This is a genomic window from Streptomyces sp. NPDC048278, from assembly GCF_040652195.1.
Classification (GTDB): domain Bacteria; phylum Actinomycetota; class Actinomycetes; order Streptomycetales; family Streptomycetaceae; genus Streptomyces.
This window is the reverse complement of the sequence record NZ_JBEZLP010000042.1, coordinates 1-97,324: the sequence shown is the minus strand read 5'-3', so window position 1 is coordinate 97,324 and position 97,324 is coordinate 1. Positions and strand designations below refer to the sequence as shown.

General features: G+C 71.6%; 77 protein-coding genes, 1 tRNA gene and 1 pseudogene. 32 read left to right on the top strand and 47 right to left on the bottom strand.

Annotation, left to right across the window (positions count from 1 at the left end; genetic code table 11):
- From AB0D74_RS43610 to AB0D74_RS43600, 3 genes and pseudogenes are all read left to right on the top strand, one after another.
- A pseudogene (locus tag AB0D74_RS43610) lies at positions 1-189 on the top strand (MFS transporter); the annotation flags it as partial.
- A 99-nt stretch (positions 190-288) separates the two neighbouring features.
- The gene (locus AB0D74_RS43605; protein ID WP_089102071.1) at positions 289-663 is read left to right on the top strand and encodes a nuclear transport factor 2 family protein; all 375 of its coding nucleotides are present in this window, start codon (positions 289-291) and stop codon (positions 661-663) included.
- Positions 664-751: 88 nt separating this feature from the next.
- Positions 752-2,404, top strand: a complete 1,653-nt coding sequence (locus AB0D74_RS43600) for an FAD-binding protein (protein ID WP_362599844.1) — start codon at positions 752-754, stop codon at positions 2,402-2,404.
- Between the two features lie 139 nt (positions 2,405-2,543).
- Here AB0D74_RS43600 and AB0D74_RS43595 read toward each other — a convergent pair whose 3' ends face one another.
- From AB0D74_RS43595 to AB0D74_RS43570, 6 genes are read right to left on the bottom strand one after another with little or no spacing between them, the layout of a single operon-like run.
- On the bottom strand, positions 2,544-3,377 hold the full coding sequence (locus AB0D74_RS43595) for an SDR family NAD(P)-dependent oxidoreductase (protein WP_362599842.1): 834 nt from the start codon (positions 3,375-3,377) through the stop codon (positions 2,544-2,546).
- Positions 3,378-3,393: 16 nt separating this feature from the next.
- Positions 3,394-3,843 (bottom strand): VOC family protein, encoded by a 450-nt coding sequence (locus tag AB0D74_RS43590; protein WP_362599840.1) that lies wholly within the window; start codon positions 3,841-3,843, stop codon positions 3,394-3,396.
- A gap of 5 nt (positions 3,844-3,848) precedes the next feature.
- Positions 3,849-4,220, bottom strand: a complete 372-nt coding sequence (locus tag AB0D74_RS43585) for a nuclear transport factor 2 family protein (RefSeq protein WP_362599838.1) — start codon at positions 4,218-4,220, stop codon at positions 3,849-3,851.
- 40 nt (positions 4,221-4,260) lie between these two features.
- Positions 4,261-5,073: an ester cyclase gene (locus tag AB0D74_RS43580; RefSeq protein ID WP_362599836.1), complete on the bottom strand. Its 813-nt coding sequence runs from the start codon at positions 5,071-5,073 to the stop codon at positions 4,261-4,263.
- Positions 5,060-6,712, bottom strand: coding sequence for a GMC family oxidoreductase N-terminal domain-containing protein (locus AB0D74_RS43575; protein WP_362599834.1), 1,653 nt, complete (start codon positions 6,710-6,712; stop codon positions 5,060-5,062). The genes AB0D74_RS43580 and AB0D74_RS43575 overlap by 14 nt, the downstream gene beginning before the upstream one ends.
- 24 nt (positions 6,713-6,736) lie before the next feature.
- Positions 6,737-7,150 carry a hypothetical protein gene (locus AB0D74_RS43570; RefSeq protein ID WP_362599832.1) on the bottom strand — a complete coding sequence of 138 codons (414 nt, stop codon included), beginning with the start codon at positions 7,148-7,150 and terminating at the stop codon, positions 6,737-6,739.
- Positions 7,151-7,484: 334 nt separating this feature from the next.
- On the opposite strand from AB0D74_RS43570, the gene AB0D74_RS43565 reads away from it, so the two are divergent.
- From AB0D74_RS43565 to AB0D74_RS43545, 5 genes are read left to right on the top strand one after another with little or no spacing between them, the layout of a single operon-like run.
- The gene (locus AB0D74_RS43565; RefSeq protein WP_362599830.1) at positions 7,485-8,321 is read left to right on the top strand and encodes a type 1 glutamine amidotransferase domain-containing protein; all 837 of its coding nucleotides are present in this window, start codon (positions 7,485-7,487) and stop codon (positions 8,319-8,321) included.
- Between the two features lie 35 nt (positions 8,322-8,356).
- A complete protein-coding gene (locus AB0D74_RS43560; protein WP_362599828.1) occupies positions 8,357-10,033 on the top strand; it encodes a thiamine pyrophosphate-binding protein in 1,677 nt (558 codons plus the stop codon).
- A gap of 5 nt (positions 10,034-10,038) precedes the next feature.
- Positions 10,039-10,659: a DJ-1/PfpI family protein gene (locus AB0D74_RS43555; RefSeq protein WP_362599826.1), complete on the top strand. Its 621-nt coding sequence runs from the start codon at positions 10,039-10,041 to the stop codon at positions 10,657-10,659.
- A 31-nt stretch (positions 10,660-10,690) separates the two neighbouring features.
- Positions 10,691-12,688: an alpha-1,4-glucan--maltose-1-phosphate maltosyltransferase gene (locus AB0D74_RS43550; protein ID WP_362599824.1), complete on the top strand. Its 1,998-nt coding sequence runs from the start codon at positions 10,691-10,693 to the stop codon at positions 12,686-12,688.
- On the top strand, positions 12,685-14,103 hold the full coding sequence (locus tag AB0D74_RS43545) for a hypothetical protein (RefSeq protein ID WP_362599822.1): 1,419 nt from the start codon (positions 12,685-12,687) through the stop codon (positions 14,101-14,103). The genes AB0D74_RS43550 and AB0D74_RS43545 overlap by 4 nt, the downstream gene beginning before the upstream one ends.
- Positions 14,104-14,571: 468 nt before the next feature.
- Here AB0D74_RS43545 and AB0D74_RS43540 read toward each other — a convergent pair whose 3' ends face one another.
- From AB0D74_RS43540 to AB0D74_RS43525, 4 genes are all read right to left on the bottom strand, one after another.
- Entirely contained in the window at positions 14,572-15,930 is a 1,359-nt protein-coding gene (locus tag AB0D74_RS43540; RefSeq protein WP_362599820.1) for a helix-turn-helix domain-containing protein, read from the bottom strand.
- A 475-nt stretch (positions 15,931-16,405) separates the two neighbouring features.
- The gene (locus AB0D74_RS43535) at positions 16,406-18,847 is read right to left on the bottom strand and encodes a dipeptide ABC transporter ATP-binding protein (RefSeq protein WP_362599818.1); all 2,442 of its coding nucleotides are present in this window, start codon (positions 18,845-18,847) and stop codon (positions 16,406-16,408) included.
- A complete protein-coding gene (locus AB0D74_RS43530) occupies positions 18,844-19,707 on the bottom strand; it encodes an ABC transporter permease (RefSeq protein ID WP_362599850.1) in 864 nt (287 codons plus the stop codon). The genes AB0D74_RS43535 and AB0D74_RS43530 overlap by 4 nt, the downstream gene beginning before the upstream one ends.
- A gap of 95 nt (positions 19,708-19,802) precedes the next feature.
- Complete coding sequence (locus AB0D74_RS43525; RefSeq protein ID WP_362599816.1) at positions 19,803-20,786, bottom strand: ABC transporter permease; 984 nt, start codon at positions 20,784-20,786, stop codon at positions 19,803-19,805.
- 160 nt (positions 20,787-20,946) lie between these two features.
- Here AB0D74_RS43525 and AB0D74_RS43520 point away from each other — a divergent pair, with 160 nt between their 5' ends.
- Positions 20,947-22,611, top strand: coding sequence for an ABC transporter family substrate-binding protein (locus AB0D74_RS43520; RefSeq protein WP_362599814.1), 1,665 nt, complete (start codon positions 20,947-20,949; stop codon positions 22,609-22,611).
- A gap of 64 nt (positions 22,612-22,675) precedes the next feature.
- Here AB0D74_RS43520 and AB0D74_RS43515 read toward each other — a convergent pair whose 3' ends face one another.
- The 7 genes from AB0D74_RS43515 to AB0D74_RS43485 all read right to left on the bottom strand — a co-directional run bounded on the left by AB0D74_RS43515 (position 22,676) and on the right by AB0D74_RS43485 (position 35,430).
- The gene (locus AB0D74_RS43515; RefSeq protein WP_362599812.1) at positions 22,676-23,857 is read right to left on the bottom strand and encodes an IS701 family transposase; all 1,182 of its coding nucleotides are present in this window, start codon (positions 23,855-23,857) and stop codon (positions 22,676-22,678) included.
- A gap of 31 nt (positions 23,858-23,888) precedes the next feature.
- Positions 23,889-26,048, bottom strand: a complete 2,160-nt coding sequence (locus AB0D74_RS43510) for an AGE family epimerase/isomerase (RefSeq protein WP_362599810.1) — start codon at positions 26,046-26,048, stop codon at positions 23,889-23,891.
- A complete protein-coding gene (glgX, locus tag AB0D74_RS43505; RefSeq protein ID WP_362599808.1) occupies positions 26,045-28,288 on the bottom strand; it encodes a glycogen debranching protein GlgX in 2,244 nt (747 codons plus the stop codon). The genes AB0D74_RS43510 and glgX overlap by 4 nt, the downstream gene beginning before the upstream one ends.
- Positions 28,285-28,995, bottom strand: coding sequence for an SDR family oxidoreductase (locus AB0D74_RS43500; RefSeq protein WP_362599806.1), 711 nt, complete (start codon positions 28,993-28,995; stop codon positions 28,285-28,287). Before AB0D74_RS43500 ends, glgX begins: the two co-directional genes overlap by 4 nt.
- Positions 28,996-29,103: 108 nt before the next feature.
- Complete coding sequence (locus AB0D74_RS43495; protein WP_362599804.1) at positions 29,104-30,438, bottom strand: NDP-sugar synthase; 1,335 nt, start codon at positions 30,436-30,438, stop codon at positions 29,104-29,106.
- 234 nt (positions 30,439-30,672) lie between these two features.
- A complete protein-coding gene (locus AB0D74_RS43490) occupies positions 30,673-32,520 on the bottom strand; it encodes an MFS transporter (protein ID WP_362599802.1) in 1,848 nt (615 codons plus the stop codon).
- Positions 32,521-32,718: 198 nt separating this feature from the next.
- Positions 32,719-35,430, bottom strand: coding sequence for a D-alanyl-D-alanine carboxypeptidase (locus AB0D74_RS43485; protein ID WP_362599800.1), 2,712 nt, complete (start codon positions 35,428-35,430; stop codon positions 32,719-32,721).
- Between the two features lie 144 nt (positions 35,431-35,574).
- On the opposite strand from AB0D74_RS43485, the gene AB0D74_RS43480 reads away from it, so the two are divergent.
- The 3 genes from AB0D74_RS43480 (at position 35,575) to AB0D74_RS43470 (ending at position 37,885) form a co-directional block, all read left to right on the top strand.
- Positions 35,575-36,327, top strand: a complete 753-nt coding sequence (locus AB0D74_RS43480) for a GPP34 family phosphoprotein (protein ID WP_362599798.1) — start codon at positions 35,575-35,577, stop codon at positions 36,325-36,327.
- Positions 36,328-36,645: 318 nt separating this feature from the next.
- Positions 36,646-37,503 (top strand): helix-turn-helix transcriptional regulator, encoded by an 858-nt coding sequence (locus AB0D74_RS43475; protein ID WP_217554965.1) that lies wholly within the window; start codon positions 36,646-36,648, stop codon positions 37,501-37,503.
- A 190-nt stretch (positions 37,504-37,693) separates the two neighbouring features.
- The gene (locus AB0D74_RS43470) at positions 37,694-37,885 is read left to right on the top strand and encodes a DUF397 domain-containing protein (RefSeq protein WP_293995171.1); all 192 of its coding nucleotides are present in this window, start codon (positions 37,694-37,696) and stop codon (positions 37,883-37,885) included.
- A gap of 193 nt (positions 37,886-38,078) precedes the next feature.
- Here AB0D74_RS43470 and AB0D74_RS43465 read toward each other — a convergent pair whose 3' ends face one another.
- A complete protein-coding gene (locus tag AB0D74_RS43465) occupies positions 38,079-38,585 on the bottom strand; it encodes a glutathione peroxidase (protein ID WP_362599796.1) in 507 nt (168 codons plus the stop codon).
- Between the two features lie 9 nt (positions 38,586-38,594).
- Complete coding sequence (locus AB0D74_RS43460) at positions 38,595-39,578, bottom strand: transcriptional regulator (RefSeq protein WP_362599794.1); 984 nt, start codon at positions 39,576-39,578, stop codon at positions 38,595-38,597.
- Between the two features lie 110 nt (positions 39,579-39,688).
- Here AB0D74_RS43460 and AB0D74_RS43455 point away from each other — a divergent pair, with 110 nt between their 5' ends.
- The gene (locus tag AB0D74_RS43455; protein ID WP_362599792.1) at positions 39,689-40,882 is read left to right on the top strand and encodes an MFS transporter; all 1,194 of its coding nucleotides are present in this window, start codon (positions 39,689-39,691) and stop codon (positions 40,880-40,882) included.
- Here AB0D74_RS43455 and AB0D74_RS43450 read toward each other — a convergent pair.
- From AB0D74_RS43450 to AB0D74_RS43425, 6 genes are all read right to left on the bottom strand, one after another.
- The gene (locus tag AB0D74_RS43450; RefSeq protein ID WP_362599790.1) at positions 40,827-41,762 is read right to left on the bottom strand and encodes a slipin family protein; all 936 of its coding nucleotides are present in this window, start codon (positions 41,760-41,762) and stop codon (positions 40,827-40,829) included. The two genes, AB0D74_RS43455 and AB0D74_RS43450, sit on opposite strands and share 56 nt — an antisense overlap.
- 337 nt (positions 41,763-42,099) lie before the next feature.
- Positions 42,100-42,318 carry a hypothetical protein gene (locus AB0D74_RS43445; RefSeq protein ID WP_362599788.1) on the bottom strand — a complete coding sequence of 73 codons (219 nt, stop codon included), beginning with the start codon at positions 42,316-42,318 and terminating at the stop codon, positions 42,100-42,102.
- 4 nt (positions 42,319-42,322) lie between these two features.
- Entirely contained in the window at positions 42,323-42,562 is a 240-nt protein-coding gene (locus AB0D74_RS43440; RefSeq protein WP_362599786.1) for a hypothetical protein, read from the bottom strand.
- A 189-nt stretch (positions 42,563-42,751) separates the two neighbouring features.
- Complete coding sequence (locus tag AB0D74_RS43435; RefSeq protein WP_362599784.1) at positions 42,752-43,969, bottom strand: SPFH domain-containing protein; 1,218 nt, start codon at positions 43,967-43,969, stop codon at positions 42,752-42,754.
- 12 nt (positions 43,970-43,981) lie between these two features.
- Positions 43,982-44,230 (bottom strand): hypothetical protein, encoded by a 249-nt coding sequence (locus tag AB0D74_RS43430; RefSeq protein ID WP_362599781.1) that lies wholly within the window; start codon positions 44,228-44,230, stop codon positions 43,982-43,984.
- A 327-nt stretch (positions 44,231-44,557) separates the two neighbouring features.
- Entirely contained in the window at positions 44,558-45,958 is a 1,401-nt protein-coding gene (locus AB0D74_RS43425; protein WP_362599779.1) for a macro domain-containing protein, read from the bottom strand.
- 177 nt (positions 45,959-46,135) lie between these two features.
- Here AB0D74_RS43425 and AB0D74_RS43420 point away from each other — a divergent pair, with 177 nt between their 5' ends.
- Complete coding sequence (locus AB0D74_RS43420) at positions 46,136-46,957, top strand: macro domain-containing protein (RefSeq protein ID WP_362599777.1); 822 nt, start codon at positions 46,136-46,138, stop codon at positions 46,955-46,957.
- A gap of 57 nt (positions 46,958-47,014) precedes the next feature.
- Here AB0D74_RS43420 and AB0D74_RS43415 read toward each other — a convergent pair whose 3' ends face one another.
- The 5 genes from AB0D74_RS43415 to AB0D74_RS43395 all read right to left on the bottom strand — a co-directional run bounded on the left by AB0D74_RS43415 (position 47,015) and on the right by AB0D74_RS43395 (position 54,341).
- Complete coding sequence (locus AB0D74_RS43415; protein WP_362599775.1) at positions 47,015-47,707, bottom strand: nucleotide-binding protein; 693 nt, start codon at positions 47,705-47,707, stop codon at positions 47,015-47,017.
- Positions 47,708-47,709: 2 nt separating this feature from the next.
- Positions 47,710-49,320 (bottom strand): hypothetical protein, encoded by a 1,611-nt coding sequence (locus AB0D74_RS43410; protein WP_362599773.1) that lies wholly within the window; start codon positions 49,318-49,320, stop codon positions 47,710-47,712.
- A gap of 56 nt (positions 49,321-49,376) precedes the next feature.
- On the bottom strand, positions 49,377-50,099 hold the full coding sequence (locus AB0D74_RS43405) for a hypothetical protein (protein WP_362599771.1): 723 nt from the start codon (positions 50,097-50,099) through the stop codon (positions 49,377-49,379).
- A gap of 370 nt (positions 50,100-50,469) precedes the next feature.
- On the bottom strand, positions 50,470-52,881 hold the full coding sequence (locus AB0D74_RS43400; RefSeq protein WP_362599769.1) for a DHA2 family efflux MFS transporter permease subunit: 2,412 nt from the start codon (positions 52,879-52,881) through the stop codon (positions 50,470-50,472).
- 227 nt (positions 52,882-53,108) lie between these two features.
- Positions 53,109-54,341, bottom strand: coding sequence for a sugar diacid recognition domain-containing protein (locus AB0D74_RS43395; RefSeq protein ID WP_362599767.1), 1,233 nt, complete (start codon positions 54,339-54,341; stop codon positions 53,109-53,111).
- Between the two features lie 198 nt (positions 54,342-54,539).
- Here AB0D74_RS43395 and AB0D74_RS43390 point away from each other — a divergent pair, with 198 nt between their 5' ends.
- Genes AB0D74_RS43390 through AB0D74_RS43375 form a run of 4 tightly spaced genes read left to right on the top strand, consistent with a single transcriptional unit; the run spans position 54,540 to position 58,368 of the window.
- The gene (locus tag AB0D74_RS43390; RefSeq protein ID WP_362599766.1) at positions 54,540-55,481 is read left to right on the top strand and encodes a transporter substrate-binding domain-containing protein; all 942 of its coding nucleotides are present in this window, start codon (positions 54,540-54,542) and stop codon (positions 55,479-55,481) included.
- A gap of 9 nt (positions 55,482-55,490) precedes the next feature.
- Positions 55,491-56,267 carry an amino acid ABC transporter permease gene (locus tag AB0D74_RS43385; RefSeq protein WP_362599765.1) on the top strand — a complete coding sequence of 259 codons (777 nt, stop codon included), beginning with the start codon at positions 55,491-55,493 and terminating at the stop codon, positions 56,265-56,267.
- Entirely contained in the window at positions 56,264-57,064 is an 801-nt protein-coding gene (locus tag AB0D74_RS43380; RefSeq protein WP_362599763.1) for an amino acid ABC transporter ATP-binding protein, read from the top strand. The genes AB0D74_RS43385 and AB0D74_RS43380 overlap by 4 nt, the downstream gene beginning before the upstream one ends.
- Complete coding sequence (locus AB0D74_RS43375) at positions 57,061-58,368, top strand: FAD-dependent oxidoreductase (protein ID WP_362599761.1); 1,308 nt, start codon at positions 57,061-57,063, stop codon at positions 58,366-58,368. Before AB0D74_RS43380 ends, AB0D74_RS43375 begins: the two co-directional genes overlap by 4 nt.
- 2 nt (positions 58,369-58,370) lie before the next feature.
- On the opposite strand, the gene AB0D74_RS43370 is transcribed toward AB0D74_RS43375, so the two are convergent.
- On the bottom strand, positions 58,371-58,961 hold the full coding sequence (locus AB0D74_RS43370) for a fasciclin domain-containing protein (protein ID WP_362599759.1): 591 nt from the start codon (positions 58,959-58,961) through the stop codon (positions 58,371-58,373).
- A 366-nt stretch (positions 58,962-59,327) separates the two neighbouring features.
- Positions 59,328-60,317, bottom strand: coding sequence for a tetratricopeptide repeat protein (locus AB0D74_RS43365; RefSeq protein WP_362599757.1), 990 nt, complete (start codon positions 60,315-60,317; stop codon positions 59,328-59,330).
- Positions 60,318-60,678: 361 nt separating this feature from the next.
- Between AB0D74_RS43365 and AB0D74_RS43360 the strand changes: the two genes are divergently transcribed.
- Together AB0D74_RS43360 and AB0D74_RS43355 are read left to right on the top strand one after the other, a co-directional pair.
- Positions 60,679-61,287, top strand: a complete 609-nt coding sequence (locus AB0D74_RS43360) for a hypothetical protein (RefSeq protein WP_362599755.1) — start codon at positions 60,679-60,681, stop codon at positions 61,285-61,287.
- 65 nt (positions 61,288-61,352) lie between these two features.
- On the top strand, positions 61,353-62,351 hold the full coding sequence (locus tag AB0D74_RS43355; protein ID WP_362599753.1) for a glycosyl hydrolase: 999 nt from the start codon (positions 61,353-61,355) through the stop codon (positions 62,349-62,351).
- Here the strand turns inward: AB0D74_RS43355 and AB0D74_RS43350 are convergent.
- Together AB0D74_RS43350 and AB0D74_RS43345 are read right to left on the bottom strand one after the other, a co-directional pair.
- Positions 62,338-63,528 carry a glycosyl hydrolase gene (locus AB0D74_RS43350; protein WP_362599751.1) on the bottom strand — a complete coding sequence of 397 codons (1,191 nt, stop codon included), beginning with the start codon at positions 63,526-63,528 and terminating at the stop codon, positions 62,338-62,340. The genes AB0D74_RS43355 and AB0D74_RS43350 overlap by 14 nt on opposite strands.
- The gene (locus tag AB0D74_RS43345) at positions 63,521-64,828 is read right to left on the bottom strand and encodes a glycosyltransferase family 2 protein (RefSeq protein ID WP_362599749.1); all 1,308 of its coding nucleotides are present in this window, start codon (positions 64,826-64,828) and stop codon (positions 63,521-63,523) included. The genes AB0D74_RS43350 and AB0D74_RS43345 overlap by 8 nt, the downstream gene beginning before the upstream one ends.
- A gap of 414 nt (positions 64,829-65,242) precedes the next feature.
- On the opposite strand from AB0D74_RS43345, the gene AB0D74_RS43340 reads away from it, so the two are divergent.
- Entirely contained in the window at positions 65,243-66,547 is a 1,305-nt protein-coding gene (locus tag AB0D74_RS43340; protein WP_362599747.1) for a UDP-glucose/GDP-mannose dehydrogenase family protein, read from the top strand.
- A gap of 215 nt (positions 66,548-66,762) precedes the next feature.
- On the opposite strand, the gene AB0D74_RS43335 is transcribed toward AB0D74_RS43340, so the two are convergent.
- Positions 66,763-67,065 (bottom strand): hypothetical protein, encoded by a 303-nt coding sequence (locus AB0D74_RS43335; protein ID WP_362599745.1) that lies wholly within the window; start codon positions 67,063-67,065, stop codon positions 66,763-66,765.
- 40 nt (positions 67,066-67,105) lie between these two features.
- Here AB0D74_RS43335 and AB0D74_RS43330 point away from each other — a divergent pair, with 40 nt between their 5' ends.
- Entirely contained in the window at positions 67,106-67,426 is a 321-nt protein-coding gene (locus AB0D74_RS43330; protein ID WP_362599743.1) for a hypothetical protein, read from the top strand.
- Between the two features lie 182 nt (positions 67,427-67,608).
- On the opposite strand, the gene AB0D74_RS43325 is transcribed toward AB0D74_RS43330, so the two are convergent.
- The 4 genes from AB0D74_RS43325 to AB0D74_RS43310 form a co-directional block, all read right to left on the bottom strand.
- Entirely contained in the window at positions 67,609-67,797 is a 189-nt protein-coding gene (locus AB0D74_RS43325) for a hypothetical protein (RefSeq protein ID WP_362599741.1), read from the bottom strand.
- Between the two features lie 207 nt (positions 67,798-68,004).
- Positions 68,005-68,688, bottom strand: a complete 684-nt coding sequence (locus AB0D74_RS43320; protein WP_362599740.1) for a hypothetical protein — start codon at positions 68,686-68,688, stop codon at positions 68,005-68,007.
- A 469-nt stretch (positions 68,689-69,157) separates the two neighbouring features.
- Positions 69,158-70,123 (bottom strand): hypothetical protein, encoded by a 966-nt coding sequence (locus AB0D74_RS43315; RefSeq protein ID WP_362599738.1) that lies wholly within the window; start codon positions 70,121-70,123, stop codon positions 69,158-69,160.
- A gap of 188 nt (positions 70,124-70,311) precedes the next feature.
- Positions 70,312-71,223 carry a helix-turn-helix transcriptional regulator gene (locus tag AB0D74_RS43310; protein WP_362599736.1) on the bottom strand — a complete coding sequence of 304 codons (912 nt, stop codon included), beginning with the start codon at positions 71,221-71,223 and terminating at the stop codon, positions 70,312-70,314.
- A gap of 485 nt (positions 71,224-71,708) precedes the next feature.
- On the opposite strand from AB0D74_RS43310, the gene AB0D74_RS43305 reads away from it, so the two are divergent.
- Positions 71,709-71,891, top strand: coding sequence for a hypothetical protein (locus tag AB0D74_RS43305; RefSeq protein ID WP_362599734.1), 183 nt, complete (start codon positions 71,709-71,711; stop codon positions 71,889-71,891).
- A 1,112-nt stretch (positions 71,892-73,003) separates the two neighbouring features.
- On the opposite strand, the gene AB0D74_RS43300 is transcribed toward AB0D74_RS43305, so the two are convergent.
- From AB0D74_RS43300 to AB0D74_RS43290, 3 genes are all read right to left on the bottom strand, one after another.
- Positions 73,004-74,662, bottom strand: coding sequence for a hypothetical protein (locus tag AB0D74_RS43300; protein ID WP_362599733.1), 1,659 nt, complete (start codon positions 74,660-74,662; stop codon positions 73,004-73,006).
- Positions 74,659-78,300, bottom strand: coding sequence for an AAA domain-containing protein (locus AB0D74_RS43295; RefSeq protein WP_362599731.1), 3,642 nt, complete (start codon positions 78,298-78,300; stop codon positions 74,659-74,661). The genes AB0D74_RS43300 and AB0D74_RS43295 overlap by 4 nt, the downstream gene beginning before the upstream one ends.
- 755 nt (positions 78,301-79,055) lie before the next feature.
- Positions 79,056-79,128: transfer RNA gene (locus tag AB0D74_RS43290), tRNA-Arg, on the bottom strand.
- Between the two features lie 498 nt (positions 79,129-79,626).
- Here AB0D74_RS43290 and AB0D74_RS43285 point away from each other — a divergent pair.
- From AB0D74_RS43285 to AB0D74_RS43275, 3 genes are all read left to right on the top strand, one after another.
- On the top strand, positions 79,627-80,487 hold the full coding sequence (locus tag AB0D74_RS43285; RefSeq protein ID WP_362599729.1) for a PaaX family transcriptional regulator C-terminal domain-containing protein: 861 nt from the start codon (positions 79,627-79,629) through the stop codon (positions 80,485-80,487).
- 199 nt (positions 80,488-80,686) lie between these two features.
- Positions 80,687-82,075 carry an alpha/beta hydrolase gene (locus AB0D74_RS43280; RefSeq protein ID WP_362599727.1) on the top strand — a complete coding sequence of 463 codons (1,389 nt, stop codon included), beginning with the start codon at positions 80,687-80,689 and terminating at the stop codon, positions 82,073-82,075.
- Between the two features lie 56 nt (positions 82,076-82,131).
- A complete protein-coding gene (locus AB0D74_RS43275) occupies positions 82,132-83,685 on the top strand; it encodes an MFS transporter (RefSeq protein WP_362599725.1) in 1,554 nt (517 codons plus the stop codon).
- Between the two features lie 165 nt (positions 83,686-83,850).
- On the opposite strand, the gene AB0D74_RS43270 is transcribed toward AB0D74_RS43275, so the two are convergent.
- Entirely contained in the window at positions 83,851-85,446 is a 1,596-nt protein-coding gene (locus tag AB0D74_RS43270) for an IclR family transcriptional regulator C-terminal domain-containing protein (RefSeq protein ID WP_362599723.1), read from the bottom strand.
- Positions 85,447-85,753: 307 nt separating this feature from the next.
- Positions 85,754-87,115 (bottom strand): M6 family metalloprotease domain-containing protein, encoded by a 1,362-nt coding sequence (locus AB0D74_RS43265; protein ID WP_362599721.1) that lies wholly within the window; start codon positions 87,113-87,115, stop codon positions 85,754-85,756.
- A gap of 270 nt (positions 87,116-87,385) precedes the next feature.
- On the opposite strand from AB0D74_RS43265, the gene AB0D74_RS43260 reads away from it, so the two are divergent.
- Both AB0D74_RS43260 and AB0D74_RS43255 read left to right on the top strand, forming a co-directional pair.
- Positions 87,386-88,036 carry a TetR/AcrR family transcriptional regulator gene (locus AB0D74_RS43260; RefSeq protein ID WP_362599720.1) on the top strand — a complete coding sequence of 217 codons (651 nt, stop codon included), beginning with the start codon at positions 87,386-87,388 and terminating at the stop codon, positions 88,034-88,036.
- 155 nt (positions 88,037-88,191) lie between these two features.
- On the top strand, positions 88,192-89,730 hold the full coding sequence (locus AB0D74_RS43255) for an MFS transporter (protein WP_362599718.1): 1,539 nt from the start codon (positions 88,192-88,194) through the stop codon (positions 89,728-89,730).
- A 69-nt stretch (positions 89,731-89,799) separates the two neighbouring features.
- Here AB0D74_RS43255 and AB0D74_RS43250 read toward each other — a convergent pair whose 3' ends face one another.
- A complete protein-coding gene (locus tag AB0D74_RS43250) occupies positions 89,800-90,312 on the bottom strand; it encodes a MarR family transcriptional regulator (protein WP_362599716.1) in 513 nt (170 codons plus the stop codon).
- A 138-nt stretch (positions 90,313-90,450) separates the two neighbouring features.
- On the opposite strand from AB0D74_RS43250, the gene AB0D74_RS43245 reads away from it, so the two are divergent.
- The gene (locus AB0D74_RS43245; protein WP_362599714.1) at positions 90,451-91,245 is read left to right on the top strand and encodes a class III extradiol ring-cleavage dioxygenase; all 795 of its coding nucleotides are present in this window, start codon (positions 90,451-90,453) and stop codon (positions 91,243-91,245) included.
- A gap of 22 nt (positions 91,246-91,267) precedes the next feature.
- Here AB0D74_RS43245 and AB0D74_RS43240 read toward each other — a convergent pair whose 3' ends face one another.
- Positions 91,268-91,786 carry an N-acetyltransferase family protein gene (locus AB0D74_RS43240; protein WP_362599712.1) on the bottom strand — a complete coding sequence of 173 codons (519 nt, stop codon included), beginning with the start codon at positions 91,784-91,786 and terminating at the stop codon, positions 91,268-91,270.
- Positions 91,787-91,986: 200 nt separating this feature from the next.
- Here AB0D74_RS43240 and AB0D74_RS43235 point away from each other — a divergent pair, with 200 nt between their 5' ends.
- Both AB0D74_RS43235 and AB0D74_RS43230 read left to right on the top strand, forming a co-directional pair.
- Positions 91,987-93,000 (top strand): sigma-70 family RNA polymerase sigma factor, encoded by a 1,014-nt coding sequence (locus AB0D74_RS43235; protein ID WP_362599710.1) that lies wholly within the window; start codon positions 91,987-91,989, stop codon positions 92,998-93,000.
- 596 nt (positions 93,001-93,596) lie between these two features.
- Entirely contained in the window at positions 93,597-94,193 is a 597-nt protein-coding gene (locus AB0D74_RS43230; protein ID WP_362599848.1) for a TetR family transcriptional regulator, read from the top strand.
- Between the two features lie 235 nt (positions 94,194-94,428).
- Here the strand turns inward: AB0D74_RS43230 and AB0D74_RS43225 are convergent, their stop codons facing one another.
- Positions 94,429-95,406, bottom strand: a complete 978-nt coding sequence (locus tag AB0D74_RS43225; RefSeq protein ID WP_362599708.1) for a YafY family protein — start codon at positions 95,404-95,406, stop codon at positions 94,429-94,431.
- Positions 95,407-95,654: 248 nt separating this feature from the next.
- Here AB0D74_RS43225 and AB0D74_RS43220 point away from each other — a divergent pair, with 248 nt between their 5' ends.
- Entirely contained in the window at positions 95,655-97,052 is a 1,398-nt protein-coding gene (locus AB0D74_RS43220; protein WP_362599846.1) for an MFS transporter, read from the top strand.
- The last annotated feature ends 272 nt before the right edge of the window (positions 97,053-97,324 follow it).

Below are 97,324 nucleotides of genomic sequence, written 5' to 3'. Positions count from 1 at the left end.
GGGATGAGCCTCGGCAGCTTCATCGGCAGCTCGCTGCTGCCGGACCTGGGCTCCGGGCCGATTCCGTGGGCGGCCCTCGGTGTCCTCGTCCTCGCCGGTCTGGCCCATCTGTCGTCGGTCCGGCAGGTCGCCGCTGCGGCGGCGGTCGGCGCGGATCGGTCTGCGACCTCTCCCGTGCGTGCCAGGTAGGCGGCCGGTCGGTCGTCTGCGGCGCAGTGGGGGCTGGTCGCGCAGTTCCCCGCGCCCCTTTCAGGGGCGCAATCCCTCAAGTCAGTTCAAGGAGAACCCATGAGCAGCCACCAGGTGAACTTCGTTCGGGAGTACATCGAGACCGTCTGGAACCAGGGGCGGACCGAGCTGGCCGACAAGTACCTGGCCGAGGACCTGATCCAGCACAACCCGAACCTGCCCGACGGGCGGGCCCCGCTCGTGGAGTTCGTCGACGGGTTCCACAAGCAGTACCCGCGGGCCCGGTTCGAGATCCGCCGGGCGGCCGGTTCGGGAGACCTGGTCTTCCTGCACACCCGGTTCCGCGGCGACCCGGACGACCGCGGCATGGTCGTCGTGGAGGTCTTCCGGATCGACGAGGGACTGATCGTCGAGCACTGGGACGTCCGCGACGAGATCCCCGAGACCACCGTCAGCGGGCACGAGGTCGTCTGACCGACCTGTCCGCCGGCTCCCCCCTGCCGCCCGGGAGGCTCCCTGCCTCCCGGGCGGTGGCCGTTTCCCAACGATCCAGGAGACACCTGTGACACGAGAGACACGAGAGACACGAGAGACACGAGAGACGCGACAGCAGCAGCGGCCGACGGGCGCCGGGCTCACCCGGCGCGGTGTCCTCGGCACCGTGGCCGCCGCCGGGGCCGGTGCGGCCCTGCTGCCGGCCCCCGCCCATGCCGCGGTGGAAGCCGCAGGCACCCCCGCCGCGGTCACCGTCGGCGCCTCCGACACCCGCTATCTCGACCTCACCTCGCGCGGCTACAACGCGAGATTCACCGCCGCCCCCGACTCCGTACGGCTCGTGCACAGCACCGAGCAGGTGGTGGCCGTCGTCCAGGAGGCCGTGCGGGACGGCAGACGGATCGGGGTGCGCGGCGGCGGGCACTGCCTGGACGGGCTCGTCGACGACCCGGACGTACGGATACTCGTCGACATGTCCGAGATGGACGCCGTGCGTTACGACCCGGCGCGCCGCGCCTTCCTCGTCGAGGGCGGCGCCACGCTCGGCCATGTCTACCGGACGCTGTACCTGGAGTGGGGGGTGGCGCTGCCGGGCGGCACCTGCCCGACCGTCGGGGTCGGCGGGCACGTCACCGGCGGCGGGTACGGCGCGATGTGCCGGCAGCACGGCGCGGTCGTGGACCACCTGTACGCCGTGGAGGTGGTGACGGTCGACGCGTCCGGCACCGCCCGCGCGGTGGTCGCCACCCGTGAGCCGGACGACCCGCACCGCGAGCTGTGGTGGGCGCACACCGGCGGGGGCGGCGGCACCTACGGCATCGTCACCCGCTACTGGTTCCGCTCCCCGGGCGCCACCGGCACCGACCCCGCGGGACTGCTGCCCCGGCCCCCGAAGACGCTCCTGAAGTCCACGGTCACCGTCAAGTGGAGCGACCTGACCGAGGCCGCCTTCACCGCGCTGATCGCGGACCACGGCGCCTGGCACGCCCGCAACAGCGTCGCCGGGTCCGCCTACGACAGCCTGCACAGCGTGCTCATCCTCTACAACCGGGTCCAGGGCAGCCTGGTGCTCAACTCCCAGATCGACGGCACCCTCCCGGACGCCGCCGCGCTGCTCGACGCGTACGTCACGGCGGTGGCCGGCGGCATCGGGGCGCCGTACGCCGAGGTGCGCTCCTCCTGGCCGTGGCTGAAGACCACGCTCAAGGACCCCTACGACACCGGCCTGTACAACCGGACCAAGTCCAAGGGCGCCTATCTGCGCAAGGGGTGGTCCGCCGCGCAGGCCTCGACGCTCTACGGCCACCTCTCCGACGCCGGCTACGACGGGCACGCCGGGATCCTGCTCTACTCCTACGGCGGCAAGGTCAACACGGTCGCGTCCTCGGCCACCGCGCTCGCCCAGCGGGACTCGGTCCTGAAGGCCAACTTCACGACGTACTGGCCCGACGCCGCCTCCGACGACCGGCACGTCACCTGGATGCGGAACCTCTACCGGGACCTGTACGCGGCCACCGGCGGGGTGCCCGTGCCGGACGACACCAACGACGGGTCGTACATCAACTACCCGGACACCGACCTCGCCGACCCGGCCTGGAACACCTCGGGCGTGGCCTGGCAGAGCCTCTACTTCAAGGACAACCTGCCCCGGCTCCAGGCCGTGAAGGCGGCCTGGGACCCCCACAACGTCTTCCACCACCGCCTGTCCGTCGCCCCGTAAGGGGCGCGGGGAACTGCGCGACCAGCCACGACGGCGCGGCAGTCGACGAACCCACCGGGGCATGGACGCATGGACGAGCCCCCGCCTCGCTGCGGTGAGGCGGGGGCTCGTCCCGTTCGGGGGAGGCGACGGGGCGGGGTCAGCCGAAGCTGACCGGGAACGCCACGCCGGTCAACGACTCGCTGAGCCTGCGCAGCTGCGCGCGGGCATCCTCGTCGTAGGCCTGGGCGCCCGCCCGGGACCGCGTGGAGCGGTTGAAGTAGACGCCCGAGACGTCGTCCAGCTTCGGGTCGGTGATCAGCCGCAGGGTGTTGCGCATGCCGTCCGCGACCGTGCTCTGCGGGGTGAACAGGTTCACCACCATCTTGGTCGGCATGTACGACGCGGGGTGCAGCGCGTTGGCCGTGACCCCGGTGCCCGCCAGCCGGTCGGCCAGGTCGAAGGTGAGCGAGATCTGGGCGAGCTTGGCCTGGCAGTAGGCCTGCACCCCGTCCCAGTTGCGCTCCAGCATCACGTCCCGGAAGTTGATCGGCGCCTGGCCCGCGGAGCTGACGTTGATGATGCGGGCCGGGGCCGAGGCCACCAGCAGCGGGGCCAGCCGGCAGCTGAGGATGTAGGCGGCCAGGTAGTCCACCTGGAAGGTGAGCTCCAGGCCGTCCTGGCTCTCCTGGCGGGCCAGCTCGACGCCGATGCCCGCGTTGTTCACCAGTACGTCCAGCCGGTCGTACGTGGTGAGGATCCGCTCGGCCAGCTTGCCGATGTCCTCCAGGGAGGAGAAGTCGGCGAGTTCGTAGCTGAGCCGGCCGGTGGCGCCGGCCGCGCGCAGCTCGGCCAGCAGGTCCGCGCCCTTGGCCGCGCTGCGGCCGTGCAGGATCAGCGACGCGCCCTGCGCGGCGAGTTCACGGGCGACCGCGCGGCCGAGACCGTCGGTCGCGCCGGTGATGAGAATGGTCTGCTCGGGAACGGCCTTCATGTGGGGAACTCTCCTGTCAGGCGTACGTTGCCAGTTCTTCGGTGGACTGGTCGGTGTATCCCTGGCTGACCTCCACCACGACGCCGTCCGGGTCGGAGACCCAGACCGTCTTCCAGCCGGGGATGAACTCGTCGAACGTCAGCGGCCCGAGCGTCGGCTCCAGCTCGCCCCGGCCGGCGGCGAGGAACGCGTCCACGTCGTCGACCTGGAAGGCGAGGTGCCGGGCCGTGCCGGGGCTGTCCGGGCCGTCCTTCGCGGCGGCCACCAGCGGCTCCGCGTCGGTCGCGAACAGCTCCAGGCAGGCCGGGCCGTTGCGCAGGAAGACCACGCGGGCGCCGTCGGCCTCCACGACCCGGGCCCGGCGGAAGCCGAAGTGCCGGGTGTAGAACTCCTCGGTGACCTTCTGGTCACGGCAGTTGAGGCCCACGTGCGCCCAGCGCAGGCCGTTCGGGGCGGCGGTCGGCACGGCCGTCACTTCCCGGTGACCGGGGCGAACGGCACGGTGTCGTGGACGTTCGTCATGTAGGTGATCAGGCCGCCGCGGACCCGGAAGTAGTTGCACACCACGGCCTCGACCGCGATGCCGTCCGGGGTGCGGGCGGTGATGTCGGAGACCACCGCGGCCTGCTCGCCGTCCACGACGACGAGACGGGGCACGTTGGCGAAGGACGCGTACATCTGCGGGAAGCCCTTCATCATCTCCCGGAGCGTCTCGCGTCCCTCGACGTGCCCGGCCAGCTGCTCGTCCATGGTCTGGTCGATCGCGAACAGGTCGCTCCAGGCGTCCCAGTCGCCCTCGTTGGCGAGCCGGTAGTACGTGTCGACCACTTCTCGGGTGCTCATGCGCCCGTCCTCTCCAGTGCGATCGAAAGGGGGTGCGAGGTCAGGGGAGGTCCACGCCGAGCTGGCGCATCAGGCCCGCGGTGTCGGCCTGGACCCAGCGCTCGACGACCTTGCCGTCCTCCAGGCGGTAGACCTCCAGGCTGGTCCAGGAGACGTCCCTGCCGGTCGCCTCCTGGCCCAGGAACGGCGCGATGTGCTTGCCGTGGAAGGTGATGTGCATGATCACCCGGTCGGGGGCGGCCGGGTACAGGGCGTCGAGGTGCACGCGCATGTCCAGCGCGTCGTGCGCGCCCTTGATGATCACCTTGAGCTCGTCGAGGCTCTCGACGCTCCAGGCCGGGTTGTTGTCCCTGAACGTGGGCCCGAACAGGTCGTCGAGGTCGTCGTAGCGGCGCTCGTTGACGGCGTCGCTGACCTGCCGGACCACGGTGTAGTTGAGGTCGTCGGAGGAGAGCTGGGTGCGCAGGCCGAGCAGGTCGTCCTGGGCCCAGCGCTCGGCGAACAGGCCGTTCTCGGCCCGCCAGATCTCGGTGGTGGACCACTCGACCTTGCGGCCGGTGGCCGGGAAGCCCAGGACGTCGCCGAGGTGGGTGCCGGTGAGCTTCACCCGGGTGACGAGCCGGTCCTCGCCGAGCGGCGCCGCCTCCTCCAGCTCGCCCTTGAGGTCGAGCCCCTCGTGTGCGCCGCGCACCGCGTCCAGGTAGGTGTCGATGCCGGTGATGTCGAAGCCGGGGTGGTGGTCGGTGAAGTCCGGGCTGAGCACGGCGCGGACGCCCTGGAGGTCGCCGGCGTTCAGCGCGTCGAGGAAGCGCCCGTAGAGCTTCTGGATGTCCTGCTGGTCACGGGTGGACATGGTGCATCCCCTCGGTCGGTCGGGCGGCGGTCGGAAGCGGCCGGTCGGCGCCGAGGGCGAACGCCGCCGCGCGCTCGCCGATCATGACGCTGGGTGCGTGGGTGTTGCCGGCCACGATGGACGGCATGACGGAGGCGTCGGCGACCCGGAGGCCCTCGATGCCGTGGACGCGCAGCTCGGGGTCGGTGACGGCGTCCGGGCCGCCGCCCATCCGGCAGGTGCCGGCCGGGTGCCACAGGGTGGTGGCGTTGGCGGCGACGTAGGCGCGCAGCTCGGCCGGGCTCGTGACGTCCTTGCCGGGGCCGAGCTCGTCGCCGCGGAAGGCGTCGAGGGCCCGGGTGGCGGCCAGTTCGCGGGCCAGCTCGACCCCGTACACCAGGACGTCCAGGTCGGCCGCCGAGGTGAGGTAGCCGGCGCTGATCACCGCGTTGGACTCGGGGTCGGCGTCGCGCAGCCGGACCCGGCCCCGGCTGTGCGGGAGCACGGCGATCGGGGCGAAGGTGAGGCCGGGGCCCTCCCACTGGTCGGCGGGTGCGCCGGCGGGCAGGAACTTGACCGGCCCGAAGGTGAACTGGAGGTCGGGCGGGCCGTCCGGGTCGGCGGCCGGGGTGTGGGTGAACAGCCCGGCCTCGGAGAGCAGGGCGCCGGACGGGTGCTCCTGGAGGGACTGGTAGCAGACCGGGGTGAAGAGGTGGTCCTGGAGTCCGGCGCCCACGCCCGGCAGGTCGCGCACGCAGTGGATGCCGTGCGCCCTGAGGTGGTCGGCGGGGCCGATGCCGGACAGCATCAGGAGCTTCGGCGACTCGAACGCGCCCGCGGACACGATGACCTCGCGGTCGGCGCGGATCCGGGCCGGGGCGTCGCCGCTCCGGACGTACTCGACGCCGGTGACCCGGGCCCCGTCGTGTCCGGCGTCGAGCAGCAGCCGGGTGGTGCGGGCGCCGGTCAGCACGGTCAGGTTGGGCCGGTCCAGGGCGGGGCGCAGATAGGCGTCGGCCGCGCTGCACCGCCCGCCCGCGTCGTCGCGGTTGGTCTGGTACAGGAAGCCGAAGCCGTCCTGGCGGGCGCCGTTGTAGTCGCCGTCGCTCGCGGCGTCGTGGCCGAGCTCACCGGCCGCCGCGACGAAGGCGGAGGCCAGCGGGGACGGGCGGTCCAGCTGCCGTACCCGGACCGGTCCTTTGGCCCCGCGCAGCGCGGAGCCGCCGCCGGAGTAGCTCTCGGCGGCCCGGAAGAACGGCAGGACCTCGTCGTAGGACCAGCCGGTCGCGCCCTCGGTGACCCAGCGGTCGTAGTCGTGGCGGCTGCCGCGCACCCACATCAGGGCGTTGACGGAGCTGCACCCGCCGAGGACCTTGCCGCGGGCGACCGGGATGCGGCGGCCGTCCATGCCGGCCTCGGGTTCGGTCTCGTAGCCCCAGTCGATCTCGCCGCGCCAGTCGGCGGTGAGCAGGGAGAGGACCGAGGCGGCGTCGGCGTGGTGGATCTCGGGACGTTCGTCCGGGCCGCCGGCCTCCAGCAGGATCACGGTCACGGACGGGTCCGCGCTGAGCCGGGCGGCGACGGCGCAGCCGGCGGAACCCGCGCCGACCACCACGTAGTCGGCGCCCTGGGGCACCGGGGGAGTCGGATTCGACGGCATGACAGCCTCCAAACGGTGACGGGGTCAGAGGGCGGCCGGCTCGCCGACCTGGTAGTCGACGATCACCGGGGCGGCACCGGGCGCGGGGCGTTCGAGCTGCCACTGCTGGTTGATCCGGAACGAGGACACGGTGCCGTCGGCGGTGGACTTCGCCGTCCAGACGACGGTCAGGTCGATGCCGATCCGGGCTCCGGTCTCCTGGTGGACGAGCTTCTCCACGGTGTGGTCCTGCTCGCTGTAGGCCTCACCGACGGCCGCGTACCAGTCGAGGAAGTCCGCGTGGCTGTGCAGGGTGCGCTCCGGGAAGGCCATCTCCAGGCCCTCGTCGGCGACGTAGGGCAGCAGCTCCGCGACCGGGGCGTGCACGTTGAGCAGGCCGAACCAGCGCTGCACGAACTCCTCGATCTCCCGGTCGGAGCCGGTCTGTTCGGTGGACATGGATGTCTCCGCTCATCGGGGTCCCGCCCCCGGGAAACCGGGAGCGATACGCGTCCGATGACCCCATATCCCCGCCGTCCCGTGGGCCCCGCGCCGGGACTGCGGGCGCACTGTGCGAAGTCGCAGCTCCGGCTCGGGCAACTCACCCGCCGGGGCGGCCGTACCGTCCGGTAGCGACCGCCCCGGCAGGCGTTGGCCACAACATGCCGTAGTGCATTCGGCCACTTGGGCATGTGCCGTGAGCACGGGCGACGGTGATGGTCCGGACGAAGTGCCCCGCCGTAGACAGGAATCCGCCACTTGGCACCGTCCCGCCGAAACCGGGAGGAATCCCATGAGCAGGCGCATCCTCGTCGTCCTGTCCGAACACGGCTACTGGGGCGAGGAGTTGATCGGCCCCCTGGAGACCTTCGACCAGGCCGGCTACCACGTCACCTTCGCCACCCCCACCGGCAAGCGGCCCAACGCGCTGCCGCCGAGCATGGACCCCGAGTACGTCGACCCGCCGCTCGGCCGGTCCGTCACCACGCCCGAGATGGCGGCCAAGGTGCGCGCCGTCGAGGAGTCGGACCGGCTCGACAACCCCCTCGACCTCGCGTCCTGGCTGCCCGACCGGCCCTACCGCTCCCGGCCGTACTTCCTGCGCGACTGGGAGGCCTACCACGGCCGCCTGGAGCAGATCCGCCGGCAGATCGCCGACCGCTACGACGCACTGCTGATCGTCGGCGGCAGCGGACCCATCGTCGACCTCGCCAACAACTGGCGGGTGCACGACCTGATCCTCGCCTTCCGCGAGCTGGACCGGCCCATCGCCGCCGAGTGCTACGGCGTCGCCTGCCTCGCCTTCGCCCGCGACCAGGAGACCCGGACGTCCATCATCCGAGGCAAGCACGTCACCGGGCACTGCATCGAGTACGACTACAAGGACGGCACCGGGTTCCTCGGCACCGACTTCGTGATGGGTCCGCCGCCGTACCCGCTGGAGTACATCCTGCGCGACGCCACCGCGCCCGGCGGCGCCTACCACGGCAACTTCGGCAAGGAGACCTCGGTCATCGTCGACTACCCGTTCATCACGGGCCGTTCGACCCCCGACTCCTACCTGACCGGCCAGAAGACCGTCGAGGTCCTCGAACAGGGCCTGCGCCAGTGGGGGTTCAGGACCTCCTGACGTCCTGACATCCCGTCCCGCGAGAGGTGACCAGCATGGACAGCAGGCCCGCGCGCGTCGCGCTCCTGGAGCAACTGGAGGCCGAAGGCGTCCGGTACATGTTCGGCAACCCCGGCACGGTCGAGCAGGGGTTCCTCGACGAACTGCGCTCCTTCCCCTCGATCCAGTACATCCTGGCCCTGCAGGAGGCCACGGCCGTCGGCATGGCGGACGGCCACGCCCGTGCCACCCGCACCCCCGCGGTCCTGCAACTGCACTCCGGGGTCGGCCTTGGCAACGGCATCGGCATGCTCTACCAGGCCATGCGCGGCCACGCCCCGATCGTCACCCTGGTCGGCGAGGCCGGGCTGCGGTACGCGGGACTGGACGCCCAGATGGCCGCCGACCTGGTCGGCATGGCGGAGCCGGTCACCAAGTGGGCGACCCGGGTGCTCGACCCCGACTCCACGCTGCGGGTGCTGCGCCGCGCCCTCAAGGTGGCCGGAACCCCGCCGTACGGGCCGGTCCTGGTGGTGCTGCCCGCCGACGTGATGGACGCCGGCACCCGGGAGCCCGTCGTCCCGGTCAGCTACCCGGACACCCGCAGCCTGCCCGCCCCGGACACCGTCGCCCGGGCCGCCGCCCTGCTCGCCGGGGCCCGGCGCCCGCTGATCGTGGCCGGCGACGGCGTGCACTTCGCGGGCGCCCAGACCGAACTGGCCCGCCTCGCCGAGGTGTGGGGCGCCGACGTGTACGGCGCCGACTGGGCCGAGGTCAACCTCTCCGCGCAACACCCGTCCTACGCGGGCCAGTTGGGGCACATGTTCGGCGAGCAGAGCCGGCGGATCACCGGCGCGGCCGACGGCGTCCTGATCGTCGGCACCTATGCGCTGCCCGAGGTGTTCCCGGCCCTGTACGACGTCTTCGCCGAGGGCACCCCGGTGGTCCACGTGGACCTCGACACCGACGCCATCGCGAAGAACTTCCCGGTCGACCTCGGCATCGTGGCCGACCCGAAGGCCACCCTCGGGCTGCTCGCCGACGCGCTGCACGGGGAGCTGGGCGACGGGCGGCGGGCCGAGGCGGCCGAGCGGCTGCGGGTGCGGGCCGCCGAGCGGGCCGACGCCCTGGCCGGCGCCCGGGAGAAGGACCTGGCCGACGGCGAGGCGCAGTCCGTGCCCACCGCCGCCTTCGCCAGGGAACTGGCGCGCCAACTCCCTCCGGACGCCCTGCTGTTCGACGAGGCGCTGACCGCGTCCCCGGTGCTCTTCCGCCACCTGCCGCCCACCGAGCCCGGCCGGTGGATGCAGACCCGGGGCGGCTCCCTCGGCGTCGGCCTGCCCGGCGCGCTCGGCGCCCAGCTCGCCCACCCCGACCGCACGGTGGTCGGCTTCACCGGCGACGGCGGCTCCATGTACACCTTCCAGGCCCTGTGGACGGCCGCCCGGTACGGCCTGCCCACCAAGTTCGTGATCTGCAACAACGGCAGCTACCGGCTGCTGGAGGACAACATCGAGGAGTACTGGCGGGAGACCGGCATACCGGCCCACGAACAGCCCGGCATGTTCGACCTCTCCCACCCGCCCATCGACTTCGTCGGCCTCGCCCGCTCCCTCGGCGTGGCCGCCGTACGGGTGGAGAAGCCCGGCCAGGCCGAGGGTGCCGTGGCACAGGCCCTCGCCCACCACGGGCCGTTCCTCGTCGACCTGGTGACGGCCAAGGGAAAGGGGTGACCCCCGTGCGACTGAACGGACACAAGATCGCCGTCCTGATGGAGAGCGACTTCTACGAGCCCGAGATCCTCTACTACCGCTACCGCTTCCCCGAGGAGGGCGCCGAGGTCCACTTCCTGACCCGGCTCTGGGGCAACGAGGCCATGACCTTCCAGGGGCACGAGCACCGCATGCCCTTCGAGGTCACCGAGTCCTTCGAGGACGTCGACGAGTTCGCGCTCAAGGAGTACTCGGCGGTGATCGTCCCCTCCGGGATGGTCTCCGACCGCCTCCGCTACACCGACGACCCCGACCGGCTGCCGCCCGCCTCGCAGTTCCTGCGCCGCGCGTTCGCCGACCCGGCGATCGTCAAGGGCATCATCTGCCACGGCATGTGGCTCGCCGCGCCCATCCCGAACCTGATGCGCGGCCGGCGCGCGGTGGTGCACAACAACCTGCTCGGCGACCTGCGGAACATGGGCGGCGAGTACGTCGACGAGGACGTCGTGATCCACGACGACCTGGTCACCGGCCGCACCGGCAACCACTGCCACGTCTTCGCCCGCACCATCATCGACCTGCTCGCCGACCGTCAGCCCGCCGAGTCCGCCCCGGCCGCCCAGGCAGCCGAGGCCGGGCAGGGCTGACGGAAGGCGAACGGGGAGAGGAGCGATCATCATGACACCGGTGACCGGGCGCATCCCCGTCCTCGACGTCCGCCCCCGGGTGCGGGACGGGGAACTGCCCGCCAAGGCCGTGACCGGAGAGCACCTCGACATCACGGCCACCGTCTTCCGCGAGGGCCACGGCGTGATCGCCGCGGACGTGGTCCTGCGCGGTCCCGAGGGCGCCCCCGCCCGGCGGGTGCCGATGACCCTCGTCGACGAGGACGCCGACCGCTGGAGCGCCACCGTGGTCCCCGACGCCGAGGGCCTGTGGACTTTCCGGGTGGAGGCCTGGGCCGATCCGCTGGCCACCTGGCGCCGGGACGCCGCGCTGAAGGTCGAGGCCGGTGTCGACACCGAACTCACCCTGCGCGAGGGCGTGCTGCTGCACGAGAGGGCGGCACACGGCGACAACGACATCACCGACTGGGGCCGGCGCGAGGAGGCCAGGGCCGCGGTCGCCGCGCTCCGCGACACCCTGGGTCCGGCCTCGGCCCGGCTGGCGGCCGTCACCAACCCCCGGGTGACGGCCGCCCTGGGCCGCTACGCGGTGCGTGAACTGGTCACCGCCTCCCGGCCGCTGCCGCTCCGCGTGGAGCGGCGGCGGGCCCTGGTGGGCTCCTGGTACGAGCTGTTCCCGCGCTCGGAGGGCGCGGTCGTGACGGCGGACGGGCGGACGGTGAGCGGCACCCTGCGGACCGCCGCCGAACGGCTGCCCGCCGTCGCGGCGATGGGCTTCGACGTGGTGTACCTGCCACCCGTCCACCCCATCGGCGCCACCCACCGCAAAGGGCCCGACAACGTTCTCGTCGCGGGCCCGGACGACGTCGGCTCGCCCTGGGCCATCGGCTCCTGGCAGGGCGGCCACGACGCCGTCCACCCCGACCTCGGCACCCTGGACGACTTCCGGTACTTCGTCACCACCGCCCGGGGCCTCGGCCTGGAGGTGGCGATCGACTTCGCCCTCCAGTGCTCCCCGGACCACCCCTGGGTGACCGGGCACCCCGAGTGGTTCCACCACCGGGTGGACGGCTCGGTCGCCTACGCCGAGAACCCGCCCAAGACCTACGAGGACATCCACCCCCTCGACTTCGACACCGACTTCGAGGGCCTGTACGCGGAGGCACTGCGCGTCCTGCGGCACTGGACGGCACAGGGCGTGCGGATCTTCCGCGTCGACAACCCGCACACCAAGCCGGTCCACTTCTGGGAGCGGCTGATCGCCGAGGTCGACGCGACCGACCCGGACGTGCTGTTCCTGGCCGAGGCGTTCACCCGGCGGGCCATGGTGTACGCCCTGGCCCAGGCCGGCTTCCAGCAGTCGTACACCTACTTCACCTGGAAGAACACCAAGCGGGAGCTGACCGAGTACCTGCCCGAACTCACCCGGGACAGCGCCGACTTCCTGCGGCCCAACCTGTTCGTGAACACCCCGGACATCCTGTCCGCCTACCTCCAGCACGGCGGCCGGCCCGCCTTCGAGGTCCGGGCCGTCCTGGCGGCCACCGCCGCGCCCAGCTGGGGCGTGTACGCCGGGTACGAGCTGTGCGAGAACACCCCGCTCACCGAGGGCACCGAGGACTACCTCGCCTCGGAGAAGTACCAGTTGCGGCCCCGGGACTGGGCCCGCGCCGAGGCCGAGGGGCGCACCCTCGCCCCGCTGATCACCCTGCTCAACCGGCTCCGCCGGACCCGTCCGGCCCTCCAGGAACTGCGCAACCTGCGGCTCCAGCACACCGACAACGACCAGATCCTCGCCTACTCGAAGCACGTGCGGCTGCCCGAGGGCGGCACCGACGTGGTCCTGGTCGTCGTCAACCTGGATCCGCACCGGGCCCAGGAGGCCACCGTGACCTGCGACCTGGCGGCCCTCGGCCTGCCCGTCGACGGCACGCTCAAGCTCCGCGACGAACTCACCGGAGCCGCCTACGCCTGGGGCGAGTCCACCTACGTGCGTCTCGACCCGGCCCACCAGGTCGCGCACGTACTGACGACCGAGGAGGCGTCATGAGGACGGAGATCCTGCAGCCGCTGCTGCCCGCGCTCGGGCCGTGGATGGCGGGCCGCCGCTGGTTCGACAGCCGCTACGCCGGCGCCCCGCTGACCGCCGAGGCGGCCTCGGTGGTCGGCGACGAACCCCCGCTGCTGCTGCACGCCGTGGTCTCGGCCGACGGCGCCGCCGGCCCGCTGCGGGTCCAGCTCCTGCTGGGCCTGCGTCCGGAGCTGCCGGACCGGCTGGCCCCCGCCGCGGTCGCCACCGTGCCGGCCGGCCCCTGGCGGGGCTGGCGGGTCTACGACGCGCTCGCCGACGGCACCCTGCTCGCGCTGCTGCTGCGCACCCTGGCGGGCGGCGGCGCCGAGCACGGGCCGCGCCTGGAGCGCAGCTCCCGCTACCCGCTGCCCGTCGGCCTGGTGCCCCGGCCGCTCCAGGTGGAGCAGAGCAACACCTCCGTGGCCTACGGCGACCGGGTGCTGCTGAAGATCTTCCGCCGCCCGGAACCGGGCCCGCACACCGAGGTCGAGGCGCTGCGGGCGCTCACCGGCCAGGACTGCACCCGCACGCCCCACCTCTACGGCGCGGTGCACAGCGACGCCCCCGGCGCGGAGGGCCTGGTGCTCGGCCTCGTCGAGGAGTTCCTGCCGGACGCCAGGGACGGCTGGGCGGAGGCGGTACGGCAGGCCACCGGCTCCGTGGCCGGCACCGGCCGCGGCGGCCCGGCCGGGGGCGGCTTCACCGCCGACGCGGCTGCCCTCGGCCGGGCCGTCGCCGACGTGCACGGCGCGCTCGGCGAGGCGTTCGGACGGACCCGGCTCACCGTGGAGGACGTGGCCGAGGAGACGGCCCGGATGACCATGCGCCTCAAGGAGGCCGCCGAGGAGGTCCCGGCCCTCGCCCGGTACACCGGACGGCTCGCCGCCCTCTTCGACGACTGCGCCCGGGTCGCCGGGCGCGGCTGCCCGCTCTACGTCCAGCGCACCCACGGCGACCTGCACCTCGGGCAGGCGCTCCAGGCCCACGACGGCTGGCGGATCGTGGACTTCGAGGGCGAGCCGGCCCAGCCGGCCGCCGAACGGGCCCGCCCGCAGCCGGTGCTGAAGGACGTCGCCGGCATGCTGCGCTCCTTCGACTACGCGGCCCGCACCGGCCTCGCCGCCGTCGAGGACGCCGACCCGGCGGAGTCCGCACCGGCGGCCCGGCTGCGACGGCGCCGGCGGGCCGCCGCGTGGGCGGTGCGCAACCGGCGCGCGTTCGTCGCCGGGTACGCCGCCGCCGGGCACGAGGACCCGGACTGCCACCCCGTGCTCCTCCGCGCCTTCGAGGCGGACAAGGCCGTCTACGAGGCCGTGTACGAGTCCCGACTCCGCCCCGACCGACTGCCGGTCCCGCTCGCCGCGGTGCACCGCCTGGCCGCCGCTCCACACTGACGGCCGCCCCGCCCCGGACAGTCCCGCCCCGGCACCGCCCCGGAGACACGGGTCCCGGCGCCCGGCGCCCGATCTGAGGCCCGCCGGGGGGCCTGCCTCGGCGTGCGGTCCGCAACGTGCCCGGGAGCCCGACCGGGCGTGCGGTCCGGCACCGGGCCGGGGCCGGACCGGGGCCGGGTCGGGGCCGGGTCGGGGCGTCCGGGCGGGTGTGGGGCTCGGCCCCGGGTGGCCGGTCCCGGGTCGGTCCGGGGTCGGTCCGGGGTCCGCGTGGCGGCCGGGCCGGGGTCGGTCCGGGCGGGTGGCCCGGCGTCGCAGGGGGCTCGGTGCGGCGTCGAAACCGGCGTCGAATCCGGCGGTGAAAGGGGCGGAACCGGTGCCGGGAAATCGGTGTCCGACGGTCTTTCAATTCTCTTTGCCGTGACGGTATTTCACGGCGGTTCCGGAAGGGGAATTCAGGTGGTGCGCGGGTCAGGAACGGCCCTGCTCGGTGAAGGACGCGCTCGGGTCGCGGTTCGGGGCCAGGCCGGCCGACGACAGCGCCCGGTCGTACGCCTGGAGGGCCGCCGTGCTGTTGCCCTGGCGGCGCCACAGGTCGCCCACGTAACGCCAGTTGAGCGCGGTCTGGTGGGACGGCGGGAACTGGCGCAGCTGCCGGGTCGCGGCCTGGAGGCACTGGGCCGCCTGCTCGTAGTCGCCGCGCAGCAGATGGATCTCGGCGAGCGTGGCGCGCGCGCCGACCGCCTGGATGCGGGACTCCGGGCCGGTGAGGCCGAGGGCCCGCTCCGCGTGGGCCGCGGCCTCGTCCCAGTTGCCGAGCATCGCGTCCGCGTCGGCCAGGCCGATCTCGCACTGGGCCAGCTCCGGGGCGTTGCCGACCTCCGCCAGCAACTGCTGCGCGTCCTCCAGGAGTTGCTTGGCGCGTGCCGGTTCGGGCTGGTCGACCTGGAGGAGCAGCGAGCCGCAGTTCATCTTGAGCATGGCGACATGGCGGATGTTGTCGTCCTCGGACATCAGCGCCAGCGCCCGCTCCACCAGGGCCAGTGCCTCGTTCAGCTGGCCGCGGGAGCGGGCCACGAGCCCCGCGTTCCAGAAGACGGCACCCCGCGCGGCCCGTGCCCCCTGCTTCTCGGCGGCGTCCAGGAGCCGGACGCCGAGCAGCTGGGCCCGGGTGAGGTCGCCGCGCATGTGGAACGAGGCCATGAGCGTGGCGCCGAGCTGGACGTGGTCGACCGTGACGTCCAGGCCGAGGGCGTCGAGCCGGGACATGGCACGCTCGCCGATCTCGATGCTCGTGGTGATGTCGCCGGCGTTGCGGTAGCAGCGGCACAGGGCGACCGACACCGTGCACCAGTCGGCGGAACCGGGCGGCAGCTCGGGGTCGCGCTGGAGGTCCTCCAGGATCGTGATGGCGGCCTCGATCCGGTCCAGCTTCTCCAGGGCGGAGGCCTGCGCGATACGGGCGCGCCGGGTCATCGACGGGTCCAGCAGGGACGGCTTGGCCAGGAGGTCGCTCAGCGTCTGGAGCGCCTCGCCGTTGCTGCCGTTGCGCAGGGCCATCTCGCCGAACGCGAGCCGCAGCCGGGTCTCCTCCAGCTCGTGGTCGTCGCGTCCGCTGCGCAGGTACTCCACGGAGCAGCCCAGGCGCTCGGCGAGCGCGGCGAGCACCGAGTCCGACGGCGCGCCGCGCTTCCCCGACTCGATCAGGGAGATGTAGCTCGCCGAAATCTCCCCGGACGCGAGGTCCTGCTGCTTGAGTCCACGTTTGCCGCGCAACACCCTGATGCGCTCGCCCAGTCCTGCGGCCGTCGCGTTGCCGAGTGGATCCATGCCAACTCCTCGGTGCAGTACTTGACTGTCGGGATGACAGATCGATGTTACCAGTAAGTTGATATTTACCCAATGGGCTTCCGGTGATCTTTTAGTGGCTCTCCACCGCATTTTGCAGCGCGGTTCTCTGATCGCATTCGCGATTTCCTTATCCGGTGCGCGGTATTCCGTTTGATTATGAATAATTTTGCAAGAAACTGCTTGACTGCTTTAGTCATTCAATGTTGACTGTAATTGTCAAGGCGCATCCTTCTATTGTTCAGGGGAGGGGATTTTCGTGAGCAATAAAATAATCGCGCTCTTCGCAATCGTCGTACTCATCAGTGGTCTCGTGGCGGGCGGCCTGTGGCTGAACGACTCCGGGCCGGGCGTCCGTCCGCAGCACGAGGGCATGGCCGCATCCAGCGGTGGGAGTGGTGGTTGCTGCTGACCCACACGCGCTTCGTACGGGACCGGGTCCGGTCCGGCGGTCGCCCTACGGCCGCCGGACCGGACCCGGTCCTTCACCGTGCGGGAAGTGGCAGGAGACGGAGTGGCCGCCGGCCGGCCCGGCCGCCCGCCCGCGCGGTGTCTCCTCCGCGCACCGCCGCCGCTCGGCCGTGGAGAGCACGGCCTGCACGGGACAGCGGGCCCGGAAACCGCACCCGGAGGCGGCGCGCGGACCCGGCCCGGGATCGGCGGGCAGCACGATCCGGCGCCGGGAGCGCTCGGCGACCGGATCCGGCAGCGGGACGGCCGACAGCAGCGCCCGGGTGTAGGGATGGCGAGGCCGGCCGAACACCTCGGCCACGCCGCCCGTCTCCACCGTGCGGCCCGCGTACATGACCGACACCCGGTCGGCGAGCTGCCGGACCACCGCGAGGTCGTGCGAGACCAGCAGGTACGCCGGGCCCGGGTCCCGCTTCAGCCGCAGCAGCAGGTCCAGGATCCCGGCCTGCACCGACACGTCCAGCGCGGACACCGGTTCGTCCAGCAGCAGCAGCGCGGGCCCGACCGCCAGGGCCCGCGCGATGGCGACGCGCTGCCGCTGCCCCCCGGAGAACTGGTGCGGGTAGCCGTCCGCGTCCGCCGGGCGCAGCCCCACCTGGGACAGCAGCCGCGGCACCCGCGCCGCGACCACGGCCGCCGGCACCCGCGCGGCCTGCAACGGCTCCGCGACGATGTCACCCAGCGGCATCCGCGGATCGAGGCTCGACATCGGATCCTGCGGCACCAGCTGCACCGCCGTCCGCAGCTCGCGCGCCGCCTGCCGGGAGAGCAGCGCGGTGTCCCGCCCGAGCACCTCCACCCGCCCGGCCTGCGGGGCCGCCAGCGCGGCGATCTCCCGCAGCGTCGTACTCTTCCCGGCCCCGGACTCCCCGACCAGCGCCAGCGTCTCCCCGCGCCGCACCTCCAGGTCGACCCACTCGACGGCCCGCACGGCGGGGACCCGGCGGTGCCGGAACCCCGGCGCCCGGTACGACCGGCCGAGCCCGGAGACCGACAGCACGATGTCGGCGGCGGTGCCCGTCGCCGGTGCGCCGGCATCCGCCGGTGTGCCGCCGGCCGGCGGCCACGGTCCGGGCGGGGTGGTGGCCAGGGGGTGTCCGGCACGGTCCGTGCCGGACGGCGGCGGCGCGGTTGCCGGGGCCGCGGACGCCCCGACGGACGTGTTCCCCGTGGTCTGCGAGGGCGACTCGGCGGGGCGGCCGTGGCGCCCCCGGGTGCCCAGGGTCCGGTGCCACGCTCCGGGCGGGACGGCCGGGACGCGCTCCGCGGCGGCCGTGCCCGCATGGCCGTCCGGTACGGCTGCCGGGCGCGCGGGCGGCCCGCCGGGCGTGACGCCCCGCTCCGATGGGTCCGTCGGCGGTGGCCCGAACAGCTCCGCCGCGCTCCGGTGCCGGACCTCCGGGATCCGCCGGCAGGCCGCCGTGTGCGCGTCGGGGGCCGAGCCGTCGGCGCGGGACGGGCTGTCGACCCCCGTGAGCGGGGGCTCGGCCGCGTGGCACTCCGGTTCCGCCAGGGGGCAGCGCGGGGCGAAGGGGCAGCCCGGGCCGGCGTCGCCCGGGGCGGGGGCGGTGCCCGGGACCGGGGTGGGCGGGACCCGGGCGTCCAGGCGGGGCACGGAGCCGAGGAGGCCGAGGGTGTACGGCATCCGGGGGCGGCAGAGCACCGCCTCCGCCGGGCCCGTCTCCACCACCCGCCCCGCGTACAGGACCGCGACCCGGTCCGCGGCGCCCGCGACCACGCCGAGGTCGTGGGTGACGAGGAGCAGCGCCGCCCCCGTCTCCCGCCGGGCGGTCGCGAGCGCATCGAGGACCTGGGCCTGCACGGTCACGTCCAGTGCGCTGGTCGGCTCGTCCGCGACGAGGACCGCGGGCCGGTTCGCCACCGCCATCGCGATCATGGCCCGCTGGAGCATTCCGCCGGAGAGCTGGTGGGGGAGGGCGCGGGCGGCCCGGGACGGCTGCGGCACCCCCACGAAGTCCAGGAGTTCCACGGCCCGCCGCAGCGCCGTCTCGCGGCGTGGGCGCGGGCGTTCGTGGATGCGCAGGGCCTCCGCGAGCTGGTCGCCGACCCGCAGTACGGGGGTGAAGGCGTGCAGCGGGTCCTGGAAGACCATCGCGATCCGGCTCCCCCGGACCCGGGCCAGCTCCCGCTCCGGCCGGCCCAGCAGCTCCTCGCCCAGCAGCCGTACCGAACCGCCCACCCGGGCGTCGGGCGGGGCCAGGCCGAGCAGGGACAGCGCGGTGAGCGACTTGCCCGCGCCGGACTCGCCGACCAGGCCCAGGACTTCGCCGGGGCGCAGCGCGAGGTCCACGCCGCGCACCACGGGGACGGGCGCCCGGCGCCGTCCGCCGCCGAAGGCGACCGTCAGGCCGCGCACCTCCAGGACCGGGGCCCCCGGTCCGTGCGCCGCCGGGCCCGCGCCCGTCACGCGAGCCCCGACACGGCACCGCGGGGCGGCCCGGCGGGCCGTACCGTCGTGGGGTCCAGGGCGTCGCGCAGGGCGTTGCCGAGGAGGCCGACGGCGAGCACGAACGCGACGAGCAGGCCCGCCGGGAAGAAGAACATCCACGGATACACCAGGGCCACGTCGGACGCGTCCGCGATCAGCGTGCCCAGGGAGACGTCGGGCGGCTGGACGCCGAAGCCGAAGTAGGACAGCCCGGCCTCGCTGACCACCGCCCCGGCCACCGTGACGGTCGCGTCGGTGACCAGGAAGGAGGCCAGGTGCGGCAGCACGTGCCGCCAGATGATCCGCACCGGCCCGACCCCCGTCAGCCGCGCCACCACCACGAACTGCCGCTCCTTCAGCGAGCGCGTCATGCCGCGCACCGCCCGCGCGGTGACCATCCAGCCCAGCAGGGCGAGCAGCCCGGCCAGCGCGAGCCAGCCCCAGCGCCGAAGGCGCGGCGCGAGCACCACGAGGACCAGGAAGCCGGGGAGCACGAGCAGCAGGTCCGCCACGAGCATCAGCAACCGGTCGGTCCAGCCGCCGAAGTAGCCCGCGCAGGTGCCCACCGCCGCCGCCAGCCCGGTGGCGACCGCGGCCACCAGCGCGCCGATCAGCAGCGACTTGCGCAGCCCGTGCGCGACCTGGGCGAACACGTCCTGCCCGATCCGGTTCGTGCCCATCCAGTGCCGGGCGTCCGGCGGCTGCCGCAGCGCGGTGTAGTCGACGTCCGTGAAGGACCACCGGCACACGGACGGCCCCAGGGCCGCGAGCGCCACCAGGGCCAGCAGCAGCGCGAGCCCGCACAGCGCCCCCGGGTGCCGGGCCAGCCGCCCGAGCACGGCCCGCCCCCGCCGGCCGCGCACGGCCCGCCCCCGCCGGCTGTGCAGGACCCGCCCCCGCCGCCCGAGCAGGACCCGCTCCCGCCGCCCGGTTCTCACGGCTCCCGCACCCGGGGATCGAGCAGCGCGTGCAGGACGTCCGCGACCAGCCCCGCCAGCAGGACGACGGCCGCGGCGAAGCCGTCGACCGCCACGACCGAGTTCACGTCCCCCTTCTCCACCGAGTCGATCAGCCAGCTGCCCATGCCGGGCCAGCCGAAGACCCGCTCGGTGAACACCGCCCCGGTGACCAGGGTGAGGACGCCGAAGGAGAAGAAGACCGTCATCGGCACCAGCGAGATCCGCAACCCGTGCCGCAGCAGCGCGCGTCCCGGGGTGAGCCCCTTGGCACGGGCGGTGCGCAGGTAGTCCGCGCCGAGCACGTCCAGGGTGGCGGCCCGCTGGTAGCGGCTGTACAGGGCGATTGCCGCGAGCGCCACGCAGAGCGCCGGGAGCACCAGGTGGGCCGCCGTGTCCCGCAGGTGGACGGTCCAGTCGCCCTGCAACCCGGGGGTGTGCTCCCCGGTGTACTTGACGACGGTGCGGCCCGCGGCCCGGTTGGCCGCGAGCGCCCCGGTCTTCAGCAGCAGCGCCAGCACGAAGGTGGGGACGCACAGCACCGCGAAGGAGAACCCGGCCAGCGCCCGGTCGCCGAGCCCGCCGCGCCGGACCGCCGCCCACAGCCCGGCCAGCGTGCCGACGGCCGTACCGGCCACCGTGCCCACCAGCAGCAGCCGTACCGACACGCCGATCCGGCGGCCGAACTCGGCGCTCACCGAGTCGCCGTCGATGGTGCGGCCCAGGTCGCCGTGGGCGGCGCGGTCCGCCCAGTGCGCGAAGCGCTCCGGCAGCGGGGCGCGGTCGTCCATGCCGAGCCGGGACAGCTCGCGGTCGACGACCCGGGCCGGCGGCGGGGGCCTGCGGTCCTCGAAGTACGCGCGGGGATCGAGCGCCGTCGAGGCGAGGGCGTAGGAGATAACCAGGGAGACGAGGAACAGGACGACACAGCGGGCCAGGCGCCTGGCGACCAGGAAGAACATGGCACTCCTGACGGAGGGGAGTCTGCCTTCTCTTCATGTGCGGGAAACACCGTGATGTTAAGCTCCGACGCCGCAATTCCCAGGGCATTGAGGGTAGTTGGCGGTCCCGTGACGCCGGAGAGGCTGACAGGTGGAGCGATTACGGGGATGGCCCGCATGGGTGGCCGTCTGGGCGCTCATCGTCCTCACGGCGACCGGATGCACCGCGTCCGGCGGGCACGACGGTTCCCGGCACCAGGCGCTGCCGACCTACGGCACCTACGACATCAACGCCCTGCCGTCCGGGGACCTCCGCTCCGGCGGGACCCTGACCGTGCCGATCACACAGATGATCACGCAGTTCAACTTCAACCACGTCGACGGCGCCCTGGACGACGTGTGGACCGTCGACACGATGACGGAGCCGCGGCTCTTCACCCGCGACGCGGAGGGCGTCCCCCGGATCGTCACGGACTACCTGACCTCGGCCACCGTCTCCACCGCCGGTTTGCGGCAGGTCGTCACCTACCGGCTCAACCCGAAGGCCCGCTGGTCCGACGGCACGGCCCTGAGCTGGCGGGACTTCGCCGCCCAGTGGCACGCGGTCGGCGGCGGCGACGACCGGTACCTGGTCGCCGACCCGAGCGGCTACGACCGGATCGCCGACGTCCGCCGGGGCGCCGACGCGCACGAGGTCGAGGTCACCTTCAAGCAGCCGTACGCCGACTGGCGCAGGCTCTTCACGCCGCTCTTCCCGGCCGTCGCCTACGACAGCCCGCAGCGCTTCGACTCCGACTGGCAGGGGCGGCTCCCGGTCACCGCGGGCCCCTTCCGGCTCGCCTCCGTCGACCGCACCGCACAGACCCTCACCCTCGTCCCGGACTCCGGCTGGTGGGGCACCCGGCCCCGGCTCGACCGGATCGTCTTCCGCGTCCTGGACCCCGACGCCGCCCTGCAGGCCTTCCTCAACGGCGAGGTCGACGTCGTCAACGCCGCCACCAGCGAGGCCTACGCCCAGCTCGCCGAGGCGAAGGACACCGCCATCCGGGTCGGCTCCGCCTGGGACGAGGTGCACATCACGCTGAACGGCGCGAGCGGGCCGCTGGCCGACCGGGCGGTGCGCAACGCCCTCCAGCAGGCCGTGGACCGCCCGGCGCTGGCCGAGGTCGCCGCCTCGGGGCTGCCGGTGAAGGTGCCGTTGCTCGGCAACCACTTCTTCATGACCAACCAGCCCGGCTACGCCGACGACTCCGGCCCGTACGGCCGCTTCGACCTGACGGCCGCCGAGCGCGCCCTGGACCGCGCGGGCTGGCGCAGCCGGGGCGACGGGCAGCCGAGGGCCAAGGACGGCCGCAGCCTCACCCTGCGCCTGGTGCTGAGCGAGGGCACCAACCGGCTCGGCGAGGACCTCGCCCAGCTCGTCCAGCAGATGCTGGCCAGGGCCGGGGTCCGCGTCGACATCGAGAAGGTGCCCGCCACCGCCTACGGCCCGCAGTACCTCGACAAGGGCAACTTCGACCTCGCCATCTTCCGGTTCACCGGCCTGACCTACCCGAGCTCCGCCTACGCCATCTACCGGCGCCCGGCCGGCGGCCAGGTCTTCGAGAACTACGGCCGGGTCGGCTCCGCCCAGGTGGACGAACTCCTCGACAAAGCCGCCGGCACCCTCGACGAACGGGCCGCGCAGAGCCTCTACAACGAGGCGGACGCGCAGATCTGGCGGCTCGGCCACGACATCGAGCTCTACCAGCGCCCCCAGATCCTCGCCGTCCGCAAGGGCCTCGCCAACTACGGCGTCCCCGGCCTCGGCGACATCGACTTCGCGAAGGTCGGCTGGGAGAAGTGAGCGCACGGCGGCCCCGTGCGGACGTGTCCGCACGGGGCCGTCTTGGCTGTGCCGGTGGCGCTGTTCAGGCATGCGGTGTGCTCAGGGCTCTCTCGTCGGCCTGCTGGCGCACCATGTCGAAGCCGAGCGCGGCCGAGGCCAGCGTCACGTGGTGGTGCCAGCCGCGGAAGGAGCGGCCCTCGAAGTCACCGAGGCCGAACTCGTCGTGCATCCGGCCCAGCGCCTCACCGGCGAACCTGCGCAGCCGGGCCAGCAGCACGATCTCCGCGAGCCGCCGGACCGGCAGGTTGGTCAGCCAGTAGGCCCGCGGCTGCGGCCGGCCGTAGGGCCAGTCCGCGAGGAGCATCCGCGCCCGGGGCGCGGCACTCGGGCCGCCCTCCGGGGAGCGCTCGGCCCGCAGCAGCACCGGAACGGTCAGGAACTCCGAGTGCCACATGCGTTCGGTCACCGGGTCGTGCCAGGTCACCGACGTCCGCTCGGTGTGCCGGGCGGCGTGTGCGGCGAGGTCGGCCAGGGTGCCGCCGGTGCCGCCGGCCCGGCCGCGGGGCAGGAGCACCGGGGTGTGCGGCGATGCCTGGACCACATAGCCGAGACCACGGGCCTCAAGACCCCGCAGCAGGGGGTCGGGGTCCCCGTCGCCGCGCCAGTCGGCCAGCACCGGCAGGGGTTCCAGGGACCACTCGTCGAGCATCTCGTCGAGCGCCTCCAGGACGTAGCTCCACCGCGGGCGGCAGCGCTCGTGCTCCGGCAGGTGGGCCTGGCCGCGCAGCCCCTCGTCGCGGTCCCAGCGGGTCGGCAGCACCAGCCGCCAGTTCACCGGGACCCCGCCGGCGTGCCCCACCAGCGAGGTCGCCAGCGCCAGCTGGCAGTTGACGGTGCGTTCCTGGGACGTCGCGTACTGGCGGGCCACGCCGACCGAGCGGTCGCCGTTCTTGGCGAAGACGACCTCGTCGACCGACCAGGCCTCGGCCCGGAAGGCCCGGACCATCTGCCCGGCCAGCCGGCCGCGCACCGGCGCGGACGCCCACGGGCTCTGGTTCACGAACTGCTGGATCTGCTGCACCGCCCGCCGCCCCAGCACCTGTTCGGTGATCCGGCCCGGCGTCTTGCGGCCGGGGACGGCCAGCAGGCCGCGCAGGTAGACCTCCCCCCAGCGCCGCTGGTCGGCCCGGGTGAACTGGCCGAACAGCTCGCCGCAGTAGGCCGGCAGGTCGCGGGCACCGGGCGGGGCACCCGGGGTACGCACGGACGGTAACGGGAGTGCGAGGGTCGCGAGATCACTCATGGTTGCAGTCGTCACCACCCTCCAGCAGGAAGGCGTCCGTGGCGAGCAGCGCGTCGGCGACCTCCGGCAGGGCACAGCCCACGATCACGAAGTCGACGTCGAGCCCCGCCTTGGTGCGCTGGAACAGCAGCTCGTTGATGGCGGACCGGCACATCTCGCTGGTCTCGCACAGGTGGAACTCCACCCGCCCGGGCGTGGCCGCCATGACCTCGCCGAGGATCCGGCGGAACTTGCCCAGTTCGGCGGCGTCGATCACGCCGCGGCAGCTGATGTGCGCGGTGCCGCCGTCGAACTCGCTGCGCATCCGCAGCCGCATCTGCGCGGGCTCCAGCTCCACCCGCACCCGCACCGGCTCGGTGCCCTCGGGCAGCCGTACGGTGAGGTCCTTGGCGTCGAAGTTCTGGTACGGCTGCCCGTCCACCCACACCCGGGTCAGCTCGGCCGAGCCGGCCGGCAGCAGGTCGGGCGCCACCCGCAGCAGCCGCTCCGGGAGGTCGTCGGGGCGCGGCCGGAAGTGCAGGGTCACCGGGTCGTTGCCGAGCAGCAGACCGGTGTAGGTCGCCGACAGGTAGCAGAGCTCCAGCGCGTGGTAGCCGGCCATCGCGTGGCTGCCCTTGAGCCGCTCGGTGCCCAGCAGGTACGGGATGCCGTTGGCGAGGACGTTGAAGTAGACGCCGCCGTCCTCGTAGTCGAGGAAGTAGGCGTTGTAGAACGACGCCGCCTCGCGGGCCAGCCGCAGGTGCTCGGGGTCGTCGGTGGTGCCGGCCAGGATGAGGTAGGCGAGGATCGCCTGCTCCTGCTGCCACCAGGCCTTGCGGTCGTGCCAGACCATGCGGTGGATGCCGCTGTCCGGGTCGGGCTGCCGCTCCACCACGTCGTACCAGCCGCTGCGCAGGCCGTCGCTGCCGACCGAGGGCATCAGCTCGGCGATCCGCTCCGCCGTGGTGAGGTACTCGGGCTTGTCGTGCAGGGCCTTGATGCGGGTCAGGTTCCAGGTGATCTTCAGGTTGTGGCCGACCACCGCGCGGTCCTGCTGCCAGCCCCAGGTGCGGTCGGGGCTCCAGTCGGCGTGGAACCGTTCCTGCACGAACGGGGAGTTGGGCTCGTCCGGGAACCGCCTGACGATCGTGTCCGCGGTCTCCTCCAGGAGCGCGGCGAAGTCCGGACGGCCGGTCGCCAGGTAGGCGTTGATCAGGTAGGCCGGGGCGTGGTCGCCGACCGAGTTCCAGTTCTTGCGGGACCGGTTGCGGCCCAGCGAGTCGGCGCCCGGGTCGAGGGAGATCGGGTCCAGGTGCGAGAAGAACCCGCCCTCGACCGGGTCCCGGAAGTACTTCTGGAACAGGGCGACCGTGCGGTCGATGTCGTTCAGGATCTTCGGGTCGCCGGTGATCCGGAAGGTCTGGGTGGGTCCGGCGAGCGCGTAGATCTGCTCGTACATCGGGATCGCGTCGTAGTCGTCGCCGAACTCCGAGGCGAAGACGGGCCGGTGGCCGCCCGGCGTGATGTCGATGCCGTGGTACCAGTAGGTGATCCCGTCGGCCTGGTCGTCGACCCGCATGTGCTCGCGCAGGTACTCGGTGCCGGACTGCGCCGCCTCCAGGAAGCGGTCCTCGCCGGTCAGCAGGTAGGTCGTGGCCAGCCCGTACACCAGCCGGGAGATGGTGTCGGTCTCCTGGCGCACGTCCTGCCCGTGGAAGTCGGGTAAGTGGGTGCCGCTGAGGGTGAGGTGGGTGCGGAAGTTGCGCCAGTCGTAGTTCCCGTCCGGGAACTGGCCGCGCAGGTAGAAGTCGGCGATCGCGGCGGCCTGCTGCACCCACCAGTTCGGGTGCTCGAAGACGTACTGGCCGCGGCTCTCCTCCGGGAAGGTGATCTCCTTCGCGTCGAAGCGGGCGCCGCCCTCCCACTCGTAGAGGATCCCGTACGCGAACAGGAACCGGCCCTCGGCCAGCATGTCGACGGTCTGGGCCGTGGTGTCGTGGTAGGAGTCGCCGAGGTTGCGGACGATGCGGGAGACGGCGTTGTGGGTCAGGTGGACCGTGAACTCCCGCCCGTCCGGGCTGCGCAGGCCGAACATGCGCCTCGTGGGGCTGTAGTGGGTGACGTACCCCGCCAGGGTGTCGGAGGTGATGCGTCGTTGGGAGAGTGCGCTCATCGTCGCGTGCCCTTCTCGTCGGGCAGGGCCGCGAGCAGCACGATGCTGCGGCCCTGAGCGTGATAGGTGGGACCGTCGACCGGCTCCTCCGCTCCGGGCGGGAGGATCTCGTACGGGGCCGGCCGGGCCGTGTCCAGGACGCGGTGCCAGCGGTGGCCGGGCAGCTCGGGCAGCTCGAACTCGAGGCCCAGGTGGTACATGTTGAGGATCAGGTGCAGGTCCGGGTCGCCGTCGAAACCGCCGTACGTGCACGCCAGCACGTGGGCGTCGGGGTTCTCCCAGCCCGGCTGGTGCAGTCGCGTGCCGTGCCAGGTGATGTCCGGCAGGAGACGGGGGTTGAGCCGCTCGGAGAAGAACTGCGGTTCCCGGAAGGTGCGGTAGCGCTTGCGCAGCCCGATGACGTCGCGGGTGAACCCGAGGGTCTCCCGCTCCTTGTCGGCCTGGTCCCAGTCGAGCCAGGAGAGCGGCCCGTCCTGGCAGTAGCCGTTGTTGTTGCCGGCCTGGCTGTTGCGGAACTCGTCCCCGGCCAGCAGCATCGGCACGCCCCGGCTGAGCATGAGGACCGACAGCAGGTTCTTGACCTGCCGCACCCGCAGCCCCTCGACCTCCGGGTCGTCCGCGGGGCCCTCGGAGCCGCAGTTCCAGCTGTAGTTCTCGTTGGTCCCGTCGGCGTCCGCCTCACCGTTGGCGTGGTTGTGCTTGGTGTTGTAGCTGACCAGGTCGTTGAGGGTGAAGCCGTCGTGGCAGGTCACGAAGTTGATGCTGTTGGTGGGCAGTTCCTCCTGCGGCGCGAACAGGTCCGCCGAGCCGCCGAGCCGGGAGGCGACCTCGCCGGCGATGCCCGCGTCACCGCGCACGAACCGCCGTACGTCGTCCCGGAACGGGCCGTTCCACTGCGCCCAGCGCTTCCCGGGGAAGCGGCCCACCTGGTAGAGCCCGCCGCCGTCCCAGGGCTCCGCGATGATCTTCGTCTCGGCGAGGATCTGCGACAGCTCGATCGCCCACAGCGCGGGCGGCACCGCCATCTCGTAGCCCATCGGGCCGCGGGACAGCTCCGAGGCGAGGTCGAAGCGGAAGCCGTCGACGTGGTGCTCGGAGACCCAGTACTCCAGCGACTCCAGGATGAACTTGGTGACGATCGGGTGGTTGGCGTTGATCGCGTTGCCGCACCCCGTGAAGTCCATGTAGTGGGAGCGGTCCTGCGGCCACAGGTGGTAGTAGGCCTCGTTCGCCGCGCCCCGGAAGCTGATGGTCGGCCCGAACTCGTTGCCCTCGCTGGTGTGGTTGAAGACCACGTCGAGGATGACCTCGATGCCCGCCTTGTGGAACGCCTTCACCATGTCGCGGAACTCGGTGATGTGGGTGGCCAGATGGGGGCTGGAGCAGTACCCGGTGTGCGGGGCGAAGAACCCGTACGGGTCGTAGCCCCAGTAGTTGCGCAGCTCCCTCCCGTCCGGTCCGGTGCGCAGCACCTGGGTCTCGTCGAAGTCGAAGACCGGCAGCAGCTCCACCGCCGTGACGCCGAGTTCCTTCAGGTGCGGGATCTTGTCGATGACGGCCGAGAAGGTCCCCGGGTGCTCCGCGCCGGAGGTCGGCGAGGCGGTGAAGCCGCGGACGTGCATCTCGTAGACGACGGTGTCCGCCATCGGGGTGCGCAGCGGGGTGTCGCCCTCCCAGTCGTAGTCGTCCAGGTCGACGACCAGGCTGCGCATGGAGTGCTCGACGTTGTCCCCAGGGCCGATCGCTCGGGTCCGCTCCCAGCAGCTGTTGACGTTGGCGCGGGCGTAGGGGTCGACCAGCACCTTGCGGTGGTCGAAGCGGCTGCCCCCGGCGGCCGGGTCGCGCGGCCCGTCCATGCGGTACGCGTAGACCTGGCCGGCGCCGAGCCCCTGCACATGGCAGTGCCAGAAGTGGAAGCTGCGGTGCCGCTCGGGGTGCAGCCGGACCGTCCGGTAGGGCTGCGGGCTGTCGCAGTGCTCGAACAGCAGCAGGTCGACGCGGGTGGCGTGCTCGGAGAAGACCGAGAAGTTGACCCCGTCGGCGTCGACGGTGCTGCCCAGCGGCTGCGGGTGGCCCGGGGCGACCCCCGGCTGGACGAGGTCGAGGGTGTCGGGAGCCTGGTCGGCGGGCAGGGTCATGTACTCGTTCGCGGTGGTCGTGCCGGTGGTCGTCGTGGCGGTCGTCATGGCGGTCGTCGTGGTGGCGGCCGGCTGGTCCTGGGCCTCGGGCGGGGCGCTCATGCGAACACCGCCCTGGTCCCGGCCGGGGCGTCGGCCCGCAGCCCGGTGAAGAGCTCGTCCCAGGGCACGGGACCGGAGGCCGGGCCCGCCTCGCTGCGCATCTCGAACGTCACGCCGTGCGCCGTGGGCGAGTCGATCGCCCGGACGCAGGCCTCGGCGACATGCTCGCGGGCCACGTACCCGTCGCCCACGTCGCCCTGCTCCAGGTGGAGCACGCCGTGGCCGGGCTCGTCGGTCAGCCAGCCCGGCCGGATCACCGTGTAGGGCAGGCCCGAGGAGCGGACCGCGTCCTCGCCGGCCAGCCGCCAGTCCAGCATCCTGCCGTAGGCGTTCATGGGGTGGTCCCTGCGGGTGACGTGCCGCTGGCTGACCAGCACGAAGTGCCGGCCGGCCGGGGCCGCGCCCAGGACGTCGAGGACGTGCCGGACGCCGCCGTGCAGAGTCGACTCCGGACTGTCCGGGCCGGCGGCGTCGGTGCCCGGCTCCACGGCGTAGACGACCGCGGCGCACCCGTGCAGCGGGGTGCGGAGCGTGCCGGGGTCGCGCACGTCGGCCGTGAAGTACTGCGCCTGCGCGGGCATGTGCCGCCGGGCGCGCTGGGTGCTGCGGCCGATGACCCGGACGGTCTCGCCCCGGGCCAGCAACCGGCGGGTGACGAGCCGGCCGACCCGGCCGGTCCCTCCTATGACTGCGATCGGGCTGTCCATCGAGAAAACTCCCCAGGCTGTAGACGAGCCGGACGATTGGGGTGCGGGAAGGAGCAGGTGGATGCGTCAGGGCGTGCGCTTGATCCGTTCGGGTCCGGCCGGATCGCGTCAGATCCAGCGCAGGATGTCGTCGGAGCTGGTCAGATGGGTGCCGGAGGGCAGTCCGGTGACGGCGGGGACCCGCAGCCGCGGGTAGACGCTCACCCCCGAGAGCCGGGTGCCGGGGCGCAGGTCGGCCGCCTCGCCGATTGCCGAGTGGACGAGCCGGACGGGGTTGTCGCGGGAGGAGTGCACCTGCGCCATCGGCCCGACGTACGAGTCGGTGACACGGGCGTACGCCCCGACGACCGCGCCGTCGCCGATCGCCGACCGGCTGAGCCGGGCCCCTTCGTCGATGTCGACGTCGTCGCCGACGTCCGTGTACCGCAGCTTCACCCCGGGGCCGATCTCGGCGTTCCGCCCGATGCGCACGGCGGGGCCGAGCACCACGCTGCCCTCGGAGATCTTCTGGGCGAGGGTCGTGCCCTGCACGCTGTCCTTGGTGCGCAGGCTCGACTCGTGGATCCAGTACGGCGGGTCGGTGCTCACCGGCGCGCCCATGGCCCGGCTCATCCACCGGTACCGGCCGCGCAGCACGTCGCCGAGGGTGGCCAGGTAGTCCGGGATGCTGCCGAGGTCGCCGAGCCGCTCGATGCGCGCGGACGCCACCGGCAGGCTCCGCCGGACCAGCCAGGGCAGCAGGTCGCCGCCCCAGTCGAGGCGCTGCTGGGCGAGCCGGATCATCTCGGGGGTGCGGGCCGCCAGCCGCAGGCGCCCGCAGTCGACGAGGTACATGCCCGCGTTGGTGGGCAGGGTGAAGCCGTTGCCTGGCAACGATGTCTCGGGGAAGAGGCGGTGGATGCGGTCGAGGTCGGGTTTCTCCAGGAAGCCCGAGACGGTGCCGTCCGCGGACGTCTGCATCACGCCGTACTTGCCGGCGATCTCCTCGGCGGTGCGGGCGACGGAGGCGACGGTCACGACGGCGTCGGCGGCGTCGTGCGCGTCGGTCAGGCGGGGGAGCGAGAACTCGAAGACGGAGTCGACCGGCATGACCAGGGCGCGGCCGGTCAGGTCCCAGCGTTCGAGGTTGTGCAGGGTGGCGGCGCCCGAGCCCACGTTGTAGCGGTCGAGCCGGGCCCGGGAGTAGTGGATCTCGACGCCGAACCGTTCGCCGCGGCCCAGCACGAGCTTGATCTGGCTGTGGTTCTCGGCGCCCTGGGCGACCACGTGGAAGCGGCGGATGCCCTGGTCCCGGCAGTTCTCGACGAGCCACTCGACGACCGGCCGGCCGGCGAACGGGATGAGCGCCTTGCTGCGGATGTAGTCCGCGGAGGCGAGGGTGAGCGGCTTGGCGCGTTCGCCCCGGCCTCCCGCCAGGATTATCCCTAACGTCTCGTCCCCCATGACTGCGCTGCCTCCTCGGCTGACGAATCAACGCCATTCAGTCAACTGAGCCCGTCATCGAGAGTCAAGTAAAAAGTAAAGAAAATGGGCGAACGGGGGTCATGGGGGACCTTGACAGTTTCCTGAAGGACGGTTCTGAGCTGGGAAGATGTGCGAGAGCTAGGAGTTGACCCAGAGAGTCAACCCAGTCCCTCCACTTGTCATCCGCTGTGTCATGTCAGGCGCGGCAGCCGGTCACTTCAGCTCGTCGGGGCACGGCGTCCCCCGCGGCAGCTGGTACGGCGACGCCAGCCGGTACGTCCCGGCCCGCGGGGCCAGCAGCATCGTCCACTTGTCCCCCTTGGCGTCCTCCGGCGTCTCCGTCAGGCAGCCGTTGACGTTCGTGTACGTCTTCGGCTCGCCGTCGGCCCGGTGCTTGGAGGCCTCGGTCTCCTGGGGCGCCTTGAGGCTCTTGCCGTCCGCGTCGACGATGCTCAGCCACGGCGAGTACGGGATCCGGATCAGGATCCGCCCGGCCTTGCGGACCTCGATGGTCAGCTCGCCCTGCTCCGCGCTGTCCACCGCCGCGTCGGGCTCGGCGAGCGGCACCGGGTCGGTCACCCGGAACAGCTGCCAGTTGGCGTCGCCCCAGATCTGCTTCAGGTACGGCATCCCGCGCTGCACCAGCGCGCGTTCCCGGTCACCGCCGCCGTCGCCGTCGGGGTTGTCCTTCGGCACGACGACGAAGTGCACCGCCCAGCGCTGGAGCCACTCGTGGTAGTTCGCGGAGTTGAGGCTGTCGTCGTAGAAGAGCGGGTTGCGCTCCATGTCGGCCTGGCGGTTCCAGCCGCGGGCCAGGTTCACGTACGGCGCGAGCGCCGAGGCCTCGCGGTGCGAGCGGGCCGGGACCACCTCGACGCGGCCCTTCTCGGCGCCGACCTGCTGGAGCTGGTGCACCAGCGGGGCCAGCTCGCGGGCCCAGGACGCGGTCGGCGTCGTGTGGATGATGTCGTCGACCGACTTGTAGCTGATCCAGCCGCAGACGCCGAGGAAGGCGAGGACGACCGTGTAGTACCTGCGCGAGCGCGGGACCGTGTACGGCAGGGCCGCGATCAGCGTCACGCCCGCGAACAGCATCGGCAGCCGCGAGATGTTGGAGCCGATCTGCGAGCTGACCAGCCACACCAGCACCACGCCGAGGCTGTACACGGCCGCCGTCAGCCGGACCGTCTTCCACTCCTTCGGCACCAGGAAGAGGCAGAGCAGGCCGTACGTGAGCGGCATGACGACCGAGCCGAAGCCCATCGGCTGGGTGCCGGAGAACGGGAACAGCCAGGCGGAGACCGCCACCACGGCCGCGGGCGCCAGACCCAGCGCCCAGGCGCCCGGCCGCCGCTTCTGCAGGAACAGCGCGACCGCGACCAGGCCGACGAAGAGCCCGGCCACGGGCGAGGACATGGTGGCGAGCGCGGCGAACGGCGCGGCGACGAGCGCCTTCGCCCACCGTTTGTACCGCCACCGGTACGGCCAGCAGAACACCGCCCCGACCGCGGCCAGCGCGAACATCGTGCCGAGCCCGAAGGTGACCCGGCCGGACAGCGCGTTGCAGATCAGCGCGAACACCCCGGCGAGCGCGGCCCACAGGGGGTTCCGCACCGCCCGGCTGCGGATGAGCAGCAGGGTCAGCAGGCCGGCCGAGACGGTGCCGGCGAGCATCAACGTCGTACGGACGCCGATCAGCGACATCAGGTACGGCGAGACCACGCTGTACGACACCGGGTGCATGCCGCCGTACCAGGCGAGGTTGTACGCCGAGTCCGGGTGCCGGCCGACGAACTCGGCCCAGGCGTCCTGCGCCGCGAGATCCCCGCCGCTGTTCGCGAACGTGAAGAACCAGATGATGTGCAGGACGCCGGCGAGGGCGGTGACCGACAGCACCGGATGGCGCAGCAGCTGCCGGCGCAGCGGCTCGGCGGCCCGCAGCAGACGCTCGACGGGCTTACGCTCCGTGGCGTCCGCGGCTGCCGGCGGCAGGGCTATTCGCGGGCCGGCTACCGGGCCCGGATCGGCGTCGTCGGCGTGTGTCGGCTCCGCTGTGGCCACCTGAAGGCACTCCCCGTGTCCCGTCTTCTGTTCTCGGCCGCGTTCCACGGTGTTGGCGGCTGCTTTCCGTCCAGTTCGCGGCCGTGTCCCGGCGTGCCGACGACCTGCCCCGTTTCGTGACGCTAGCACGCACCCCGCCGCGGGGCCCTGGGGTGGGCCGCCATCGGCGGGGTGCGGTGACGGTATGTGCGTTATGGGTCAGCCGAGGCGGGTCAGCTTGCTCGTGAACCCGGGCTCGGCCAGTTCCTTCGCCAGGGCGACCGGGACCTGGACGGCGGAGCCGGAGCCGTCACCCACGGTGAGGGTGCCGACCGTGGTGCCGGCCTTCGCGGTGTGCGGCACCTCCTGCGGGGCGAACGACAGCTTCACCTTCAGCCCCGACCAGCCGACGGCGGTGACGTCCTTCGTCGCCACGACCGCGGTACGGCCGCCGAGCCCGTCGTCCACGTACCCGACGACGTCGCCCTTCTTGTAGATCGTCGCGGACCGCAGCGCGCCCTGGGCCGCCCGGATCAGCTTGTCGCCGCCGGTGAGTGCGGCGCTGAGGATGGTGTTGTCGACGCCGCCCGCGGGCTGCCGGATGACCGCGCCGATGACCGTGCGGGTCTCGCCGCCGACCGTCTTCTTCGCCGCGAAGACCAGGTTGCCGAGGGCGGAGGTGGTGGTGCCGGTCTTGATGCCGACGACGTCGTTGTGGCCGACCAGCTGGTTCCAGTTGGAGTGGTTGACACCCTTGTAGTCGTCGTACGACATCATCGCGGCGACCTCGCGGAACGACGGCTCGGCCGCCATCGCGGCCTTGGCCAGCCTCACCTGGTCCACGGCCGTGGACACGGTGGAGTCCGTGAGCCCCGACGGGTCGGTGTACGTCGTGTTCGTCATCCCGAGCTTCTTCGCCGTGGCGTTCATCTTCGCCACGAACGCCTTCTCGGAGCCGGCGTCCCAACGGGCCAGCAGGCGGGCCACGTTGTTGGCCGAGGCGATCAGGATGGACTCCAGGGCCTCGCGCTGGGTGATCGAGTCACCGGCCGTCACGTCGACGGTCGACTCCTGGCCGGCGTTCGCCTGGTCCTGGGCCGCCTGGTCGATCTTTATCTTCGGTCCTGCGGCGCCGCTCTTCAGGGGGTGGTCGCGCAGGACGATGTACGCGGTCATCACCTTGGCGACGCTCGCGATCGGCACCGGCTTCTGCTCGCCGGAGGAGCCGAACGTGCCGATGCCCTGGACGTCGAGGGCGGCCTGGCCGTCGGCCGGCCACGGGATGTCGGTCTTGGCGCCGGCGAAGGTGTACGTGTCCTTCGCGGTGAGGTCGAGGGTGGGCTGCGGGAGCGGCCGGAAAGCCTGTACGACCGCAAAGACGATCACGAGGAGGATGACCAGGGGCGTCCAGATCTTGACCCGGCGCACCGCGGTCCTGACCGGGGTCTCCGGCGGCGGGGGCGTGTTGGTCAGCTCGGCGAGCAGGTCCAGCGGGGGCTTCGGGGGAAGCGGCTGCTGGGTGGTGTGCTCGGGGCCGACCTGCGGGAGCACGGTGGTGCGGGTGGTGGAGGCGGGCTCGGGCCTGGCGTCCGGCTTCGGGCCCTGCTGTATGTCCGACTTGAGGGCGACGAACTTGCTGGTGCGTTCGGCGTCGGCGGCGGGGGACTTGGGCGTCGCGGTGCCGGTTCCGGTGCCGCCGAGCTTGAGCGTGGTCGTGGGCTGGTCGACCTGCGGGGGGCGGGGGGCCTTGAGCATGGTGGTCGGCTGATCGACGGCGGACTCGGCTTCGCCTTCGCCGCCGCCGGTTTTCCCACCCGCACCACCCGTGCGGCCATCGTCGTCAACCGCGAGTGGCCCCTGCGACGCGTCCTCACCATCGGCGCCCACGGCTCCGCCGGTGGCTTCGGGCTTGGCGTCCTCGGGCTCGGCCGCCGCCTCCGGCTTTGCGTCCTCGGGTTCGGCGGTGCCTTCGGGCTTGGCGTCCTCGGGTTCGGAGGCGGTTCCGGGCTCGGTGTCTTCGGGCTCCGCCGCTGCGTCGGGCTTGGTGTCCTCGGGGTCGGCCGCGGCTTCGGGCTTGGCGTCTTCGGGGTCGGCCGCGGCTTCGGGCTTGGTGTCCTCGGGCTCGGCCGCTGCCTTCGGCTTGGTGTCCTCGGGCTCGGCCGCTGCCTTCGGCTTGGCGTCTTCGGGCTCGGCCGCGGCTTCCGGCTTGGCGTCTTCGGGGTCGGCCGCTGCCTCCGGCGCGGCGTCCTCGGGGGCGTCGGAGGCCGTGGTGGTCGCCGACTTGCCCTCGGGCTTTGCGTCTTGGGGTTCGTCGGTGGTGGCCGACTTGTCCTGGGGGGTGGCGTCCTCGGGGTCGGTGGCGGCCTCGGGGCTGTCCTCCGGGGTGGGGTCCTCGGTGGTCGCCGACTCGCCCTCGGGGGCGGCGTCCTGGGGCTCGGCGGGGGTGTCCTCCGGCTCTGCCGGGGTGGCCCCGGGCGCCGTAGCGGTGTTGTCGGCGTTCTTCCGGGGCTCCTGCGCCTTCTCCGCCCGCTCGGCGTCCGCGGGGGCCTCAGGGCCCTCCTCGGCCTCCGTGGCCGCCTCAGGGGCCGCCGCGTCCTCCGCGGGCTCGCCCCCCGTGCGCACCCATGCCGCCACCGCGGCACGGAGCTTCGTGTCGGTCTCGCCGGCTTCGCCGGTCTCGCCGGTCTCGTCGGTCTCGCCGGTCGTCTTCAGGTCCCGTACCGAGAAGATCCGGGTGGCGGTGTCCACGCCGCCGGCGGTCTCCTTCCCGGCGGCCACCGCCAGTCGTGGGTCGCGCGCTTCGGGAACCGATTCCGCGCTCCCCGGCGTCGGTTCTGCCGACGACTCGCGCTGCTTCGACCTGTCGGGGGACTCGCCCGCCACCGATGCCTCCTCCACGCTTCGCACGTTGCCGTGCGCTGTCCGAACCATGTACCAGTGTCCTGTGTGCGGGCTTAGCCCCTGCGGTAGACGAGAACGACATACCTACCGGTTCCCTTACGAACCGGTCACGCACCCTCGACAGACCAATGTGAGAGGGGTCACCCTGTCATTCATCCACGCGGGGAGGCATGGATGGGCAGGAGCCGCAGAACAATTCCGGAGGAGCTTCTGCTGCTGGCACTGGACCCGGCCACGGGTACCACTGCACAGCCGCAGTCGCTCGACCTCGGTCTGGCCGGAGCACAGCTAGTAGAGCTGGCGCTGGCCGGACGGATAGCCCCAGACGGGGATCGTATCGCCGTGGTGCAGCCACGGCCGACTGGAGATCCGACTTTGGACTGTGCGTTGGAGTTGCTGCGAAGGCGCGGCGCTCCCGTACGGGCTGTGCACTGGATCGGCGGGCCTCGACTCGGCCTGCGCCAGGTCTATCTCGCGCATCTGGAACGGTGCGGCATGGTCGCCGCCGTGGCGGGTCAGATGTGCGGGGTGCTGCCGACCACTCGCTACCAGGCGACGGACAACGCCGTCACCCGGGAGATCCGTGGCCGGCTGGATTCGGCGATCCGCACCGGCGTTCCGCCGGACCCGCGGACCGCGGCGCTCGCCGCCCTGGCCCACGCGGTCGGTCTCGGCAAGCACCTGTACCCGGGGAACGAGGGCCGCTCCTCGCGCTCCCGGTTGCGTGACCTGATCCGGCACGACCCGATGGGCGGGCTCGTGGCCCACGCCGTCATGGACGTGCAGAACGGCGCGGCTGCCCAGCCACGCCGCGCCCCGGCCCCGGCCGGACCGGGCGTCAGGTCCGCCGCGCCGGAACCCGCACGCGGTGTTCCGATGCAACCGCGCCGAGGTGCGGGCGCGATGGCGCGTGCCGTGGTGCACTGAGCCGCAGTTCCACGGCAGCAACAGAGCCGGCCCCGGCCGGCGACACAGCACCCCTGAGACCCGGTTCGGGAGCCGCTGGTCCGAGCGGGGCGGTCGAGGCGTACGCAGTACGCGCCTCGCCGCCCCGCTCGGCATTTCCGTCCGCAGCCGTCCGCAGCCGTCCGCAGCCGTCCGGAGAATCCGGAACGTGCCCGAACTGACGCGTACGCGCCGCATATCCGCTGTTTCCCAGCGGTAGGAACCACCTTGGTGGCAGTCTGCTCAACAGCAGATACGCAAAGTGGTAGTTACAGGCAGGCAGCCGGAGGTGCACGTCCCGTGGCGTCCAATGTCAATCCCACCGTCAGGCGACGCCGGCTGGGCCAGGAGCTGCGCAGGCTCCGCGAGCTCAAGGGCATGACGGCGGAGGAGGTGGCGGAGCGGTTGCTCGTCTCCCAGTCGAAGATCAGCCGGCTGGAGAACGGGCGCCGGAGCATCAGCCAGCGCGACGTCCGCGACCTGTGCGGGGTGTACGAGGTCGAGGACCAGCGGGTCGTCGAGTCCCTGATGGAGATGGCCAGGGATTCGCGGCAGCAAGGATGGTGGCACGCGTTCGGGGACATCCCGTACAGCGTCTACATCGGTCTGGAGACCGACGCCGAGTCACTGCGGGTGTACGAACCCCAGCTGGTCACCGGGCTGTTGCAGACCCGGGCGTACGCCGAGGCCCTGGTGCAGGGCGCGTTGCCGGAGACCTCGGCCGCCGACATCGAGAAGCGCGTCCAGGTGCGGATGCGGCGACAGGAACGTATCACCGCCGAGCACAACCCCCTCCGCCTGTGGGTGGTGCTGGACGAGGCCGCGCTGCGCCGGCTCGTCGGCAACAGGCTCGTGATGCGGGAGCAGTTGGAGTACCTGATCGAGATGTCCCAGCAGCCGCACATCACCGTCCAGGTGCTGCCCTTCGAGTGCGGCGCGCATCCCGGCCTCAACGGCCAGTACGCGATCCTGGAGTTCGCCGACGCGGCCGACTCCAGCGTCGTCTACCTGGAGGGCGTCACCAGCGACCTCTACCTGGAGAAGGCCCACGACGTGCAGAAGTACGCCGTGATGTACGAGCACCTGCGCGCCCAGTCGCTGAACGTCGAGCAGTCCCGGCAGTTCATCGCCGACGCGGCCAAGGAGTACGCCCGCTGAGGAAGCGGCGGACTGTACACCGGTGCCACGGTCCAGCGGAAGTCTCCAACGGAATATGCCACCCGGTCGAGTGAACGGGTACTCCAGGCGAGGAAGTTGGCTAGTAGCGTCGATCACGCCAACCGGTCAGAAAGGTTGGCGTGAATCGCACTACAGCAAGCACCACAGCAATCTCGCAACAGGAGTGGACATGGCACTGCTTCAGGGCGCCACGGAGACGTGGACGAAGTCCTCCTATTCCGCAGGGAACGGGGCGTGCGTCGAGGTCAAGTCGCCGACGACCGCGGGACTCGCCGTACGCGACTCCAAGGTCGAGGAGGGCCCGGTCCTCGCGTTCCCGGCCGGCGCATGGAACACCTTCGTCGCTTCGGTCAAGGCGTAAGGGGGCATTCGCTGACCCACCGCTTCACGCTCCCGACGAAAACAACTGCACAAGCGTCACACAGAGCCCTCTCGACCAGCCCGCCGTCCTTGCCGAGGGGGCTCGGCTTGTGCCCGTCACCGGGCGGATCCGCTCCGCCCGGTGACCACGAGGCTCGGCCCCGCCCCGCCCCAGATGCAGGGCCCACCCGGGGTCAGGCGAGGGCGGCCTCCACCGCGGCCACGACCTCGGCCGACTCGGGCTCGGTCTGCGGCGAGAACCGGGCGACGACCTGCCCGTCCCGGCCGATCAGGAACTTCTCGAAGTTCCAGCGGATGTCCCCGGTGTGCCCGTCGCCGTCGGCGAACCCGACGAGACGCTCGTAGAGCGGGTGCCGGCCCTCGCCGTTCACCTCGACCTTCTCGGTCATCGGGAAGGTCACGCCGTACGTCGCCGAGCAGAACTCGGCGATCTCCTCGGCGCTGCCGGGCTCCTGGCCCATGAACTGGTTGCAGGGCACCCCGAGCACGGTGAAGCCCTGCGCCGCGTACCGCTCCTGGAGCTTCTCCAGGCCGTTGTACTGCGGGGTCAGGCCGCACTTGGAGGCCACGTTGACAATGAGCACGGCCTTGCCGCCGTAGCCCGGCAGAGCGGCGGAGCCGCCCTGCAGCGCACCGATCTCCACGTCGAGCACGGACCCGTTGTTCTCGGAAGTCGTCATATCCGGATGCTAACTCCGCCGGGTGGCCGCCCGGGTTCCGGCCTCCACGATCACGTCCCCCGCCACCGTCCGCGAGTACAGCACCACCCGCCCGACCCGCCGCCGCTCCACCAGCCCCGCGCCGAGCAGCACCCGCAGATGCCGACCGACCGAGCCGAGGCCCTGCCCGGTCACCGCCGTGAGGTGGGTCGTGCTCAGGGGGGCGTCGAGCAGGACCAGCACCCCCGCGCGGGCGGCGCCCAGCAGGGTCTCCAGGCCGGCCGGAACCGCCCGCTCCGAGGGGTCGGAGAGCGCGCCGGCACAGGGGTAGACCAACGCGTACCGGTCCGGTTCCTCCCACGAGACCCAGCCGGACTTCGGGGTGACCGGGACGAGCAGGAGGTCGGCGCCGGAGATCTCGCGGGGCGGGTACTCGTGCAGGTTGACCTGGAGCCGGTTGGAACCGAGCCAGCGGGTCCGCCCCGGCCGCACCGAGTCCAGCACCTCCGCCCAGCCGCCCCGGCTGACCTGCGCGGTCCTGGCGGCCACATCGGCCTCCAGGATCCGCCGCCGACGGTCCCAGGACGGCCGTACGGCCGCCTCCCACACGTATGTCAGCAGCTCGGCCGCCCGGCAGGGCAGGTCGTCGCGGTCCAGGGCGGCGGGCAGCGGGCCGCCGAGGGAGAGCCGCAGGTGCGCGCGGGCGGCGTCCGGGCGGACGGCCCGTACCCGGGCTATCGCCGCCTCGGCGCTCTCCCGGTCCCGGGGCGTGGGGGTGAGGAAGTCGGCGGTCCACACCCGGCCGAGCCCGGCGCGGACGAGCAGCGCGGTGACGGGGTCGGCGGCGAGCCGCGCCCGGTAGCCGGGCAGCTGCTCGTCCAGCCAGCGCCGCTCGCCGGGGTGCGCGGCGCTGCCGCCGTGCAGCAGCCTGAGGCTCGCGAAGGTCTCGGCGTAGGGGGAGAGCACGAAGCGGCTCCGGGCGAGCGTGTCCGCGTTGAGCTGCCACCAACCCAAGAGGTCCCCCCGCTGTCGGACGCGCCGCCGCCGGAGCCGTTGCCGGCGGAACCTTTCGCGCTCGTGCGAAACAGTAACGCCCGCGTCCGGCACCCCCGAGACTCCCGGCCATGCCCATCAGCTACCGATCCCTCTTCCGCACCCCCGAGTTCACCCCCCTCTTCCTCGGCGCCGCCGCCCAGAACGCGGCGGGTACCGTCGGCGGTCTCGCGCTCGGCACGCTCGTCTACCGCTCCACCGGCTCGCCGCTGCTCTCCGCGCTGAGCATGTTCGGTCCCTCCCTGGCGCAGGTGCTCGGCGCGACCTTCCTGCTCTCCGGTGCCGACCGGCTGCCCCCGCGCACCACCCTCGCCGCGATCTCGGCCGCCTTCACCGCCGCCACCGCGGGCCTGGCGCTGCCCGGCCTTCCGGCCGGCGCGCTGCTGGCCGTCGTCCTCCTGTTGGGTCTCGTCGCCTCGCTCGGCGGCGGGGTCCGCTGGGGGCTGCTGAACGAGATCCTCGACAAGGACGGCTATCTGCCGGGGCGTTCGCTGTTCAACATGATGAGCGGGCTGGTGCAGATCGCCGGTTACGCCACCGGCGGCGCCCTGCTCGCCGCCGTCTCCCCGCGCTTGTGCCTGCTGCTCGCCGCGGCCCTGTACCTGGCGTCCGCCCTGGCCTTCCGCCTCGGCCTGAGCGCCCGGCCGCCCCGGGCCGCCGGCCGGCCCTCCGTCGCGGCGACCTGGCGGACCAACGCCCTGCTGTGGTCGTCCCGCCCGCGCCGTCTGACCTATCTCGGGCTGTGGCTGCCCAACGGTCTGGTCGTCGGCTGCGAGTCGCTGTTCGTGTCGTACGCCCCGGGATCGGCCGGCACCCTGTTCGCCTGCGCGGCCCTCGGCATGCTGGCCGGGGACGTGACCGTCGGCCGGCTGCTGCCGCCGACGGTCCGCACCCGCGTGGCCACGCCGCTGCTGCTTCTCCTGGCCACGCCCTACCTGGTCTTCGTCCTGCACCCGCCGCTGGTGCTCGCCGCCGGCTGCGCCGCCGTCGCCTCCGTCGGCTTCGGCGCGAGCCTGGTCCAGCAGGAGCGGCTGATGAAGCTGACCCCGGACGGACTCGGCGGCCACGCCCTCGGGCTGCACTCGGCCGGCATGCTGACCCTCCAGGGCCTGAGCGCCACGCTGGCGGGCTCGGTCGCCCAGCTCACCTCGCCCGCTGCCGCGATGACGCTCATGGCGGTCGCGTCGCTGGTCGTGACGGTGTCGCTGGCTACGGCCGCTCGACGGGAGCGGGCGGCTCCGTTGCCGGTTCCCTCGGCGCCGTGAGCTCCCCGGCCGGCCCGAACGTGTCGGCGACGGCCGCGATCTGCTCGATCCCGGCCTTGAGCGCGGCCGACCCGTCCGGGCCGTCCAGTTCGCGCTCGTTCTTCTCGACCTCCTGGTCGAGCCGCTTGGTCGCCCGTTCGAAGTAGCGCAGCAGCTCCACCGGGAACGGCATCACGAGCGTGGAGTTCTTCTCGGCGGCGACCTCGACGACCGTCTGCAGGAGGCGCAGCTGCATCGCCTCCGGGGTCTCCGACATGATCCGGGAGGCGTTGGCGAGCTGCTGCGCGGCCTGGAACTCACCGTCGGCGGTGATGACCCGGGCCCGCCGCTCCCGCTCCGCCTCGGCCTGCCGGGACATGGACCGCTTCAGGGACTCCGGGAGCTGTACGTCCTTGATCTCGACGCGGTCGATGTGGATGCCCCACTCGGCGGCCGGGCTGTCGATCATCAGGGCGAGCCCCTCGTGCAGCCGCTCCCGGTCGGTCAGCAGGTCGTCCAGGTCGCTCTTGCCGATGATGGAGCGGAGCGAGGACTGGGCGACCTGGCCGACGGCGAAGACGTAGTCCTGCACCTCGATGGCCGCGCGGACCGGGTCGGTGACCCGGAAGTAGACGACGGCGTCCACCTTCACCGACACGTTGTCCTTGGTGATGCCCTCCTGCGTGGGCACCGGCATGGTGACCACCTGCACGTTCACCTTGCGCATCCGGTCGACGAACGGGACGAGGAAGGTGATCCCCGGCCGCCGGAAGTCCGGCTGTGCCTTGCCCAGGCGGAACACGACCCCACGCTCGACCTGGTTGACCACCTTCATCCCGCTGCGCAGCACGAGCAGGACCGCCACGACCACCAGTACGACCCCTACGACGGCGCCGTCCATGGGCACACACTCCATTCTCGACGTGATCCGGACAAGAATCCGGACAAGGAAGAGGACACGTCCGGGCCCTCCCGGGATGCGGGTCCCGGCGTCAGGAGTACGTAAAGAAACAAGGCGGGTCCCCGGATGGGCTATGATCAATCCAGAGCTGGTCGGCCCGATTCGGTCCGCCCGGTGCTGCGTTGGTGGTCCAAGGAAAGACGCCCCGCTTCCTGCGGGGAAATGCAGGTGCAAGGCCTGCCCGGCGCTCCATCCCGAGGCCCGTCCACACACTGGACGGGCCTCGTGCGTTGTCCGGCACCCGGGGCACCCCGGCGCAGACGGCCGCCGGGGACCGTCACGTCTCCGGCCCCCACCACTCCGGCCCGCCGCCCCGCCAGTCGATCCACGGCGCCTGCGCCACCTCCGCCGGGTCGATCTCCAGCCCGGCCCGGCGGAGGAACTCGGCGACGTCGGTCACGTTGTGCGCGAGCCCGAGGATCTCGCCGTCCACGCGCAGCCGCCGGCCACCCGTCGGCGACGGCGGATGCACGATCACCCGTATCGGTCCGGACATGCCTTCAGGATCGTCCGGGACGTACGGTCCCGCACTCCAGCCCGCCATCCGAACCCTCCCTCAGCTCCCGCCACGCGGCGGGGCTCGGTCGCCGTTGCCCCCAGTAGGGATGGAAGAACACCTCCGCCGACAGCCGGTACAGCCGCCGCCGCAACTCGGTACGCCCGGGCCGCACGGCGAGCTGCCGATAGGTGGCGCTCCATTCCTGCTGCGCCCGGGCCAGATCCACGGGAAACGATCGCATGCCCAGATTCAAGCATGTGTTCGATTTTCGAGTCCATCGAAACAGAACCGCGCCCCCGAAACAGAACCGCGCCCCCGAAGGGGCGCGGGGCTGTATCAATATGCGGCTACCGCCGCGCGGGCGCGACCAGCCACGACGGCGCCGCACCCGACCGACGGCCGTCACGGCGCCTACAGCCGAGCGCAGCGCCTAGTCGACGTCCACCGGCCCGTCGTCCGACTTCCGCCCCTTGCCGGTGGGCAGCTGCAGCAGGCTGCTGCCGCCCCCGTCCTCCCCGGAACGCGCGCCCTCGGAGCGCCGGTCCCCGGGCCGCTGCCCGTCGGAGTCCTGGCCGCCCAGGTTCTGCCGGACCGAGTCGAGGATCGTCAGGCCCTGGGAGACCAGGCCGGCCGCGATCTCGCCGAGGCCGTCCGCGCCGTTGAGGACGTTGACGTTGGCTCCGGCGAGGCCGCCCGCGGCCTCCTTGACGATCTGCGGGAGCTGGTCGATCAGCATCCGGTCCAGCGCGACCCGGTCGTACGACGCCGCCGCCTCCGCCTGGATCTTCATCCGCTGCGCCTCGGCGGCGGCGAGGATCCTGACCCGCTCGGCCTCGGCCTCGGCGGGCCTGACGACCTCGGCCACCAGCTGCTCCTGGCGCAGCTTGGCCTGGCGCTGGGCCAGCTCCGTCTGGGCGGCGAGCACCTCCTGCTGGGCGTGCGCCTGCGCCAGCGGCCCGGCCTGGGCGGCCTGCGCCTGGGCGCGGTCCACCTCGGCCGAGTACTCGGCCTTGACGATCGCGGTCTGCCGGGCGTACTCGGCCTGGTTGCGGGCCGCGACCTGCTCCGCCTCGACCGAGGCCTGCGTGGCCTGCGCCTGGGCGATCTGCGCCTGCCGCTGGATGGCCGCCTTGTGCGGCGCGGACATCGCGTCGATGTAGCCGGTGTCGCCGTCGTCGATGGACTGGATCTGCAACGAGTCGACGATCAGGCCGATCTTCGCCATCTCCGTCTTCGAGGTGTCCAGCACCTCCGCGGCGAGCTTCTGCCGCTCGGTGACGATCTCCTCGACGGTCATCGAGCCGATGATGGCCCGCAGGTGACCGGCGAAGATCCGGCCGGTCAGCACCGACATCTGCTCCTGGTCGGAGAGGAAGCGCTGGCCGGCGTTGATGATGCTCTCGTGGTCGTTGCCGACCTTGAAGGCGATGACCGCGCGGACGTGCAGCGCGATGCCCTGTCTGGTCACGCAGGTCTCGGTGACCTCGGACTCGCACATCGACAGGGTGAGGAAACGTACCTTCCTGACGACCGGCAGCACGAACTTGCCGTGCCCCGTGACCACTCGGAACGGCGCGCCCCCCAGTCCCCGCCTGCCCCCCGAGATCAACATCGCCTCGTCGGGAGCGGGTACGCGGTATCCGAACATTCCTGTCTCTCCTCAGCCGGCCTCGGCGCTGTCGCCGAGCGCGTCCAATGGATCCACCCACTCGATGACGCCGACCTCCCGGCATCCCCGTGATTCGATCACGAGCACGGTCGCGCCGACCGGCAGGGGCTCCTCCGACCAGGCGAGGAAGGTCTCCGAGCCACCCCTGACCCGCACCAGGACCTCGCCGGGCCCGGTGGCGCCACGGGTTCCGATGAGCACGATCCCCGTGCAGCCGATCACGGCCTCGTCCTGCGGCATCACCGGCCGTCCTCCTCCTCCTGGCCTCATGATTCCGACGATAGACCCGTTCGGTGCGGGACCCAACGGTCGGGAGAGCCCGTCCTGTCCGGCCCCCTGCGGTTGCGGGGCGGGGACGCCCGTCCGCGGTTGCCGGAACCGGATCGGAAGCGGTTGGAGGGTGCCTGCGGAAGCGGCCGGGGTGGTCTCGTGGACGGAGGTGAGGCCGGGCGCGGCGGCGCGCGGCGCGGACGGCGGGTGATGCCGCGAAGGGGGAACGGACAGATGCGGAGCAGCCTGCCGGCCCGGGGGACACGTCCGGGCCGGCGCCCGGTCTCACCGCCGTCGTCAGTCGGCCGCGCGCAGGCCGAGCACCAGGTCCTCGAAGCGCTGCTCCACCGGGGTCAGGTCGGTCCTGGCCAGTTCCTGGGGCAGGATGACGATCCGGAGTTCGGGGGTCAGGGCGGGGTGGCGGCGGCAGGCCTCGATGAACGAGTCCACGATGAGGGCGGCCAGCTGGCCCCGGTCCAGGTCGGTGACCCGGGCGAGACCGGAGCCGATGAGCGGGACGGCGACCGGCTTGAACAGGCCGTTGACCGCCACCGAGGCCCACAGGCTGTCCAGGCTCAGCCGCAGGTCGGCGTGGTTGGACCGGGCCACCAGGTCGTTGCCGAGCCGCGAGTAGGCGGTGGCGAACACCCGGCGGCCCTCGACCGGTACCACCACGGTCGTGCCCACCGGGTAGCGCACCCGGCGGCCCAGCGGTTTCGTCCGTACGGTCTCGGTGCCCACCGACTTCACCGCCCGCAGCCCCGCCCGCAGCCGGTCGTCCAGCAGGCGCCGCTTCCCGGCGAACAGCCGGTCGACGAGCTGGCTCTGCAGGCTCTCCCGGCTGATCACGAGGTCCTCGGCGGTCTCCGTGTCGAAGGTGTCGGTGAACCCGATCACCAGGTTGCAGTCCGCCTGGTCGAACAAGTCGCCGCGCACCAGGACTACATCGGCCCGCTGGCCCTCCAACGGAACGCGGTGGCGCAGCAGTTCGGCCCCGTGCCGGGCGCGCAGCTCCGCGCGCAGGGCGTCCAGGACGCGTGCGGCCTCGATGTCGTCGGGGTGCTCGTGGGCGATCAGTTCGGCGACCGGCAGGGCGAGTTCGGGCCGACCGAGGTCGGTCTGCACGCGCACCAGTTCACGGCGGGCCGCGTCCTGAAGGGTGGTCAGGCGGCGGACGAAGGGCACCGCGAACCCCTCGCCGTTCACCTCGGCGAGCGGCCGGCCGCGTACCAGGGACAGCGCTTCGGACAGCCGGTGCGCGGCGGTGGCCGGGGGCGCGAGCAGGGCCTCGCCGACGATCGCGGTGAACCGTGCGCTGTCCAGTTCCTCGGGCCGCAGCACCAGCCGGTAGGCGGTCTCCGGGCCCTGCACGGTGACCTGCTGCTCGGTGCGCAGGACCTGCGTGCCCACGCCGTCCTCGCCGGGGGTGCCGGGTGCGCCGGGGGCCAGCGCCCGCCGCAGCTCCAGGACCCGTTTCTGCACCTCGTTGCGGTTGCGCTGGTCCAGGTGGCGCGGTTCGTCCGCGAGACCCCACACGTCGCGCCGCAGTTGCCGTACCGGCACCGCCTCGCCGCCGGCCGCCACCAGGCGGACCAGCAGCCGTACGGTCAGCGGCGTCAGCCGGACCGGAACCCCGTCGACCTCGAGCTGGACCGGGCCCAGTACCTTCACCCGGATACGTGTTCTGACACCGGCCATCCGCGTCGCCCCCCGGCGGTTCTGCGTCACTCTGCGTCAGCCATAGTGACTGAAAGATTATCATGATGCCTTGGGGAATCCATGAGTTCGGGTGATTCCGCCGGACTGGACCCGATGCACCCGATACGGCCCCGGGGCGCCGTCCGGCGTGGTACAAGGCGCGCGCGGCAGGCCTTCGTGCGCGACACGATGGTGGCGTTCGGCGGGCTGTCCGCCGTGTCCCAGGTCGTCGGCCCGTTCGTGCCGTACAGCGCGTCCGGCGCGGTCGTCGGGCTGTCGGTGGGGGCCTGCCTGGGCTACGGGCTGCTGCGGGCCCGGCCGGCGGTGCGGGTACGGCAGGTGTTCCGGCGGCCCGACATGACGGTCGTCGTCGAGACGGGCGACCTCTTCGAGCAGCCGGCCCACCTCGTCGTCGGCTTCTGCGACACCTTCGACACCCTGTCGGCCGGCGGCCGGGTCATCAACGGCGACAGCGTGCAGGCGCAGCTCCTCGACCGCCTCTACGACGGCGACGTCGCCCGCCTGGACGCGGAACTGGACGCGGCGCTCGCCCCGGCCGAGCCCGTCGCCCGGGAGGCGCGGGCGGACAAGCCGCTCGGCAAGCTCGACCGCTACCCGGTCGGCACGGTGGCGGTCCTTGGCACCCGGCCGCGGCTGGTGTTCGGCGTGGCCTACAGCCGGATCGGCAACGACTACGTGGCCTCCTCCGGCGTGGAGGACCTGTGGCGGGGACTGTCCGGGCTGTGGGACGCGCTGCGCGCGCACGCCCAACTGGAGCGGGTGGCCATGCCGTTGACCGGGTCCGGGCTGGCCCGCCTCGGCCACCTCGACCGGGACAGCCTGCTCCGGCTGGTCCTGATGTCCTTCGTGGCCCGCTCCCGGGAGGCCGCGATCTGCCGTGAACTGCGCCTCGTCGTACGGCCCGAGGAGCTGGACGGCATCGACATGCGCGAGCTGGCCGCGTTCCTGGCCGCCCTGGCGTCGGGCCAACAGGGGTAGCGCGCACGGAAGGGGGGGCGGGGGCCCGTGGCCCCCGCCCCCCTCGCGTACGGCCCGTCAGGCCAGTCGGCGATAGGCCGCCAGGTTCTCGAAGTGCGAGGTGTCACGCCAGTCCGGCCGGGTGTCGTCGAGGTCGCACCCGGCACCCTTGAGCCGTTCCACGATCTTCGAGACGGCGGTCTCGGAGCCGTCGAAGCGGATCACGTTGCGGCCCCCGAGATCCGCGGCGGGCCGCACCTGGCCGACCTCCACGATGATCGTCCGCTCCGGGTAGGCCATCAGCGCCATGCCGAGCTCGATCAGCACGTTCTGCCGGGGCTGACCGGTCAACTGCGTCTCGTAGGAAGGCTCGTTGTCGCCCAGCAGGTGCGGGTGGAGCTTGGCGACGTCGTCCGGGGTGAGCAGCACGAGCGCCGCCTGCGCCTGGGAGAGCGCCTTCTCGATGACCTCGCCGAGGAACGGCGCGGTCCCGCCGGTGCTCCGCACCAGCCGCTCCCACTCCAGCGGACGCAGGTCGAGCCGGCGCAGCAGCCCGAACATGGCCTCGCGGACCTTCTCGTCGCGGCCGTGCACGACGAAGACGCTGCGCCTGCGGCCGTAGTCCGCCTGCGCCTGCGCCGCCCGCGCGGCCTCCCGCTCGGCGGACTGCGGGTCCTCCTGCGGGGCGTTGTGGACGTTGTAGCCGAAGCCGTGCTGCTCGCCGCCGAAGAAGTTCTGGCTGTTGTCGCCGCCGGTGTTTCCCTGGCTCATGGTCACGTCCCCGCACTTTCTGACGAACCGCCGCTCGACGGCGAGTAGTTGTAGCCGAAGTTGCTCTGCTGGCCGCCGAAGAAGTTCTGGCTGTTGTCGCCCAGCAGGATGTTGGTCTGCGCCCGGTCGTGCTCGGCGAGGTCCACGTCGTGCTCGTCGAGGAACGCGCGGATGTTCTGGAGCAGCCGGCGCTGGACGATCTGCATGTACTTCACCGCGTCGGACTGCTGGAAGAAGTGGTGGTACGTCTCGCTGGTGGCCAGCTCCCGGACGCTCGCGAACGCGCCGCAGTTGACCCAGCGGTTGACGTAACGGCCCAGCCGGAACTCGCTGGTGTCCTCCACCCGGTCCGACAGCAGCAGCTCGGCCGCGGCCCGCCTGGCCCTCCGGGCGCGCCAGGGCCGGGTCCAGCGGACCGCCCACCCCGGCAGGAACCGCTCCGGGACCAGCAGCAGCGGCCACATCCACAGCGTCAGCCACCAGCGCACCAGGGACGTGAACATGTCCCAGGCCACCCGCACCGCAAGCCGCCCGTCGACGGCCGCGGGCAGCTGGTCCACCAGGTGGAAGTCGCCCACGAGCGGCCCGAGTACGTAGGTGTAGAACTCGGTGTGCAGCGTGTTGCCCTTGATGTCGAACCCGACGAAGATCGAGGTCACCAGCTCCTCGTTCCACGACCCGACCCGCACGCACAGGTACTCGCGGGCCGCGTCGTAGTCCTCCCGCCAGTGGATGCCGGGCAGGTCGTCCACGCCGGGCAGCTGGGACCAGCCGGCGCCCTGGGTGCGGTCGTTGCTGCGGATCGCGGTGGTGTAGCGGCGCTGCTCGACGGTCAGCCCCTCGATCCGCTCCTCGGGGCGGGTCTCGTCCCGCAGGTCGGCGGCGAGCCGGGCGGCGACCTGGCTGGTGATCTCGTGCACGGTGAACGGGACGACCTGTCGGCGCTCGACGGTGTCGAGGTCGGGCGGGGTGCCGTCCGCGCTCTTGCGCGCCATGATCCGGGTCTTCGGGGCGCCGAGCAGCAACTGCGCGTTGGACCAGTCGCGCAGCGGCAGGCCCGCGCCGACGAAGGGCCGGTAGCCGCCGTAGAAGACCAGTCCGCTGCGGCCGGCCTGCTCGTGGTCGATCTTGCGGGCGAGTGCGTCGGTCAGCTTGGCGTGCGCCGGGCTGGCACCGTCGAAGCCGCCGTCCGGGCCGCTCTCCCGCACCCGGGTCATCAGGAGGTGCAGGGTGGCGATCCGGCGCAGATAGGCCGCCGCCCACGGCACCCAGCACAGCAGGACGACACCGACGAACGCGTTGAGCACCCCGTTGCTGAGCAGCAGCAGGACCGCGAGGTCCACGCCGGCCGCGACCGCCCACTGGATGCGGCGCAGCCGCCGTGCGGCGAGGGCGTGGGCGAGGACCGACACGGCGTCGTAGCCGTAGGAGGGCGCGACGACCCGGAACCGTCTGTGCAGCAGTTCCCGGATGACGGCGCGCCGGTAGCCGGTGTGCAGGTAGGTGCCGGCGGACAGCAGCCGGGTGGCCCGGGTGCGCGCGTACGCGCGGTGCTCCGGCGGGTCCTGCGGTGCCGGGCCGGGAGGACTGGGGTCGAGTATCTGTGTGGCCATGGTGGTTCAGCGCTCCGCTCGTGCGGGCGCACCTCTCGGGCACGCCCCGGTGGGTGTCAGCCGGTCTGGGTGGCCGTGCCGCTGGTGATCACGCCGTTCTGGACGGTGTAGGTGGCGTCGAACGACTTCGTCGTGCCGTCCGTCTGCACGGCGTCGAGGGTCACCTGCACCTCGTCGCCCGCCACGGACACGACGGTGACGGTGTCCCGCTCGGTGGTGGCGTAGCCCGAGACGAAGCTGTCGTAGCTGGAGTCGAGGTTCTTGCCGCCGAGGGACCAGGCGGTCCGGTAGTCGCGGGCGCTGATCGCCGCGAAGTAGGCGGTGACGACGTCGCCGGGTCCGCCGCTCGCGGTGGCGCTCGGGGAGGCGGTCTCGGTGTCCGTCGGGTCGCCGTAGTAGCCGTCGGTCGCGGTCGCCTCGGGGGTGGCCGTGTCGCCGTACGGCCATGCGGACGCCGTCGTCGGGTCGGTGTAGACCGGCTGGTCGTCCGTACCGGCCGTGGCACCGCCGTCCGAGCCGGAGGTGCCCGCGCCGAAGACGCCGGAGCCGGAGCCGGTGCCGGACGTTCCGGACGACGACCCGGACGACCCCCCGGCCAGGCCGCCGATCAGGGCCAGGATCAGGGCGAGCAGCAGGGGCGTGGCGATGACCACGAGCCCCCAGGTGCGGGCGGGTCCGCCCGGGGGTATCAGTCCCGGTGCCTGGTAGGAGGGCGGCGCGCGATGGGTGGACAGCGGGTCGGGACGCCGGGCGGGCGGCGTCGGAGCTGCATCGGTCATGGGGTTCTCCAGCGGTGACGGCAGTGCACCGCGCCCCGCCCCGGCCGTCGTGAGCGGACGGTGAACAGCGGGACAGGGCAAGGCGGTTGACACCTACGAGATCACCAGCACCGCCGCTTCCGTGGCCAGAACCGACCTGCTTCCGATCCGCTTCCGGCCCACTACCGAGCCCTTCGGGGCGCCTGTTCCCGCCATCCGCGCCCCAGGGACGCCACGACTGCCCCGCCGGCCGCCGGGACGGCACCGGGATCCGGCCACCGGATCCCGTCCGGTACCGCCCGGGAACGTCCGGAAACGCGGCAGAGCCGGGCGCCGCGGGTGCCGTACCCGTGCCGCCCGGCTCTGCCGGGGAGGTTCCGCCCGCCCGGCGTCAGCCCACCGGGCCGGACTGCGGGATGTCCCGGTGGCCGGGGTCCTCGTGGGTGAGGTAGAGGTCGAAGCCGTCCTGGCCGGTGCCGGTCAGCCGGAGCGGGGCGGCCACCGGCGGGTAGCCGGAGGCGACCACCGTGTACTCGGTGCCGGGCAGGTCCGCGAAGGCGTACGCGCCGTCCTCGCCGGTGGTGCGGGAGGCGACCACGTTGCCGGCGGAGTCCAGCAGGGCCACCCGGGCGTCGGTCAGGGGCGAGCCGTTCCCGCCGCGGACGGTGCCGCGGACCGCGGCGGCCGGCGCGAGGAGGACGTCCTGGGCGGCCCCGGCGTCCCCGACGGTCACCGCGACGGCGCTGGGCCGGTGGCCCTCGGCGGTCACGGTCACGACGTACTCCCCGGCGACCAGTTCGCCGAGCCGGTAGCCGCCGTCGGCGCCGGTGACCGTGGAGTCCGCCACCTCGCCGAACAGGTCGGTGGCGACCACCAGGGCCCCGGTCACCGGGAGGCCGCCGGAGCGGACGCTGCCGGTCATGCCGGCGGTGCCGGCCAGCACCAGGTTGTACTCGACCGGGGAGTCGCCCACCGCGAGGGTGGCCACCTGCGGCTGGCGCCCGGCGGCCGAGCCGACCAGGACGTACGGGCCCGCGGCCGGGACGGTCACCGCGTAGCGGCCCGCGAGGTCGGCGACGGCGTGCCCGAGCTGGCGGCCCTTCGGGTCGATCAGCGTGACCACGGCACCCGGCACCGGCACCCCGCCGCCGGCCGCCAGCACCCGGCCGCTCACCACCGGGCCGCCGGTCGGATCCGGCAGCTCCACGGTGGTCTCGGTCCGGGGCCGGACCAGGGGCGCGGTCTCGGCCGTGCCGGTCTCCTCGAAGGCGGCGGGGGCGCTGTCCCCGGTCTCCACGGCCTGCGTCTGGGCCATCGGGCTGCCCTTGCGGTAGAGCACCGCCGCGAGGACGGCCGCCACGACGAAGAAGCCCGCCGCCCACCAGTAGGCGGTGGCGTAGCTGTGCAGCGCGGCGTCGGCCTTCACCAGCGGGGTCACCGGGTGGTGGTCCTTGACGTAGTCGCTCGCCGAGGTCGCCGCCAGGGTGGAGAACAGCGCGGTGCCGATGGAGCCGCCGACCTGCTGCATGGTGTTGGTGGTCGCCGAGGCGACGCCCTGGTCCTGCGGGGCGACGCCGAGGGTGGCCAGGCTCATCGCGGGCGGCATCACCATGCCGATACCGGCGCCCATGATCAGCAGCGGTCCCAGTACGTCCGAGGTGTAGGCCGAGTGCAGGTCGAGCCGGGTGAGCCAGACCATGCCCGAGGCCGCGAGGAGCGCGCCGACCGGGACGATCGGCTTGGCGCCTATCCGGGGCACCGCGACGATGGTGGCCAGCTGCGCGAACACCATCAGCGCGCCGATCATCGGGAGGAAGGCCAGACCGGTCTTGACCGGCGAGTAGTGCAGCGTCTCCTGCAGGTAGTAGGTCAGGAACAGGAAGATCCCGAACATGCCCGCGCCGGTGACGAACACCGAGAGGTAGGCGGCGGCGCGGTTGCGGTCCGCGAGCACCCGCAGCGGCAGCAGCGGATGGCTGGTCCGGGTCTCCCAGAAGGTGAAGAGGGCCAGCAGCACACCACCGGCGGCCAGGAAGGCCCAGACCATCCAGTTGCCCCACGGGTGGGTCTCGGCGTTGGCGAAGCCGTACACCAGGGAGAACACGCCGCCCGCGGCGAGTACGGTGCCCAGCGCGTCCAGGCGGGGACGCACGGCCTTCGCGGGCCGGCGGACGAAGATCATCGTGCCGATCACCGCGACGACCGCGATCGGCAGGTTGACGTAGAGGGTGTACCGCCAGTTGAGGTGTTCGGTCAGCACACCGCCCAGCAGCAGGCCGATGGCCCCGCCGCTGCCGGCGATCGCACCGTAGACGCCGAACGCCTTGGCGCGTTCCTTGGCATCGGTGAACGTCGTGGTCAGCAGGGACAGCGCGGCGGGCGCGAGCAGCGCGCCGAACACGCCCTGGACCGCCCGGCCGACGATCAGCATCGTCAGGTTCTGCGAGGCGCCGGCCATCGCGGAGGCACCGGCGAACCCGACCAGGCCGATCAGCAGGGTGGTCTTGCGGCCGAAGAAGTCCGCGAGCCGTCCGCCGAGCAGCAGCAGGGAGCCGAACGCCAGCGAGTACGCGGTGACGACCCACTGCCGGCCGTCGTTGGAGAAGCCCAGGTCCTGCTGGGCGGACGGCAGGGCGATGTTCACGATCGTCGAGTCGAGCACCACCATCAGCTGGGCGAGGCCGATCACGGCCAGCACCATCCACCGGTGCGGTGCCTGGTGCCTGGCACCGCGGGCTGACGAGGACTGGGCCGGTACGGCGCCGGCGCGCGCGTCTGCGGAGTCGACAGAAGTGGATGACATGTGGGGGCTCTCCGAAGCGAGTGGATCACGTGCTGACGGGCACCGGGAGGGTCACGGTGTCCGGGAAGGGCGGGGCGGCGGTGTTCGTGGCCGGGACGGCCCACCAGCTGATCGAAACCGTTTCGTACACTTGGAGGCTAGGCATTCCACGAGCGAAATGCAAAGCATTTGGCCGACGTCACATTTGCTGCTGATCAGCGCGGTGGCGATGCCTGGCCGCCCCTTTGCTAGGGCTTTGCTCTTTCCTTGCCGCCTGTGCGAGAAGAAACGCCGTCACCGCCACCCAGCCGGTCCGCCAGGCAGGCGAGGTAGAGCGCCATGGTGGTCCGGTGTTCGCGCAGCGGGCGGCCGGTGATCTGCTCGATCTTGTGCATGCGGTAGACGACGGTGTTGCGGTGGACGTGCAGCGCCTCGGAGGCCCTGACGAGGTTGAACCCGTTCTCGCACCAGGCGGTGATCGTGTCGCGGAGCGCCGGCCAGTCCGGCTGCGCGCGCAGGTCCGCGGTGGTGAGGTCGACCAGCCGGTTGCGGGCGGACTGGCTCACCGCGGTCAGCATCTGGTGGACCCGCAGATCGGTGATGAGGTGGACGGCGGTCCCGTCCGCCACCCGGGTGCCGAGGCGCAGCGCCTCGCACGCGTCCTGGTAGGAGTCGTGCAGCCCGCCGACCGAACCGGCCGGTTCGCCGATGCCCGCGCGGGCGGCCAGGCCGTCCTGGGCGGCGATGACGTCGGTGACCCGCCGGCAGCCGGCGGCCAGGGACTCCGTCGAGCAGCCGGCCGGCAGCCGGTGCAGGACGCCGATCCAGCCGGGGGCCGTGGCGGCGATGATGTCCTGGGGGTCCGCGAAGACCTCGCCGACGGTGCGGAGCAGCTCGGACCGGACCAGCGCCAGGGCGGGGGCGGCCTGGCGGTGCGCGCCCTGGCCGTGCGCGGTCGCGGCGGGGACGGTCACCTCGAACACCACCGCGACCCGCCGCAGCCGCAGGTCGAAGCCGAGCTCGGCGGCCCGGAAGACGAGGAAGTCGCCCTCGACGACCTCGGGGTCGTAGGCGGCGATGTCGGCGAGCAGCTTCTCGCCCGCGCGCTCCGCCAGCAGCCGGGAACGCAGCATCACCGACTCCCGCAGCAGGATCTCCGTCTGCCGCTTCACCAGCAGCCCGAACCGCCGGACCTGGGCCGGCGTCCCGGTGATCCCGACCGTCCCCACCGCCTGCCCGCCCGCGATCAGCGGCAGCGTCATGCCGGGGCGCACCCCGCGCAGCAGCTGGGCCTGGGACGCGTCGTGCGTGGCGGCCTCCTGCGTGCGGACGACCTGCACGGACGCCTCGTGGAAGGTGCCGACGCGGCTGCTGTCGCCGCTGCCGATGACCATGCCCTCCGCATCGGTGATCAGCACGTTGAAGCCGATGACGGCGGAGGTGTCCCCGGCGATCTCCTGCGCGAGTGACGGGCTCAGCACGGGCGTTCCTCCCGTCGCGGGGCGGGCCGGGCTTGGACGCACCGTACAGGGGAGGGAACGATTCCGGCCACAACTGTGTACGAAGTGACCGGTGACGTACGACGGGACGCTCCCTAGCGTATGGCCCCAATCCTCCCCGCCGGGGGCACGACGCGGTGAACGGCGGGCTCCCTCAGCCGGAACGGAAGGCTCGTGCCGATGATCCGTGTGCGCTCCGTCGCCGCCTCTCTGTCAACATTCCTCCTCCTCTCCTCCGTCGCCGCCTGCGGCTCGGGCGGCGACGACGCCCCGAAGAACGTCTCCGCGAAGACGGCCGCCCTGGGCACCCTCACCCCCGGCGTCATCAAGGTCGCCGTCGAACCGTACGCGCCGTACACCACCGTCAAGGGCGGCAAGATCGTCGGCCTGGACGGCGACATCCTCGCCTACGCGGCCAAGAAGCTGGGCCTGGAGATCAAACCCCAGGTCACGGACTTCGCCGGCATGCTCGCCGGGGTGCAGTCCCGCCGGGTGGACATCACCATCGGCGGGGTCGCCTGGTCCGCCGACCGGCAGAAGCAGGGCCTGTTCACCGACCCGCCCTACTACTCGCCCCCGGCGATGGCCGTCCGCGACGGCAAGACCTACAAGACGGTCGACGACCTGGAGCACCTGAACCTCGGCACCGTCGAGGGCTACGTCTGGGTCAAGTCGATCCAGGCCGTGCCCGGCGCCAAGCTGCACGCCTACCCGGACGCCAACGGCGTCTTCGACGACCTCGGCGCGGGCCGCATCGACGTCGGCTTCCTCGACCCGCTGCTCATCATCGCCGCCCAGAAGGAACGCCCCGACCTCAAGATCAGCACCGAGTACCTCACCCCGCCCACCGCCGCGCAGGTCAAGGCCAAGCCCGCGTACTCCTACTTCCAGCCGTACCAGACCGGCTTCTACCTCCCCAAGCAGGAGCCCAAGCTGGAGAAGGCGATCTCCGCGCAGATCGACGCCATGTACCGGAACGGCGAACTGGCCAAGCTCATCAAGAAGTACGGCGGCGACCCCGAGCAGTTCCTCAAGCCCTCCGCCGACATGGCCGCCGCACGCCGGGGCGTCGACCGGCCCGCGGACTGGACCCCGCCGACCATCGGCTCCGCCGGCCAGTGAGGGGATGACATGTCCGGCTTCTTCCAGGTCCCCTGGTCCGACTACCGCCCCGACCTCGTCGCCGCGCTCGGCCGCACCGTGTCGTACACCGTGGTCAGCTTCGCCGGCGCGGTCGTCCTCGGCCTCGCGGTGGCCCTGCTCCGGCTGAGCCGGGTCTGGCCCGCCCGGGCCCTCGCCGCCGTCTACACCGAGGTGTTCAAGAACGTCCCCCTCCTCGCCATCATCTTCCTCGCCTACTTCGGCCTGGCCTCGGCCGGCATCAGGCTCGACGTGTTCACCGCCGGCTGCCTGAGCCTGGTCGTCTTCTACGCCGCCTACCTCTCCGAGATCTTCCGCGCCGCGATCAGCGGCGTGCACGCCGGACAGACCGAGGCGGGCGAGGCGCTGGGCCTGGGCCGGGCCGGCATCTTCGGCCACGTGGTCCTGCCGCAGGCCGTCCGGCTGGCCCTGGCCGGCACCAACACCATGCTCGTCGACCTGCTCAAGTCCACCTCACTGCTCGTCACCATCTCCGCCGCCGAGCTGATGTCGGAGGGACGGCTCATCACCTCGGCGACCTTCCGGGCGCTGGAGGTCTACCTGGTCATCTCGGCCGTCTACTTCGTCCTGTGCTACCCGCTCTCCCAACTGCTCCTGCTGCTGGAGCGGAAGGTACGGGCCGGCGTCCCCCTGTCCCCCCGGCGCCGGCGGCGGATCCGCGCCGCCCGCGCCCTGCTCGCCGCCGACCTCGGCACCGGAACCGGCACCGGAACCGCGGCAACCGACCGGAAGGAGGCGGTCGTATGACCGAGCCCGTGACCACCGCCGGGACCGACACCCCGTGCGCGTCGCCCACCGAGGCGGTCGTACGCATACGAGGGCTCCGCAAGGCCTTCGACGGCCGCACGGTCCTCGACGACGTGAACCTGGAGGTCGGCCGGGGCAGCATCGTGAGCGTCATCGGGCAGAGCGGCGGCGGGAAGACGACGCTGATGCGTTGCGTCAACCTGCTCGAATCCCCGGACGACGGCACGGTCGAAGTCGCCGGTGAAGTGGTGCACCAGGCCGGCCGCAAGGTCTGCCGGGACCTGCCCGGACTGCGCCGCACGGTCGGCATGGTCTTCCAGCGGTTCAACCTCTTCCCGCACCTCACCGCCGTGGAGAACGTCGTACTGGCCCAGCGCGCGGCAGGCATCCCCGAACCGGAGGCGCTGGAACGGGCCGTCACGCTGCTGCGCCGGGTCGGCGTGGCCCACCGCGCGCTCGCGCAGCCCGAGATGCTCTCCGGCGGCGAACAGCAGCGCGTCGCCATCGCCCGGGCCCTCGCCCTCAGGCCCGCGGTACTCCTCTTCGACGAGCCCACCTCCTCCCTCGACCCGGAGGCCACCCGGGAAGTGCTCGGCGTGATGCGGGAGCTGGCCGCGGACGGCATGACCATGCTGCTGGTCACCCACGAACTCCCCTTCGCCCGCGAGGTGTCCGACCACGTCGTCTTCGTCGACCGCGGCCGGATCGTGGAGGAGGGCAGGCCGCAGGACGTCCTCGACCACCCCGCCCAGGCCCGGACCCGGGAGTTCCTCGCCGCGTACGGATCCGCGTCATGAGCGGCGTGACCGGCACTCCCGGCACGTCCGGTCTGGTGGGAGACGGCCCCGTGGTGGTGGTCGGGGGCGGTGTGGTGGGCCTCTGCACCGCCTACTACCTGGCCGAGGCCGGCATCCCCGTGGAGGTCGTCGAACGGCGCGGCCTGGCCTCGGGCGCCTCCCGCGGCAACGCGGGCTGGGTCTGCCTCAGCCACTCCACCCCCGTCCCGGCCCCCGGCGTCGTCCGCTACGCACTGCGCTCACTGGGCCGCCCGGACTCGCCCCTCTACCTACGGCCGCTGCCCGACCCGGCGTTCGCCCGCTGGCTGTGGCGGTTCTGGCGCAGCAGCACACCGGCCGCCTTCCGGCACGGCTACGCGGCGATCGCCGAGCTGAACCGCGACACCTTCGACCTCTTCGACGGGCTGCGCGCGGCCGGGGTCGACACCACCCTGACCCGCCCCGGCATGGTGCACGCCTTCCTCTCCCCGGCCGAGGCCCGCCACCACCTCGCCGTCCAGCGGGAGATGGCCGACGGCCGCTACCCGCTCCCCGCCGACATCGTCACCGGATCCGCGGCCCGGCTCCTTGACGAGGCACTCTCGGACCGGGTGCGCGCTGCCTACCTCGTCGAGGGGGAGGGCGTGGTCGACCCGGAGGCGTTCGCCCGCGCGCTCGCCGAGACGCTCGCCGCGTCCGGGGTGAAACTCCACGAGAACGCGGAGGCCACCGGCTTCCGCACCTCGGGGGACCAGGTCACCGCGCTGCGCACCACCCAGGGCGACATTCCCTGCGCGGCCGTCGTCATCGCGGCCGGCACCCGCTCCTCGGCCCTCCTCGGCCACCTCGGCCGTCCGCTGCCCCTCCAGGCGGGCAAGGGCTACAGCTTCTCGGTCGACCTGGACCCGGCACCCCGGCACCCGCTCTACTTCGGCGAGCGCCGGGCCGTCGCCTCGCCGATCGGCACCACCACGCGCATCGGCGGCACGATGGAACTCAGCGGCAACAACAACCGCCTCGACTGGCGCCGCGTCGTCGCCGTCGCCCTCGCCAGCCGGCACTACCTGGGCCGCTGGTTCGACGACCCCGACGACCTGGTCGGCCTCATCCGCGACCCCTGGGTGGGCGGACGGCCCTTCCTCCCCGACGGCCTCCCCGTCGTCGACCGGGTCCCGGGCCACGCCAACGCCTACGCGGCCACCGGCCACGGCATGCTCGGCGTCACCCTGGGCCCGGTCACCGGCCACCACCTCACCCGCTACGTCCTCACCGGCCGCCGCCCCGAGGCCCTGAACCCCTTCCGCTTCGACCGGCTCCGGCGCTGAACTCAGGAGGGTGGCTGGAGGACCGCGTCGACGACGTAGATGGTGGCGTTCGCGGCCTTGATGTTGCCGCAGACGATGTTCGCCTTGCCGTTGACCTTGAAGTCGGTGCCCGAGCCCGACGTGGTCAGCTTGCTGCCCTCCACCGTCTTGAAGGAGCCGTGGGAGAGCTCGTCCGGGGTGATCTGCCGGTCCACGACGTGGTAGGTCAGCAGCTTCTTCAACTGCCCCTGGTCGGCCAGGACCGAGGCGAACTGGGCCACCGTCACCGCCTGGAAGGCCTGGTCGTCAGGGGCGAAGACGGTGATGCCCGGCTTCCCGTCGAGGGTGCCGTCCAGCCGCGCCCTGACCACGGCGGAGACCAGGTGGCTGAGTTGCGGATACGCTGCCGCGGCCTCCAGGACCTTGTCCTTGGCCGTACCGACCTTCTGGGCGAGCGCCTCGCAGCCGGGACCGAACGTGCCCGTGGCCGACGGGCTCGGCGTCGCGTCCTGTGCGTGGCTCTGCGACGCCGTACCGGCCAGCGCCAGCGGGACGGCGACCAGAGCCGCCGCCGCGGCGTGCGCCGTACGCATGCGCATGCGGGTGAACCTCATCGCAACCTTCCTCCCGTGGAAGCGTGAACACTGCAGAGGTCTGGACTGCGCCAACGGGCCCGGGGCAACGTCACCCGGCCACCCAGCGAGCGTAGCCAGCGGCAGCCGCCGACCGCATCTCGAAGGCGACGACATCAGCGCCGGGCACGGCCCGGGCCGCCCCCGTCCGGCCCCCCGCCTACGGACCACCAGAAGAAGCGGCTGATCGACTCGCGCTCCCCTTCCCCCCGAAAGACCATGGGAACCGGCACACCTCGGCACCCGGAGAGCAAGCACAAGCGTCCCGGGCGAGCGAACCAGGGCCGAGTGCGTGCCGCCCTGCCGGGGCACCCGTCGGACGGGCGGGCCGGGGAGGTCGTGCGGGGGTCAGGGTGTCGTGGGGCTCGTGGCGCGCTCCAGCAGTTCCCGGGCGTCGCGGACGCACGCGTGGTCGGGGCTGAACAGTTCCGTGAGCGTCGTGACGGTTTCGCGGGCGGCCTGGGCCGCCTCGTCGTGGCGTCCGAGGCCGAGGAGAGCCTCGGCCATGGGGACGCCGGCCGTGTGGACCTCGGCGGCGTCGAAGTGCAGAGGGGGGTCGTAGGCCCGGCGGGCACCGGTCACGAGGTCGAGGGCCTCGGCGTGGCGGCCTTGCGCGCTGAGCGCGTGGGCGAGGCTCAGCTCCAGGGAGAAGACCAGGTCGCCCCTGCCGTCCTGCCGCACCCGCATCGCCGCCAGGGCCTGGCGCGCGGTCGACTCCGCCTCCTCCGGCCGCCCTTGGCGGGTGAGGGCGTAGGACAGTGCGTGTGTCGCGATCCACCGCACGAAGAGGCCGGTGGGCGCGCGGGTGAACACGCTCCGTTCGATGATGGCACGCGCGTCGGCCTCGGCCTCCGCGAACCGGCGCAGGTGACACAGTTCGGGGGCGCGCAGGGCCCGCACGCCGAGCCACGCCGAGCTGAGCTCGTCGACGTGTTCCCCGAGCTGGTCGCCGACGACCTCGTACTCGCGGGCGGCCTCCTCGTGGCGGCCCAGACGGGACAGGGCGGCGGCGTGCAGCCGCAGCAGGGACGGAGTGGCCCGGTCGGTCACGGCCCGCCCCCGGATTCTCCGCAGCCGCCGGAAACCGGCCTCCGCCTCGGCCACCTGGCTGGTGTGGAGGATGAGCGCGACGCCCAGGTGGTACAGGGCCAGCTGCGTCGCGCGATGCTCGTCACCGAGGCGGTTCCCGGCCTCGGCCATGCACTCACGCAGCTCCGCCCGAGCCTCTTCCGTGGTCGCGTTCGCCCCGCCCGAGGAGACGGCCCGCTCGATGCGTTGCACGAGAGCCGCCGCCTCGACGGCCGCCGTGTCCACGTGCCGTCGCTTGAAGATCCCCACCCTGTCCGCCCCCCTGACCCTCCGAGTCGGCCCCGATCCTGCCACGCACCCCCCCCGCCGACGGCCCGCCGGCCCACCCCACACGGAACAGCCCCGGCACCTGCTCCCCTCCGCGCCCGACCACCGGCGCCCGACCGGCCCGCCGGCACCGGCCGCCACAGCCCCGCGCCCGGCAGAACCGAACACGCCGTGGAGGCCCGGTCCGACCGTCCGTCCCGTACCGCGCCGCCATCAACCGGGCGCGACGCGCTGCCTGCCGGATTTACCACGATGGGGTGAATCGGGCAGGTATGCGGCAACCGCGCGTCATCTGCACATGTCACACATCTTGCTTTCGACGGCAGACACCCCAGGGGGACCCATGAACAACCAGCAGCCGCAGCACTCCGGATGGAGCGGCCCGCAGCAGCCGTACGGGCAGTCGCCGTTCCTGCCGCAGCCGCCGAAGAAGGGACCCGGCGCGGGGAAGGCCATCGGTCTCGGCTGTCTCGGCCTCGTCGGCGTGGCCGTCGTCCTCGGCATCGCCGGCGTGGTCGCCGGCGGCAGCGGCTCGAACGACTCAGGCGGCGGCGCTTCGAGGTCCACGTCCACCACCACGACCGGCAACGGGACAACCGCCGACGACAGCAAGTCCGACACCAAGGCCGACAGCAAGAAGGCCGGCGCCCCGAAGACCGTCGTCTTCAAGGTCTGGGGAACCGCACCGGCCGGAGTGCTCGGCGGTCTCGACATCACCTACGGCTCCGACAGCGACACCCGCCAGGGCGCCTTCAGGAACGGCAGGTTCGAGGCGACCCTGCCCCAGAACAAGGGGGCCATGTACTTCACGCTCAACGCCCAGCTGCAGGGCTCGGGGGACATCAACTGCAGCGTGACCGTGGACGGGCAGACGAAGTCCGGGCACGCGTCCGGCGGTTACAACATCTGCGACGCCCAGCTCACCAGCGACTTCACCGGCGGCTGGCAGTAGCGGCGACCGTCGGCCCCGGGGCGGGCAGTCCGCAGGGCCCCGGGGCGGAGTGGGATCATGCCGTGGTGACGGCAGGATCCGCAGCACGGTTCGTGGCGGCCCCGATGCTCGCCCTGGGGCTGCTGCTCACCGGCTGTGCCTCCGGGCAGGCGCGCTCCGTACGGCCGGCGGACGACGCGGTGCGGCGGATCACCGCACCGCAGGGCCGGTACTTCGGGGTGAGCACCCGGCAGACCCCGTGGTCCCGGGCGGAGACGGCCGCGGTGACCCGGAACGCGGGCCACGCGCCGAACATGCTGGAGTACTTCGTCAAGTGGACGGAGGACTTCCGGCCGGCCGCGGTACGGGAGTCGTACGCGCAGGGCGCCGTGCCCCTGCTGACCTGGGAGCCCTGGGCCGGCTCCGGCGCCGGTACCCGGCAGCCGCGGTACGCACTGACGCGGATCGCGCGGGGCGGCTTCGACGCCTACGTGACGCGCTTCGCGAAGGCGGTACGCGCGCAGGGCCGGCCGGTGGTGATCCGCTTCGCCCATGAGATGAACGGCACCTGGTTCCCGTGGTCGGAGCAGCGCAACGGCAACCGCAGGGGCGACTACGTGAAGGCGTGGCGGCACGTCCACGACCTCTTCGAGCGGGCCGGCGCCGACGACGTCGTCTGGCTGTGGAGCCCGAACGTGGTGCGGGACGCGCCCACGGTGCCGCTGCGGGAGCTGTACCCCGGGGACGCCTACGTCGACCTGGTCGGGATGACGGGTTATCAGGACGGCGAGTCCACGGCGGGTGCGGTGTTCGACGCGACCCTCGCCCGGCTGCGCGGCCTGACCGGCCGCCCGGTGCTGATCGCGGAGACCGGGGCCCGGCCCGGAGAGAGGAAGGCGGCCTGGATCGCCGCCTTCTTCCGGTGGTTCGCCGTCCACCCGGAGGTGATCGGCTTCGTGTGGTTCGAGCGCAGCCGGGCCGAAGGCGGTCACCAGGACTGGCGCTTCAGTCAGACCCCGGGGACCACGCGTGCCTTCGCCGGCGGGCTGGACACCGTACGGCTGGCGCGGATCAGCCGGTCGTAGGGGCGGCGGCCGTCGGCGTTCCCGACGTGGGCAGGTCCGCCGACCCGGTCAGGTCGATCTGCGCGAGCCCGCGCCGGAACGCCTTGAGCGTCGCCGCGTTCTCGGTGTAGCGCCAGTCCGCGCCACCGCCCTGTTCCCGGTCGCGTTCGAACCAGATGAAGCCGATGACGTCGTCCTGCGCGCTCTTCTTCAGCCAGGTGAAGAAGTCGCTGATCCACGGCGCCTTCGACGGGCCGGGTTGCGCGCCGGCCTCGGTGATGACGATGGGGCGGTCGGTGAGCTTGCGGAGCTTCTTCAGCGTCGGGTCGAAGACGGCCGCCGCGGTCTTCTCGTGCACGGCGTAGCCGACCGTGCCGACCCAGTCGGTGTAGTCGTCGCCGGGGTACAGCGCGGCCAGGCTCACCCCGGGCACCGGGCGCAGGATGTTGGGGCTCCACAGCCAGACGACGTTGTCGGCGCCGGCCTGCTCGAAGAGGTCGTGGACGTGCCGCCAGGCCTTGACGTAGTCGCCCTTGTGGTTGCCGCTGCGCCGCTCGGACCAGGGGTACCAGGCGCCGTTCATCTCGTGCGCGAAGCGGATCACGACCGGCCACCTGTGGGCGGCGACGGCTTTCGCGAAGCGCGTGACGTACGCGTCGTACGTGCCGCCCGCGATCTTCGAGAGGGCGTACTTCGGCTGGTCGGTGCCGTACGTGCGGCCGGCCCAGGGCTGCCAGGAGATCACCGGGAGCATGCCCTGCCGGTAGGAGGCGTCGACGGCGGCGGGGTCGAAGTCCTCGTTCCAGTTGACGAAGTACTCGGACATGGTCGGCCGCTGCCCGGCCGCCTTCGCCAGGGCGTTCGTCTTCTTCGACGACCAGGGGATCTGGGTGCTGCTGAGCCCGAAGTACTTGCCTTCGGGAGCGGTGAAGGAAGCTTTCTCCGGGACGGTGGCGCGGGCGGTGGACGCTCCCGACGTCAGCCGGTCCTTGATGCCGGGCTCGGCCGCGGGGACGCCGAGGCCCTGGTAGACCGGCTCGGAGCTGGAGTTGGCGAGGAGGTAGACGCCGTAGCTGAGCAGCGACAGCACGACGACGTTGACGGCCATCCACAGCCGCAGCCGGACACCGCTGCCGCGGTTCCACCAGCGCAGCCGCTTGGCGCGGGACCGTCCGGAGGACCGGGCTGTCTCAGACACTCATCATCACCGATCCGAAGAGCAGGGCGGCGCCCAGCAGGTAGGGGACCACCACGAGGGGGCTGCGGGTGCGTTCGCCGGCGAAGCTGTCGGCGCGGGTTCCCCAGCTCGCGTTGTGGGCCATCCGGAAGAAGCCGAGGAGGCGCACCGGGAGCAGGAGCAGGGTGTTGATGATCATGAAGACCGGCAGGAAGACCATGTCCTTGGGCCGGTAGGCGAAGTGGCGGCCGAAGCGGATGGCCATGGAGATCAGGGACATCAGGGCGGCCAGGCCGAGGACGAACACCAGCGCGTGCCACGGGGTGTGGGGCAGCGGCAGCTGGTTGTAGATGCCGGGCTTGTCGCGCTGCCAGGCGGCGACGGCCCAGGACGCGAAGGTGCCGAGCAGGACGAAGGGCACCAGGATGTCGGCGATGTAGAACAGCCAGAGCATCTTCGCGTGGCGCAGCATCCACCAGAACATCCGCAGGGTGTTGTACTGCGAGCCGCGCGCCCAGCGGTACTGCTGCTTGGCGAGCTTGCGCAGCTCCAGCGGGGCGTCGGTGTAGACCAGCGAGGTGGACTGGTAGACGCTCCGGTACCCGGCCTTGAGGGTGTAGTTGGTCAGCGTCCGGTCGTCGCTGACCTCCAGGAAGACGCCGAGGAACTTCTCGCTGAGGAAGTCCTCCATGCAGTCCTCCAGGATGCTCCGGCGGAAGGCGATGGTCCGGCCGGGCAGGCAGCCCACCGTGCCGACCACGCTCATCGCGGGCATCGAGTAGTGGCAGCGGACGCTCTCCAGCCAGTCGGCCCAGCGGGTGAGCACCGAGCGCCCGGGGTCGAGGATCCGCTGCCGGGTGGTGACACCGCCGACCTCGGGATCGCGGAAAGGTTTCACCAACTCGGCCAGGGTGTCCGTGGTCCAGATGGTGTCGGAGTCGACGAGTACGGCGATGTCACCGGTCGCCTCCGCCAGGCCGACCCGCAGCGCGTTGCGCTTGCCGGGTGTCTCGGTCCAGCGCCAGGCGACGCCCATGTCGGTGCAGATGTGCTCCAGCACCGGGTTGCGCCGGCCGTTGATGACGACGATGACCTCGGTCGGCCGCTGCTCGGTTATCCGCTGGAGTACGGAACGGAAAAGGTCTTCCGGCTCGTCGACGACGGGAATGATGACCGAGGTCGTCGTCTGCCAGGGGCGTTTCCACGGTTTGTAGCGGCGGGCCAGCAGAATGCGGATGATCCAGAGCGACCAGACCATGGTCATGAAAACGGCGAACGGGTAGACGGCCCCGTTGTTCCGCCATTCTCTCAATTCCAGCAAATACGCAAGCATGACGTTCCCTGAGCCGTGGAATCGGAGATTAAGGCACGGGAGGTCCTCCGCCGGCAGGCCGTGCCGACTGCTCCGCCGGGGCTGCGCGGCCCTGGGCGCCCTCCTGCTCCTGGTGTCGGCGACTTCGACGCTGATCTCGCCAACTGGCCGGAAGTTAGCAGGAGTTACGGTGTGCTAAATCATGAAAAACAGCTCAAAACGTACGATCAAGATCGTTCGTTATTCAACAGAGATGTGAAAGATGTGTGAGGGTTACACGTTCAAAGCGTGGAAGATCACGCTCGTGTGACGTTTGCGTGACATGGGACGACGTGGCCGATCAGCGCACTTCCCCGGGTTATGGTTCCGCTCTCCACAGACCCTCGACAGGGTCACTGAGCACCATGTGCGGAAGGCGATTCAGTGTCTGCCCGTGTGACAGTCATCGGTACCGGATATCTCGGTGCCACGCATGCTGCCTGTATGGCGGAAATAGGCCACGAGGTTCTCGGACTCGACGTCGATCCGGACAAGGTCGCCGCACTGCGATCCGGCCGGGTCCCTTTCTACGAACCCGGTCTGGAAGAGCTCCTGGCCACACACGTGGCGACCGGGCGGCTGCGCTTCACCACCTCGTACGAGGAGGTCGCCGAATTCGGCGAGGTCCACTTCTCCTGTGTCGGCACCCCGCAGTCGCCCGGCGGCAACGCGGCCGACCTGCGCTACGTCGACGCCGTCATCGAGCACCTGGCGCCGCTCCTGCCCGGCCGCAACGCGCTGGTGGTCGGCAAGTCCACCGTTCCGGTCGGCACCGCCGAGCGACTCGCGGCGATGCTGCCCGAGGACGCCGAACTCGCCTGGAACCCCGAGTTCCTCCGGGAGGGCTTCGCCGTCGAGGACACCCTGCGGCCCGACCGGCTGGTCTTCGGCGTGCACTCCGCGACGGCCCAGGCGCGGCTGCGCGCGGTCTACGCCCCCGTCATCGCGAACGGAACCCCGGTCGTCGTCACCGACTTCCCCACGGCCGAACTCGTGAAGACCTCGGCCAACGCCTTCCTGGCCACCAAGATCTCCTTCATCAACGCCATGGCCGAGGTCTGCGAGGCCGCCGGCGCCGACGTCACCCTCCTCGCCGAGGCCCTGTCCCACGACACCCGCATCGGCGGCCGTTTCCTGCGCGCCGGCGTCGGATTCGGCGGCGGCTGCCTGCCCAAGGACATCCGTGCCTTCATGGCCCGGGCCGACGAGCTGGGCGTGGACCAGGCGCTGACCTTCCTCCGCGAGGTCGACCACATCAACATGCGCCGCCGCGGCCGGGTCGTGGACCTGGCCCGCGAGGCGGTCGGAGGCGACTTCCCCGGCCGTCGGATCGCCGTCCTGGGCGCCGCCTTCAAGCCCGACTCCGACGACATCCGGGACTCCCCGGCCCTCGACGTGGCCGCGCGGATCCACCTCCAGGGCGGCAACGTCAGCGTCTACGACCCCAAGGCCATGGACAACGCCCGCAAGGCGTTCCCGACCCTGTCCTACGCGACCTCCGCCGAGGACGCCCTGTCCGGCGCCGACGTCGTCCTCCACCTCACCGAGTGGGCGGAGTTCCGGGACCTGGACCCCACCACCCTGCGCGAAACGGTGGCCCACCCGCACATCATCGACGGCCGCAACGCCCTGAACGCCGACCGCTGGCGCACAGCGGGGTGGACGTACCGCGCCTTGGGGCGCCCCTGAAACCACCGGGCGCGCCACCTGAGCGCGTCACCCTGAACAGCCCCGGGGCGCTCATCCCCCCCGCCCCGGGGCACCCTCTTCCCGAACACGGCCAAGGGGCCTACGCCAGCCCGGAGGGTGTGCCTGCCGACAGCTGAGGTCAGGCTGGTTGGCAGGCGTCGCCATTCAGTGTGCCCGGCAGGCCGGCCATATCGGGAACCCGTACCGGCTACCGGCTATCGGCTGAGGAAGTAGACGCCGACAGCAGCCACGCTGGTGCCGCCGAGGATCTGGAAGAGCCCGATCACTCGGAGATACGACGGCCCTGCTGGAGGACCGCCGTAGATACGAGCCGACTTGTTCCGCTGCGTACGCATCGCCTTCGCGTAGAGGCGGGATGCCGCCCTCCTGTAGTCGGTGGCGATGACAGCCCGTCCGCACAGCAAGCCGACCCCCACCATGATGAGGAAGAGGGAACTGGCCGTGCCGGGAGGAGCGCCGGCCGGAGCGGAGCCGGCAAGAACAGCGAGGTACGTCACGCCGATCATCGTGAGACGGCGCCCTGGACCGGTCAATGCCATGAGCTCGATCGAGCACTTCATGTCAGATGGTGATGTCAGGTTGGATGGCCTGATGGAGCGTATTGAGGCCGAGCTGTTCACAGACGGTGGCAACGACGCCGTGGTGCGCATGCCCGGCAGACGGTTCCCCGGGGTCTTGGTGCAGGGCGACTCCCTTCGCATCCTCCGCAGCGACGTGGCCGAGGTAGTGGAAGCATGCGAGCGAGGCGACCTCGACGAAGCGCGGGAGTCCGCGGGCCTGCTCCTTGCGAGCCTGGATGCTCTGCTGACGCGGTACGAGGCTGCGTTGGCCGAGCACGATATTCCGCGGCCCTACTGAACTGTCGGGCCATCGGCTCGGGAAGCTGCGGTCATCTGCACGCTGCGCAAGCGTTGGCCTGCGCGAACGGGCGGGGAGCAGACCCGTTGGGTTCGGCTGCTCGCACCGTGATTCCCCGCTGTTTCCCGCCTGAGCCGGTGCGGCTGTGGTGCGCGCATGCGTGAATGCCGTTTCGGCGGCTCTTACCTCTTCTGGGCTCGGTAGCGCTTCATCAGCGTGGTGATCCGTGCATGGTCCGCGTGGCCGTTGAGTTCCGCCACGAGATCATCGGGGCACAACTCGTAGTGATCGCCCCACCATCGACGTCCGCGGTTGTCCCAGATCCGGTAACCACCGGGCACGCCCCTGGCAACGTAACGTCGTCTGCTCACGGTCCCCCTGCCCCCGGCACCGTCCGTGCCGTGCTTCAGCCAGACGCCCCTACGCGTGACGGTATGCGGGCGCAGTCCGACCTGGCGAGGCAGTTATGGCAGCCGCCGGCCCACACGCTTTCCACCTGTGGTGGTGAGGTGGCGGGCGGTGCAAGAAACCCCGCCAGGGACTGCCCGGCGGGGTTCGACCTCATCGATCTGTCGAGGTCACTCCTGGTTCATGGCGGCTCGCAGGTGGGCGATCAGATCACCGGTCGGCACCTCGACCCAGTCGGCTCCGGATACCCCGGGGCGAATGACCTCGTAACGGTCCTCTTCCGGCTCGTACACCATGACCTGACGGCTCGTTCGGACGAGCGGATCCGCACACAGGCGGACGGCGCCGTGTGTGATCGTCGGGAACATGTTCCGCAGCACCTCGTCCGTGCGGAGGCGACGCAGCAGGTTCCATTGCTTCCGGTGGAATTCGGCCGACAGGAGTCCGGCCCACTGCAAAGAAGTGGGTTCTCCCTCATCGAGCGCCCTGGCGAATCCTTCGAGCTCCAGGAACGTGAATCTCGCCGCCAACCCGTCGAACGGCACGCCTTGCCGCCATGCGACGACCGCCTCGACGAGCAACCCGAACTCGTCCGTCGAGCCGATCTCCCAAGTGAACCCCGGAGTCTCCCAGAGGATTCCGGGAATATGGACACGTACCCGGAACAGTCGCTCCTCGGTCGCGAGGACGACCGACAGGATCCCTCTTGCCGTCTCGATACCGATGATGTCGTCGGTGGGCGAGGGCACTGGCCAGATTTCGCCCATGACCAGCTTCGCGGCCTTTCCCAGCGCTGATACAAGACCGCCCGCGGCGGTCACGTCCGGATACGGGTCGTTCCGGCGGGTATCCATGGCCAACTCCTCAGCAGTGGCAGTAACCGATGACCGAACCCTTCACGGAGCGAAGGTCTCCCTTCAGGACCGACAGATCCGGCATGGCTGTCGGGGCATCCAGCACCATGGCTCCATCGGGACCCGAGGGGAGTAGAACTTGATCGAACTCCACGTGCGCTGACGCGCTGACCATTGGCGAGCGCCCTCGCGATCACGGACATCTCGTATTCCGTGGCAGCTCCGGCCTCACCGGCCGTCAGGCCACGTTGGGCAGCATCCATGAAGGTTCCCTCGTTGGCGACCTCGGCCGCGATATCCACCGCCTGCTCGGTGACACCCCCGCCGTCGGCGCCTGGACCTACCAGTCACCCCCGGTGGCTGCCCACAACCGGCCCTACTACCTGAGCTCCCAGCGTTGACGGAATCCTTGGACCGCGACCGCGACCGCGACCGCGGTACGGGGCGGGTCTCTGCTGTTACTGCTGTCCTACCTGACCAGGCGCGAGAGAACGAGGTTGGGGTCCTCGGCGGTGTTCCAGGCGGCGCTCAGCACGTAGACGGTGTCGCCGTGCAGGGCGATGGACGTGGGGTTCTGCAGACCGTCCGCCGAGCTCAGCACGGTGGAGTGGCTGCCGTTGGGCTGGACGAGCGCGACCTCGTTCGACCCGTCCAGGGCGGCCAGGAGCCGGTCGCCGCGGCCGGTGAAGGCGATGTCGTCGATTCCGGGCATGCCGTCGGCCCGCGTCTGCGCCCGGCCGGCGCGCCCGTCCCTCAGGACGGGGATGCGCAGGACCGTGCCCCGGTCGAGGTTGGTGGCCCAGACCGCGCCGTTGTGGACCTTCAGCCCGTTGGCGCCGAGGAAGCCGGCGGGGGCCAGTTCGGGAGCGGTGGACCAGGCGGTCGCGGTGCCGCCGGTGGTGGGCACCTTCCAGATGCTGCCGCGCACGGAGTCGGCGACGTAGAGGGTGTGGGTGCGCGCGTCCAGTGCCAGTCCGTTGGGCAGGCCGTCCGCCGGCAGCGCGGCGATCCGCTCCGGTCGGCCGCCGGGGCGCATCCGCCATACGCCGGTGAGGTCGGCGGTGCCGGTGGCGTACAGGAAGTACAGGGTTCCGTCGTGGGCGCGGGTGATGCCGACGGTCAGCGGGAAGCCGAGAGCGGGGGTGTGAACGCCGCCGTCGGCGGGTTCGGGCAGGGTGGCCCGGATCCGGACGGTGCCCTCGGGGGAGACCTCGGCGACCTGGCGGGCCTTGGCGAAGGTGACGTACGCGCGGCCGTCCGGTGCCAGGGTGACGTTCTCCGGTGTCTGGCCCTGGGCCAGGTCGAAGTGCGCGGCGATCCGCGCACCGCTCAGGGGTGCGGAGGCGGCTGAGGCGGGAGCGGAGTTGAGCACTGTCGCAGCGGCGGTGACCAGCGCGCCGACCGCCGCAGCGGATATGGAGAGCTTCTTGAACATGGCTTCCTTCTCGTATTCGGGCTGTTTTCAGGCATGCGGCGGCAACACGCCGACGCATGAGTTGGGATACGTGGTTCTTCCCGCGGGGTGGTGTCCCGCAGGAGCCTTGAGGTGAGGCGGGTCAGGGCCGGGGCCGGCAGCGGACGGGCGTCGGCTCGTCGAGACAACGCCCGGCGACGGTGTGGATATCAGCCCCTGTCGGCGCGGGGCCGTGGCCGCACCGCGTCGGAGGACAGGTCGGCCTGGGCGGCACACTCGCCGGTGGCCTGGGCGAGCAGGGTGAGAGCGGCCCGCGACGGCGAGCCCGCCTCTGTGGTGGCGACCACGACGACGGGACCTTGCCCGCTGCTCATGGTCTGTTGGATGACAGTCAGCGGCCCGACCAGCGGATGGCGCATCTCGTAGTCGGCCACGGTGCAGGCCTTGACCCGGTGGTCGGCCCACATCGAGGCGAACTCAGCACTTTTCGCGCACAGTTCGCCCAGGAGGGAGTGCAGTGCCGCGTCCTCCGGATACTGGGCCGCGACCAGGCGCAGGTTGCCGACCACGGCCGTGGCCTTGCTGCGCCAGTCCGCGTACAGGTCACGGACGTGGCCGTCGAGGAACACCAGCCGGGCCATGTTGGGGCGCCGCGCCGGCCGGTCGGGCGCATCGAAGTCCAGGTGCCCGGCGAACAGCGCATGGCCCAGACGGTTCCACGCGAGGACGTCGCTGCGTCGGCCGAGCACGATCGCGGGAACGTCGCCCAGTACCTCCAGGAACTGGCGCAGCGCCTCCGGCACCCGTTCCGGCGCCGGCCGCCGCCCCCGGGTGCGCCGCCTGTCCACTCGGGCCAAGTCGTGCAGGTACCGCCGCTCGGACTCGTCCAGCCGCAGCGCTCCGGCGATCGCATCGAGAACCTCGGGCGACGCGCTCAGCGACTGTCCCTGCTCCAGCCGTGTGTAGTAGGAGGTGCTCACGCCCGCCAGCAGCGCCAGCTCCTCGCGCCGAAGCCCCGGCACCCGCCGGCGCTCCCCGTAGGTGGACACCCCGATGTCCTCAGGGCGCAGTTGGGAGCGCCGCGTCTGCAGGAAGTCTCCGAGCCGCGTCTTTCCGTCCATGGCTCCGAGTATGGGCCGCCGCGCGGCAGCGAGCCTGACCCGGCTGTGGATAGGAAACGGCGGGTCAGGTTCCCCGCCCGCGTACTCGTTGAAGGGGAGGCGCCGAACCCGGCACCCCGCCCTCACCCAGGAGACCATCTTGAGCACCACCACCGAGAACGCTCCCTTCGAGGGGCTGGACGCGGCCGACTTCGCCTTCACCAGGCGCACTTGGGTGCCTCGGTGCCTCGGTGCCGAGCGCGAGCCGGCGTGACGGTCGGGACGCTGGGGGAAGTTCGGCTTCGAGCCGGCACGCAGCGCCTCTTCCTTGCTGGGCACATGCTCCTTCCACACCATGCCCGTCGAGGCCTCGGAACTGGTCTGCGCCGTCAACCAGGTCTTCAGACCCCAGCGGTACTCGTCCCGAAGCCCGGCGAGTGCTGCGTGGAACTGCGCGGTGAGCGCCTTGGCCGATCCACTCCGTGCACAAGAGAAGCAGAGCCATCATGAACTCGGCCTCTGCCACCGAAGTCACCCTGAGAAGACCGGGAGTCTGCTGCACCTTGGGCAATGTGGTGCTGCACGGTCTCCTCGTCTCTGATCAACTTGAGGAGAGGTTCCACATCGGCGTCCTGTTCGCCGTGGGCAGTGTCGTCATGCTGGTCGTGGCAGCGGCGCTGGTCGCCTAGAAGCGCCCCATGGCCGCCTGGCTGACCGGGGCCGTCGTCAGCCTCGGCGTGATCGTCGGCTTCTGCTGTCGCCCACCGTCGGCCTGCCGTTCGGCTACCACGAACCTGGCTGGGAACCGCCGTACGGCCCCCTGCCCTTGATCGTCGAGGGCCTGTTCGTCCTCGCCTTCCTCGCCTGGCTGGGAGAGAGGCCGGCGCAACAACCGCTTCAACAGCCGCTTCGATCACCGATTCGTCAACGGGAGCATCGTGATCATCGTGCTTCGGTAGCGGTCACCGCAGTTACGCAGAGGCGCGCCCGCCCTGGGCGTGCCCCGAGTCACTTCGCACCCTCCTCGCAACGGCAGGAACCGCGCCCACGTGGTGATGGGAGATCTTCGGTCACTTTCGGATCAACGTCACCATGAACCTGTACACGCACGGCGGGCAGGAGACCCGGCGTGCGGTCATGAGCCACATCGGAGACCGACTGTTCAGAAGGAGCCCCGGTCGTCAGCGCCCAGCGCCGTTGATGCCCGACGCGGTTCTCCGAGGCCCCGGACATGATCGCTCCGGGGCCTCTGACCTGGTGCCCCCGGCAGGATTCGAACCTGCGACACCCGCTTTAGGAGTGGGATTGGATCCTTGCCGGGGGGTACTCAGCGCTGTTGTCTACCCTGTTCCCCCTCGTCAGCGCGACGGCCCCTGAGTGCTCCATCCAGCTTATGACGGCGTGTGCCGGACAGTCCGCTCACGCATCGCGCACGCACGGAGCCCGCATCCTGAGGCAAAGGCGCAGCACGCGGCCATGCCAGCTCACTCAGGCAGGCCAGGACACGGGTCCCCGGTACCAAGGTCACTCGGCGATGGGCGAAACCTGACCGCTGATCGGCGGATGAACGGTGACCCACCTCGCGATTTTCTGATGATCCTCGCCTTCATCGAGGGTCAGGCCGAGCGGGTCATCCAGGTGGAGGACTGGTCTGAGATTCGCTGGCTGCGCCCGGCCCAGGAGATGGCGCTCGCTGGAGCGGACGGCCGCGGGGTTAGCGAGCGTCGAAGTAGCGGCTGGCCAGGTCGGCGAGACTTTCTGGTCTCCCGCGCCGCCGTGACGGCGGCGCGGGAGACCACTCTTACGGCGTGGCCAAGGTCTCCGGGCGGCGGATCACCGCCGAGATGCCTCGGATGCCTGCTGCGAATCCGGTCTCGTGCAGACATGTGCCGCCGGTCCGCAAGGCGCCGTCCTCAGAGTCCTGCGGAACCTGGGCATGCTCGTCATCCACGATCAGCTCGGCAAGGACCAGGTCCTTCCGCAGCGGGCCTCTCCGAGCCGCGGAGACGGCCGTGTCGTCCTGGCAGCGGTTCGCGACGCGCCGCCAGCGGTCGGCGCAATCGGGATCACCGCTCCACATCCACAGACCTGCGGCTGCCCGTGCCACCTGGGCCATGAACTCGGTTCCGCCCACGTGGACGGAGCGTGCCGGCTTTGAGCCCGGCGACCCCGCCCACACGTAGTCGCCGATGACCGCTTCGAGCCCTTCTTCCCTCCCGTCGAAGATCAGGAGGGAGGCTCCACTGCCCGTCGGCTCCTTCGCCGGCTTCAGGAGTTCCCGGCCCAGACGTTGTGCGACGTCGTAGCCGAGCCGGTGCAGCAGGTCGACGACATCCTGCGGGGTGGTTCCCTCTTCCGTGGCGCCATAAAGGACGTCCACTCGCACCCCACGTGTCAATGCGGCCTGGATTGCGTCGCCGAGCTTCGACAGGCTCTCCGCGTTCACCGTGGGCGAGGCGATCAGGACGTGCCTCGTCGCCGTGGCCAATGCCTCGGCAAGCAGGAGGTCGTGGGCCTCCTCGCCGGACACCTCGGAGAGCAGGAGTGCTTCGATCGACTGGTCCGGGGAATCGTCACCGCCGTTCCCGATGGAATCGGCCCCGTCCAGCCAGGGGAAGGAGCTGCCTACCTGAGGGAACTTTGGGGCTCCTACCACGGTAGGCCGGGGTTTGCGCGCCGCAATGCTCAGCGGTGTCGGCCTTGCCGGGCCGGTGGTAGGTGGCTGAGCCGGTACAAGGGGCGTTTCCTTCCTGGCGGTCGTCTGCGGCGTTGGCTGGAGGTCCGGGGTGCTCTCCAGCTCCTCCTGCCTGGCCTGTGCCACTGCCAGGATCTCGGTCGACAGAGCCTGGTGCCAGCCCCGGGGAAGCCCCGAGATGGCTCGGTCGGCAAGGTTGACGCGCACAGGGACGTACCGACGGAAGGTCACAAGCCTGGGCCGTCCGATGCCGCGCACCCACTCGCCGCTGTTGCGCGGCAACAGCTTCTGGATCTGAGACTCGTCCAGTGTGCTGCGCACGATGCGCCAGGGAGTCGACGGGTTGAGGTCCGGCCGTGCCTCCTCCTTCGGGACGGTCAGCACTTCACCACGCCTGGCCAACTGCCCTGCTGTGCGATCGAAGACCACCGTGCAGGGCGGGGCCGGTGCTACGACGACCGATGCCGGTTCCTTTCCGGACGAGCACGCCTGCTGGCCTTCGTCAGTGAGGACGAACGTGGCCTCTCGGCCGCTGGTGACGGCGACCCAGCCGGCACCGACCAGGGTCACCACGGCTTCGACCATGAGTCGTTCGTGGACTCGGAAGGTGTCGCACAGCGAGGTCAGGGTCGCACCCTCGTGGGGGGCGACACCGGCCCGTGCGGCGATCTCCTCCAGGACTCGCTGCTCCAGACGGCTGTACGGGCGCCCCCGAGCTACGTTGAAGTTGACGCTGAACATGCTCACAGGTACGAGGACGATCACGAGTTCTCCCTGAGGTCAGCCGGGATACGCACAGCCCTGCCGTCCAGGAACCATTCGTCTAGCAGGGTGACGATCTTCTTGAAGTGCCACAGAGGATGAACCTCATTCGCGAGCGGTACTGCTTGCATCTGGTGGACGAAGAAGTCCCAGGACCCGGTGAGGACCAGCAGGCGCTCTGCCCGCGAGAGGAGCACGTTCATCCGACCCGGGTCGTCGAGGAACCCCAGGCCGCGGCCGATCTCCTCATCGTTGTTGCGGACCAGGCTGATGGCGACGATGTCCGCCTGGTTGCCTTGGAAGGAGTCGACTGTGTGGGCGGGGAACCAGTTGCCGTCGATCGCTTCGGCTTTGAGACCCAGCTGGACCTGCAGTCCGGCAGGCAGGGGCGTATCCCTCAACTGCTGGCTGAGCAGGCTCACCTGCCGGGAGTACGGGGCCAACACCGCGAGCTTGCCCTGACACCCGCCGTCCGGTCCCAGGGCCTGGAGGAAGTTGGCGAGCGCGCGAGCCTCAGCCGGATTGGTGTACTTCGACTGGCCGCTGTTCGGACCGACCTCACGGGTGGCGGCATCATTGCGGCACCACGGCACGTCGAGCCAGACCACGGCACGGTCACGGATGCCGCTCGGGGTGTGGAAGCTGTGACGCACCCGCTCGGCCGGTTCGCCCTTCTTGTCCAGCGTACGGTTCATCAGTCGCCCCTGGTAGTACGCCTCGGAGATGAGCCGGCCAATGTCCGGGTGCATGCGATGCTGGCCGATCAACTGCCCTGCCGACGCTCCCTTCGCCTCGGTGTCCGTGACAAGACGGTCCGCACCCGTGGCCACGGCGCAGTACTCGTACAGACGGTGGAAGGTCCTCAGCCATTCCTTGGCGTACTCGCGGAACTCGTCTCGGTCCGCCTGGCTGCGCCGCTCCCACGAGTCGAGCCATTCCTGGTCGAGCATGCCGGACGCTCGCAGTTTGAGGCGGCCGAGAATGTGCGCCACAGGGTCCAGGTTGTCGATTCCCTTGTGGTAGTCCTCGTACCGGTAGGGATCCAGTTGCTTGTGGTCACCGATCAGCAGCCAGCGATGACCTGCTTGCAGTGGTAGCGCGAGGTCGAACGCGTGCGCTTTGCCCGCCTCCTCGACGATCGACCAGTCGAACGCCTGACCGGCGGCGAGGGCAACCAGGTCGCCGGCGCTGGTGGTGCAGTACGTGAGGTTCGCGCCGCGTTTGACCAGTTCGACGAAGTCCGACGAACGGGGGCCGAGGTCCTCCTGCTCCTGCATCATATTGATCTCACTGACCATGGCCTTCGCGTCTTCCAGCCAGGCGAGTTGCACCTCGCTGGGCGAACTCATGGCTCCGAGTTGGGAGATGCTGCGCTGGAGCACCTGCCTGGCCACGCCCTCTACGCCGTCCTCCGGCAGTGTGGTTCCTGCCTTGTGCGGACCCCGCAGCCGGATCTGCAGCGGCCTGTCGGCTTCGGGTACGTCCTGAAATGCCTCACCCACCTTCGACCTGAGCACGTCGACGGCTCCGTGGGCCTGGGCCGTGACCAGTACCTGGACGACGGGATCCTCCGTGAGGATCTCGCGCAGCAGCCAGGCGACGAGGGTGGTCTTGCCCGTGCCGGGCGGCCCTTGCAGCGTGTAGATGGGGCGTACCCGGAGGATGTCCTCGATGCTGGCCCGTTTGGGCTCGTCGACCCGTTCGTGGTCGAGTTCGACGGGGAGCTCGGTGGCACCTGTGTCCATGCGGACGTGGCTTGGTGTGGCCAGCGAGCGCAGAAGGTATCCGTGCTGGTCGAGGGCATCGATGGCCTTCTTGCGGCGCCGGAACAGACTGATCTGCCCGGGCATGCCGGCGCTGCGGAGGAACCCCTCCTTCTCCAGCTTTACCCGACCTTTGCTCAGGCCCGGGCGGCTGAGTGTGACGCACTCGGTCGCCTGGTCCATGGCATCGACCTGCCACACATTGCCGTCGTCATCGGATTGGCGGTCCCGGGGAGGGAGCTTCAGGCGGGCGCCGTCGCGGGCCCCCGACAGGATGACCTTGCGGTCGCTGCCCCGTACCTCCTTCTGCAGGAAGTCGATCAAGTCCACCCGGAATGGCTCGAAGACTTCGTGTCCTTCTGGACGCGCGCGCTCCTTGACCACGGCCCACTCCACGCCGTTCTCCAGCCACGGGGCGCGGACGACTTCGTACGGGAAGATCTGTGAGTCGAGGAGGAGCAGTTCGATCTGGTTGCTCACCCGGACGAACTCGTGGAAGCGGCCGAGTTCGCGTGAGACCTGCGCACTGCGGTCGATCTTCGGAAGCGCGGGTTCCCACGACGTGGCGTTCTGCGCGATCGTACGGTCGCGGCCCACCTCGTCCCTGGCATAGGCGAACAGGCGGCCGGGCGGAAGCTCGCGGAAGCTGTCGTCGCCCTCGCTGTAGAGCAGCGGCTGGGCGGACCGGCAGTCTGCGACTTGCCAGCTCGACGTGCCGTCTTTCCCTCGGTACGCGGTGATCTTCAGGCTGAGCCGACCGCCGACGAGGATGAAGTACGGCCGACCCGGGACGGCGTACAGAAGGGGTCTCTGCAGGTCCTGGCGGACGAACTCGCACGCCTCTTTCCGGTGGACCGGATCCCCCGGTATGAAGGTCCCCATGGGGTCGAGTCGCAGGTGGTCACGCAGCCCGCTCTCCATCAGGTGATCGATGAACTCGGACCGCCGCAGATCGAGTGCCAGGACGTACTGCGCGTCCTCTTGCTGGATACGCAGGGGATTCGCCAGGGTCCGCGTAATGTCCTGGATCCGGCCGATGATGTCGTACGGCGCGGTCAGGCGCTCCAGCGGATCCGCAGCGACGAGGTCCAACAGCAGCTTGCGTTCAGCCTCGGTCAGTTCGTGCTTGGCGGCGTCGATGCTCTTGAGCACTCGTGCGTGACGCTCGTGCGGGGCATTGGTGGTGAAGCGTTCGAGGTCAAGCAGTAGCCGTGCGCAGAGAACGCCAAAGGCGAACCAGTCGTCGTCCTGACGCCAGGCAGTCACGCCTCCCGTGGTGCGCTCCGGTGGAACCGGCCAGCCGTCGGGAGGCTGGGTCCCCACCGGACGGCCCAGTTTGACGGACCACTCGAAGCCGCCGAGCCGAAGGGATTCGGCACCGAGGTCCTCGTCGAAGAAGAGGGAGTCGAGGTCCACGCCCCGGTGCAGGACCTGTCGCTCGTGCAGCAGGTTCAGCCCTGTGGCAACGCGCCGTAAGCCGCTCCACAACTGTTCGCGTGCGGCCGTCCCGCGGTTCGAGAGCCACGGGTGGCGGGCGCGGTGCTGCAGCGCGTCGGCGACGCGCTTGTAGCCCGGTGCCTCCAGGACCATGACGAAGCACTGGTGGTCCCGGTCGAGGCCGGCGTCCTTGAGTACGACCAGTGCGTCGTCCGACCTCGGGCTGCTCGCGACCTTGTACAGGGTGCGCAGTTCCTGGTCCCATAGGGCGCGTTGCACCCGGTCTGGTTGCTCGCCCTCGTACGTCCATGTCTTGAGCAGGTACGTGTAGCCGTCGCTGAACGCCTCCCAGACCTGGGATTCGCCATCACCTGCATGCGGACCTCCGGTGATTTCGTACCTGTTCCGCAGAAGCAACGTCCCGACGGTGGGAGTCGTCATGCATCCACCTTCACGAGTTGGAGAGCGGGTAAGTAGGCCCCGCGGGGCCCGACTTGCCGCACGGGTGAAATGTGATCGTACTCACACTTGTTGACCGCTGTGGGCGGTTCCGAATATGCGCTCTTGTCGGTCTTGGTATCGACCTGGCGGGCTTGCGCTGCTCTCGACGCTGCCTGCCCCCTGGTGCGCGGACTGCCTGAAGCCTCAGTGAGGGATTGGAACCTTGCCGGGGAGGGGGCGACGCTGCTGAGCTGTGCTGTTTTCACTGGTAAGCAGCGTGCAGCTGTGTACTCGATTCCTCGCATGACGCTTCGTGCCGGACAGTCCGCTCACGCATCGCGCACGCACGAAGCCCGCGTTCTGGAGGGGTGAGAGTTCAGATGGTGGCCAGGCTGGCCTACTCGGGGGGAGCTATGACGCGGACACTTCTCAGCGCGGCGGGGAAGTGAGGTTGAGTGCTCGTTGAGCGTTCTCGATCAGTCTGTCGTAAGCGGACTGGCGATCGCAGAGGCCGCAGCCCGGCTCGTCCCGCGCGCCCGCGCCACCTCCGAGAGCACCGCCCCCGAAGCGGAGCCGGAGCCCGACGACACGCAGCATCCCGCCCAGGAGTCCGTGCCGGATGGTACTGATCCGCTGGGAGAAATTCCGGAGATCAACTCTCCGTCCGCTCACGCAAACGGCCCCGGACGAGGAGTCCGAGGCCGAATAGAGCGCCTCCCTGGGGAGAAATCGCAGGTCAGCGGCGTAATGCGCTGTGCCCCCGGCAGGATTCGAACCTGCGACACCCGCTTTAGGAGAGCGGTGCTCTATCCCCTGAGCTACGAAGGCGGGGGTTTGTGGAGAACCTTGTTGGAAAGTCCTGGGGACAGTTCCAGGGTAAAGACACAAACCCACTGGTCAGTGGTGGTGTCACGTTGTCCGCGTTGCTGCTTGGGCGGGCGGCGTGGTGTACCGACTACTGACCAAGGACAGGGTAGCGGATGTGGGCGGGGGAGGGTTGCAGGGATCGGTGTCGAAGGGGGCGGTGATGGGAGGGGAGGGTTCTGAGCTGCGGGTTCTGGCGTTGGTGCGGAACGGTTGGTGGATGGTGAGAGGGGTGGAGGGGGAGTGGTTGGTTCGTTTTGTTCCGCGTGGTCGGCGTCCGCTTCGGCGTCGACCGTCGGCTGTCGTCGGCCAGGTGTCTGGCGTGGGCCCGAGCGGCTCCCCCCGTGTGCGCTCCAGCTCTGCGTGTTGATCGGAGTTGTGTGGCAAAATGGCGACTGCCGTCACGAGAATGGCAATTTTTGTGGTGGGGGAAACGGTGCGTGTCCGCTTCGGGCCTAGGCTGTGGCGGTGACCAGTGCTGATGTCGCCGTCGGATCTGCCGCTGAGAGCGGTCCCGAGCCGCGTACCCAGTCCCTGATGCTGACCTTCTTCGGCGCTCATGTACTGGAGCGGTCCATCGCCGTGTCGTCGGGCAGTGTGATCGCCGCTCTCGGGAGGCTGGGAAGTACGGAGGAGGCCGTGCGGACCACCCTGAACCGGATGGTCAAGCGCGGCCTGCTGGAGCGTCATCGGCAGGGGCGGAAGGCCTACTTCGGGCTGACGCCGCACGCCGTCCAGGTGCTGACGGACGGCAGGGACCGCATCTGGCGTACCGGTGCGGTGAACCGGGACTGGGACGGCCGCTGGACGATGGTGGGCTTCTCGCTGCCCGAGGCGTGGAGTCGCGAACGGCACGACCTGCGCTCCCGGCTGATCTGGGCGGGCTTCGGCCCCCTGCAGAACGGCCTGTGGGTGGCCCCGGCGCGGGTCGACGTCCGCGAGATGGTGGCGGATCTCGGCCTGGAACCGTACCTGCGGGTGTTCCGGGCGGAGGTGGAGTCGCCGACCGGTGTCCGGGAGGTGCTGGAGCAGGCCTTCGACGTGCCGGCCATCGGTGCCCGGTACCGGGCGTTCGTGGCGCGATGGGACCGCACCGACCCGCTTCCCGCGGCGCTCTCGGGCGATGAACTCGCAGGTCAGCTCCTGTTGCACACCGACTGGCTGGACCTGGTGCGACGGGATCCGCATCTGCCCGCCGAGCACCTTCCGAAGGACTGGCCCGCCGCCGAGGCGGAGACCGTCTTCCGTGGCCTGGCCGGCCGCTGGGAGCGCCCGGCCGCGCGGGTGGCCGCCCGGCTGCTCGACGTTCTGCCGCTGGGCTGATCCGCGCCCGGCCCCACGCGTCCGGACGCGGACCCGCCTGTCTCAATGTTGGGCAGTGTATTGACGGCTATGAAAAAAGAGCCCTACATTCGCAGCGCTCGCCCCCCTCGCTCCTCCCCTCCGCTCCCCCTCCCTCGCTCCTCCCCTCCGCTCCCTCGCTCCCTCGCTCGGTCCCCCCTCGACTCGCGGAGCCGCCGTCATGCCCCGACCCCGTTTCTCGACCTTCGCCGTCGCCTGCGCGACCGCCCTCGCGACCACCCTGATCGGACCGGCGACCGGCGCCCATGCCGCGAGCGCCGACCACTACTCCGGGACCCTGTCCGACGGCGCCACCTGGATCGCGGACAGACCCGCGCAGTGGAACGGCAGCCTGCTGCTGTTCAGCCACGGCTTCGGACCGACCACCGCGGCCGACGCCCCGTCGGCCGCGGCGCGCCAGGCACTGCTGGACGCCGGCTACGCACTCGTCGGCTCCTCCTACGACCCGAACGGCTCGATGTGGGCGCTCGACTCGGCCGAGCGGGACCAGTTCGCGGCGCTCACCGCCTTCCGGCGACAGGTCGGCACGCCGACCCGGGTCATCTCGGTGGGCCAGTCCATGGGCGGCCTCGTCAACGCCCAGCTCGCCCGCGACGGCGCGGGACGCGTCGACGGCGTTGACGGCGTTGACGGCGTTGACGGCGTCGACGGCGCACTCGGCCTGTGCGGCCTGGTCGCGGGCGGCGTGGATCTGGACAACTACCAGCTGGACGCCGAGTACACCCTGGCCACGTTCTTCGACCCGGCCGACGCCGACGAGCTCGTGAACCTGGACAGCCAGGCCGACGGCGCGGCCCTCGCCGACCGGCTCACGAAGGCGGTGGAGACGGCGCAGCAGGCCCCCACGGGACGCGCCCGGATCGCCCTGGCCGCCGCCTACCTCAACCTGACCGACTGGGCCCCGGGCCAACAGCCGCCCGCCCGTGACGACTTCGCGGGCCAGGAGGAGCAGCAGTACGCATGGCTGGCCCAGGGCCTGCTCGGGTTCATCGTCCCGGCGCGCTGGTCGGTGGAGCAGTCCGCCGGCGGCAACACCTCCTGGAACAAGGGCGTCGACTACGCCGGCCTGCTGCGCAAGTCCAGCCATGCCAAGCAGGTCAGGGCGTTGTACCGCGACGCAGGACTCGATCTGCGGACCGACCTGAACCGGCTCACCCGCGGTGCGGACATCTCGGCCGACCCGGCCGCGGTGGCCCATTTGAAGCGGACGTCCACGGCCGGCCAGGGGCTGGCCGTGCCGCTGCTCGACATCCACACCACCGCCGACCAACTCGTGCCCGTCGAGCAGGAGTCGGCCTTCGCCGGGCGGGTGCGCCGGTCCGGCGACTCCGCGCTGCTGCGACAGGCCTATGTGGCCCGCCAGAGCCACTGCAACTTCACCACCGCCGAAGTGGTCGCCGGGCTGCACGCCGTGGAGCACCGGCTGGACACCGGGCGCTGGGACGACTCCGCCACCACCGCCGAACTCCAGCACAGCGCCGACGAACTGGGCCTCGACGGCGCCGCCTTCACCGACTTCCGGCCGCCCCGCCTGACCGGCACCCGCTGATCCCCGAGAGCCCTCTCCCCGTCCCGAACCCGCGTGCCTCAGGAGCCTCCGTGTCCATGACGACCGAACCCTCCGCCAGAACCACCGTCGGCCGCAGTCTGACCACCGGCACCCTGGTCGCCGGTCTCCTCGCCGTCTGCCTCGCCCAGATAGGCCTGGCCATACCGGCCACCCTCAACGGGCTGTTCCAGTCCGACCTGCACCCGGTCGGCTCCCAGCTCACCTGGATCTCCGACGCCTTCCTGCTGCCGGTCGCCGTACTGGAGCTGACCTTCGGCCTGCTCGGCGACCTCTTCGGCCGCAAGCGGCTGCTGATCGGCGGCGCCGCACTGCTGGCCGTGGGCGAGCTGGTCAGCGCCACCGCCTCCGGTATCCACCAGCTCTGGGCCGGGCAGGCTCTGGCAGGTCTGGGCGCCGCAGGCCTGTTCCCGACCTCGCTGGCCATCCTGGCCGCCGGCACCACCTCGCCCGCGCAGCGGGCCCGGGTCATCGCGATGTGGGCGGCCCTGCTCTCCACCGGCGGGTTCCTCGCCCCTCTGCTCGGCGGCATCACCGCCACCTACGGCTCCTGGCGATGGTCCTTCGTCGTGGTCACCGCCGTCGCCGTGGCGAGTGCCGCCGTCAGCGCCCTGTTCGCCGTCGACTCCAGTGCCCCCGAAGGACGTTCACTGGACGTGGCGGGCCAACTGACCATCGGCCTCGGCCTGTTCTCGCTCCTCTACGCCATCATCCAGGGCCCCACGGACGGGTGGGCCTCGCCCTCGATCGTCGTCGCCTTCGTCCTGGCGGCCGTCTTCCTCGCCGCCTTCGTCCTGGCCGAGAGGCGCGCGAAGTCCCCGCTCCTCCGCCTGGACCTGTTCCGCAACCGCGCCTTCGCGGTGGCCTCGGTCGTGGCCGTGGTCGGGATGTTCGCCTTCCTGGGCACCGCCTACTCCGTGAGCATCCGGCTCGGCCCGGTGCAGGACCAGGCTCCGATGCGGACGGCCCTGGCCTTCGTCCTGCTCAACGGCATCACCCTGGTGATGCTGCCGCTGACGGAACGGCTGTTGAGAACGGTGGCGCCGGGACTGCTGCTGGGCGCGGGACTGCTGTTGATCGCGGCGGGCGACTACTGGGCGGCCACGCTGCCGATCACCGACACCTCCTTCACCTCGCTGATCCTGCCGCTCGGTCTGGTCGGCCTGGGCTTCGCGATCACCGTCTCGTCGATCACCGCAACGGCCGTCAACACCGTGCCGGTGCACCTCGCCGGCATGGCGAGCGCCACCACCAACCTGCTGCGGGACTTCGGCTTCACCCTCGGCCCGGCGGTCATCGGCGCCGTGGCCCTGAGCCGGGCGGCAAGCAGTTTCTCCGCGTCCCTGCATGACTCCGCTCTGCCGCAGGCGCTCAAAGGCGCGGGCACGGCCGTGCTGGAAGAGGGCGGTCCGCTCGCGGTGAACGGTGCCGCGGAGGCCTCACCGACCCTGGCCGACCTGCACCCGCTCGCCCTGGACGCGCTCGGCCACGGCTACTCGATCGGCTTCGTCGTCTGCGGCTCGGCCGCACTGTTCTCCGCACTGCTGACCTTCGTGACGCTCCACGGCCGAGCCGCCCCACACGCCGAGTGACCAGGGCACCACCAGGGAACGCGCCGGACGTCCGCCGTCCCTGAATCGGCGCGGGGCCGGACGGACAACCCCTCCACCGGCCGACCCGCCTCCCTGAGCAGACCGAACAGAGCACCGCCTGCCGCGGCCGGCCGACCGACCGGCCTGGCCGGCTCCGCGCCGGGGTCAGGACAGCGGGACGTGGGTGAAGCGGGACGCGATGTGCAGGTCGTCCTGGATCCGGGCGGCCGTGTCGTGCAGGGCGGGCAGCACCTCGCTCACGCATTCCGCCAGGGTGCGGCGGGCCGCGTGGGTGGCCACGTTGACGGCGGCGACCGGGCGGCCCGCCCGGTCCCGTACCGGTACCGCGATCGAGCGCAGGCCCGACTCCAGCTCCTCGTCCGCCAGTGCGTATCCGTCCGGTCCGGTGAGGCCCAGCAACGCCCGGCCGAGTGCCGTACGGCCGGCCGGCAGCCGGGTGCCGACGGTGATGTCCACGGTCAGGACGCCCCGGCTCGCGGCGGCCACCGCGACGTACTGGATCTCCGCCGGATCGCCGCCCGGCCCGCTCGGGACCAGGACCGCCAGGGCCGTCGGCTCGTCGAGCCGGTCCGCGAGGGCGCGCAGCCGGGGGGCCGCGAGGCGGGCGAGGGTGGTGCGGGACAGCGGGGGGTAGCCCAGGGACAGCACCCGGGGGGTGAGGGCGAACTCGCGGCCGTCCGCGGTCACCAGGCCCAGGTGCTCGTACGTGATCAGGGCCCGCCGGGCCGTCGCCCGGGCCAGTCCGGTCGCCTTCGCCACGTCGGTCAGGGTCAGCGACGGGCGGCCCTCGCCGAAGGCGGTGAGGACCGTCAGACCCCGGGCCAGCGATTCCACGAAGTCGCGGCCGAGCTCGTGCTTCGACGCGGTGGTCCAGACGGCGAGGCCGGAGGGCGGCGGGCCGGGCTCCGCGGGCCGGGCCTCGTCCGCGCGCAGCTCCGCCTCCATCGCCGTCACCGCCGTACGCAGCCGGGGGAGCAGGGTCTCGCGCAGGTCCGCCGCCGTGTGGCGGCTGGTGTGGCTGACGACGCTCGCCACGCACGCGACCCGTCCGGTGCCCGGGTCGCGCACCGGGACGGACACCGCGACCAGGCCCGGTTCGACCAGCTGGTCGTCCAGGGCCCAGCCACCGCGCCGGGCCCGCGCGGTCCGCGCCTCGAAGTCGTCGTCGGCGGCCGGGTTCCGGGGCGGTACGGCGGGGAAGCCCGCGTCCGTCGGGTCCGCGGCGCGCCGCGCCCGCCAGTCCGCCCACTCCCGCTCGGTCCACTCGGCCGCGAACAGCAGGCCGGGGGCGGTGCGTTCGGCCGGCAGCAGGTCGCCGATGCGGAAGCTGACGGACATCGCGCGGCGCCGGGTCGCCTGGTGGATGAACCGGATGCCGTCCCGGTCGGCGACCGCGAGGGACACCGACTCGTCCAGTTCGTCGGCGACGGCGTCGGCATGCGCGTCGAGGAGCGCGGGCAGGCGCAGCGCGGCCAGGTAGGCGTTGCCCAGCTCCATCACCCGCGGGGTGAGCACCGCGTCCCGGCCGTCCTGGCGGAGGTATCCCATGCGGGCGAGGGTCGCGGTGATGCGGTCCACCGTGGAGCGGGCGAGGCCGGTACGCCGTTCCAGCGCGCTCGCGCTCAGCGTCCCGCCCGCCTCGGTCAGCGCCTCCAGCACCGCCACGCCCCGGATCAACGGCGCCACCGCCTCGGCAGGCGGCTCGTGCGCCACGGCGGAGGAGGGCAAGGGGGCGGTCATCTACTCTCCGGCTCCGATACGACGGGGTGCGCGATCTCAGCGGTCTCGACGCCGGCGGTTTCGGCGTCAGCGGTCTCAACGTCAGCGGTTCGGCGGTCTCGACGCCGGCGGTCTCAAGGGTCTGGACGTCAGCGGTCTCAGCGTTCTCCACGGTCTGGGCGTCGGCGGTCTCGGCGGTCTCGGCAGTCTCGGTGATCTCGGCAGCGCACGCCTACGGTAGACCGTGGCCCACCCGGCCGGCGCCGGGTCCCGGTCCGGGTCCGGCAGCCCACCCGGCCCCGCTCGCCACCCTCGCTGCCCCTGCCTCCTACCGCCGTGTCACCCGCACCTGGTAGTCCCCCTCCCCGTCCACCCCCGTCACCCGCACCTCGATCCCGTGCGCGGGGTCCTTGAAGCTCTCGCCCGGGCCGAACGGGGCGTCGGAGAGTTCCGCCTGGACGTTGGGGCTGCGGGTGCAGCCGCCGGAGTCGCGGTGGGCGTCGTACACCTTGATCGGGCCGCGTCCGGTGTCGATGTTCGCGTCGACCTTGTAGACGAGGACGCCGGGGCGGCAGATCTCCTCGTCGTTGCCGCCCTTGGTGCGGACCTCCAGGGCGTAGCCGGTGCGCGCGTCGACCGGTACGAAGACGAGCTTGCGACCGCCGGGCCGGGACAGCGGGGTGATCGTGTACTCGGTGCCGCCGCGGGCGGACGCGCAGCTGACCTGGTCGGGGTCGAGCCAGCCCAGCTTCCACTTGTGCCAGGCGAGGAGGTCGTTGTCGGCGCCCCAGTCCTCGCTCATGATGTCCCAGTGCCCGACCGCGCCCCCGCCCTCCTGGGTGTAGAGGTCGGGCAGGCCGAAGACGTGGCCGTTCTCGTGGGGGAGGACCCGGTAGCCGGTGCGGGCGTAGGAGCCGGAGCCGTCGTCCTGGCGGGAGTAGACGAAGGAGGCGTTGGCGACCGGCGTGCCGTCGGCGACCGGGGCGTCGCCGTTGCCCGCGAACGTCACCGACAGCACGGTGTCCAGGGCGGAGGGGCCGGCGTTCGGGGTGACCAGGATGTTCAGGAGGTCGTACGACCGGAAGTCCACGTCGGGGTCGGCGGCGGCCACGATGTCCTGGACCAGCTGCCGGTAGCCGGGGTCGAAGGGCGCGCCGCGCTCTATGCCGTAGGCGCTGAACGGCTTCGGCATCCGCAGCCAGTGGTCGATCGGGGCGGCGGGCCGGTAGTCGAGCTTGCCGTAGGAGGCGGTGCGGAACCAGTCCTGGGTCTGCGGGAAGAACTCGTGGTAGCGGTCGAGCGCGCTGCCCTGGCCGGGCGCGTCGGGGAAGTCGACCATCAGGGTGAGGGCGTGCACGGTGCCGGTGGAGCGGGAGTAGCCGGCGGGGGTGGGGACGCCCTCGGTCATCTGGATCTCGTGGCCGCCGCTGATCATGCAGGGGCCGTAGACGGACGAGCGGGCCAGCGCGATCGGACCGGCGCCGGCCGGTGTGGGGTCCGCCGTGAGGTGCCCGGTGCCCGCCGAGGTGCCGACCGCGAGGATCAGCGCGGCCACGGCGGCGAGGCAGACCGCACGGCGGGGGCGTATGCGGCGGCCCGGCCGTATCGCACGACCGCCGGCCGAAGCCGGGCGGCGGGACGACGGTGTACGGCGGCGGGGTGCGGTACGGCGGCTGGGCTGCGGCTGCATGCATGGGCCTTTCGCGCCACGGCAGCCGCCGGTCTCCGGCTGCACCCTCTGGATCACCCTGTGTCGGCGGGGCGGCGGGCGCGCGCTGGAGGGGCCGATCGTGGGATTCACCGGAGCGGGACGGCACGGCTCGGCGGTGTGACTCAGGTCACGTGAAATTCGGAGAAGGTGGGGAAATAACCGGGGACCGTCTCCCCGTTTAGACCTGTGTCCGCGCGAAACGGGGAACGCCTCCCCGGATCGCGGAAACCGACAGACCAGGAGTACGCCGTGCAGACCGCGACCGCCCTCCCCGCCGTGCGCAAGGCACCCCGGCCCCGCGCCGACGCCCTGCGCAACCGGGAGCGGATCGTCACCGCCGCCCGCGAGATGTTCACCGAGTACGGCCCCGACGTGCCGCTCGACGACATCGCCCGCCGGGCCGGCGTCGGCAACGCCACGGTGTACCGCAACTTCCCCGACCGCGACGCGCTCGTCCGCGAGGTCGTCTGCTCCGTGATGGACCGGACGTCCGAGGCGGCCGAACTGGCGCTCGCGGAGAGCGGGGACGCCTTCGAGGCGCTGGAGCACTTCGTGCACACGTCCGCCGACGAGCGGGTCAGCGCGCTGTGCCCCATGGTCTCCAGCACCTTCGACCGGAACCACCCCGACCTGGAAGCGGCACGTCAGCGGTGCGAGCAGCTCATCGGGCAGCTCATGGACCGGGCCAAGGCGGCCGGACAGCTCCGTCCGGACGTGGGCGTCGGCGACGTGATGATCGTCGTGGCCCAGCTCAGCCGGCCTCCGTTCGGCACCGACTGCCTGGTCAGTGACCGCTTCGTCCACCGTCATCTGCAGCTGTTCCTGGACGGGCTGCGGGCCCCGGCCCGCTCCGCCCTGCCGGGCACGGCCGTGACCATGGAGGACCTGCGCCAGGCCTGAACGACCGAGAGCCACAGCACAGTCCCAGTCCCGTAGGGCCGATCAGTTTCGGACCGCGTACCGGTCTCACCTCACACGCCCCGGCCCTGCACCGATCCATTTTTCCGTCACGAACCATCGACTTTCCGTCACGAAGTCACGAAGTGGGTACCCCCATGTCTGAAACAGCCGCCAAGGCTCCCGGCGCACCGGCACCGTCCGGTGACGCCAACCGCTGGAAAGCGCTGGTCTTCATCGCGCTCGCCCAGCTGATGGTCGTCCTCGACGCCACCATCGTGAACATCGCGCTGCCCTCCGCCCAGACCGACCTGGGCATCTCCGACGGCAACCGGCAGTGGGTCGTCACGGCCTACGCCCTCGCCTTCGGCGGTCTCCTCCTGTTCGGCGGCCGGATCGCCGACCTGTGGGGCCGCAAGCGGGCCTTCGTCATAGGCCTGACCGGCTTCGCCGCGGCCTCCGCGCTCGGCGGCGCCGCGACCAGCGGCGCGATGATGTTCGGCGCCCGCGCCCTGCAGGGTGTCTTCGGCGCCATGCTCGCCCCGGCCGCCCTCTCCCTGCTCGCCGTGATGTTCACGGACGCCAAGGAGCGCGCCAAGGCCTTCGGCATCTACGGTGCGATCGCCGGTGGCGGCGGCGCCGTCGGCTTCATCCTCGGCGGTGTGCTCACCGAGTACCTGGACTGGCGCTGGACGTTCTTCGTGAACATCCCGTTCGCCATCGTCGCCGCGCTCGGCGCGTACTTCGTCATCCGTGAGCCGGAGGGCGGTCGCAACCGCAACCCGCTCGACATCCCCGGCGTGCTCCTGTCCACCCTGGGCCTGGTCTCGCTGGTCTACGGCTTCACCCGCGCCGAGTCCGACGGCTGGGGCGACGTCACCACCGTCGGCCTGTTCGTCGCCTCCGCGGTGCTGCTGATCGCGTTCGTCGTCACCGAGACGCGGATCAAGGCCCCGCTGCTGCCGCTGCGCGTGGTCCTCGACCGCAACCGCGGTGGTATCTACCTCTCGCTCGGTATCGCGGTCATCGCGATGTTCGGCACGTTCCTCTTCCTGACCTACTACCTCCAGGTCATCAAGGGCTTCTCGCCGATCAAGACCGGCTTCGCCTTCCTGCCGATGATCGCGGGCATGATGATCGGCTCCACCCAGATCGGCGCCCGGCTGATGACCCGGGTTCCGGCCCGGACCCTGATGGGCCCCGGCTTCCTGGTCGCCGCGGGCGGCATGCTGGTCATGACCCAGATCGAGATCGGCTCGTCGTACGCCTCGACGATCCTGCCCGCGATGCTGCTGCTCGGTCTCGGCATGGGTACGGCGTTCATGCCGGCCATGTCCCTGGCCACGCTCGGCGTCGAGCCCCGGGACGCCGGTGTCGCCTCCGCGATGGTCAACACCTCGCAGCAGGTGGGCGGCGCCATCGGTACGGCCCTGCTGAACACGATCGCCGCGTCCGCGACGACGTCGTACATCAAGGACCACATCGCGACCGCGACCTCCAAGTCCCAGCAGCAGCTGGTCCAGATGGAGGGCGCCGTGCACGGCTACGCCAACGCGATCTGGGTCGCCGTCGGCATGCTGGTGCTGGCCGCGGTGATCGTGGTGACCTTCGTCAACGCCGGCAAGCCCAGCGCCACTCCGGTGGTCTCCGGGGACGGCGTGGAGGACGAGGTGGCGGTGCCGGTGGTCGCCCACTGAGCCGCTGAGCCACTGAGCGACCCACCGACGGACCGCAGGGGTACCCGCACGCGGACCTGCCCGAGCTCCTCAGCGGAGCCAGGGCAGGTCCGCGCCCGCTTCGTTGGGCTGCAGGCCCTCGGCGACGATCTGCATGATCTCGCCGAGGGCCTGCTGCTGTTCCGGCGTCAGCCGCTCGAACAGCGCCTGCCGTACGGCGGCCACATGGCCCGGCGCGGTGCGCCGCAGCACCTCGGTGCCCTCGTCGGTCAGGACGGCGAACTGGCCCCGCTTGTCGGAGGGGCAGTCCTCCCGCCGCACCCAGCCGTTCTTCTCCAGGCGGGCGACCGCGTGCGAGAGCCGGGACCGGGTGATCTTGGCCCGCATCGCCAGCTCGGTCATCCGCAGCCGCCGCCCGGGTGCCTCGGCGAGCCCGACGAGCAGGCCGTAGTAGATGTGCGGCATCCCGGCGTCACGCTGGAGCTGACGGTCCAGATGATCTTCCAGCAGGGTCGTGGCGTGCAGGTACGAGCGCCAGACGCGCTGTTCGTGGTCGGTGAGCCAGCGGCTCTGCGTGGTGGCGGATCCGGATGCCGTATTCATGGGTCCCACTGTACGAGGCCTCTCCTTGAATCTTAAACAAATGGGGCGTAAGCTGGTGCCCAGAAAGCTTGAGAGTTAAAACAGAATGCGAAGGATGGGGCCGGGAAGGCAGCCCGGTACCCGGAGGGAGCCGCCGCCATGTCCGCCGCCGTCGCACCGGAGCGCATGCCCGCCCTCTATCTGAGCCACGGCGCGCCGCCGCTCGCCGACGACCCCGTCTGGCCGGGCGAACTCGCCGCCTGGAGCGCCGGACTCGCCCGCCCCAAGGCGATCCTGATGGTCTCCGCCCACTGGGAGGAGGCCCCGCTCGCCCTCGGCGCCGTGCGGACCGTCCCCCTCGTCTACGACTTCTGGGGCTTCCCCGAGCACTACTACCGGGTGCGGTACGACGCTCCCGGCGCACCGGAGCTGGCCGAGAGCGTGCGCAAGCTGCTGCGCGCCCCCGGCACCCCCGTCCAGGACATCCCGGACCGCGGTCTCGACCACGGCGCCTACGTGCCGCTGGTGGAGATGTTCCCGGCCGCGGACATCCCGGTCCTGCAGATCTCCATGCCCACCCTCGACCCGGTCCGCCTGATGGAGATCGGCCGCCGGCTCGCCCCGCTGCGCGACGAGGGCGTGCTGATCGTCGGCTCCGGCTTCTTCACCCACAACCTGGCCGCCCTGCGCCACACCGGCGCCGGGGTGCCCACCTGGTCCTCCGAGTTCGACGACTGGGGGCACCGGGCCCTGGAGAACCGCGACTGGGACGCCCTGCTCGACTTCCTCGACAAGGCCCCGGCCGGCCGCTACGCCCATCCGCGCACCGAGCACTTCGCCCCGCTCTTCGTCACCATGGGCGCGGCGGAGGCGGGCGGCGAGCTGGACGCGCAGAAGTCGGTGATCGACGGGTTCTGGATGGGGATGGCGAAGCGGTCGGTCCAGTTCGGCTGACGGCCGCCTTCGCCACCGGGGTCTAGAGCGGCTTCTCGTACCAGGCCACGTCCCAGTAGCGGCCGAACTTGCGGCCCACCTCGCGGTACGTGCCGACGTGGTGGAAGTCGAAACGCCCGTGCAGCCGGGCGGACGCCTCGTTCGGCTGCGCGACGCCCGCGTAGGCGCGGTGCAGGTCCTCGCCCGCCAGCGCCTCGAAGAGGGCCTCGTAGAGGAGCGTGCCGATACCCCGTCCGCCGGCGCCCGGGGCGACGTACACCGTGGTCTCCACGGAGGTCGCGTAGGCCGGTTTCGCGCGGTAGGGACTGGATGTGGCGTACCCGAGAATCTCCTGTGAGTCCGCTGACGTGGCAACCATCAGGCGGTACGGGCCGTCTTCCGGGTGGGAGAGCAACCACGGACGACGCTCTTCCGGAGTGAAGACCACCGTGTCGAATGTGATGGACGTCTCACGAACGTAGTGATTGTAGATCTCCGTGAGGGCTACGAGATCCCCCTCGGCTCCCGGTCTGACCTGCACCTCTGTACGTTCCGACGGCACCTCGCCTCCCTACGTGGTCGCACAGGGTACTGCATGATCAGAAAAATCGGGGGGCAGCATGGGAATTCTGTCCGGATTCCAGTCGTTGTTTCCATCAGATGCCGGGCACTGGACGACAGTCCAAACCCTGAGCATTCACTGAAGGACCGAGAAGAACCGACAGGACCACCCCGCCCGCCCACCATCGCAAGGGAGCACGCATGGCAACCCGTGCCGTCGCCCGTCGTAAGACCGCCACTGGCGAGGCGGCCGACTCGGCAAGCAGTGTTCGCGCCCATGGCGTTCGCGGCCATGGCGGCGAGATAGCCGACCGCGATCTGGTCGGCATGTACCTCGACGAGATCGCGCGCACACCGCTCCTCGACGCCGCCAAGGAAGTCGAGTTGTCCCAGACCATAGAGGCGGGTGTGTTCGCGCAGCAGGTCCTCGACGGCGAGGAGGAGTCCGCGTCCGACGCCACCCGCGAGGAGCTGGAGGCGCTCGTCGCCGAGAGCGAGCGGGCGAAGGACGTCTTCATCCGCTCCAACCTCCGTCTGGTCGTGGCCGTCGCCCGGCGCTACCCGCGCAGCGGCCTGCCCCTCCTCGACCTGATCCAGGAGGGCAACGCCGGCCTGGTGCGCGCCGTCGAGAAGTTCGACTACCGCAAGGGCTTCAAGTTCTCGACGTACGCCACCTGGTGGATCCGCCAGGCGATCACCCGCTCCATCGCCGACCAGTCCCGGACCATCCGGCTCCCCGTCCACCTGGTGGAGGAGCTCGGCCGGATCCGCCGCGTCCAGCGTGAGTTCAACCGGAAGAACGGCCGCGACCCGGAGCCGGCCGAGATCGCCGCCGAGCTCGACTCCACCCCGGCGCGCGTCATCGACGTGCTGGACTGGGCCCGCGACCCGGTCTCGCTGAACATGGCGGTGGACGACGACGGCGACACCCAGTTCGGCGACCTCCTGGAGGACACGTCGGCGGTCAGCCCCGAGCAGTCCGTCCTGACCCTCCTGCGCAGCGAGGAACTGGACGACCTGATCGGCCGCCTGGACCAGCGCACGGCCTCGATCATCAAGATGCGGTACGGCATCGAGGACGGCCGTGAGCGCACGCTGACCGAGGTCGGCAAGGAACACGGCCTGACCCGCGAGCGCATCCGCCAGATCGAGAAGCACGCGCTCCTCGAACTGAAGAAGCTGGCCCGGTCCACCGGGTTCGAGCCGGCGGCGTAAGGGGGTTGCGCGGAGCAGGGGGTTCGCAGGAGTGGGGCTCGCACGAGTGGGACTCGCGTGACCGGTGTGCGCGAGGCTCCACTCACGCCGGGCGCGTGCGCGGGGTGGCGAAAGACGGCGCAAACATGGCGCGGTACCGCCGCTTCAGCGCTCCACGTGTAGGGAACAACCATGCAGGGCCCGGGAGTTGAGGTCCAGTGCGGACCGTTCTCCGCGGGACCGACGGCTCCTGACGGTACGGCAGCCACCGCTCACGACCACCCACGGCACCGCGGACAACCCCGACGACGCCGACGACTCCGCCTCCACAAGCCACGTCCCGACGCACCAACCCCCCCGGCGCCGGGACTCTCCCAGAGCCGGGCTCCGGCGCCCATCCCCCCCGGGTGCCGGAGCCCGGCTCCACCTCTGTGCGGGACCGCGTTTGCCCGGACCCGGTGCCCCCGGGCATGCTGAAACGGTGGTTCACCCCGTACCTGAACCACGGGGTGAACCACCGGATGGCAGATTCTGCCACATGGGCATAGCCTGCCGAGGTGAGCACCCCCAGTACCGCCCCCCTCTCCCTCACGGAACGGCGCAAGGCGGAGACCCGGATGGAGATCGCCCGGGCGGCGGCGGGCCTCTTCGTACGGCGGGGCCTGCGGGCCACCCGCGCGGAGGACATCGCACAGGCCGCGGGCATCGCGCCCCGCACGTTCTACCGTTACTTCGCCACGAAGGAGGAGGCGGTCGCCCCGCTCTACGCGGCGGGCGCCCGCCGCTGGGCGGAGGCGGTACGGTCGGCCCCCGCGTCCCTCTCCGTGCCGGAGGCCCTCGAACACGCCGTCCGCCACACCCTGACCCCGGGCGCCGGGGTCTCCACGGCCTCCTGGGAATGGGTCCGCACCCTGATCCACCTGGCCGACACCAGCCCGGCGCTGCGCAAGGTGTGGGCGGAGGTGTGCCAGTCCTCGGACCAGCTCCTGGTGTCGATCCTGGCGGAGCGGATGTCGGCCCCCGGCGACAACGTTGCCCCACCGGGCCACCTCCGCTTCGCCGCGGCGGTGGCCGGTGCGGCGGTGCGGGTGGCCGTCGAATCCTGGGCGTCGGGCACGGCCGCCGCCACGGGGCCGGAGGGCCCGGCAGCCCTGGCCATGCAAAACCTGGCGGCGCTACGGGGGTTCGCGTGGGAGGGGCACCCCGGCGGGTAGCGGTCGCGGTCCGGCCGCAGGTCGGTGGGGGTTGCTCGCGCAGTTCCCCGCGCCCCTGAAAGACAAAGACATAGCTGCGGGCAGGCACTCCGCTGCGGGCCGGTGGGGGCTGGGCGCGCAGTTCCCCGCGCCCCTTGCGGGGCTTCTTGGCTGCGGGCAGGCGTGCCGCAGGGCGGCACGGGTGGGCGCGGGGGCACCCGGCAAGCGCCGGTAAGCGTCCCCACCCCCTGGCCCGCTACCCACCCGCACCCCCGGCCCGGGTCAACCGTCCCCCCAACTCCCTGACGCACGCCACCAGTTCCTCCGGCTCCCGCACCACGAACTCACACCCCGTCATCGCCAACCGCACCGCCAGCCACTCCACCGGATCCCCGGTCTCCCCCCGCACCACACACCAGCCGCCGCCCCCTTCCTCCTCCACCGGCGTCCCCAGCCACGCCGGCAGTCGCGCCCCCACCTCCGCCGCCGACCCGGCGAACGCGACGGCGAACCCGTACGTCTCCTGGCGCCGCTGGATGGACCGCCGCAGGAACTCCGCCGCACTCCCCGTCGGCATCTCCCGCGGCGCGAACCGCGCGCCGGTGGCGAACGGCTCGCTCACCCGGTCGACCCGGAACGTCCGCCAGTCGTCGCGATCGAGGTCGTACGCCACGAGATACCAGCGCCGCCCCGTCGACACCAGCCGGTACGGCTCCGCCTGCCGCCGCGTCTCACTCCCGTCCGCCGCCCGGTACGCGAACCGCAACCGCTCCCGCCCGGCGACCGCCGACGCCATCACGGTCAGCGTCTCGGGCGCGATGCTCGCCCCGTCCCCGCTGGTCAGCGGTGTGGTCGCGGCCTGGAGCGTGGTCACCCGGTGCCGCAGCCGGGCCGGCAGCACCTGTTCCAGCTTCGCCAGCGCCCGTACCGACGCCTCGTCCACCCCCGCCACGGCATGCCCCGCCCCGGCCCGCAGACCCACCGCGATGGCGACGGTCTCCTCGTCGTCGAGCAGCAGCGGCGGCATCGCCTTCCCCGCCACCAGCCGGTACCCCCCGTCGGCCCCCTTGCTGGCCTCCACCGGATACCCCAGCTCCCGCAGCCGGTCGATGTCGCGCCGCACGGTACGCCGGGAGACCTGGAGCCGGTCGGCGAGCTCACCGCCGGGCCACTCGCGGGGCGTCTGGAGCAGAGACAGCAGCTGGAGGAGCCGGGCCGGAGTGTCTGTCGTCATACGGACGAGGATGCCGTACCAGTAGGACAGGATCTGGCCTAATCGGTTCCTAGAGTGACGTCATGACCTCAACCGACGTCGGCACCGACATCCCCAACGGGCGCGGGACTGTATCGATCAGCGGCTCCGCCGCGGTGCGCGAACAGCCACAGCGAACCGGCACAGACGCCACCACACCGACCCCGACGGCGCTCGAACCGTCGGCCTCCCCCGGTGCACCGCACCGCTGGCTGGCGTTGGCCATCGTCATGACCGCCGCCTTCATGGACCTCGTCGACGTCACGATCGTCAACATCGCCATCCCCGCCATCCAGCGGGACGCCGGCGCCTCGTTCAGCCAGATCCAGTGGATAACCGCCGGCTACGCGCTCGCCTTCGCCGCCGGCCTGATCACCGGCGGCCGGCTCGGCGACATCCACGGCCGCAAGCGGCTGTTCCTGATCGGAGTCGCGGGCTTCACCCTCGCCTCGGCCCTCTGCGGCTTCGCCGCGAACCCGGAGATGCTGGTCGCCTCCCGCATCCTCCAGGGCGGCATGGCCGCGATGATGGTCCCGCAGGTCCTGTCGATCGTGCACGCCACCTTCCCGGCCCACGAACGCGGCAAGGTCTTCGGCCTGTTCGGCGCGATCGTCGGCCTGGGCGCGGTCTCCGGGCCGCTGCTCGGCGCGCTCCTCACCGAGTGGAACCTGTTCGGCCTCGAATGGCGCCCGATCTTCCTGATCAACCTCCCGGTCGGCATCGCCGCCCTGCTCCTGGGCCGCCGGTACATCGGCGAGTCCAGGGCTCCGCGCGCGCTGCGGCTGGACCTCGTCGGCGTCGCCCTGGTCACCCTCGGCCTGCTGATGCTGCTCTACCCGCTGACCCGTGGCCGTGAGCTGGGCTGGCCGCTGTGGGGGTACGTGTCGATGGCCGGCTCGCTCGTCGTCTTCGCCGTGCTCGTCGTACACGAACGCCGCAAGGCGGCCCGCGACGGCTCCCCGCTCGTCGAACCGTCGCTGTTCGCGGTGAAGAGCTTCGCCGCCGGCATCGCCGTGCAGACCGTCTTCGGCATCGCGCTCGGCATCTTCTTCCTGGTCTGGACGCTGTACATGCAGATCGGCCTCGGCTGGAGCCCGCTGCACGCCGGCCTCACCGGGGTGCCGTTCTCGATCTCGGTCTCGGTCGCGGCCGGCATGTCCGTGCAGAAGCTGGTCCCGCGCTTCGGCCGCAAGGTGCTCCAGACCGGCGCGCTGCTGATGGTCCTCGGCGTCCTGCTCTACATCGGGGAGTCGCACCGCTACGGCCTCGCCATCGCCTCCTGGCAGATGGCCCTGCCGCTGGTCGTGATGGGCGCGGGCATGGGTCTGATCGTCGCCCCGCTGACGGACGCGGTGCTCTCGGAGGTGCCGCGCGAGCACGCCGGTTCCGCCTCCGGCCTGATCAACACCGTGCAGCAGATGGGCAACGCGCTCGGCCTCGGCCTGGTCTCGGTGGTCTTCTACGGCGCCGTCGACGACCGTCTGACGCCGGATCGGATCGGGCCGGCCTTCGTGACCGCCTTCCAGGGGGCGCTCGGGTGGGTGGCCGCGGTGCTGGGCCTGATCTTCCTGCTGATGTTCGCGCTGCCGGGGCGGGCGGCGGCGGAGCCGGCTCCGGACCGGAGCTGACGCCCTCGGGCGACCGAGGGATCTTCGTCCCGGAACGACAACTTATGTACCGAACACTCCGGCTTCGAGCGCTCGACGTGCCCAACCGGCCGCATGTGAAAGGAAACTGACAGGGTATAGGCCAAGGGCCGGGGCGGGGCGCGGTGTCCTTGTTCATTAATCGACATTGGATGGTGTGTGACGGTGGCGCGTGGATTCCCGCACGGGCGGCTCCGGGACCTATGTGCGCGAGCGGCCGGTGCCCCGGCGGGTGGCCCGCTCCGGGTACCGGC

Excerpts from the sequence above, each read along its gene's own strand:
- AB0D74_RS43605 (WP_089102071.1), top strand. The coding sequence starts at position 289 with ATGAGCAGCCACCAGGTGAACTTCGTTCGGGAGTACATCGAGACCGTC.
- AB0D74_RS43595 (WP_362599842.1), bottom strand. The coding sequence starts at position 3,377 with ATGAAGGCCGTTCCCGAGCAGACCATTCTCATCACCGGCGCGACCGAC.
- AB0D74_RS43585 (WP_362599838.1), bottom strand. The coding sequence starts at position 4,220 with ATGAGCACCCGAGAAGTGGTCGACACGTACTACCGGCTCGCCAACGAG.
- AB0D74_RS43580 (WP_362599836.1), bottom strand. The coding sequence starts at position 5,073 with ATGTCCACCCGTGACCAGCAGGACATCCAGAAGCTCTACGGGCGCTTC.
- AB0D74_RS43575 (WP_362599834.1), bottom strand. The coding sequence starts at position 6,712 with ATGCCGTCGAATCCGACTCCCCCGGTGCCCCAGGGCGCCGACTACGTG.
- AB0D74_RS43570 (WP_362599832.1), bottom strand. The coding sequence starts at position 7,150 with ATGTCCACCGAACAGACCGGCTCCGACCGGGAGATCGAGGAGTTCGTG.
- AB0D74_RS43565 (WP_362599830.1), top strand. The coding sequence starts at position 7,485 with ATGAGCAGGCGCATCCTCGTCGTCCTGTCCGAACACGGCTACTGGGGC.
- AB0D74_RS43560 (WP_362599828.1), top strand. The coding sequence starts at position 8,357 with ATGGACAGCAGGCCCGCGCGCGTCGCGCTCCTGGAGCAACTGGAGGCC.
- AB0D74_RS43550 (WP_362599824.1), top strand. The coding sequence starts at position 10,691 with ATGACACCGGTGACCGGGCGCATCCCCGTCCTCGACGTCCGCCCCCGG.
- AB0D74_RS43545 (WP_362599822.1), top strand. The coding sequence starts at position 12,685 with ATGAGGACGGAGATCCTGCAGCCGCTGCTGCCCGCGCTCGGGCCGTGG.
- AB0D74_RS43540 (WP_362599820.1), bottom strand. The coding sequence starts at position 15,930 with ATGGATCCACTCGGCAACGCGACGGCCGCAGGACTGGGCGAGCGCATC.
- AB0D74_RS43525 (WP_362599816.1), bottom strand. The coding sequence starts at position 20,786 with ATGTTCTTCCTGGTCGCCAGGCGCCTGGCCCGCTGTGTCGTCCTGTTC.
- AB0D74_RS43510 (WP_362599810.1), bottom strand. The coding sequence starts at position 26,048 with ATGAGCGCACTCTCCCAACGACGCATCACCTCCGACACCCTGGCGGGG.
- glgX (WP_362599808.1), bottom strand. The coding sequence starts at position 28,288 with ATGAGCGCCCCGCCCGAGGCCCAGGACCAGCCGGCCGCCACCACGACG.
- AB0D74_RS43500 (WP_362599806.1), bottom strand. The coding sequence starts at position 28,995 with ATGGACAGCCCGATCGCAGTCATAGGAGGGACCGGCCGGGTCGGCCGG.
- AB0D74_RS43495 (WP_362599804.1), bottom strand. The coding sequence starts at position 30,438 with ATGGGGGACGAGACGTTAGGGATAATCCTGGCGGGAGGCCGGGGCGAA.
- AB0D74_RS43485 (WP_362599800.1), bottom strand. The coding sequence starts at position 35,430 with ATGGTTCGGACAGCGCACGGCAACGTGCGAAGCGTGGAGGAGGCATCG.
- AB0D74_RS43480 (WP_362599798.1), top strand. The coding sequence starts at position 35,575 with ATGGGCAGGAGCCGCAGAACAATTCCGGAGGAGCTTCTGCTGCTGGCA.
- AB0D74_RS43470 (WP_293995171.1), top strand. The coding sequence starts at position 37,694 with ATGGCACTGCTTCAGGGCGCCACGGAGACGTGGACGAAGTCCTCCTAT.
- AB0D74_RS43465 (WP_362599796.1), bottom strand. The coding sequence starts at position 38,585 with ATGACGACTTCCGAGAACAACGGGTCCGTGCTCGACGTGGAGATCGGT.
- AB0D74_RS43455 (WP_362599792.1), top strand. The coding sequence starts at position 39,689 with ATGCCCATCAGCTACCGATCCCTCTTCCGCACCCCCGAGTTCACCCCC.
- AB0D74_RS43450 (WP_362599790.1), bottom strand. The coding sequence starts at position 41,762 with ATGGACGGCGCCGTCGTAGGGGTCGTACTGGTGGTCGTGGCGGTCCTG.
- AB0D74_RS43445 (WP_362599788.1), bottom strand. The coding sequence starts at position 42,318 with ATGTCCGGACCGATACGGGTGATCGTGCATCCGCCGTCGCCGACGGGT.
- AB0D74_RS43440 (WP_362599786.1), bottom strand. The coding sequence starts at position 42,562 with ATGCGATCGTTTCCCGTGGATCTGGCCCGGGCGCAGCAGGAATGGAGC.
- AB0D74_RS43435 (WP_362599784.1), bottom strand. The coding sequence starts at position 43,969 with ATGTTCGGATACCGCGTACCCGCTCCCGACGAGGCGATGTTGATCTCG.
- AB0D74_RS43430 (WP_362599781.1), bottom strand. The coding sequence starts at position 44,230 with ATGCCGCAGGACGAGGCCGTGATCGGCTGCACGGGGATCGTGCTCATC.
- AB0D74_RS43425 (WP_362599779.1), bottom strand. The coding sequence starts at position 45,958 with ATGGCCGGTGTCAGAACACGTATCCGGGTGAAGGTACTGGGCCCGGTC.
- AB0D74_RS43415 (WP_362599775.1), bottom strand. The coding sequence starts at position 47,707 with ATGAGCCAGGGAAACACCGGCGGCGACAACAGCCAGAACTTCTTCGGC.
- AB0D74_RS43410 (WP_362599773.1), bottom strand. The coding sequence starts at position 49,320 with ATGGCCACACAGATACTCGACCCCAGTCCTCCCGGCCCGGCACCGCAG.
- AB0D74_RS43405 (WP_362599771.1), bottom strand. The coding sequence starts at position 50,099 with ATGACCGATGCAGCTCCGACGCCGCCCGCCCGGCGTCCCGACCCGCTG.
- AB0D74_RS43400 (WP_362599769.1), bottom strand. The coding sequence starts at position 52,881 with ATGTCATCCACTTCTGTCGACTCCGCAGACGCGCGCGCCGGCGCCGTA.
- AB0D74_RS43390 (WP_362599766.1), top strand. The coding sequence starts at position 54,540 with ATGATCCGTGTGCGCTCCGTCGCCGCCTCTCTGTCAACATTCCTCCTC.
- AB0D74_RS43385 (WP_362599765.1), top strand. The coding sequence starts at position 55,491 with ATGTCCGGCTTCTTCCAGGTCCCCTGGTCCGACTACCGCCCCGACCTC.
- AB0D74_RS43380 (WP_362599763.1), top strand. The coding sequence starts at position 56,264 with ATGACCGAGCCCGTGACCACCGCCGGGACCGACACCCCGTGCGCGTCG.
- AB0D74_RS43375 (WP_362599761.1), top strand. The coding sequence starts at position 57,061 with ATGAGCGGCGTGACCGGCACTCCCGGCACGTCCGGTCTGGTGGGAGAC.
- AB0D74_RS43370 (WP_362599759.1), bottom strand. The coding sequence starts at position 58,961 with ATGAGGTTCACCCGCATGCGCATGCGTACGGCGCACGCCGCGGCGGCG.
- AB0D74_RS43360 (WP_362599755.1), top strand. The coding sequence starts at position 60,679 with ATGAACAACCAGCAGCCGCAGCACTCCGGATGGAGCGGCCCGCAGCAG.
- AB0D74_RS43330 (WP_362599743.1), top strand. The coding sequence starts at position 67,106 with ATGAGCTCGATCGAGCACTTCATGTCAGATGGTGATGTCAGGTTGGAT.
- AB0D74_RS43320 (WP_362599740.1), bottom strand. The coding sequence starts at position 68,688 with ATGGATACCCGCCGGAACGACCCGTATCCGGACGTGACCGCCGCGGGC.
- AB0D74_RS43315 (WP_362599738.1), bottom strand. The coding sequence starts at position 70,123 with ATGTTCAAGAAGCTCTCCATATCCGCTGCGGCGGTCGGCGCGCTGGTC.
- AB0D74_RS43310 (WP_362599736.1), bottom strand. The coding sequence starts at position 71,223 with ATGGACGGAAAGACGCGGCTCGGAGACTTCCTGCAGACGCGGCGCTCC.
- AB0D74_RS43305 (WP_362599734.1), top strand. The coding sequence starts at position 71,709 with ATGAACTCGGCCTCTGCCACCGAAGTCACCCTGAGAAGACCGGGAGTC.
- AB0D74_RS43295 (WP_362599731.1), bottom strand. The coding sequence starts at position 78,300 with ATGACGACTCCCACCGTCGGGACGTTGCTTCTGCGGAACAGGTACGAA.
- AB0D74_RS43280 (WP_362599727.1), top strand. The coding sequence starts at position 80,687 with ATGCCCCGACCCCGTTTCTCGACCTTCGCCGTCGCCTGCGCGACCGCC.
- AB0D74_RS43275 (WP_362599725.1), top strand. The coding sequence starts at position 82,132 with ATGACGACCGAACCCTCCGCCAGAACCACCGTCGGCCGCAGTCTGACC.
- AB0D74_RS43270 (WP_362599723.1), bottom strand. The coding sequence starts at position 85,446 with ATGACCGCCCCCTTGCCCTCCTCCGCCGTGGCGCACGAGCCGCCTGCC.
- AB0D74_RS43265 (WP_362599721.1), bottom strand. The coding sequence starts at position 87,115 with ATGCAGCCGCAGCCCAGCCGCCGTACCGCACCCCGCCGCCGTACACCG.
- AB0D74_RS43255 (WP_362599718.1), top strand. The coding sequence starts at position 88,192 with ATGTCTGAAACAGCCGCCAAGGCTCCCGGCGCACCGGCACCGTCCGGT.
- AB0D74_RS43250 (WP_362599716.1), bottom strand. The coding sequence starts at position 90,312 with ATGAATACGGCATCCGGATCCGCCACCACGCAGAGCCGCTGGCTCACC.
- AB0D74_RS43245 (WP_362599714.1), top strand. The coding sequence starts at position 90,451 with ATGTCCGCCGCCGTCGCACCGGAGCGCATGCCCGCCCTCTATCTGAGC.
- AB0D74_RS43235 (WP_362599710.1), top strand. The coding sequence starts at position 91,987 with ATGGCAACCCGTGCCGTCGCCCGTCGTAAGACCGCCACTGGCGAGGCG.
- AB0D74_RS43230 (WP_362599848.1), top strand. The coding sequence starts at position 93,597 with ATGGAGATCGCCCGGGCGGCGGCGGGCCTCTTCGTACGGCGGGGCCTG.
- AB0D74_RS43225 (WP_362599708.1), bottom strand. The coding sequence starts at position 95,406 with ATGACGACAGACACTCCGGCCCGGCTCCTCCAGCTGCTGTCTCTGCTC.
- AB0D74_RS43220 (WP_362599846.1), top strand. The coding sequence starts at position 95,655 with ATGACCGCCGCCTTCATGGACCTCGTCGACGTCACGATCGTCAACATC.